The sequence below is a fragment of the Mesorhizobium sp. M0815 genome (genome assembly GCF_040319995.1).
Taxonomy (GTDB): domain Bacteria; phylum Pseudomonadota; class Alphaproteobacteria; order Rhizobiales; family Rhizobiaceae; genus Mesorhizobium.
In genome coordinates this window covers 55,022-144,572 of the sequence record NZ_JAMYOU010000016.1, presented here as the reverse complement: position 1 = coordinate 144,572, position 89,551 = coordinate 55,022, and the positions used below count along the sequence as shown (strand labels likewise).

The window sequence follows — 89,551 nt, the reverse complement described above, 5'->3', positions numbered from 1 at the left end:
GTCCAGAAGTTCCTTCTCAATAGCCATGCGATGATTCTCTCCTTTCCATCATCATGGCCTCGCGCACAGAATTCCCGACAGTCCCGAACCTCGGCAATTCTGAAGTGTCCGCATCACGCATTTGTTGTCAGCAAACCGTGCGCGCGGTCTGAAATAAAGGAACTCGAACGCTGCACCAGTGCCGCCCGCAGCACTTGAAACCATGCCCGGGTCTTCCATGTAATACGCAATAGCGCACAACTTTCCGAATGAGGAAGCGCCGGCAGATGAGTCTGCTCCCCACCAGCAATTCAATAGAGCATCGCCGTGCCGACCATCGTTGGCCGGCAGCGTTAACAACAGAGCGTTTTCCTCTTCGTTGTCAGACGAAGGGAGATACACAATGGCAAAGGTCGTTTGCGTCCTCTATGACGATCCGGTCGACGGTTATCCGACAAAATATGCGCGGGACGGCTTGCCGAAGCTCGACCGCTATCCCGGCGGCCAGACACTTCCCACGCCGAAGACCATCAACTTTGAACCAGGGGTCTTGCTCGGTAGCGTGTCGGGCGAACTCGGCCTGAGGAAATTTCTCGAAGGCGCGGGCCATAGCCTAGTAGTAACCTCGGACAAAGACGGTCCCCACAGCATTTTTGAACGCGAACTCGTTGACGCCGAAATCGTGATCTCGCAGCCGTTCTGGCCGGCATATCTGACCGAAGAACGAATAGCCAAGGCAAGCAGACTGAAGCTTGCGATCACCGCCGGCATCGGATCCGATCATGTCGATCTTCAAGCCGCCATGGACCGTGGCATCACGGTCGCCGAGGTGACCTACTGCAATTCGATCAGCGTGTCCGAGCATGTGGTCATGATGATCCTGGGGCTCGTGCGCAACTACATCCCGTCCTACCACTGGGTCGTGAAAGGCGGCTGGAATATCGCCGACTGCGTCGCACGCTCCTACGATATCGAGGGAATGCAGATCGGAACCGTCGGCGCCGGCCGGATTGGCAGCGCAGTATTGCGCCGGCTGAAGCCGTTCGACGTCAAGTTGCACTACACCGATCGCCATCGACTGCCTGAGGCGGTCGAGAAAGAACTCGGCGTCACCTTCCACCAGGATTCCGCATCCATGGTCGGCGTCTGCGACGTGGTCACGATCAATGCACCTCTGCATCCGGAGACGGAGAACCTCTTCGACGAGACGATGATCGCTAGGATGAAACGCGGCGCCTATCTGGTGAACACGGCGCGCGGCAAGATCTGCAATCGTGACGCCATCGCCCGCGCGCTGGAGAGTGGCCAACTCGCTGGCTATGCCGGCGACGTCTGGTTCCCGCAGCCGGCTCCCAAGGATCATCCGTGGCGATCGATGCCACATCACGGCATGACGCCGCACATTTCAGGATCGTCGCTCTCCGCCCAGGCGCGCTACGCCGCGGGTACCCGCGAAATTCTCGAATGCTGGTTCGAAGGCCGGCCGATCCGTGAGGAATATCTGATCGTCGATGGCGGCAAGCTCGCCGGCGCTGGCGCGCATTCCTACAGCGCGGGAGACGCCACCCGCGGGTCGGAAGAGGCGGCACGCTTCAAGGCTAGGAGTGATCCGCGCTAGATCGATTTCCGCTGAGCTCGACTCGGACGGGAAGAAGACAAGGGCGACGCAGGGACCGCAACGCCATGCTCTCGCCGCAACTGCTGGAACTGGTGCGTCTGTGGTGGCGCGAAGGCAAGCGGCGCGGGGTGATGCTCCCGCACGGCTGGCTGTTCCCAGGGCGCGGCTGCACGGCGCCGATCTCGTCGCGTCAACTGCATCGCGCGGTCCAGGAAGCACCTGAAGTCGCCGGCATCCGCAAGCGCGTCAGCCCGCACACGCTGCGTCACAGCTTCGCCACCCACCTGCTCGAGCAGGATGTCGACATCCGCGTCATCCAGGTCCTGCTCGGGCACAGCAAGCTCGATACCACCGCGCTCTACACCAAGGTCTCGACCCGGACGATCCACGCGATCGCAGGGCCGCTCGACCGGCTGATGGCGCTGATGGAAGGCAAGACGCCTCCCGGCTGAACCGGTGCGCGCAGACCTGGAGGTCGCCGATATCTTCCGTGCTGCCGGCCCCGGATACCGGGTCGCCCACGCCGGGCATCTGAGCCTGCAGCAGCTCAAGGTCATGTCGGCGATCGAACACTGCCGCACCGCTGCATTGGGTGGTCATGTCGAAGCCTGCGCGGACTGCGGTCAATGGCGGATCGCTTATAACAGCTGCCGCAACCGGCACTGTCCCAGGTGCCAGGGCGCCGCCGCGCGTACATGGCTCGCCGAGCGCGAAGCCGACCTGCTGCCAGTCGGTTACTTCCACGTCGTGTTCACGCTGCCCGCCGAGGTCGCCGTCATCGCCTTCCACAACAAGGCGCTGGTCTATGACCTGCTGTTCAAGGCGGCATCGGAGACGATGCTGACGATCGCGGCGGATCCCAAGCACCTCGGCGCGCGCATCGGCATCACTGCCGTGCTCCACACATGGGGCTCGGCAATGACACACCATCCTCATGTCCACATGATCGTGCCGGGCGGCGCCATCGCGCCGGACGGGTCACGCTGGATATCGTCGCGGCCAGCCTTCCTTCTCCCAGTCAAAGTACTGGGCAAGCTGTTCCGCCGTCTGTCGCGCTACACTCACCGGGTCGCCATCTCGAACCGCCGCCTGATCACCTTCGATGAGGCTGGAGTCACCTTCCGCTACAAGGACTATCGCCGCGATGGTGTCGAGCGCCAGCGCGCCATGACGCTTGCCGCCGACGAGTTCATCCGCCGCTTCCTGCTCCATGTCCTGCCGCGTGGGTTCCACCGCATCCGTCACTATGGACTGCTCGCCGGCTCCGCCCGCAAAGCCAGCCTCGCACTCGTGCGCGAACTGCTGAACGTCGCTCCGCCACCCGAAGACAACCCTTCAGCATAACCGGCTGACGTTCGCCCGCCTTGCCCTTGCTGCGGCGGGCGCATGGTGGTCATCGAGAGGTTCGAACGGTGGTGCCAGCCTCGTGCGCCGCCAACCTCACGAGCGCCGAACCGGGAGAACACCTCATGACCCGGCATGACCAAGTTGCTCGTACGACCGCGCCACGCCGGCGACGGTCAACGGGATGTTATGTGCACATTGCCGTCGAGCCGGTCGTCACGCACACCAATCCCGTCGGAATCAACACTCCAGGCTCTGCGACCGGGCCCGGAAGCCGCTTCCACGACATGCCCACCGCATCCTATGCGGAAGTTCGCCCCAGGCGCTGGCACGCTCCGAAACACAAATCCCCATAGGCCGTCGTCTGCGGCCCGCGGGTTCCTGCATGAGAGACTTTCGTACGCCTGACGGCACCCGAAACCCTTCAGCATGTCGGTCATTCAGCCAGCCACTCCTGTCCTCCCGAAGCCGACATTAATAGTGCCCACACCACCGTCGAAATTGCGCCGAGAGGGGACGACACCATTAGGAGAAGTGGCATTGAGGCTCTACCTCAGTGTCGCCAGCAGGTGTTCGGCAGCCCCGACATCCGCCGTATTCAGGCTCTCCACAAAATACGCCGCAACCGACTGCAAGAGCTCGCGAGCGCTGTTGATCTCCCCGCGCCCGGCCATCAGCGTCGCCATGTCGATTGCGGTTCGCAACTCCCATGCCCGTGCGCGCTGACTTCGGCTCAACTCCAGTGCCTGCATGAGGTAGGCGGCAGCTTCATCACGGTTGCGCTCCGACTGGAGAAGGAGGCTTCCCTTCATCCGTAGCAACTCCGGGAGGTACAACTGGTCGCCGTTCTTTTCGACTTGACCAAGCGACTCGTCGATCAACGCAATGGCTTCATCAACCTGACCGATCGCGGACAGTCCCCTAACTAGCGAGAGGTTGAGCGGCGTCGTGAGCAATTCATAAGGCGCCGCGTGGAGCTTCCGAAGAGATGTCTGCAGGCCCTCGACGCCGCTTTTTGCATCGCCCTGACGGATCGCGACTTCGCTTTTGAAGCCCCGACCGACCAGCAGGTAAGGAGTCATGGAATGGGATTCCGCGCGGGCGATGAGCATATCTATGTACGCCTCGGCGCTCTTCAGGTCACCGGTCCACAGGAAGACCGATATCGCCCAGATCAACGCGATCGCCAACGTTAGAGAATGATCCATGGCGGCAGCCTCTTCGACGGCCTGTCGGGCGTGTGCCATGGCTTGGTCCGGATGGCCTTGTAGCCAAAGGTTCCTCGCCAGGATGGCCCTGGCCAGGATTTTGCCTTCGAAGCCCAGATAGATCGTCGTGGTCCGCTGGGAGCGCGGCCCACGGTCGAGCGCCGCCTCCAGCTCTGCGCGGGCCTCCGCGAGGTCGCCTCGCAGGTGGAGCGAGATGCCCAGGATCGAGTGTGCCAGCGCGTTGACGACCGAGTCGTCCAAGGTCGCGGCTGTGGCTGAACAACGCCTTGCAAACTCAAGGGCGGTTGCGAAATTGCCCGTCCGCAGATGGAACATGTTGAGCGAACCCAACAGACGCACCCGGTCCAGCGGATCGCCGCGCTGCTCGGCGATCGCCAGGCTCCTCTCCAGAGCTACGCGCGCCCTGTCGCGTCCTCCCCGCATGAACATGAAGGACACGCCGAGGGCTGCCTGAAGATGCATCTCGTCAAGTCCGCCAAGGGCGGCATCGTCGAAAGCGAATATTGCTCTTTCAGACCAGCGATGACACTCCGGCAACAAGGACATTGCCAGGAAAACCGGCGCGACAGCGCTGGCGAGTCCGACGCCGATGTCGGCGTTTCCGCTGTCGCCGAAGCACCATTCCAGGGCAGCCCGGACATTGTTGATGGCGGCGAAGTGGGGCGCCCGCTCCTCACCGGTCGCCAGGCTTGGCCACTCGATCCCGGTCTGCTCCAGCCATCTCCGATAGTAGGCGGCGTGGCGCACTGCCAGATCGGCAGCCTCGGCGTCATCGATCCGGATGTCGAGAACGTAGGCGCGCGTCGTATCGAGGAGCCTGTAGCGCATCATTGCTCCAACCGGACGCGTCGCCACGATCGATTTGGCGACAAGACTGTCCATGGCGCCAAGGACGGTCGATCGGTCGAGGGTCGCGCTCGTCACGACCTCCAGGGCGGCATCGAGCGTGAAATGACCGACGAATACAGCGAGCCTGCGAAGCACCACGCGCTCAACGTCGGTCAGGAGCCCAAAGCTCCAGTCTAGTGTCGCCTGCAAGGTCTGCTGACGCGGCGGCGCTGTCCGTGAACCGAGCCACAGCAGTGTCAGGCGTTGATCGAGAAGCGCGGCTGTCTGCTGCAGCCCATAGGATTCGACACGTCTGGCCGCCAGTTCGATCGAGAGCGCCACCCCGTCAAGCTTTCGGCAGATGCTTGCGATGATCAAGGCCTCGGCGTCGCCGACGTCCAAACGAGCGCCACCTGCCACCGCTCGCTCGACGAACAGCTGGGTGGCCGGGAATGTCTGGACGATGGCCGCCGTTAGCCCCGGTTCGTCGGGCGGAAACGCAAGCGCATCCAACCGGCAGATATGTTCGCCCTCGACCCGAAGCGCCTCGCGGCTCGTCGCCAGGATGTAGACCTGTGACGCCGCATCGACGATGCTCGAGGCCAGAGGCGCCACCGCATCCACGAGATGCTCACAGGTATCGAGGATCAAGAGAATCCGCTTGTTGCGCAAGTAAGCGATCAGGTTGGGCGTCGCATCCTCTGTTTGAACCGTTAGTCCAAGCATCGAGGCGACGGCTGTCGTCACCAGACCGGGATCGCCGATCATTCCCAGATCGACGAACAAGACCGCCCCTGAAAATGCTTCGATCAGGTGATGCCCGACTGCGATCGCGACGGTGGTTTTGCCGACGCCACCGGCGCCAACGATGGTGACGAACCGCGAAGCATTCAGCTGCACCGACAGCTTAAGAACATCCTCGTCCCGTCCGACCATCCGGCTCAAGCGGTTTGGAAGATTCGCGTGCGGAAACTCAGCGGCAATGAATAGGGCTTCGTCGCGTGGGCTGTTTAATCGCAAAACCGGCGCAACGAAGCAATAGCCCCGCCCCGGAAGCGTCGCGATGTACCGCGCGCCATCCTTTCCATCGCCCAGCGCCCTGCGCAGTCCGGTCATGTGGAACCGCAGGCTGCCTTCCTCGACGACGACATCCGGCCAAACCCGCGACATTAGATCTTTCTTGCTGACGACTTCATTCGGTGCAGAGGTCAGGACTATGAGAATGTCGATGGCGCGCGAACCCAACTCTACGGGAGCGCCTTCTCTTGTCAGGAGCCTTTCACCCGCAGCAAAATGGAAAGGGCCAAACGACAATCTGTCTTTGGCTTGTATTCCCGTTTTCGTCATGGCGTCTTCTTTTGGAGCCGCCTGCACCCAGCGCCGCAGTTTAAGTCAAGGAGCGCTCCTGCACCATAGGGAGTCTCACAGTCTAGGCGCCTCCTATCTGCTCAAAAAAGCGGCAGGCTGGCAGCGGCTAACACAAGCTCACGACGCATAACGGGCTAATCCCGCCTCCTGGGCGTAGTTCAAGCTACGTAGATAGATCGCAAACCCATCAACCCAGGAGAGACCCATGGACACGACCAGAACCTCCGAAGCAATCGACCAGGATCGCCGGCGACTTTTGGGCACTGCGGCGGCCGGCATCGCCGCCGCCGGCGCGGCAAGCCTGCTCCCGTCGCAATTGGCCGCCGCATCCACGAGCGATGCCATCCGCCCTTTCTCCGTCAGTTTCCCGCAGGAGGAGATCAATGAGCTGCGCCGGCGCATCGCCGCCACGCGCTGGCCCGAGCGCGAACTCGTCTCCGACGAGGCGTCCCGGCGGATCTGGTCGACCCCAGCAACTGTAGGGCCAACGCAGGGCGTGCAACTCGCCACAATGCAGAAGCTCATGCAGTACTGGCGAACGGAATACGATTGGAGCAAGTGCGAGGCGCAGTTGAAGGCGCTGCCGAATTTCGTCACTGAGATCGATGGGCTCGACATCCACTTCATCCATGTGAAGTCTAAGCATCAGGGCGCCCTGCCTGTCATCATCACGCACGGCTGGCCCGGTTCGGTCATCGAACTTTTGAAGATCATCGACCCGTTCACCAATCCCACTGCGCACGGAGGCACGGAGGCGGAGGCGTTCGACGTGGTGATCCCGTCGATGCCGGGCTACGGCTTTTCCGGCAAGCCCACCGAAACCGGTTGGGATCCCGGGCGCATCGCGCGGGCGTGGATCGTGCTGATGAAACGCCTTGGCTACGACCGCTACGTCGCGCAGGGCGGCGATTGGGGAGCACTCATCACGGAACAGATGGCCCTGATCGCACCTCCCGAGCTGGTCGCCATCCACACGAATATGCCGGGGACCATTCCGCCGGAGATCGTGAAGGCGCTGGCCTCCGGCGGTCCGCCCCCCGCTGATCTTGGCCCCGACGAGAAGCGTGCCTACGAGCAGGTAGCGTTCTTCTACCAAAACGGCCTGGGCTACGCCAACGAGATGGCTCTTCGTCCGCAAACGCTCTACGGGATCGTCGATTCACCGGCCGGCCTGGCGGCGTGGATCCTCGATCACGATGCGGACAGTTATGCGCTGATCGCCCGCTCCTTCGATGGAGAGCCGGAGGGCCTCACCCGCGACGACATCCTCGACAACATCACGTTCTACTGGCTGACGAACACGGCGATCTCGTCGGCACGTCTCTATTGGGAACATACGCAAACGGCGAAGGCCGGCTTCTTCGACGCCAAGGGCATCACCATTCCCGTCGGTGCGACTGCGAACCCCAGTGAAATCTACACCGCACCGAAGAGTTGGACCGAACGCGCGTTCCCGAAGCTTCTGCACTATGGCCGCACGGACAAGGGCTGCCATTTCGCCGCCTGGGAGCAGCCGAAGAGTTTCACCGATGAGGTGCGCGCAACATTCAAGACGTTGCAGACATGACGTGTTGGCGGGGGATGGCGCGCCGGACGCTCGTCATCTTCCGCCCAGCGATAGCTGCGTAGCGAACCTCCGAAGGGAGCGACTGCAATGAACCCCCTCATCAAGACGCTCACCGCACTCGCGGTTTGCACCGTGCTCGCCACGGGCGCGTTTGCCCAGAGCACGGTCGTTCCCATCGACAACGAGCCCGCATCCAAGCTGATCGTGGAGCCGCCGCTTCCGGGTCCGTTGGCCAGCGGCGTCGTGTTCATCCCGTACCGGGTGGAGAACTTGCGCATCCTGCCTGTGGGCGGGGCGGCCGCGCGCAACGTGTCTCCGCGGGTCGGGCATCTGCACGTCACCGTCGACGACCTGCCTTGGGCGTGGGCGGACTACGGTCAGAGCAACACCATCATCTTGGTTGGCATGCCAAGCGGCCAGCACAAGGTGCTGATCGAGGTGGTGGATCCCGAAGGCAAAGTCTTCACCAAACAAACGGTGACGTTCCACACTCCGGACAAGAAGGTGCAGCCATGAGGCTCGACCAACTGGCGGCCGTGCTGGCATTCGGGCTTTGCATCCTTTCCGCGCCCGCCTCCGCCAACCCGGTCGAGGATCGCTCGATCCGGCCCTTCAAAGTCTATGTGCCGCAAGCGCCGCTCGATGATCTTCGCAGTCGCATTGCGCAGACAAGGTGGCCCGACCGGGAGACGGTCGATGACCAGTCGCAGGGCATACAGCTCGCGAAGATCAGGCCGCTCGTCGAGTATTGGGGCACGGCCTACGACTGGCGGACAGCGGAAGCGAAGCTGAATTCCCTGCCCCAGTTCATGACCACGATCGACGGAGTGGACATCCACTTCATTCACGTTCGCTCGAAACATCCCAATGCCTTGCCGCTGATCATGACGCATGGCTGGCCCGGCTCGGTGCTGGAACTGCTCAAGACCGTCGGCCCTCTCACCGATCCCACGGCGCATGGCGGTAGCCCGGAAGACGCGTTCGACCTCGTACTGCCGTCGTTGCCGGGTTTCGGCTTCTCCGGCAAACCCACAGATACCGGCTGGGGTACAGACCGCATTGCACGAGCCTGGGCAGAGCTGATGAAGCGCCTTGGCTACACAGATTACGTCGCCCAGGGCGGCGACTGGGGCTCTCCCGTTTCGAATGCAATGGGACGTCTGGCCCCGGCAGGCCTGCTCGGCATTCATGTCAACCTGCCGGCTGTCGTACCGCCAGAGATTGCCGCGGTGCTCGCCGCCGGCGGACCGGCGCCGGCGGGGCTCATGGACAAGGAGCGCGCGGCGTTCGATGCGCTCAGCATGGCCGCCAAGATGGGGAACAGATCCTACGCCACGATGATGGGCACCCGGCCCCAGACGATCGGTTACGCCATCAATGACTCCCCCGCAGGGCTCGCCGCTTGGATGCTCGGGCATCCGGGCTTTTCGGGCTGGACCTACGACAAAAGCGACCCCGAAAAGTCGCCTGACGAGGTGCTGGACGATATCACGCTGTACTGGCTGACGGACACCGCCACCTCGTCCGGGCGAATTTACTGGGAGTACGGCGGCGGGCGCAGTCCCGTTTTTGCCGGCCCTGAAAAGACCAGCGAAGTCTCGCTGCCGGTGGCCATCACGGTCTTTCCGGGGGAAGGCTATCAGGCCCCCGAGACGTGGGCCCGGCGCGCCTACCCCAACCTGATCTACTTCCATGAGGTCGACAAAGGCGGCCACTTCGCCGCGTGGGAGCGGCCGGAGCTCTTTTCTGCCGAGTTGCGCGCCGCGTTCAGGCCGCTGCGGCAAACCAAATAACCACCTCACTCGAAAGGAACGACAAATGTCTCAAACCATGAAAACGCCCCGTGACGAAAAGCACGAAACTGCGACCGGGACCCTCAAAAAGCAGGCGCTCGACATGAAGCTCGAGGTCGTGGTCATCCCCGTCTCGGACGTCGATCGCGCCAAGAGCTTTTATATCGGCCTGGGCTGGCGGCTCGACGGCGATTTCGTCGTCGGCGATACGTTCCGGGGTGTGCAGTTCACACCTCCGGGCTCGCCTGCCTCGATCCACTTCGGCACGGGGGTCACGACGGCGGAGCCCGGCTCGGCAAGCGGGCTTTATCTTGTCGTGTCGGACATCGAGGCGGCGCGCGCCGAGCTCATTGGCCACGGCGCCGAGGTCAGCGAGGCGTTTCACCGCACAGGTCCCGGCAAGCCGGCGGTCAAGGGGCGCGATCCCGAGCGGCGCAGCTACTCCTCGTTCGCGACGTTCAAGGACCCGGACGGCAACGAATGGCTGCTGCAGGAAATCACCACCCGCTTTCCCGGCCGGATCGACACCACGACCTACGCTTCCGGAGCGGATCTTGTTGCCGCGCTGCGACGCGCGTCGGAGGCCCACGGCGAGCACGAGAAGCGCAACGGCGGCCAGCGCGATGAGAACTGGCCGGACTGGTACGCGGAATACATGGTGGCTGAGCAGGCCGGCAAAGAGCTTCCGCTCTGAAGGATTCAGCGCGCAGCGCGCCGCTGAACCGTCTGCGCGGCGATATCGATCGAAACTGAAAAGGCGTCGTCGATGAAAGCAATTAAGCTGCTCGTCGCCGTGGCGCTCGCAATGGCAATCGGGGCTCCGATTGCCAGTTTTCTGGGAGACACGAATGTGGCTCAGCCGATACCCTCCGCACCGATGAGGGTTCCGTTCCTTCACGGACTTTCCTCCGACCAGTTCGAGAGTCAATCCGAGCTTGCTTCGCTTGGCGTGGCGCACGAGTGGATAAATTCGCCGCCGCTGACGGCGTCGGCTTTGCATGGCAAGGTCGTCCTCATCGATTTCTGGACCTACACCTGCATCAACTGGCTGCGCACGCTTCCCTACGTTCAGGCCTGGGACGAGAAATACCGGAAGCATGGTTTGGTGGTGATCGGAATCCACGCGCCGGAGTTCTCGTTCGAAAAAGACCTGAACAACGTGCACCGGGCGGTGAAAGACCTGGGGATCGATTACCCGATCGCCGTCGACAACGACCATCTCATATGGCGGGCTTTCAGCAACCAGTACTGGCCGGCACTCTATTTCGTCGATTCGCGGGGACGCGTCCGGTATCACCACTTTGGCGAGGGCTCATACCAACAGTCGGAAATGGTCATCCAGGAATTGCTGACTGAGGCTGGCGCCGGCGGATTCGACCGTGAGCCTGTGTCGGTGGATGCCCGCGGCATCGAGGCCGCGGCCGATTGGGAGACCCTCAAGTCTCCGGAAAATTATCTCGGCTACGAACGCACCCAGAATTCTGCCTCCGGCGGTGAAGCGGTCTTGGACGCGCCGCACATCTACGACGTGCCGGCGCGACTAGGCCTGAATGAGTGGGGGCTGTCTGGCAGTTGGACGGTAAGGAAAGAAACCGCCGTACTGAACAAGTCCGATGCCCGCATCGCGTACCGTTTTCACGCGCGCGACCTTCATCTGGTCATGGGTCCGGCAGCGCCGGGAACGTCTGTGAGATTTCGCGTGCTGATCGACGGGCAGCCGCCAGGCACGGCTCACGGCATCGACGTCAATGAAATGGGCGAAGGCGCAGTGACAGAGCAGCGCCTGTACCAACTGATCCGACAATCGAAACCCATCGTCGATCGCCAGTTCGAGATCGAGTTTCTCGACTCAGGCGTGGAGGTCTTTGCATTCACGTTCGGCTGATCGCCCGCGCAAGGATAGAGGTTCCCAAATGCATTCGCTCAATATCCCCGATGAAATCGACCAAGATCGCCGTCGGTTCTTTGGCGCCGCCGCGATGGCTGTCGCCGCCACTCAGTTCGGCCTGATCGGCCCGGCACAAGCGCAACAGACGACTGGAGAGCCTGCGGCGTCCTTTGGGCCCTTGAAGCGGATCGAGGCCGGCGTGCTGAGCGTCGGCTATGCGGAACTTGGACGGACCGACGGCCCGCCCGTCATCCTGCTACATGGCTGGCCGTATGACATCCACACCTATGCCGATGTCGCTCCTCTGCTGGCAGCGAAAGGCCACCGCGTGATTGTTCCCTACCTGCGCGGATACGGCACGACCCGATTCCTGTTGGACGACACGATGCGCAACGGTCAGCAGTCAGCGATTGCCGCGGACATTGTCGCCCTGATGGACGCACTGGGCATCGAAAAGGCGACGATTGGCGGCTGCGACTGGGGCGCGCGCACCGCGAACATCATTGCCGCACTATGGCCTGAACGCTGCAAGGCGATGGTCTCGGTGAGCGGCTACCTCATCGGCAACCAGCAAGCCGGCAAGCTGCCGCTGCCACCCAAGGCCGAGCTGCAATGGTGGTATCAATATTACTTCGCCACCGATCGCGGCCGCGCCGGCTACGAGAAATACACACGAGATTTCACCAGGCTGATCTGGCAACTCGCGTCGCCGCGGTGGAATTTCGACGATGCCACATTCGAGCGCAGCGCCGCAGCCTTCGACAATCCCGATCACGTGGCCATTGTGGTCCACAATTATCGCTGGCGGCTCGGACTCGCCGCCGGCGAGCAGCAATACGACGCGTTCGAGGAGCGACTCGCGCAGGCACCGGTCATCGGCGTGCCGACGATCACCCTCGAAGGCGACGCCAATGGCGCGCCGCATCCGGACGCCAGCGTATACGCCACGATGTTCCCGGGCAGATACGCGCATCGGGTCGTCACCGGCGGCATCGGGCACAACCTGCCCCAGGAAGCGCCGCAGGCCTTTGCCGATGCCGTTGTCGAAGTCGACGCCTGATCGAGTTCGCGGCAACCGCCGAAGCGGCGGTTACCGCTACCAGCAAAGAATGCCCATGAGCCACATCACAAGGGTTGTCTATACGGCCAGGACCGCAACCACGGGCAGTCGCGAAAATGGCGCCTCGCGCAGTTCCGACGGTCTTCTGGACATCTGGCTATCGACGCCTGGATCGGCGCGCATCGGCACCAATCCGGAGCAGTTGCTCGCGGCCGGCTGGTCGGCCAGCTTCGCAAGCGCAATCGCATCTGCGGCCCACGAACGAAAAATCGCGCTGCCTGCAGGGATGAGCATCGAGGCCGAGGTGAATCTGAACTACGGAGAAAACGGCCACTTTCTTAGCGTCCAACTGGATATTGCCGTGCCGAGTCTGGAGCGCGATGTGGTACAAATTCTGGTGGATGAAGCGCACGAGATTTGTCCTTACTCCAAAGCGACACGGGGCAACATCGATGTCGTAATGAGGATCGTCTGATTTGACCTAAATCGCTCTTCGGCGTTGAAGCTTTTGGCACCTCGCTCCCAGTCTGTTCAGGGTCAGATGATGATCATGCCCACATCGACGTGAATGTCCGCTTTCGATATCCACGGGCTCGAAGCTGCCGATCCGCTGTCGGCCCATTCCTGACATAATCGCCACTGCTCAGAAAATCACTTGCTCAGCCGGCTTCCACCGTAGGGATACTCACTTGAGCGTTTGACCCTGAGTTCTTCGTTCGCTAGCGGGAGCCTCGCGCGGCGTCACAACCATATGTGTCATCGCCTCCAACCTTCGGCGACAGCGCCCGCCAGTGCCGGGGTGATTCGCGGCTCACGTCTCCCTTTTGCGCCGAGCTTGTTCTATGGCTGCCCGAGAGGCTGCGCCTCCCCCGCCTCGCATTCCGGCAGCCGCACAGGTTTGGCGAGTTTTGCCAGCGACCCGGTCTTGGCGCACGCCGGGAAGCCGGCTAGCGGCATTGTCTCGATGAAACGACCGCGCTCCGTCTTGCTCAAGCTGAATTCATTGACCATGCCCTCGACGGTCAGGTCCGGATACCGTTTGAGGGTTTCCCGGACCGAAGCATTCGCCTCATCGATTCGACCCAGAGCCGCAAAGGAGCTGCTACGCACCACCCAACCCCCTTTGCCGTAGTTATCGGGCGTCTTGCGCTCCAGCATCTTCAAGGCGTCCTCATAGCGACCAGCCATAAAATAGGCAGTGGAGTAGAAAGCAGTTGCCCACATCGGGTAATTCGGGTCGAGCCGTATAACTTGGTCGACCAACTGAGCGCCGCGTTCGGGTTCGTCGAAGCCTGCCGCAAAGCCGGAATAGAATGTCAGGATTTCGGCGGAACCCGGAGCGAGGCGGAGGGCCGTGTCCAGCTCGACCTTGGCGCGGGCGTTGTCGCCCTTGTCTTTGAGGCTCATGCCAAAAACGGCGTGCGCCTCGGCGTCGCTCGGATCGAGCCGCACCGCGCGTTCGGCTACATCGGCAGCCGCCTTGATCTCGCTCTCGGGATTGATACCGAAGCCAGCCAATATGTTATGAGCATGATAAAGTTCCACCCAGGCGCGGGCGAACCCCGGGTCCAGCTCGACAGCGAGGTTGAGCAGCCTGATGGCCTCCTCCTCATCCGCTACGGTAATCTTTTCAATCCTTTCGGTTCCGAGCAGGTAGTAATCATAGACAGTCAAGTTGTCCGGCCGTTTACGCTTCGCTGCAGCCCGCCCCGCGCCTTGAATCAGCCCCACGCCGTTGCCGAGGCGGTTGGTGACCTGCTCGGCGATCTCGGTTTGAACGGCGAATACGTCTTCAGCAGGCCGGTCCCATCGCTCCGACCACAGATGGTTGCCGGTTTTTGCATCGATCAGCTGCGCGGTGATCCGCAGCCGACCGCCCAGGCGCTGGATCGAGCCTTCCAGCACATAGCCGACGTCGAGCGCACTCGCGACCTGGCGGACATCCAGCGACTTGCCTTTGTACGCTTGCGTCGAATTGCGTGCCACGACGTCGAGTTCGGGAAACTGCGCGAGATCGGTGATGATGTCTTCGGTGAGGCCATCGGCCAAACGCCCGGTGGCCTCGTCGCCGCCATAATTATTGAAGGGCAGCACCGCGATCGACGGCTTGGCCCCCAGTGGCGCAGGCTGAAAGACCCACCATGTCCCTCCACCCGCCAGAGCCAGCACCACGATGGCCGCCGCAGCCGTCCTGGCCCAGCGCGGCATCATTCCGAGAAGCGGGCGGCGCGCCGGCTTGCCATCGAGCCTCAGCCGGTACATCCGCACGGGGCGATTGATATTCTTGACTTGCTGCTCGCCAGCGAAATCGAGGGGCCAATCAAGCTTGCCCTGCAGATGGTCAAAGGCCGTGCCCGATACGATCACGCCGCCCGGGTCAGCGAGTTGCTGCAACCGAGCGGCGATATTGACGCCGTCGCCATACACATCGCCATCCACGAGCGCCACATCGCCAAGATTTATCCCGATGCGGAACACAATCCGCTCATGCTCCGGCAGTCCACCATTGCGAACGGCCACAGCTTTTTGAATTTCGGCTGCGCAGATTACCGCATCGACCACGCTGTCGAAGACGACAAGTGCGCCATCTCCTAATAGTTTGACAATTCGACCCTGGTGCAGAGCGATCGCCGTATCGGTTACGTCGGCCCGGATAGCTCTCAGGCGTCCGATGGTGCCAGCTTCGTCAATTTCGATCGCCGTTGAATAGCCGACCATATCCGCTGCAAGGATCGCCAGCAGTTTCCGGTTCAATGGAGGGACGATCATCATCCGGCCCCGGACCCAACATGGCTAAAATTGTACACCTATCGCGGCGCCCTGACGAGCCCGCCCGGCCAAAGCCAGGAGGTCGTCCATTAGCCCCGGTGGTCCGAAAGGTCGCTTCTGGCGCACAGCGGTCAGACGAGGCTGGACGCAAGGGCCGGCTATCTTGTCCAGTCATCTTGAAAGCTGACAGTCCGGTTCCGGCCCCTTCCAGGCATTCACAATGCCGGTCGATCGCCGATCTGACCGCCAGAGGCTGTTGACGTCGAAAACACATAAGCCGCCAGATGTTCCCCTTTTGTGCTTCCAAAGTCGCATAAACAGACAGTCTGGAACTGGCCTCTCGCGAGGGCCATCGACCGATCGCATCAGGTCGTATCTAAAGGCCGTAAGAAAAACCGGCAGTTTGCCAATCCTTGCTGCGACTGCGTGCCTCAAGCTCTGATCGGCGCATTGCCCGTCCGTTGTGCGGCAGCAGGAGTAGCCGAAGCTGGAGGGCAGCGCCGCGGACTCAACGAGCGCTACTGTTATGACGGCAGGAACGAAGAAGCAGTCCTCATGGATCGATGCATGCTATGCATTGCTTCGATCACGCCCAGCACGTGCGGACATAGGCGAACTCCGGCGAAGAGTTTGACAGCGGAGATCAGCGCAAGATGTCCGACAGGCTCTCGGGCTTCTTCTCGCCAAGCGACAGATCAAGGCCCGACAGAAGGTCGATGAGATGACTTTGCATCAGGTCGGACGCGTTTTTTGCGTCGTGCTTTTCGATGGAATCAACGAGGGCGTGATGGGCGTGGCTTTCGCAGGTGGTGTCGCGGCGGCGCCAGTAGAGCGCGATGATCAGCGACGACCGCGACAACAGGTCCTTGACGAAGCCGGTCAGGATCGAATGGCCGGCGATTTCAGCGATGCCGACATGGAATTTTGCCGACAGCATTATGGCGTCGCTGTCGCGGCCGGCATGCAGGGCCTCGTGCTCTTTTTCGAGATGAAGCCGCAGTTGCGCGATCTCGGCCGGCTTTGCCACTTCGGCGGCAAGCGCCGCGACCTTGGGCTCGATCAGCGCTCGCGCTTCGAACACCTCGCGCGCTTCCTGCTTGGTCGGCTGGGCGACGAACGCGCCGCGGTTCGGCTCGAGCCGAGCCAAGCGGTCATGCGACAGCGCCTGCAGCGCCGCGCGTATCACCGCGCGGCTCACCGAATAGATCGAGGCGAGCTCGTCCTCGGGCAGCTTTGTGCCCGGTGCGAGGCGGTGGCTGACGATGGCGTCGCGCAGGCCGGCATAGACCGGAAACCAGCGCATCGTCGGCTTGTCGCCATCCCGTGTCTTTGGTCCAAGCAGGTCCATCGTCTCATTGTCCCGGCGGCCGGATCGCATAGCGGCGCGAACACCGCGTTTCCGGCCGGACATCGAACATCCTGTGTGGGAGTGTCAACAATTTTGCACGCATCAGGATACACGGCCGGAGGGCGAAAAGGACGCAAAGATTCCGGCGAAGGACTTTTCGAGTGGAACCTGGTAGCCGCCGCGCTTCGAGGTCGACAGGCCAAGGCTGACGAGGCTCTCGCAGAGTTGTACCGCGCAGGCGACGCCGTCGAGCACAGGAAGGCCATGTTCGCGGCTGAGCGCGGCGGCGAGGTCGGCCATGCCGGCGCATCCCAGCACAATCGCTTCGGCCCGGTCGTCGCGGATGGCGCGCTCGATCTCCTCCGAAATTCGATGGCGGGCGTTGGAGCCGGGCACTTCGAGCTCCAGAACGGGAACGTCGCTTGCCCGCACCCTAGCGCAGCGGCTGGCGAGGCCGTAGCGCACCAGATTGTGCTCGATCGCCGGCACCGAACGCGACAGCGTCGTCACCACGCTGAACTTGCCGGCAATTAGGCTTGCCATGTGAAACGCCGCTTCGCCGATGCCGACCACCGGCATCTCGCCGACGCAGCGTACTGCGTCGAGGCCGGTGTCGTCGAAGCAGGCGATGACGCAGGCGCTCGCCGCCGGATATCTCTGGATCTCGCCGATCATTCCCGGGATGGCGAAGACCTCGTCGAAATAGCCTTCGACGCTCGGCGGCCCGTCCTTCGGATTGACGGCGATGATCCTGGTGCCGGCCGAAGCCGCGCCGCGCGCCGCCTCGCTGATCTTTTCGGTCATGGACGCAGTGGTGTTGGGATTGACGACGAGTATGTCCATTTGCGCTTTCATATTTCGCCGCCGAGATAGAGTTTCTTGACCCGGTCGTCGCCAAGCAGCTCAGCCGAATGTCCGGCCAGCGCGATCTTTCCGGTCGTCAGTGCGTAGGCGCGCTGCGAGATGCGCAGCGCCATGCGCGAATTCTGCTCGACCAAGAGAACGCTGACCTTTTCGTCGCGATTGATCGCCACGATGGAGCGGGCGATGTCCTGGACGAGCTTCGGCGCGACGCCGAGCGAGGGTTCATCGAGCAGCAGAAGCTTCGGTTTGGCCATCAGCGCCCGCCCGATCACCAGCATCTGCTGTTCGCCGCCGCTCATCGTGCCCGCCGTCTGGGAATAGCGTTCCTTCAGGCGCGGAAAGCGCGCGAGCACCATGTCCAGCGTCCTGGCGATTTCGGCCTTGTCGGTGCGGGTGAAGGCGCCCATCATCAGATTGTCGCGCACCGTCATGTAGGAAAAGACGCGCCGACCCTCCGGCACCATGGCGATGCCCATCCTGACCAGCTCGTCCGGGCGCGTTCCGTCGATGCGGTGGCCCCGGAAATGAATCTCGCCGCTGCGGACTTTCTTCAGGCCGGTGATGGCGCGCAGGATCGAGGATTTGCCCGCGCCGTTCGCGCCGATCAGCGCGACGGTCTCGCCCTCGTTGACGTTGAGCGACACGCCCTTCAGTGCATAGACATGGTCGTAGTAGAGTTCGATGTCGGAGACTTTCAGCAGTTCGCTCATGGCTAAAATCCGATCGTCTCATCTTCGACGCCGAGATAGGCCTCGATGACCTTTTCGTTCTCCTGGATTTCCTTCGGCGTTCCCTCGGCGATTTTCACACCGAAGTTCAGGACGACGATGCGGTCGGAAATGTTCATGACGGCGGGCATATCGTGCTCGACCAGCAGGACAGTCACGCCGCGCTTCCGCACGCCGCGCACCATCTCCACCGCGCGCACGGTTTCGTCATGGTTCATGCCGGCGAAGGGCTCGTCGAGCAGAAGCACGGTCGGGTTGGTAGCGAGCCCGATGGCAATCCCGAGCGCGCGCAGATGGCCGTGCGGCAGCGTGCTGGCGATCTCATGCCGTTGCGTGCCGAGATCGAGGAAGTCGATGATCTCGTCGGCCGAGCGGCCGAATTCATCCTCGTCGCGCCGTGCGGTGTTCGTGCCGAGATAGAAGCCGGCAAGGCTGGCATTGGAACGCAGGTGATGCGCGATGATGACATTGTCGCGCACCGTCATGCCCTTGAAGATCGTCGTCTCCTGGAACGTGCGCACCACGCCCTTCCGGGCGACGATATGCGGCGCCAGGCCTGAAATCCGCTCTCCCCGGAATAGCACTTCGCCCGAGGTCGGATTGAGGAAAGAGGAAATCAACTTGAACAGCGTCGACTTGCCGGCGCCGTTGGGGCCGATGACGGAGAGGATTTCGCGTTCGCGGACCGCGAAGGAAACATTGTTGACCGCGACCAACCCGCCGAAGCGTTTGGTCACTGCCTTGATCTGGAGAAGCTCAGTCATGGTCCTAGCCCTGCTTCTTGCCGAACAGCCTGAGGCTGAGCAGGCCGTTGGGAAGGAACAGCATCAGCGCGATCAGCACCGAAGAGAAGATCAGCAACTGGAACTCGCCGGTCTCGAACAGGAAATCCCAGCCGAAATAGAGCACGAAGGTGCCGATCATCGGCCCGAAGACGTGGCCGAGCCCGCCGAGGAAGCAGTTCAGCATGAAGTTCACCGAGTCGGTGACGGTGAAGCTCGACGGATAGATCGACTGCGAGATGGCGACGAACATCGCACCGCCGAGACCGCCGAGGAATGAGGAGATGGCGTAGGCGATAACGCGCAGATAGGCGATGTTGACGCCGATCGAGGAGGCCAGTTCCTCGTTCTGCTGCAACGACTGGCAGAGTTTGCCAATGCGCGAATGGATTAGGCGGTAGAGCGCCGCAAAGCACAGCACCATCAGCACAACCGACACCAGATAGAAGGCGGGACGCGGATTGGGGAGCGCCGCGAAATCTGGAAGGATGGTCAGCCCGAAGATCGAGATGCCGCCGGGGAGCGGAATGCTGACCATGCCCTTGGCTCCGTTGGTGATCGGCAGCGCCAGCGCGAGCAGCCGCGCCACTTCGGTCAAAACCAGCGTGACCATGGCGAAATAAACGCCGCGAAGTCTGAGGATGGGCAGTCCGATCAGCACGCTTGCAGCGGCGCAGAATAGCCCAGCCAGCGGCAGTGTCAGCCAGAACGACACACCGTACTGGACGACAAGAATGGCCGAAACATAGCCGCCCATAAGCGCGAAGGCGCCCTGGCCGATATTTATGCGGCCGATGTAGAAAGTCACCCACACCCCGGCGCTGGCGATGCTGAGCAGCGCGACCGAGGTCAGCGTGTAGTAGAGGTCGAGCCGACCGGTCGCCTCAATCAGCCAGGGCACGCCGACGAGTACGACCAGCAGGAAGACAGCGACGACGAGGATGTTGCGTGTACGCTTCATGTCCATCATCCCCACGGCTTGCCCATGAGCCCGTTCGGGCGGATGCTCAGGAACACCATCAGCGCGGCGAAGATGACGAGATAAGTGACGTCGCCATATTGGCGTAGCACCGTCAGGCCGACCGATTCCATCATGCCGAGGATGAAGCCGCCGGCGATCGCTCCGCTGACCACGCCGGCCCCGCCGATCATCACCATCAAGAACGCCTTGATCGAGATCGGCCCGCCGATGCCCGAATTGACGCCGGTGATGGCGACCAGCAGCCCCCCGACTATGCCGGCAAGCATGGCGCCGAGCGCAAAGCCGATCATCGAATAGCGGTCGACCTCGACGCCCATCAGCTGCGCCGCGACCCGGTCCTGCGCCAGCGCCCGCATGGCACGTCCCGGCTTGCTGTACTGCATGAAAAGCACGAAGGAGGCGATGAACAGTATGGCGAGTGCGCCGACCAGCAGCCGGTCGTAAGGCATTATGAGGCTGTCGGAGACGAAGACGCCTTTGACGATCTTCGGCACGCCGCGCTGCTTTTCGCCGAACAGGAGGAGGATCACGGCGTCGAGGAAGAATGCGACCGCCGCCGCGAGAAGCATCGTACTTTCCTCCCGCACGCTTCGCTTAATCACCGTCCTGAAAAGGAATTTCTCGACAAGCGCTCCAATGACCAGCAGCGTGACCCCGGACGCGACGAGCGCGACGACGAAAGGCATGCCGAGCTGGCCATAGACGGTGTAGGTGACGAAGCCGCCGAGAACGTACATCTGCCCATGGGCAAAGTTAAGCACGTTCATTAGCGCGAAGATCAGGGTCAGACCGAGCGCGATCAAGGCGTATTGCGCGCCAAGATAAAGCCCGTTGGCGATGACTTGTTCCATCAGGATGGTTCCGGCCGTTCAGAGGCTGAAGACGAATGCTCGAGTCTCTGCGGCAATCCGCTTCAGTGCAGTTGCGTCAATCGACTTGAGCGACGAAGAGCGTCTCGAACTTGCCGTCGCGGTATTCCGTGACCACCATCGGGACCGAAAGCTGGCGCTTCTGGCCAAACGACGTCATTCCGACATAGGTCAGCTTGGCATCGTCCTTCAGATAGGGATTGGGCGCCGAGAAAGTGTCGATCGTCTTCTTGAACTCCTCGACATTGTCGATCGCGGCCGGGTTCGCCTTCAGCGTCTCGATGATGTATTCGAGCGCGTAGACCTTGGTGTTGGACTCGTCATTGTATTCGCCGAACATTTTCGTATAGCGTTCGACGAACTCCTTCATCGTGTCGGACGCGATTTCGGGCGTCGATGCGCCGCCGACCGAGATGAAGCCGTTGGCCAACTCGCCCGCGCCCTCTTCCAACACCTTGGCATCCTGCGCCGTTTCGGTGGAGATCAGGCCTTCGTAGCCGAGCTCGCGCGCGGCGCGGATCAGCAGCGGCGCATTGCCCGGCGCGACGCCCGAAAGCACCAGCAGGTCCGGTTTTTGCAAAACGATCGGCGTCAGTACCGGCGTGAAATCGCGGGTATCGTTTTGGTAGACATCCGTGGCAGCCACAACCTCGAGCCCGAGCGCCTTTGCCGCGGCAACACCGCCATCCCGCTGGCTCAGCGGATCGGATTCGTTGGCGGCGACAAAGGCAACTTTTTTCACGCCCCTGTTTTCCATGAGATATTTGTAGATCGCCGGAGCCGACTGGTAGTTGGCGATCATGCCGAGCACGGCGTTGGATGCCGGCGGGGTGTAGAGTTCCTTCGGGAATGCGTAGGGAAAATAGATGATGCCCTTGGATTCTGCCACGGGACGCACCGCCGCCGCGCCGTCGTCGACATTCGGACCGACGACATAGTGGATGCCCTCCTGGGCCATCTTCTCCATGCCGGCGATCGCCCGCTTCGGGTCCTTCTGGTCGTCGAAGGTGACGATTTTGACGTCATAGGTCTCGTCACCAATCTTCACACCGCCGGTTTCGTTGATCCAGGCGGCGCGCGTCTGCATCGAGCGGACGTTGGATGTGCCCCACGCAGCGGCCGCGCCACTCGTCACGCCGACAAAGCCGATCTTGAGTTCCTTGTTGGCGGCGTGCACCGCTATTGTGCCGCCGGCCATGATTGCCAGCGCGGAGACGGCGCCGCGCGCCGCGGATGTGATTATTGAACGTCTGTTGATCATTGTTCTTTCCCCTTTGGAGGCCGCGCATTGTTGCGACAGAACCCGACCGATACGCGGATTTTTGTGAGTGAAAGCTCAAATCAATCACCTGTCAACAAAACTTTCTCAGATTGTCGACAATCTGTGAGCGGCCGTAGACGAAGAACGTGGGACCGATCGCGGTTCGGTGCTTTGCTCGAGAGGTTCGTGGTGTCGGAATTCCTGAAGCTCGCATGGTGGTCAGAGCGACGGGTGTCTTTCTCACACTACCGGACCAAGGATCAGGACGAGGTCGGCGTCGTGATCGAGGATCGACGCGGTCGGGTCGTCGGTATCGAGGTGAAGGCCTCCGCAAACGGTTCCGCAGGACTTTCGGGGATTGCGCCAGTTGCAGGAAGGAGTCCGCGATCGTTTTGTGCGCGGGCTGGTGCTGCACGACCATCACCGTGTGACGCCGTTCGGCGAAATAATTGCAAGCTGCACCGCTGTCGGTTCTGTGTTCGATGTAAAGTTGCATAAAATGCGGTCTAGAACTTGGGTCGCGAGGTGGTCTAAATAATCCCAGATCGATACGAGCCGAGCCTTCATTGGTCGCGGTGATTTCTGGCAACTTCGCCACCCCCCCGTAAGCCATCTTGCATCGAACCAGCGGTCCGCCGGCCCGTCATAGGGCAGCCGCGTGACATCCCAGTGGCTGACGAAGCGCGCGTAGGCGTCCCAGACCGGTGGACCGCCGCCGATGAAGACGACACGGCCGGCAAAGCGCTTGAGCGTGTCCTCGGGATCCATACTGGAGCGAACGACGACAAGTTCCCGATCCGCGCGAGCAAAATCCGGAACGCTCGCGATCGTCTTGGGACCGGCGAGCAAGACGTGTCCTCTCGTGACGTCGAAAAACCGTGCAACGTCGGCTACGAACTCCGGCGAGCCGAAGCGATATTGGCAAACTGAAACGTCAGAGCGGGCATCGCGCAGATGCCCGCCACCATGGGTACGGATGCACGCAAGGGACCGAAGAAGCGCCGGCGACCCCCCACCGCTCGAAGAACAGGAGAGGGGCCAATAGTGCGAAACCCGCTTTCCAAGCCGTTTGCCGATCCAGAAGGACAGCCAGTCCCCCAGTGCCGCCCCAATGGCGGCGGCAAGCCATCACGAAATTCCGGTTCTTCTCAGCAGCGCCACGCGGGCTAACGCTGATTATCGTATGGCCGGCCTGCAGCGCGAATCGCGCTGCTGGCTCGCCCAGGTTCGGCCATCGTCAATCGCCAGATCACGCACGATCAGCACGGGATGGAGCCGGTGAACGACAGCGCAGGGTTCGGCGTCGTTTTGGCCTTCGGCCTATTGGTGCTCAACTGGCTGGCGATCCGCTTATCGATGTTGTCGCCTGGCTGGCGAGCTTCTGATGCGTACGCCGTTCCACCCCGGTGCGAGGAACGGGAGAGCACCAAGGACGGCGATGAAATAGCAGGGCGGTACAACCCGCCCCAACCGAAGCCGCGTTCTCGACGACATGGTTACTGTGACAAGACGAACAGGGTATAAGGCTATCAGGCAGCAGACTGGTTGAGGAGCGCCCCCCCGTCATGAAGCCGATGAACGAAGAGCATCTCGCGGTTCTACGCAGGCACATGGTCGAGATGATTGCAATTCACACCGATCTTGCAAGCGAAGAACTTGGCAAGGCGGCGCTCGATGAGCGGGTATTGGCGGCGATGAGGCGGATACCGCGGCATCTCTTCGTGCCAGCATCAGTTGCGCCTTATGCCTACCAAGACATGCCGCTGCCGATCGGCTTTGATAAAACCGTCTCGCAGCCCTTCATCGTTGCTCTCATGACCGATCTCCTTGCGCCGCAACCGCACGAGGTAGTGCTCGAGATCGGCACCGGCCTAGGCTACCAAACCGCAATCCTCGCGGACCTTGCCGGGCAAGTTTGGAGCGTCGAAATCATCGAGGAATTCGCAAGCCATGCCGAGGCTCTCCTGCGGGGTCTCGGCTTCTCCAATGTCGGCATTCGTGTCGGAGACGGGTCTCGCGGCTGGCCTGAGCACGCCCCATTCGACAAGATCCTGGTCACCGTGGCGGCTGGGCGGGCGCCGCCGGCTTTGATTGAGCAGCTCAAGCCGGGGGGACGCCTGGTTCTGCCCGTGGGACCTGGAGAAGCGCAGTTGCTGACCGTCATCGACAAGGATGCGGCAGGGCAACTGAAGACTCGCAAACTCATCCCAGTTCGGTTCAGCCGTCTCGAAACGGTCTAATGAGGGGGGCCCAACGACCGGGCGGAGAACTCGCATCAGCCCGGCCTTCGGCGGTTTCGAAGCTAAACTGCCACTCGCTTGATCCCGCTGCCCGGCCAGCGATGGAGCCGGGCTACTCCAGCACAGACTCTGCCCGTCGATCACCTCGATCGGCACGGACTCCAGACCGACATCGTCGAACAGCCGCGCATTTGACCGCGTTCGCCAAATTAATGGCCGATCTTTGCGAAGCCTCCGCATTTTCGTGGGGGGAAGCCCTCCCAGCATCATCGTGATTGGACTTCACGATCGGTTGGAGTCACGCTGGCTGCAGGCATAAGAAGGATATGGGTGGACCAACTATCGTCCGAATAGGAGGCCAAAATGAAATACCAGACGATCGAGCAACTGCAGATCGTCGCCGAGATCGATCAGGCCTACCCGCGCCAGGCCATGTCGCGCAGCGAGCGTCTTGAACGCTGGGCGGAGCTCCTTGAACGGAACCCTGACCGGCGACTCTCGACGCTACACCAGACCGAGTATCAGCCGGTTAGATCACGCGGGGCCATGCGCGGCGACGGCTCGCCGATCTCAGTCGCTTTCGAGGATCCTGTCCTCCGCGCCGCCGGGTTGGAAAACGACAACTACGGCGAAGCGAAGCGGTTCTTCGAACTGACCGACAGGCAATTGCATGAGATCATCTGCTATTGTCATTTCGGCGCGACGGTGAGCGCCGTAACGGCCGCCCGTCACATCCGTGCGGCGATTGCCGGGAGACAGCCAGGCATGTTCGCTCGGATGCGTGAGGCGTTCGTCGGATAAAGCCGGAGCCGTTTCGCAGCATCATTTTTGAAGCGGCTCGCATGGAAAGCCGCCGCCGTAGCGCAGGCAAGCGCTCCCCACGCGGGGAGGCTGCGTTTGCATGAGGGGGTGCGGCTTTCCGCAGGAGCACGCCGACGCCCCCTCCTGCATCTTTTCCATCCGAACCGGAAAGATCCCAATGCTGCCAGCACATCCGTGGTCAGCGCCGGTGTTCAAAGGCTCGAACAGAGCGACATGCGCGCCGGATAAGCGCTATACATTCGCTGTCGAAAATTCGATGCTTCATGGTCAGTCGAAGGTCGCGGACCTATGTCGATCGGGACCGGGAAAGCCAAATCGTGATCGCGAGCAGCTTGGCCTTGTGATCGAGGCCGTCCCGAGCCAGCGCCTCCCCGAACCCGAAATCGATCGAAAGCTGCGCGAGGTCGGGCGCGATGCCGGCGAAGCGGTCAAAATAGCCCTGCGCGTCGCCCGCTACGAGCCGCTCCAGCATCTCGCGTCCGGCCCATCCGCGTCCCGCTCCGTAACCCGTCGCGGGCTTGATGGGCTGAAATGCCAGCTCGCGTTCGGCGAATACCGACCGGACGATGCCGACGGCATTGACGGTTGCAGGGAAGCCCAGGACCGCGACCGAGACGAAGAGCAGTTCGACGATCGCTTCGGGGGTGCCGCCGGCATTGAGAAAGCCGGCGATATGAAACTTCAATTGCGGCTGGGCGCTTCCGTCGGCCAGCAGCATCGAGACGGTGCAGAGCTGCCTTAGCGGGAGATCCAGCCCCGGGCGGGACAACACATCGCCATAGGGATATTCGACGGTGAAGCGCGACAAATCGGCGGAGGTCTCCGCCAGAGCATTGATCGGTCCATCGAAATTCTCCCCGCCGATCCGGCGGAGCGTCTCCAGGCCGCGTGAAAATCGATCCTCATGAGTTTCCGAGGCCATGGCTTGCCCGCTCCGACTGATGGCGAAAGAACTTGCTGCGATGAAGGCAGCCTCAATAAAGCGTCGGCGAGAACTTACTCTTCCCGTTGCTGCGGTGGTGGGACCTGACACTCATGTTCTCTAACTCTGCCCGCCCCCGCTTTATTTCAGGTCAGACCTTGCATCGGCGATTGCGATAAATTCAATTCATTATTAGCATCGCCGTGATGAAGAAGATTCATATCGCTAACGTCGATCTCAATCTGCTGGTCGTCTTCGACGCCCTCGTTGCCGAAGGGCACGCCACGCGCGCGGCCGAGCGGATTGGGCTGACCCAGCCGGCGGTCAGCCATTCGCTCAATCGCCTTCGGGCTCTGTTCGGAGACCCGCTGTTTGTCCGATCCCCGCGCGGCATGACGCCGACGCCACTGGCGCAGGACATTGCGCCGAGTGTTCGGTCGATCCTCGAACAGGTTGAAGGCGTCCTGCTCGGCGGGCGCTCGTTCGATCCGACCGAAAGCACTCGGCAATTCGTGGTCGGTCTCTCCGATTATGCCGCTTTCGTGCTGCTACCGCGTCTGACTGCACGGCTCGGCCGCGAAGCACCAGGCGTTTCTCTGGTGGTCCGCAACACGAGCCGCAGCGTCGGTTTGCCGATGCTGGACGACGGCGCAGTCGAACTCATCGCCGGCAACTTCCCCCAGCCGCCGACCCATATGCGAGAAGAACTGCTATACGAAGAGGACTTCATCTGCGCTGGCCGCGGCGATCACACCGATCTGGCCGATAGTCTCGACCTCGACCGCTATCTCTCGCTGCGCCATCTTCAGGTTTCGATGAAGGGCAATCCGAGCGGCTATGTCGATGCTGTGCTCACCGAGAAAGGATTGAAGAGGAATGTCGTCGTGACGGTCGGCCACTTCTTGATGGCACCGATGCTGGTCGATGCCTCCGAGCTCGTGGCAACGGAACCCCGTCGTCTCTTCGCACCGTTGGCAGGGCGGCTACCGCTCCGACTTTTTCCGCCGCCATTGGATATTCCTTCATTTCGAGTGGTGCAGACTTGGCATGCGCGCCACGACGCCGACCCAGGGCATCAATGGCTGCGACGGGTGCTCAGTGAAGTCGGTCAAGGGGTTTGAGGGCGAAAGCCCCAATCCCCGCTGCCGCCCCAACTGCCAGGACACCGATCCGCCCTGCACGATGCCACTGACCTCGCGGCCGAGCTGGCGGTCGATGACTGGCCGCCACGGGACAAGCGTGAACTCGTGGGACTTCTCGACGATGGCGAACTTGCCGCTGGATAGCTGCGCGGCCCCGGTGAAGGTGCCGGTCACGGTTTCGCCCTCGGCGGCAGCTCGGAACGGCAGTGCCTTTTTCGCCGCCAGTTCCCCACCGGCACGGTCAACCTCGCGTTCCTGAAGCGTGGCGATCAGGTTGCGCCGGTAAGCGCCCTTTCAAATTTGTAGGTTCGCTGAAAGATCTGTCGATCGATCCAAGCCGCGATTGCCGACGAGGAGCTGAGGACCCTGTGAGAGTATGGCGCTGCAGATCAGGTCCTCGGCAACAAATTTCGTTCTTGCAGTACCGCATTTTTCGAGGGCAGCCACAGCCGGCCTACTGAAAGCCACCCTTTGACCTTGCAGCCTCGGCACTGACGTTGGCTGCTTATGGGACGCGCGTCCCATCCATCAATGTCGGAAATGGGGGGCGGTAGCAGTCATCCAGCTCTTAATCGTCGAATGCGAACTTTTCCGTGATCCACACCTATGAGCTGCCAGTCCGCTCTCGGCTCCATGGCTGTCGTGCAAGGGACCGTATGTAGCGCTGGCACGACAACATTGATTACGGCTCAGGCCTCGTAAGACGTGCCATTTGACCAGGTGGCTAGGTCAGCCTCGTGCGATACGGACTGAGATACAAACTGTGATACAAATCGCTGTGGGCTCCTAGACTAGAAAAAACATCGTAAAATCAATGCCTGCCGAGGCGCGGCATTGCGTCTCGACAGACCCCACCTCAAATCGCCACCTGAAGCGACATCGGTGGCCGCCCGTCCCAACAATCTACTCAATTCCAGAATCATGGAAATCCACAACTCGGTTGGATTGAGCAGCTGAAGCCGAAGTTCATGCGAAATTCGCCGTACTAATTGCCGTACTAATTTACCAAAAAGTACGGCGGCTTGTTGGCTAAGCGCTTGAAAAACTTGGTGATCCCGACAGGAATCGAACCTGTGACCTACAGATTAGGAATCTGCCGCTCTATCCTACTGAGCTACGGGACCATCGCGCCCGACACATAACCGCTTCGGATCGTTTCGCCAAGAGGCAGCTAGGCTGCTCGCTTGGGTTCGACAGCGAACGGGCTCAGGCCCAGCCAAGTCTGCATTTTGCGGGCGATATCCTGATCGCCCGTCAGAATGACTTTCGGCCCGGCCTTCTCGACGGTGATCAGCCCCATCCAGATTTCGGTCATGGTGTGCAGGTCGGTCGAGACGTAGAGATCGACATCGAACCCCGGATCGTACCAGCAGAGGTCGACCTCGCCGTGCTTCTCGACGATCAGCCACCACGACCGTTTGGAGGCGGGGAGCTCCTGGTACAGAAATTGTATCACCGTGCGCCCGTCGGGCAGCGGCGACGCGTTTAGATTGCGCCGCATGTCCCACATCAGCAGCGACGGATCGAGGTTCTTCAGCGACAGCCGCGACTCGACCCATTTCTGCCCCCAAAAGCCCATCGCCTCGACGACGGACCGCAGATCCCTGCCTGCCTCGGTCATCCGGTATTCGAAGATGCCTTTCTCGCCGCGCACCTCCTTTCGCTCGACGATCCCGGCCAGCTCGAGCTCCTTGAGCCGTTGCGACAGAAGGGTCGGCGACATTTTGGGGACGCCGCGGCGCAGATCGTTGAAACGGGTCGAGCCCGCCACCAATTCGCGAAGCAGAACCATGGTCCAGCGGGTGCACAGCACCTCCGCGGCCATCGATAACGGGCAGAACTGCTTGTATCCGGCCTGGGTCATGATGTTGCCTTCCCCTCAAACTCAGCCGGGAGCATAGGCCTTTCCCAGCGGTGCGGCGAGTACAGAAACTGTACCGGCCCAAGTGTGGTGGATTTGAAGTTCCTGCTTTCTGGGTGGCATCAGCGTTAGGAACTTCAAATCCAAAACCACACTGGAAATCCAAGCACTTGCTGGTGTGGCTTTTGAATCCGAAATTCGCTCGCTGCGTTGCTCCAAAGTGAATGCGAATTTCGAATTCGCCGCACCAGTACAGATCGCGGACTGGCTGGCGCCGGCCTTGCCATGCGACCCCTCTGCCGCTGCACGGGATACCCCTGTGCACGACCAGGAGACATGACCCATGACCGCTTACGTTATCGCAGACATCAAGGTGAGGGACCCGAAGTGGATGCCGGCCTATGCCGCGTCGGTCCACGACCTCGTTCACAAGCACGGCGGCAGATATCTGTCGCGCAGCGGCAATGTGAAGACGCTCGAAGGCAAGCCGCTCGACACGACGCTGATTGCCTTGATGGCGTTCCCGACCGAGGCCGCGGCGCGCGCCTTCACCGACGATCCCGCCTACGCACCCTTCGTTTCGGCCCGTCAGGGCGGCAGCGACAGCCGTTTCCAGTTGATCGACAACTCCGATCTGGCCGGAACCATCCCGTATCTGCCGAAGGGATGATCTTCCCCTGCATTCGTCGCATCGGGACAGGGATCTCCCAGCAACAACAGCCACAGCGCCCACCTGCCGGACCTCCTTACTTCCGGCGGCCGGCCGGGCTGTGCTTTTCAAGAAGAATGGAATGACTATGACAATCAACTTTCGCAACAAATTCCTCGCTGCCGCGGCGCTGCTGTCGGCCTGCACTGCATTGGCGCAGGCGCATCAGGCAGCGCCCGCGTCCGGTCCCAATCCGCTGGCCGACAAGGTACGCGCCGCCAACAGCCGCTTCGAGAATGTGGCGGCGGCGACCGCCGAGGGCTATGCGCCGATCCCCTGCGCCAGCGGCATCACCGGCGGCGCCATGGGCATCCACTACGTCAATCCCGGCTACCTCAAGGACGACGCGGTCGATGTCGCCAAGCCCGAAGCGGTGATGTACGAGCCGATGGCCGACGGCACGCTAAAACTGATCGCGGTCGAATACATCACCTCGAAAGGCCCGGCCTCGCTCGATGGGCATCTGTTCAACTTCAACAGCGCGCCCAACCGCTATGGCCTCGGCCCGTTTTACGAGCTGCATGTCTGGGCCTGGAAGGGCAACCCGACCGGCGCGTTCGCCGACATGAACCCGAACGTGTCGTGCGAACCGACGACTGCTGCCAGCCAGTAAGCAGCCGGGCCAGGCGGCGCCAACGCCGCCTGGTTTTTAATCTCACAGAGGGGCCAAGCTCCGGGAGATCGCGATGCAACCTGGCATCGTTGGCGTGCCTGTGTGCCCATCGAGCTGTCTTTGCAAAAAGAGTCGCTTGACTGGCGATGTAAAATGCTCATTCTAGAATGATCATTTTACATTGGGTTGCTCCATGACCAGACCGCGACTATTTGACGAAGCCACTGTGCTGGGTGACGCGATGAACGCGTTTCGACGGGCCGGTTTCGCGGGAATTTCGATCAAGGATCTGAGCGATGCCACCGGCCTGACGTCTGGCTCGATCTACAATGCCTTTGGCGACAAGGAAGGTCTCTATCGGGCGGCCTTCGGCCACTATATCGATGCCGTCATCCGACACCGTATCGAGACCTACTTCGGCGAAGCAAGCGATCTGGATGGTTTGGAACAGTTGTTCCTGTCGTTGTTGCTGCCCGCCCCGGAATCCGGCGACCTCGGCTGTTTGTTAACGAACGCTGCTGTCGAGTTCGGTGCGCAACCGTCGGTCGCCTCGGAAGGTCTCGCGGAAGGCTTCGCCGTGCTGGAAGCCGCCATCCGGCAGGTCGTGGAGCGCCAGATCGGTGGAGGGCAGGTCGATCTCCACGTCGTCAGGCTTCTGCTTCTCTACCAAGGCATTCTCGTGCTGATCCGCGCCGGCCGAGACGTCTCGGCCTACCCGGCCGTCATTCGATCAGAATTCGAGCAGCTAAGGAAACTTCTGCCATGATCACCCTTCCCGCAGGGCGGTGCTTCTCGGCACCGCCGGCTGTCTTCTTGCGCCTTGCCTGCCGGTCTTTGGCGCGTCGCCGGCCATGCCGCCGGTCCGATACGTTCGCTCCAACGGCATCGATATGGCTGTTTATGAAGCCGGCAAGGGACCGGCGGTTGTTTTGCTGCACGGCTTTCCCGAACTCGCCTTTTCCTGGCGTCACCAGATCGCGCCGCTCGCGGCCGCCGGCTACCACGTCATTGTTCCCGACCAGCGCGGATATGGTCTGACCGACCGGCCGTCCAAGGTCGAGGATTATGACATGGTCCACCTGACCGGCGATCTCGTCGGTCTCCTCGATGCTCTCGGCGTCGAAAAGGCCGTGTTCGCGGGCCATGACTGGGGCGGCCTGGTCGCATGGCAGATGCCGCTTTTGCATCAAAGCCGGGTCACTGGCGTCATCGGTGTCAACACGCCATTCATTCCCCATGAAATGCTGTGGCTGCATCCGAGCCTCACCAAGGGGCTGACCGCCCCGGACAAGCCGTTCGTGGCCAACCCGGCAAAAGACCCGATCGCGCAGATGCGCGAAGTCTACAATCCCGACATGTATGTGCTGATGTTCGAAGATGGTGATCTCGCGGACCGTTTGATGGCGCACGACGTGGCGCGGGTGTTCAGGAGCAATATGCGCAAGGGTGTTATCACCGCCGCGCAATACGCCAAGCTGCCGCCGCAGGCCCGACACATGACATTCCTACAGGCGCTCTCGCAGCCGGAGCCGAAGACGCTGCCCGGCGAGCTGATCCTGACGCCAGACGAGCTTGCTTTCTATGCCGAGAGCTTCGGGCGCACCGGTTTCACGCCGGGCATCAACTGGTACCGCAACTTGTCCCGCAATTGGAGAGCCGGCTTGAATGTCGACCAGACGATAAAAGTGCCTTCGCTCATGATCGGCGCTGAGGACGACGTCGTGTTATCTCCAGCGATGATGGATGGAATGGACGCCCACATCGCCGATCTCGAAAAACATGTGGTCGCCGGCTGTGGACATTGGTCACAGCAGGAGAAGCCGGGCGAAGTCACCACGCTAATGGTCGATTGGTTGAAGCGGCGGGTTCCTGCGTAGCCGACATGGCGAGCGGTGCAAAGACGGTTAAGATAGCGGAACTTTCGGGATGCCGGCGCGCTTTAGTGTCCCGAAGGAGACACCGCATGAGCGCCACAAAAGAGTTCTTTGAAACCTGGCTGCAGGAGAATGTCGGCAATCTGCCGGCCGAGAGCGAGGTGAGCGTCGCCGTCCTGGCGCAGCAATTCGAGCAGGATGCCGATGCTGCCGGCTACGGCCACGAGGTTCGCGAAGACGAGCTCGGCAACATCCAGGAGGCGATCGAGGCAGCCCTGAAGAAGGCAAGGACAGGCGAAGAGCCGCAGGCTGCCGACGACAATGAGCTGGCGCCGGTTATGGAGGCGCTGGAGGTCGAGGATCCGAAGAGCGGACCGTAGCGGTTGCGGCTCTTCCCTTCCACGCTACATGACCGGGCATAATGGATGCCAAACACCTCACACTCGGCGTCGTGATCGGCGTGGCCATCGGCGTCGTGTTGGACAACATTGTTGCGGGCATTGGTATAGGTATTGCTCTGGGCATTGCCTTCGGCCTTGCCCGGAAGTCGTCCGGCCGGAAGTGACCAGCAGAACATGTCCTGCCCGATTTTGCCGCCCAGAGGTGCGGCGGTCGCCGCACCGCCGATGCCGAACGGCTACGCCGCCAGCGCCGTCTCCGCCAGCTTCACCCAATAGCTCATGCCGTGCGGGATGACCTCGTCGTTGAAGTCGTAGGCCGGGTTGTGCAGGCCGGCGGTATCGCCATTGCCGATGAAGATGAAGGCGCCCGGCCGCGCTTCCAGCATGTAGGAGAAATCCTCGCCGCCCATCACCGGCTGGATGGCGCGGTGCACATGGCTGTCGCCGGCGACGTCGGCCGCGATGTCGCTGGCAAAGACCGTCTCTTCCGGATGGTTGAAGGTGACGGGGTAGTTGGCATTGTAATCAACCTCGATTGTCGCGCCGAAGGCAGCGCCCACGCCTTGGCAAAGCGCGCGGATGCGCTCTTCAGCCTTCTTGGCGACCTCCTTCTTCAGCGTGCGTACGGTGCCGGCGATCTCGGCGCTCTCGGGAATGATGTTATAGGCGTCGCCGGCATGGAATTTCGTCACCGAGACGACCACCGCCTCGACCGGATCGGTGCTGCGCGAGGCGATCGTCTGCAATGCGCCGACAAGCTGGCTGGTGATGACGATCGGATCGATGGTGCCGTGCGGCATCGCCGCGTGGCCGCCCCGGCCCTTGACGGTGATGGTGAATTCGGCGGTCGCCGCCATGATCGGACCCGGCCTGATGGCGAACTGGCCGACCGGCAGGCCCGGCATGTTGTGCATGCCGAACACCTTGGAGATGCCGAAGCGCTCCATCATGCCGTCCTTGACCATCTCGTTGCCGCCGCCGCCGCCCTCTTCGGCCGGCTGGAAGATAACCGCGACGGAGCCGGCGAAATTGCGTGTTTCGGCGAGGTATTTGGCGGCACCCAAAAGCATCGCGGTGTGGCCGTCATGACCGCAAGCGTGCATCTTGCCCGGGACGGTCGAGGCATAGGATTTGCCGCTGATCTCGTTGAGCGGCAGGGCGTCCATGTCGGCGCGCAGGCCGATCGTCGAGCCTTCGCCGTGGCGGCCGCGGATGATGCCGACGACGCCGGTCTTGCCCAAACCCGTCACGATGTCGTCGCAGCCGAAAGCCTTCAGCTTCTCGGTGACGAAGGCGGCGGTCTTGAAGACGTCGAAATTCAGCTCCGGCGTCTGATGCAAATGGCGGCGCCAGCCGGCCACCTCATCCTGCATTTCGGCGGCTCGGTTCAGGATCGGCATGATGGTTCCATTTCGCTGTTGGAGCAGGCGGTCTTGACCTGCTGCTGTGCAATTGTGCCTGCTGCCCTGCAACCATGCACGCTGCTTTGCATTGTGCTGCTGCTTCCACATTGTGATCGGCAGCACTTTGCCATGTTGACGTCACATAGAGTAAATAGCACCGCGACTGTGGTCCGGGAACAGAGAGCCGGACCATTATCCTGGCGATCGTGTAACGAAATCTTACGGAGCCAGGGGCGACTGCGGCAAGAGGCTATTTCGGTTTTCATGATGCGCTATAGGCATTTCCTCAAACTGTTGGTGGCGGGCGCGGTGGTGCTTGCGGCGCTGGCCGGGCCTGCCTTGGCCAATCCGACCATCCTGTTCGACCTGAACAGCGGCAAGATCCTGCAGCATCAGGAGGCGTTCAGGCGCTGGTACCCGGCATCGCTGACCAAGCTGATGACCGCCTATGTGGCGTTTCGTGCGATTGCCGCGGGCGAGGTCCAGCTCGATTCGCCGATCAAGGTGACGAAACATTCCGCCGGCGAGCCGCCGAGCAAGATGGGCTTCAAGCCGGGTTCGGTGATGCGGCTGGACAATGCGCTGAAGATGATGCTGGTCAAATCGGCCAACGATATCGCCATGGCGGTCGGCGAGAATATCGGCGGTTCGCAAGCGGCCTTTGCCGAACGCATGAATGCGGAGGCGCGGAGGCTCGGCATGAGCGGGTCCCATTTCGTCAATCCGAACGGGCTCTATTCGCCGGACCAGTATACGACAGCGCGCGATCTCGCTTTGCTGGTGATGGCGATCCGCAAGGAATTTCCGCAATATGCCCCCTGGTTTTCGATCGAAGGCCTTGCCGTCGGCAAGAAGGCGATCTCCAACTACAACCTCCTGATCGGCCGCTATCCGGGTGCCGACGGCATGAAGACCGGTTTCGTCTGCTCGTCCGGTTTCAACATGATCGGCTCGGCTACCCGCAACGGCCGCACCCTGGTCGCCGTGGTGCTCGGCGAGCAATCGGCCGTCACCCGCGCCGAGGCGGCGGCAAAACTGCTCGACCAGGGCTTTGCAACCCCGGCCCCGAGTTGGCTGACGGTCGCAGCGCTGCCTGCCTATGGCGACACCATGTCGGCCAACGACATGAACGACGAGATCTGCAAGAAGAAGCCGGTCGAGGAGCAGTCGGAAGCCGCACCCGCCGTCGGCGACAAGGGCAAGGACGTGCCGAAATCGCCCTATCAGGAAAAGCTCGACCATGTGCCGACGCTGATCGCCGTCGGCCTCGGCGGCGCCACGGGGCCGAAGCCGAAGGCGATGCTCGATGCCTCCGGGCAGGAATATCCCGACGTGCCGCTGCCGACATGGCGGCCGGACCGGGCGCCGCCGGCCGGCGCTGAGCCGGCCGTGGCCGGGTCCACCACCGCCGCGCAGGTCCAACGGCCGGCCAAGGCGCTGAACTAGCCGTATGGCCGGCTTCCCGATCCCCGTTTCGGTGCTCACCGGCTTTCTCGGCGCCGGCAAGACGACGCTGCTCAACCGGCTGCTCCGGGATCCCGCGCTCGCCGACACCGCCGTCATCATCAACGAGTTCGGCGAAGTGGCGATCGACCATCTTCTGGTCGAGCAGGCGTCCGACGGCATCATCCAGCTTTCCGATGGCTGCCTCTGTTGCACGGTGCGCGGCGAGCTGGTCGACACGCTGGCCGATCTCGTCGACCGGCTGCAGACCGGCCGCATCGACCGGCTTGCCCGCGTCGTCGTCGAGACCACCGGGCTCGCCGATCCCGCCCCTGTGCTGCAGTCGATCATGGCACACCCGGCCCTGGTCCAGGCCTTCCGGCTCGACGGCGTCATCACCCTGGTTGACGCCATCAACGGCAATGCGACGCTCGATGCCCATGTCGAGGCGGTGAAGCAGGTGGCCGTCGCCGATCGCATCGTGCTCAGCAAGGCCGACCTGGCTACGGATGCAGGCGACGCGGAGGCGTTGCGGGCGCGGCTCAGGCAGATCAACCCGGGCGCCGTGGTGCTCGACGCGAGCCAGGCAAGCGCGGCGACCCTGTTCGATTGCGGCCTCTACAATCCGGCCACCAAATCCGTCGATGTGCAGCGTTGGCTCGGCGAAGAAGCCGGCCACGACCATGATGTTGGCAGCCATGACCACAGCGGTCATGGTCATGCCGACCACGGTCACCATGACCATGGCCACAGGCACGATTCCCGCATCCGCGCGTATTCGCTGGTTCATGACGGGCCGGTGCCGTTTTCGGCAATCGAGATGTTCCTCGATCTGCTGCGCTCGGCGCATGGCGAGCGCCTGTTGCGGATGAAGGGCGTCATCGAGCTTGCAGAAGACCCGTCGCGGCCGCTGGTTATCCATGGCGTGCAGAAGATCCTGCATCCGCCGGTGCAACTGCCGGCTTGGCCGGACAGCCAGCGCGGCACCAGGCTGGTGCTGATCACGCTCGACATGCCGGAAGACTATATCCGCCGGCTGTTCGCCGCCTTCACCAACCGGCCGTCGATCGACACGCCGGACCGCGCGGCACTGGAAAGCAACCCGCTGGCTATTGCCGGGCGGTAGGCTTTTCGCCTACTCGCACGCGCCGCGCTGCCCCTCATCCGCCTGCCGGCACCTTCTCCCCGTATAGTGACGGGGAGAAGGGACTGATCGCAACGTCGGCACTCTTTTTGCAGCGCGACAAAATTGGCGAAATCCTCAATGACAGCGTCCTTCTCCCCGTCACTATACGGGGAGAAGTGCCTGGCAGGGCGATGAGGGGCGGCGCCAAGCTGGCAAGAAAATTAGTCTCTGGCGGTACCGCGCTCGACCAGGAAGCGGTGGCCGCCCGATATTGCCGCCGTTTCGATCAGCCGATGGCCGCTCTCGGCGCAGAAGGCGGGGATGTCGATGACGGCGAGGGGGTCGGTGGTTTCGAGCCAGAGGCGGCTACCCGGCGGCATTGCGGCCAAGCGCTTTTTGGCCTTGAGCGCGGGCAACGGGCAGTTCAGACCTTTGAGGTCGTAGACGGCGGCGGGGCTGGTTGAGGGCCTGTCTCCTTGGCCCCCATCTTCTTGTTCAAGCATGAAGCTCAGCCGCCAAACATGCCGAGCAGCTTTTTCTTCAACCTTGTCGCCGTGCTTTCGGCGTCCGCAGCCTGCGTTTCGACTGCCGGGGCGGCCTCCGATGGCGCTACAGTGGCGGTGACGACAGGCATCTCGGCGGCGGTCTTGGCAGCTTCCTTTTCAGCCAGTGCCTGCGCCTTGGCCGCTTCCTTCTCGGCCAGCGCCTGCGCCTTGGCTGCCTCTTTGGCGGCCTTGGCCGCTTCAATGGCGGCTAGCCTTTGTTCCTCGGCCTTCTGCTTGGCGGCCTTTTCGGCGTCGAGTGCCGCCATCTTGCGGCCGGCCGGCGAATCGACGCGGCCCATGCGCGCCGTCTCGGTCACCGTGCCGTCTGGGTTGAGCGACGGCGGCTCGATCGGCACGCGTTCGCCGCGGGCACGCCGTTTCGACCAGTCGGAAACGATGCTGGCTTCCTTGATCCCGGCGATGGTCGGCTTGGGTGCCGGCACGCTGGCCTTGACGGCGCCGTTGAAGGCCGCCTCATAGGTGCTTTGATAGGCGTTGATGGCGCTCTTCAGTGAATCGGGCTGGGTGGTCGCAGGGCAAGCGCCGGTCGGATTAAAGGTCGAGCCGTCGGCCGCAACCTGGTTGAAGACGTAGCGCTTCTCGCAGACGTCGACTTTCGGCGGCACCTTGGTGACTTCGAAATTGTCGTAGCCGACCTTCAGCATCTTCCAGAATTCGTAGTTCGGGTCGTTGCGGTAGCGCGCCATGTTGGCTGCAGTCATGCGGAACGGAAAAGCCTGGATCTGGAACTCGGTCTGGCCGCCCTGGAAGGCGTCACGACCGAAAGCGTAGATCTGCTCGATCTGCGCGTCGGTCATCGAATAGCAGCCCGACGACGAGCAGGCGCCATGGACCATCAGGTTGGAACCAGTGCGGCCATTGGCGCGGTCATAGGCGTTCGGGTAGCCGATGTTGAAGGACAGGTGATAATTCGACCGCGGGTTCATCTGCGCCGGGCGGACCGTGTAAAAGCCTTCCGGCGCTTGGCGGTCGCCTTCGGTGAACTTCGGCCCGAGCTTGCCCGACCATTTGCAGATGTCGTAGCTGGCGACCAGGTCGTAGCGGCCGTTGGTCTTGGCCTTCCAGATTTCGAGCTTGCCTTCTTCCTTGAAGATGCGGGCCATCACCGAAGAGGTGCGGACCATGCCCTTGGCCCTCATCTCGGCCAGGATCTTGTCCGGCAGCGGCTTGTTGGCCTGCGGTGCAAAATCCTTCATCGAAGCATCATTGCAGCCGGCGACGCCGATCGCAGCGATCAGAACTCCGGTGCGGGCAAGCTTGGCAAACATGGATATGGCTATCGTCTTCATCTCTGCGCCGCGGATGCCGCGGCTGCTAAACTGACCACTGACGGACCTTAAGCCCGTTAACCTTGAAAATTCCTTACCGCAAGCGACCTTGCGCCAAGCAGCCCTCTTGCCCCAAACGAAATTGGCGCGTCCCCTACGGCAAGCTCACTGTGACGAACGCAGCGGCATTTTTGTGGCGAAATTGCTCCACGCCGTCACATTTCAGGCCGCGCACCTGCGTTGGCTACAGATTGCGGCCCATCGCCAGGTATTTCTCGCGGCGATGCTCGCGGAAGTCGGTGTTGGCGCCGGAAAATTCCTTCATCGTCCTGGCGATGAGGTCGCCGGTGGCGGCAATCACCGTTTCGGGGGCGCGATGGGCACCGCCGAGCGGTTCGGCGACGATGGCGTCGATGATCTTCAGCTCCAGCAGATCCTGCGCCGTGATCTTCATGTTGGTCGCAGCATCCCTGGACCGGGTGGTGTCGCGCCACAGGATCGAGGCGGCGCCCTCCGGCGAGATCACCGAATAGATGGCGTGTTCGAGCATGTAGACGCGGTTGGCGGTGGCGATCGCTATGGCGCCGCCGGAGCCGCCTTCGCCGATCACCACCGAGATCGACGGCACCTTCAGGCCAAGGCAGGCTGAGGTCGAGCGGGCGATGGCTTCCGCCTGGCCGCGCTCTTCGGCGTTGACGCCGGGATAGGCGCCGGCAGTGTCGACCAGCGTCAGCAGCGGGATTTGGAAGCGGTCGGCGAGTTCCATCAGCCGTACCGCCTTGCGGTAGCCCTCCGGCCGCACCGAGCCGAAATTATGCTTCAGCCGGCTTGCCGTGTCGGAACCTTTTTCCTGGCCGATGATCGCCACCGGCTCGCCACGGAAGCGGGCGAAGCCGCCGACGATCGCCTGGTCCTCGCCGAAATTGCGGTCGCCGGCGAGCGGCGTAAAATCGGTAAGCAGGCCCTTGATGTAGTCGATGCAATGCGGCCTGTCCGGATGGCGCGCCACCTGCACCTTCTGCCATGGCGTTAGCGCCTTATAGGCGTCGCGCAGCGCATCGCGTGAGCGCTTCTCGAGACGGGCGATCTCATCGCCGACGTCGACCGCCTCACCGTTCTCGGCAAGCTTCTTCAGCTCGAGGATCTTGCCTTCGAGATCCTGCACAGGCTTTTCGAAATCGAGGTAATTGTACATTCTTGGGCGAACCGGCAGGTCGGAAGGCAATGACTGACGCAAGCCCGAAAATGCAGGCTGGGCGCGGTGGAACGTCGTTCTCACATAGCGACATGACGCCTAGTCGGCAAGCGGATGATGATCGTTGACCAGACGCACCAGCCGCTCCTCCAGTACATGGGTGTAGATCTGCGTCGTTGAAATATCGGCATGGCCGAGCAGCTGCTGCACGGCCCTGAGATCGGCGCCGTTCTGCAGCAGATGGCTGGCGAAAGCATGGCGCAGCACATGCGGCGATATCTTCGCCGCGGCAATGCCGGCTCGCGCGGCAAGCCCTTTCAGCTCGCGGGCAAAGACCTGTCTCGAGAGATAGCCGTTTTCGGAGGCGGCCGGAAACAGGAACGGGCTGTCGGCAAGAGCCGGCACCGCCGCCCGTGCGGCAAGCCAGGTCCGCATCGCCGTGCGCGCCTTGGCCGACAGCGGCACCATGCGTTCCTTGTTGCCCTTGCCGCGCACCATGAAGAAGCGGTCGTCGCGCTGCGCCACCGTCACCGGCAGGCTGACCAACTCCGAAACCCGCAGGCCGGTGGCGTAGAGGACCTCGACCAGTGCGTGCAGGCGCAGCGCCGCCAGGCTGTCGTCGTCGTTGAGCGAGGGGTCGATCGCCTCCTGCGTGGCGCGGTCGAGCAGCCGGCCGGTATCGGCCTCGCTCATCGTCTTCGGCAGCGGCCGGCCTTTCTTCGGGCTGTCCAGCGTGCCGGTCGGATCGTCGCCGCGCAGGCCTTCGGCGTAGAGGAACTTGAAGAACTGACGGATTGCCGACAATTTGCGCGCCTGCGAGGTGGCGGCAAAGCCGCGCGCGGCGATGTCGTCGAGATAGGCACGGATGTCGGTGCTGGTGGCAGCGGCGAGCCCGCCGCCGATCCCGGCGGAAGCGTCCTCGAGGTCGCGGCGATAGGAGGAAAGCGTGTTTTCGGCAGCGCCGCGCTCGGCGCTCATCATCTCGAGAAAGGCTTCGATGCGGGCGGCGCTGTTCATTTTTTGGGATTGAGCTTTTCCGGAGGGATACGCACGCTCATTTCCGCCTTTCTCGGCTCGACGAACATGACCAGGGCGAACATCGCGCCGTAGACAATGCCGGCCAGAATCACGAGCGTCACGACAAAGCGAAACAGTGTCGGCATTAATTTTCGCCCGTCGTCTTGTTCTGCATTTCCAACCCTGTGCCCTTATGAGACGCCAATCCCACCAATTCAAGGGTGAAGCCAATAACAGGTCCCGGGCGCGCCGCGCTTGACGCAAACAGGCTTTTGATGTCGATACGCCGGCAAAGAGGCCCTAGAAACATGAACGCGTTACCAGCAAACCCTCCGGGCAAGAGCCATGCCGCGCTGCTCGGCCGGCTGGGCGACCGTTCCATCGTCTTTGTCGGGCTGATGGGCGCCGGCAAGACGGCGATCGGCCGCAAGGTGGCGGCGATGCTGGCGCTACCCTTTATCGACAGCGACCAGGAGATCGAAAGTGTTTCGCGCATGAGCGTCCCGGACCTGTTCGAGCGCTATGGCGAGGCGGAGTTCCGGGCACTGGAGCAGCGCGTCATCCTGCGCGTGCTGGAGCACGGGCCCCAGGTGCTGTCGACCGGCGGCGGCGCCTTCATGAATGCGCAGACGCGCGAGGCGATCGCCAGCCATGGCGTTTCGGTCTGGCTGAAGGCCGAGATCGACCTGTTGATGGAGCGCGTTTCCAAGAAGCAGAACCGGCCGCTGCTGAAAAGCGCCGATCCCCGGGGGGTGCTGGAGCGGCTGATGGCGGAACGCTACCCGGTTTACGCCGCGGCCGATGTCATCGTGCCGACCCGCGACGACCGCAAGGAGATCATTGCCGCCGAAGTGGTGGACGCGCTGCGCGGCCATCTCGGCGTTGCCGACATCGACGAGGTGCGGTCGTGAGCGCTGATGCAACGGTCTCTGTCGAAGTCGGGCTTGGCGAGCGTACCTACGACATTTTGATCGGCCCCGGCCTGCTGTCACGCGCCGGCGCCGAAATTGCGCGCCGTCTGCCGGGCACAAGGGCGGCGGTCGTCACCGACGAAAACGTCGCTAGCGCGCATCTCGCAACGCTTGCGGCCGGCCTGGCAAGCGGTGGCATCCAACATGCAGTCATCACGCTGCCGCCCGGCGAAAAGACCAAGAGCTTTGCGCACCTGGAAGAGGTGGTCGACGGCGTGCTGGCCGCCAAGCTGGAGCGTGGCGATGTCGTCGTCGCGCTCGGCGGCGGCGTCATCGGCGACCTCGCCGGCTTTGCCGCCGGCATCGCGCGGCGCGGCATGAACTTCGTGCAAATCCCGACCTCGCTGCTGGCGCAGGTCGATTCCTCCGTCGGCGGCAAGACCGGCATCAACAGCAAGCGCGGCAAGAACCTGGTCGGGGTGTTTCACCAGCCGAGGCTGGTACTGGCCGACACCGAAGTGCTCGACACGCTGCCGATCCGCGAGTTTCGCGCCGGCTATGCCGAACTGGCCAAATACGGGCTGATCGACCGGCCGGAGTTCTTCGCCTGGCTGGAGGAAAACTGGTCTCGCGTGTTTGCCGGCGGGCCGGAGCGGGCAAAAGCGATTGCCGAGGCCTGTCGCGCCAAGGCCGACGTCGTTGCACGCGACGAATTCGAGACCGGCGACCGTGCGCTGCTCAATCTCGGCCACACCTTCGGTCACGCGCTCGAGGCGGCGACCGGCTATGACGGCACGCGGCTGGTGCATGGCGAGGGCGTTGCCATCGGCATGGCGCTGGCGCACCGTTTTTCTTCAAGGCTCAATTTGGCGAGCCCCGACGATGCGGCGCGCGTCGAGGCGCACCTTCGCGTCGTCGGCCTGCCGTGGTGCATGGCCGACATTCCAGGCGAATTGCCTGACGCCGAAAAGCTGTTCTCCTTCATCACCCAGGACAAAAAGGTGTCGCGCGGCGCGCTGACCTTCATCCTGACGCGCGGCATCGGTCAGGCCTTCATCGCCAGGGATGTGCCGGCCTCGGAAGTGCTGGCGTTCCTCGGGGAGAACCATCCGGGATGAGCCAGGCCGGCTGGATCGCGGCTGCTGCGCTTGCCGGCCTCGGCCTGCTGGGCTTCGTCTTGCGTCGGCACCTGTTCGCCGCCTTCGGCTACGAGTTGCAGCGTATCGAGCCGCAGCGCTCGACGCATGAGGAATTGCGTGGCGCCGTCGACGATTTCCGCCGCGACGGCCAGGTGGTGCGCGAGGATCGTGCCCGCATTGGCGGCCTGTTCGACCTTGAGGAGCTCGAAGTGTCGGACGTGATGGTCCACCGCACCAATATGCGCTCGGTCAACGCCGACGACCCGCCGGAAGCGGTGGTGCGCGAGATCCTGCAGAGCCCGCATACCCGCATGCCGCTGTGGAAGGGCTCGCTCGACAACATCGTCGGCGTGCTGCACGCGAAGGACCTGCTGCGCGCGCTGAACGAGGTCGGCAATGATTTCTCCAGGATCGACGTGATGAAGATCGCGTCGCGGCCGTGGTTCGTGCCCGACACCACGACGCTGCAGGAGCAGCTCAACGCCTTCCTGCGCCGCAAGGCGCATTTCGCCATCGTCGTCGACGAATATGGCGAGGTCGAGGGACTGGTGACGCTGGAGGACATCATCGAGGAGATCGTCGGCGAGATCGCCGACGAGCACGACATCGACATCCAGGGCGTCAAGCAGGAAGCCGACGGCTCCGTCGTCGTCGACGGCACGGTGTCGATCCGCGACCTCAACCGGGCGCTCGACTGGAACCTGCCGGACGAGGAAGCCACCACCATTGCCGGCCTTGTCATCCACGAGGCGCAGTCGATTCCGGACGAAAAGCAGGCCTTTACGTTTCACGGCAAGCGCTTCGTCGTCATGAAACGCGACAAGAATCGGATCGCGCGGCTGAGGATCAAGCCGGCGATGCTTGGCGAATGACAGTGCACGCCTTATGGCAGCCGTGGGCAGTCAGGAGTCTATGACAATCGATCGGCGAACCCTGCTTCTGGTGTCGATGGCGGCGCTGCTGCCGGGTCAGGCTGCAGCGGCATTGCAGCTGCGTCCGCCATCACCCGAAACCTTCGACTATGGGCCGGCCAAGCTCGACATTTATTCCCGCGATGGCGCAAGCGGCCTGCCGGTCGTCTTTTTCGTCCATGGCGGCGCCTGGCGGGTCGGCAACCGCAACAACGTCAACTCCAAGCCGCAATTCCTGCTCGACAATGGCTTCTGCTTCGTCTCGATCGACTACCGGATGCTGCCTGAAGCCGACGTCGCCACCCAGGCCGCCGATGTCGAACTGGCGTATCGCTACGTCCGCGCCAACATCGCCAGCCATGGCGGCGATCCGGACCGGATCGTCGCGATGGGCCATTCGGCCGGCTGCCATCTCGTCGCGCTGACCGGCCTGCGCGGCGGCCTGCCCGGCGTCGCGGCGCTGGTCCTCGACGATACCAGGGCCTACGATCTGGAGGCGTTGGCCAGGAGCGGCGGCATGGCAGGGGTCTATGCCCGCGCCTTTCCCGATCCGGCGCAGTGGCGGGCGCTGTCGCCGGTCACCTATGTCGACGGCCGCAAGCATCCGCCGACGTTCATCGCCTATTCGCGGGCGAAAACCCGCGCGGCGGACGCGCAGGCCTTTGCCGGGCGTCTGGGCGCCACCGGAACCAGGGTCACGCTGTTCGATGGCAGCGCCTATTCGCACATGTCGATCAATCGCGACTTCGGCACCGAAGGCGATGCGTTGACCGCCGCGGTGATGGCTTTCCTGAGGGCGAGCCTCGCCTGAGTTACCAGCGGGTCTTTTCGCCGGGCGCCGCCGGCTCGATCGCCAGGGCATGGACGCCGGATTTCAATTCCTCGGCCAGCAATGCGTTGACGGCGCGGTGGCGTTCGACGCGGCTCATGCCGGCAAAGGCGGGCGCGACGATGCGGACGCGGAAATGCGTCTCGCCGGTGCCGTCGAAGGTGGCGTGATGGCCGGAATCCAGATGATGATGGCCGGCATGGAGATGGCTTTCGTTGATGACGGCCAGCCGTTCCGGCGAAAACGCCTTTTTCAGCTTGTCTTCCATCGTTGCCTGTATGGACATCGCCGCTTCCCTTCACCACATCTATGTCATCGCACAAAATTCGCCGTTCGCCGGTTTTATGCCGCGATTCAGCGGTTAGGGCGATCATCGCGAAAATGTCAATTCTTGTTTCGCATCAGCGAACAGCCCATAAATGGGTGAGATGAAGCCGTACCCAAAATATTTCGAAAAGATTCGCATCCGCCCGGAGAAGGACGCGGAGCTGAAGTCGCGCTCGCCGATCTGCCAGTGGGATGGCTGCAAGGAGGCCGGCACCCACCGCGCCCCGGTCGGACGCATGAAGGAAGGCGAGTACTTCCAGTTCTGCTTCGATCATGTGCGCGAGTACAATAAGGGCTTCAATTATTTCTCGGGCGTTCCCGACACCGAGATTGCCCGCTTCCAGAAGGAGGCCATGACCGGCCACCGGCCGACCTGGAAAATGGGCGTCAACGGTGCTTCGACACGCTCCTCGCCCGACTTCGCCCAGGCGCGCTCCGGTCGCGCCGGCTACTACAACCGCATGCGCGATCCGTTCGATCTGTTCAAAGGCCCGAAGGACCCGCGCGAAGCACGCGAGCGCAAGGCCAAGCCGCTTGAGGCCAAGGCACTGGAAACGCTTGGCCTTGATACAAAGGCGACTGGCAAGGATATCAAGGCGCGCTATAAGGAACTTGTGAAACGCCACCATCCGGATGCGAATGGCGGCGACAGAGGTTCGGAAGACCGGTTCCGCGATGTGCTCCAGGCCTATCGCGTGCTCAAGCAGGCAGGTTTGTGCTGAGCGACCTTACGGTTCGTGTCGCTTTCCAACTTTCATAAGGTTGGAAAAGGCTCTAAGACCGCCCCCGAACAAAATCGATTGCCAGCGAAACGCGGCGTTTCGCTTGTGGAGACGTTGATAGAGATGAACAAGGTCGATCGCGACATCGCCAACCTGCCCGACACCACGGTGTCGGTGAAGGAGACATTCGGCTTCGACTCCAAGATGGTGGTGCCGGCCTATTCGGTGACGAGCGAGCATGTGCCCGACATCGACCCGGACTATCTGTTCGACAAGAACACGACCATGGCGATCCTCGCCGGCTTTGCCTACAACCGCCGGGTCATGGTGTCGGGCTATCACGGCACCGGCAAATCGACGCATATCGAGCAGGTCGCCGCCCGCCTCAACTGGCCCTGCGTGCGCGTCAACCTCGACAGCCATGTCAGCCGTATCGACCTCGTCGGCAAGGACGCCATCGTCGTCAAGGACGGGCTGCAGATCACCGAATTCCGCGACGGCATCCTGCCTTGGGCCTACCAGCACAATGTCGCGCTGTGCTTCGACGAATACGATGCCGGGCGGCCGGACGTGATGTTCGTCATCCAGCGCGTGCTGGAATCGTCGGGCCGGTTGACGCTGCTCGACCAGAGCCGGGTCATCCGCCCGCATCCGGCCTTCCGGCTGTTTTCGACCGCCAACACGGTTGGGCTGGGCGACACCACCGGCCTCTATCACGGCACCCAGCAGATCAACCAGGCGCAGATGGACCGCTGGTCGATCGTCACCACGCTGAACTATTTGCCGCACGACAATGAGGTGAACATCGTGCTGGCCAAGGCCAAACACTATCGCGACGGCAAGGGCAAGGAGATCGTCAACAAGATGGTGCGCGTCGCCGACATGACGCGCTCGGCCTTCATCAACGGCGATTTGTCGACGGTGATGAGCCCGCGCACGGTCATCACCTGGGCCGAGAATGCCGAGATCTTCGGCAATATCGGCATGGCGTTCCGGCTGACCTTCCTCAACAAATGCGACGAGCTGGAACGCTCGCTGGTCGCCGAGTTCTACCAGCGCGCCTTCGGCGAAGATCTGCCGGAATCGGCTGCCAATGTGGTGCTGGGCTAAGCAGAGTCTCGATGGCGGGTCCGGGCGACAACACGCGAAACAAATCCAAGACCGGCGCTGAGAACGACAGCTTCAAGCGCGCGGTTACCGTCTGCATGCGCGCCATCGCCGGCGACAAGGACCTCGAAGTCGGCTTCGCCAAGGACCGGCCGGCGCTGGCCGGCAGCCGCGCCCGGCTGCCCGAACTGCCGAAGAAGGCATCGAAAGCCGATATCGCCATCACCCGGGGGCTCGGCGATTCCATGGCGCTGAAGCGCGCCTGCCATGATGCGCGCATCCACACCAGGCTGGCGCCAGAAGGCAAGCAGGCCCGCGCCATCTATGACGCGGTCGAGCAGGCCCGGGTCGAGGCGATCGGCAGCCGCGCCATGCAGGGCGTTGCCGACAATATCGGCTCGATGCTCGAAGACAAATACGCCCGGGCCAACCTCGTCGACGTCAAGGACAAGGCCGACGCGCCGATCGAGGAGGCGCTGGCGCTGATGGTGCGCGAAAAGCTGACCGGCCGCACTGTGCCGAAGAGCGGCGAACGGCTGGTCGATCTCTGGCGGCCTTGGGTCGAGGAAAAGGCCAGCGCCGACCTCGACGGGCTGTCGGCAAAGCTCGACGACCAGCAGGCCTTTGCCCGCGTCGTGCGCGAGATGCTCGCCTCCATGGAAATGGCCGAGGAACTCGGCGACGACCAGGAGACGGAAGACTCGGAGGACAACGACGAAAACCAGCCGCAAGGCGAGGAGCAGAGCGAGGAGGGCGGCGAAGACGATTCCGGCTCCGAGCAGTCGCAGTCCGAAGATACCGAGGCATCGTCCGACGACGAGCAATCGGCCGAGACCGAGGCCTCCGACGCCACTGCCGACGACCTTTCCGACGATGACGACGCCGACGCGGAGACGCCCGGCGAGGCGCGCCGCAACGACAATCCCTTCACCAATCTGCCGAAAGAGATCGACTACAAGGTCTTCACCACGGCCTTCGACGAGACCGTAGGCGCGGAGGAACTGTGCGAGGAGGAGGAGCTCGACCGGCTGCGCGCCTTCCTCGACAAGCAGCTCGCCAACCTGTCCGGTGTCGTCGGGCGGCTGGCCAACCGGTTGCAGCGCCGCCTGATGGCGCAGCAGAACCGCTCCTGGGATTTCGACCTCGAAGAAGGTTATCTCGATCCGGCACGGCTGGTGCGCGTCGTCATCGACCCGATGCAGCCGCTGTCCTTCAAGCAGGAGCGTGATACCAAATTCCGCGACACGGTGGTGTCGCTGGTGCTCGACAATTCGGGTTCGATGCGCGGCCGGCCGATCACGGTCGCGGCGACCTGCGCCGACATCCTGGCGCGCACGCTGGAACGCTGCGGCGTCTCAGTCGAAATCCTCGGCTTCACCACCCGCGCCTGGAAGGGCGGGCAGGCGCGTGAGAAATGGCTGAAGGAAGGCAAGCCGCCGAACCCCGGCCGGCTCAACGATCTGCGCCACATCATCTATAAATCCGCCGACCATCCGTGGCGGCGGGCGCGCCGCAATCTCGGCCTGATGATGCGCGAGGGCCTGCTCAAGGAAAACATCGACGGCGAGGCGCTGCTTTGGGCGCACAACCGGCTGATCGCGCGGCCGGAGCAGCGCAAGATCCTGATGATGATCTCGGACGGCGCGCCGGTCGACGATTCAACGCTGTCGGTCAATCCGGGCAATTATCTCGAGCGGCATCTGCGCGCCATCATCGAGCTCATCGAGACGCGCTCGCCGGTCGAGCTTTTGGCCATCGGCATCGGCCACGACGTCACCCGCTACTATCGCCGCGCCGTCACCATCGTCGATGCCGAAGAACTGGCCGGCGCCATGACCGAGCAGCTGGCCTCGCTGTTCGCCGAGGAAACCGTGCGCGACACGCGGCGCGGCGGCATGCGGCGCGCCGGATGATTTTTTCCCGCGGCGGCCTTTGGCAGACGCTTTTGGCCGCCATTGCGTTGTCAGGCATCAGTTTGGCGCCGGCTGTCGCTGCCGGGCCGGCCCCGGTCGAGCCGGCCGAAATCTCGGCACGGCCGATCAGCGAATTCCATATCGGCCGGCCGGACAAACAGTTCGGGCCGCTCGAATTCGTCGGCGGGCTCGAAATGACCTCGCCGACGCGCGATTTCGGCGCGCTGTCGGCGCTTCGGTTCCTCAAGCCGGGCAGCGATTTCATCGGCGTCGCCGATACCGGCTTCTGGTTCTTCGGCACCCTTGTCCACGATGCCGACAAGCGGCCTTCCGGCATTCAGAATTTTCGCATGCAGCAGATGGTCGATGCGGCCGGCCAGGCCATCGACCTGAAATGGGCGGTCGATGCCGAAGGCCTCGCGGTCCAGGACGGCATCGCCACGGTCGGCTTCGAGCGCGATCACCGTATCGCAGAGTTCAAGATCGATCCGGACGACATGAAGGCGCCGTTCAAGCAATTGGACTTCCTGATCCCGGCCTGGGAACTTCGCCGCAATCGCGGCTTTGAGACCGTCGCCCGCGCCCATCCTTACGGACAGCACGCGGGCGGGCTGGTCGTGGTGTCGGAAAAGAGCCTCGACAAGGCCGGTAACATCTTCGCGGCGATCATCGAAGGGCCGCATAAGGGCGTCTTCACCGTCAAGCGCAATGGCGACTTCGACATCACCGACGGCGCCTTCCTGCCGGATGGCGACCTGTTGCTTCTGGAGCGCAGTTTTTCGATGGCCGGCGGCGTCAAGATGCGGCTGCGGCGCCTCTATGGCGAAAGCGTCGAGAAGGGCGCCGTCGCCGACGGGCCGGTGCTGCTTGAAGCCGACATGGATTACCAGATCGACAACATGGAAGCGCTCGACGTCTGGACCCGCGACGACGGCGCGCTGATCGTGTCGCTGATGTCCGACGACAACCACTCGATCCTGCAGCGCAACCTCTATCTGGAATTCATCCTGCACGAGGATTGACGCGCGATCGGCCATTGATCGGCTGTTGGCGATGCTGGCATTTCCGCGCCGTTTCGCAGCGCATGCAATTTCCCATGGCGATTTCCCCTCGCAATGACCCGCGTCGCGGGTTTCCAACCGGCTCTCACCATCTGCAAAAATACTTTAGTTGTGGCTTGACAATTTGTGTCATCGGCGAAATACTCAAGTCCATGCTTAACTATTCCGAGATCGACAGCATCCTGCGGGCTCTTGCCGAGCCGACGCGGCGGGCAATCCTGGAAAGGCTGGGCCGCGGGCCGGCCACCGTCAGCCAGCTGGCGGAGCCGTTCGGCATGACCTTCGCCGCGGTGCTCCAGCATCTCCAGGCGCTGGAAGCGTGCGGGCTGATCCGCAGCGAAAAAATCGGACGCGTGCGCACCTGCCGGATCGAGCCCGGCGGGCTCGCCCCGCTCGCCGACTGGATCGCCGCGCGCCGCACGCCGGCCGAACGCCACCTCGACCGTCTCGGCCAGATTCTGGCGGAGACTGACCAACCGAACGCAACACTCCACGACCAGGAAAGGGACGAAGAGAAATGAACCAGATTGCGCCCGTGAACGACCACTCCGTCATCCATTCGACCTTCACGATCGAGCGGACCTATCCGCAATCGCCCGAGCGCGTCTTCTTCGCCATTTCCGACGAGGCGACGGTGCGGCGCTGGCGCGTCGACGGCGACGGCTTCACCATCGCCGAATTCACCTTCGATTTCCGTGTCGGCGGCGGCGAGGTTTCGCGGTTCAGCTATCAGGGCGGCCCGGAAATCAGGCTCGATGCGCAGTTCCAGGACATCGTCCCTGACCGACGCATCGTATTTTCCTACCGGATGGCGGTCGGGTCGCAGCCGCTGTCGGCGTCGCTCACCACGGTCGAGCTTGCACCTTCCGGCGACGGCACCCGCCTGACCTATACCGAACAGGGTGCCTTCTTCGATGGTGTCGATTCAGCGCAAGGGCGCGAGGAGGGCACGCGCGGGCTGTTGCAGGCACTTGCCGCCGAGCTTCAGAAGGCGAAGTAGAGGTTCGTCGGCGTACCGGGCGGCGTCCAACAAGGCCCGCCCGGATTGCGAGGGGCCTATTGCCCTTTGCTCGCGAGCCAGATGACGTGACGGGCGCCGCGCTTGCCGTGAGCCCGCACCTTGACCTCCTCGACCGTGAAGCTCGCCTGCTTGAGCCGCCGGGTGAAGCCTGCGTCAGGGCCCTGCGACCAGACCGCCAGCACACCGCCGGGCTTGAGAGCTGCTCTCGCGCTGTTCAGGCCGGCTGCGCTGTAGAGCGCGTCGTTGCCCTTGTAGACGATGCCTTCGGGGCCGTTGTCGACGTCGAGCAGGATCGCGTCCCAGGCCGAAGCTTGCGATCGAATGAGCTGCCCGACATCGGCCTCGCGAATGCCGACGCGCCGGTCGTCAAGGCAACCGTCGAAAACCTCGGCCATCGGGCCGCGCGCCCACGTCACGACTGCCGGCACCAGTTCAGCAACGGTGACCTGCGCATCGTCGCCGAGCTCGGCCAGCGCCGCGCGCAAGGTAAAGCCCATGCCGAGGCCGCCGATCAGGATGCTTGAATTCCCGCGGCCGGCAATCCTTTGACAGGACAGTTTGGCCAGCGCCTCTTCGGAACCGCTGAGCCGATTATTCATCAGCTCATTGGCGCCAAGCATGATCGAGAATTCGCCGCCGCGCCGTTTCAGGCGAAGCTGCTGTCCGCCGTCAGGCGTTTTTGCCGAGTCCAGTTGAAGCCAGGGGATCATGCTCGATAGTCTTTGAGCATGATCTTGTCCGAAAACCGGTTCCCACTTTTCGCTAACGCGGACCTTCGGTTCGGGATCATGCTCTATGCCGCCAGTGCCGGCTGGCTCCAGCGGGCGGCAAGCAGCCGGTAAGGGATCAGCGCTACCACCGCTATGATCAGCTTGACGCTGAGATCGCCGAGCGCCCAGGATATCCAGCGCATCGTCTCGACTGGCAGCATGCCCATGAGCGGTGCGGTCTCCAGCGCAAAGCCATCGTTCGGCCCGGCGAAGGCGAAAGCCGCCGCGAAGGCGACGGTGAAAAACACCACCGTATCGAAAACGGAGCCGACCAGCGTGCCGACGATCGGCGCGCGCCACCAGCTCTGCCGGCGCAGTCGGTTGAACACGGTGACGTCGAGCAATTGCGCGGTGAGGAAGGCCGCACCCGACGCCGCGGCAATACGCACCAGCCGGTCGGCGGCGGTCTCGAATTCGATCAGGCCGTGGCGAAACAGCAAGGGCGGGATGACGATCGAGCAGACCACCGCTGTCATGAACCCGACAAAGACGATCCTGCGCGCCACCGCCGGGCCGTAGCGGCGATTGGCGAGATCGGTGACCAGGAAGGAGAACGGATAGGTGAAGGCGCCCCAGGTCAGGATGTCGGCCAGCGACAACCCGCCGATTGCGCCCTGCATCGGAAACTGCACGAGGATGTTCGAGGCCACGACGACGAGCGCCATGGCGGCCACGAAGGGCAGGTATCGCGAGAGGAAAATCATTTTTTTATCCTGGGTAATGGAACCAGCGGAACGCGATCCGGAGTTCGGATCACGCCCTGGAAGGCGGCTGCCGCCGAAAAATTCAGGCGGCCGGCTGTTCGGCGAGCTTCTTGGCGATCTGCTTCTTCAACAGGCGGGCGCGCTGCGACAATTGCTTGGCATCGGCCTTGGCCAGGAAGGCATCGAGGCCGCCGCGATGCTCGACCGAACGCAGCGCGTTGGCCGAAATGCGCAGGCGCACATTCTGGTTCAGCGCTTCAGAGATCAGCGTCACATTGACGAGATTGGGCAGGAAGCGACGCTTGGTCTTGTTGTTGGCGTGGCTCACATTGTTGCCGGACATGACTGCCTTGGCAGTGAGTTCGCAGGTGCGGGACATGATACTAACCTTCGGTTCTCGGTCCTGGCCAAACATTCGACCCGCGCCGGGTGGCGCGCGGTTTCGGTCAGGCGGCCTTATGGAAAAAGTTGGCGTTCCATAGTTGCATTTCGCCGATGCGTCAAGCTTGGGGTTGGTTCGGGAGAGGGAATTGCACCTTCAAGAGATGAGCACCAGTGGCGAAGCTGCCGATCTCCCCGCTTGCGGGGGAGATGGCCGGCAGGCCAGAGGGGGTGCTGTCCCTCCGACTTAGCTCCGTTGCAGCCAAAACTCTCGGCACTGGGAGGATAAGCTGGATCTTGGCGATCCTTCCCACCCCCTCTGCCCTGCCGGGCATCTCCTCCGCAAGGGGGAGATCGACAAATTCATCGAGCGCCACATTTTGTTCTTGCTTTGTGCCGGCAGCTATGCTACTAATTTGGGTATGGTGCTGATTCGCGCCGACGACCCGCCCGCCGAGGCGGGTTTTTCATTTCTGGCTTCCGTCACCTCCCACCGACCAGCCCAGCGTTCCCTGCCGACGCCGCCTTCACATTAAGGCCGGAATTCAGCCTATAAGCGGTCACACAGGGACATGCCAGATCGCCCGTCTCCGGTCGACAATCAAGGACCCGCCATGCCTCGTTCTTTCCTCCATGCCCTGGTCGTGCTGTTCGCCGTCGCGCTGTCGACGACGGTTTCGGCCGCCGAGCCGCAATCCTTCACGGGCGAGTATTCGGTGTCGTTCCTCGGCCTTTCCGTGGCCAAGGCGAAATTCTCCAGCCATTACGAGGGCGACACCTATTCGATCGAGGGCAGCGTCTCCAGCGCCGGGCTCGCCACATTGTTCGACGATACGCGAGGCACGATCTCATCGAAGGGCAAGATTTCGGGCAAGCAGTTGCAGCCGCAGGCGTTTCGCGCCGACTACACGTCCGGCAAGAAGGCGTCGATGATCGACATCCAGTTTGCCAACGGCGTGGTCACCTCGACCAAGGTCGTGCCTGAGCCAAAGAAGCGCAATCCCGAGAATTGGATACCGCTGGTCGGCAGCGATCTCGTATCCGTCCTCGATCCGATGGCCGCGACCGTCATCCATGCCGACAGCCTCGACCAGGTCTGCGGGCGCACGGTGAAGCTCTATGACGGCGAAATGCGTGCCGATCTGAAACTGACCTACGAGTCGAAAGGGTCGATCTCGGTGGCCGGCTACGAGGGCGATACGGTCACCTGCAGGCTGGGTTTCGAGCCGGTGGCCGGCTACCGCAAGAACCGCAAGGCGCTGAACTACCTGAAGAAACGCAGCCGCATCATGGTGACGTTTGCACCGGTCGGCCAAAGCGGCGTATATGCGCCGATCCGCGCCACGGTCAGCACGCAAATCGGCCCGTTGACGGTCAGCGCGGAGCGGTTCGAAGCAGACGAATAGGCGTGATGGTGCGCCGCCAATGGGCCACGGGGCGACGGGTATGGCGCGCGCAACACTGATCGGCTTCTCCGCGGTCGCCATGTGGGCGCTGCTGGCGCTGTTTACGGATGCTTCGGGTTCGGTGCCGCCGTTCCTGCTTTCGGCAATCACCTTTACGATCGGCACCTGCGTCGGCCTGGTTGCCCGGCTGTTCATGCCGGCAGCCGATGGCGCCGCGAAGATACCGCGCCAAGTCAAAATACCACGCAAAGTCTGGGTGATCGGCATTGCCGGCCTGTTCGGCTACCACTTCTTCTACTTCACCGCGCTGCGCAATGCGCCGGCCGTCGAGGCCAGCCTTATCGCCTATCTGTGGCCGCTGCTGATCGTGCTGGGATCGGCGCTGATGCCTGGCGAGCGGCTGGCCTGGAACCATATCGTCGGCGCGCTGCTCGGCCTTGCCGGCACGGTCCTGATCGTCACCAAGGGCGGCGGACTTGCCTTCGATGCACGTTATGCCTTCGGCTATGCGATGGCCGCCGTCTGTGCCGTGTTGTGGTCGTCCTATTCGCTGTTATCGCGGCGCTTCCCGTCGGTGCCGACCAGCATCGTCACCTGGTTCTGCGCCGCCACGGCGGCACTTTCGCTCGTCTGCCATCTGTTGCTGGAAGAAACGGTGCTGCCCAACGGCGCCGGCCAGTGGCTGGCCGTGCTCGGCCTCGGTCTGATGCCGGTAGGGGCGGCGTTCTATGCCTGGGACATCGGTGTCAAGCGCGGCAACATCCAGGTGCTGGGGGCGGCAAGCTACGCCGCGCCGCTGCTGTCGACACTGGTGCTGATCGCCGCCGGCTTCGCCGAGCCGTCATGGCGCATCCTCGCCGCCTGCGTGCTGATCACCGGCGGCGCGGCACTGGCGGCGAAATCGCTGTTGCTGCGCAAGAGGGCCACGAGCGAGGCAAACGCTTGATGCCGTTTCCCGGCGGCATCGATGCCAATGCCAATGCGACGCTGCTGTTTTCATTGGCGGCGGCGGTGATCTATGCGTTCAGCCTCGGCATGCCGCCGCGTCTTTCGCGGTCGGCGGCAAGGACATTGGCGGTGGCGATGCTGGCGGTGCTGGTCGTGCAGCAGAGCGGCCCATGGCTGCTCGTCGCCGCACTGGGCGTCAGCGCCGTCGGCGACGCCTTCCTGTCGCGCGACGGCGAGAAGGCATTTCTTGGCGGCGCGGCCAGTTTTCTTGCCGCGCATGTGCTTTACGTCGTGCTGTTCCTGCGTGCCGGCGGCGGCCTCGGGCTGCTTTTGGCCGAGCCGTGGCGGGCAGCGATCGTGCTGGCGATGGTCGTGTTGGCGCTGGCGATGGTTTTCGCGCTCCGGCGCCGCGTCGGCCCGGCACTGCGCCTGCCGATAGGCCTTCGTGTGGCGGCAATCCTCGCCATGGGCATTGGCGCGCTTACCCTGAGTAGTGCCTGGGTCATCGGTGGCGTCGCCCTGCTCATATTGTCCGACGGGCTGCTTGCCGCGGAAAAGTTCCTGCTGCCCGCCATCTCGCCGCACCGTGCCTGGATGCGCCATGCGGTCTGGGCGCTGTATTACGCCGGCCAGCTGGCGATCACCCTGGGTTTCGTTTTAGGCTAGGCATGTCGATATTCAGATGATGCCGGCCTGCAAACGGCGAAAGATCCGACGCTTGGTGCCCATGGGCAAGCCTTTGTGGCGCAATCCTCGAGGTCGTCAGATCAGAGGGTAAAAATTCTCGCTTGACCTAGAGCTGCTCCAGCTTGGTAGCCTAGCGCACAATCGGCAGGGTAGGCGACACATGCGCATTTCGGAGGCGGCAGCTACAAGCGGACTGAGTATCGACACTATCCGCTATTATGAAAAATTGGGTTTGCTTCCGAAGGTCAGGCGAGGACGTGACGGGAGGCGGGACTTCTCGGCAGAGAATGTCGAATGGCTAATACTCCTGTCCTCGCTGCGCGAGACAGGTATGCCCATGGAGCAGATGCGATACTTTGCGCGGCTTTATCAGCGGGGCAGCGAGACTCTGCCCGAACGGAAAGCGGTTCTTCTTGATCACGCAGCGCATCTGGACAAGCGGCGAGCTGCGTTGGATGGCTGCGCCGAACTCCTTGCCTACAAGCTCAAACGATATGACGAGATGGCAGAAGAAATATCATGAGAATTATTGTCGTCGGCGCGGAAGGTGACATCGGCAAAGCGGTTTGCGACGAGTTGGGTTCCCGCCACGCGATCATCAAGGCCAGCCGCTCTAGTGGCGACTTTCAGGTTGATATGGCTGACCGCGCATCGCTCGATGCCATGTACGCCAAATGTGGCAAAGTGGATGCCGTCATCTCTACCGCAGGCAATGTCCATTTCGGGCCGCTTGGCAAGTACACCGAAGAGACGTTCATGCTTGGCCTGCGCCATAAGGTCATGGGCCAGGTCAATCTGGTGTTGGCAGGGTTGGCCACTGTCAGCGATGGCGGCTCGTTCACACTGACTAGCGGAGTGCTCGACCGCGATCCCATTCGGATGGGAACAGGGGCGGCAACAGCGAACGGCGCGCTCGGCGGTTTTGTCCTTGGTGCGGCGATCGATGCCGCGCGGTCTTCGCATCAATGTTGTGAGTCCCGGACTTCTGGACGTGTCCGTGCCGAGATATGGCGAGTGGTTCCCCGGTCACGAGCCCGTTTCGTCGAAACGGGTGGGGCTCGCCTATGCGAAGAGCGTGGAAGGGGCCATCACCGGCCAAGTGATCATCGTCGGGTAGTTTCGCAGAAATCCTAAGTGTTGGGACATATTGGTCGCCCCCTGAATATCAAGGGTAGTTTCCGTTGCAAAATTTCGGAGGTTCGAGAGTGACTCTTGCGACAACCTGAACGACGGCTTTCCATCCTGAGCGGCTGTTGTCGTTGGGTACCAAGCGTCAGGTCTTCACCACTACGGCGTGCCCGGCAGCCAGCCTGGTTCGGCCAATTCGAAGGCGGCGAAATCGAAGCCCGGCGCCACGGTGCAGCCGACCAGCGTCCATTCGCCGAGGCTGCGTGCCGACTGCCACCAGCCTGCCGGCACGACGATCTGCGGCCGCTCGCCTGCGGCAAGCGCCGTGCCAAGGATCTCCTCGATGACGGGACCGCCTTCTCGATGTATCGACAGCGCCAGCGGCGCACCGTCATAGAAGTGCCAAACCTCGGCCGCGTCCTTGACCCGGTGCCAGGCCGACAATTGGTCCTTCTCCAGAAGGAAATAGATCGCCGTCGAATGGCCGCGCGTGCCTGCCGCGCCGTCGCGAAAGGTTTCGGCATACCAGCCGCCTTCCGGATGCGGCTTCAGGCCGAGCAGGGCGATGATTTCGGCGGAACTGGTCATGCCCTAGCTCCTGGTGCCGCTCAGAAATTGTCCTTGCGCTTGCGGATCTCGGCGAACACTTCGGCGTCGGAGGCCTTTTCCAGGCCGAGATGCCTGCGGATCGCCGGATCGTGCCAGCGCAGGAACGGATTGGTCGACAGTTCCTCGCCGATCGTCGTCGGCAGCGTCGGCTTGCCGTCGGCGCGCAGCGCCTCGATCTTGGCGGCACGCTCTTTCAGCGCCGAATTGGTCGGGTCGACGGTCAGCGCGAAACGGGCGTTGGCCAGCGTATACTCATGTCCGCAATAGACGACCGTCTCGGCCGGCAGCGCTGCGAGCTTTTTCAGGGATTCGTACATCACCGGCGGCTTGCATTCGAGCAGCCGCCCACAGCCGAGCGCAAACAGTGTATCGGCGGCGAATGCCACTTTTGACGCCGGCAGGTGATAGGTGACATGGCCTGCGGTGTGGCCGGGTGTGGCGATGACCTCGATCCGCTCATCGCCGAGGTGGACGACCGAGCCTTGCTCGACGGTTTCGTCGATGCCGGGAATCTTTGCCTTTTCGGCTTCCGGCCCGACGATGCGCAGCTTGAAACGCTCCTTCAGCGCCAGATTGGCTTCGACGTGGTCGAGATGGTGGTGGGTGGTCAGGATCATCGTCGGCGTCCAGCCGGTGCGCTTGATGGCGGCCAGGATCGGCGCCTCTTCGGGTGCGTCGATGAGCGCCGTCTGGCCGCTTTTGGGGTCATGCACCAGCACGCCGAAATTGTCGCTGCGGCACATGAATTGTTCGATCTCGACCGGCATCATATCTCTCCGTTTACAGGCGCAGACATAGGGCGCCTGCCAGCTGATGTCATCTGCCTTTGTTGAACTTGGACTGCTTCGAAGCTACCGTTCCGCCCATGCATTCAGATATTGTCGACCTCCGTTCCTTCTATTCGACCACGCTCGGGCGCCTGGCCGAACGCTCGATCACCATGGCGCTGTCCTCGCTATGGGCTGTTGTGCCCAACGAGCGGCTGGTCGGCCTCGGCTATACCTTGCCATGGCTGGAGCGCTTCGGCAGCGATGCCGAGCGCGTCTTTGCCTTCATGCCGGCGACGCAGGGCGCGGTGGTCTGGCCGGCGACGGGGCCGACGGCGACCGCCCTGGTCTTCGACGAGGAGCTGCCGCTGGTCGATTCCTGCATCGACCGCATGCTGCTCGTCCATTCGCTCGAACATGTCGAGAACCCGCGCGAGACGCTGAACGAGATCTGGCGGGTGCTGTCGCCGGCCGGCCGTGTCGTCATCGTCGTGCCCAACCGGCGAGGCGTCTGGGCGCGCTTCGAGCATACGCCTTTCGGCAATGGCCGGCCGTTCTCGCGCGGCCAGCTGACCGAATTGCTGCGCGAAGCGAATTTCACGCCGGCGGCATGGTCCGATGCGCTGTTCTTTCCGCCGTCGCCGCGACGTTTCATGATGCAGTTCCACAATGTGCTGGAGCGTGCCGGCCGGCGCTTCTGGCCGATCTTTTCGGGCGTCATCGTTGTAGAGGCGCAGAAGCGGCTCTATCAGGGCGTCCCGGTGGCGCAGCGCGCCTCCCGCCGCGTCTTCGTGCCGGTTCTCTCGCCGCATGGTGCGCCGACGCTTGGCCGGCTGTCGGGGGCCGAACGTCCGGCGTCGCCAGGATGACGCGTTCGTGATCCGACGCAGGCTTTTTCTCACCTATCTGTCGCGGACGGGTTCGCTGCCCGATTGAAGGCATATGCGGTCGATCCTATCACCGGGGTTTAGCACCGCTTCCGAATGCAAGGATCCACTCATGGCTGATCATCCGGATGTCGAGCCCAGCGCCCAGAAGCTTGCCACGTCGATCGAAGCCAGCAGCCTGCGTGAGCAGCTGGCAACAATCAAATTGGCGCTGACCACCTCGCCAGTGCGAAAACAATTGCTTTGGGCAGCGATCGGCATCGTCGCCGTCATCGTGGCGAGCTCGATCGGGCAGGTTCTGCTCAATCGCTGGAACCAGCCTTTCTACGACGCGCTGGCGCGGCGCGACATGCCGGCTTTCCTGCATCAGCTTCTGGTCTTCGCCGGCATCGCCGGCGGGCTTGTGGTGCTCAATGTCAGCCAGACCTGGCTCGACCAGATGCTTCGCCTGAAGCTGCGCGAGGCGCTGACGCTCGACCTGATCGGCGAATGGATGCGGCCGGCGCGTGCCTTCCGGCTGACCCATGCCGGCGCCATCGGCGTCAATCCCGACCAGCGCCTGCAGCAGGATGCCGGGCATCTCTCCGACCTTTCGACCGGTCTCGGCATCGGCCTGCTGCAGTCCTGCATCCTGCTTGCCTCGTTCGTCGGCGTCTTGTGGTCGCTGTCTTCCGGCTTCGTCTTCCACATAGGCGGCCATTCGCTGGCCATACCCGGCTACATGGTCTGGGCGGCGATCCTCTATGCGGGCACCGCTTCGTGGTTGAGCTGGCTGGTCGGGCGGCCGCTGATCCGCTTCAACAACGATCGCTATACGCGTGAAGCGGAGCTGCGCTCCTCGGTGGTTCGCGTCAACGAGAATGTCGATGCCATCGCGCTTGCGCATGGCGAGGCCGATGCCAGGCGCCGGCTCGAATTCGACCTTGGCATGGTGCTGGGCGCCATGCGGCGCATCTACAGCGCCCAGATCAATCTTTCCTGGGTTACCGACACCTATGGCTGGATCACTGTCGTCGCGCCGATCCTCGTCGCTTCCCCGGTCTATTTTGCCGGCGATATCAGCTTTGGCGGCTTGATGATGGCGGTCGGCGCCTTCAATCAGGTCCATTCCTCGCTGCGCTGGTTCATCAACAATATCGGCGGCATCGCCGATTGGCGCGCCACGCTGATGCGGGTCGCCGACTTCCGCATCGCGCTTGGCGACACCGACGCGCTGCACGATACGGAAAGGCGCATTTCGTTCGGCGAAAATCCCGACGGCAGCCTGACCTTCGAGAAGCTCGAGATTGCCTCGCCGGACGGATGCACCAAGCTTGCCGAGCCGCATGTCGAAATCCGCGCCGGCGACCGCGTCATGATCACCGGAGATCCGGGCGCCGGCAAGACGCTTTTCTTCCGCGCCATTGCCGGTCTGTGGCCATGGGGCAGCGGCCGGATCGGCATGCCGGCCGGAGAAGCGCCGATCTTCGTTCCGCGTACTCCCTATTTCCCGCTCGGCAGGCTGCGCGAGGTGCTCAACCATTCAGACGGCGCGGCGGAGGCGAGCGATGCCGAGATTTCGGAGGTGCTGGCCGATGTCGGGCTGCAACGCCTGTCGTCCTCGCTCGATCACTCGGCGCGCTGGGAGCGTGAGCTCAGCGACGACGAGCAGCGTCTGCTGGCCTTTGCCAGGCTCGCCTTGCGACGGCCGAAATGGGTGATCATCGACGAGGCGCTGGACGCGTTCGACGGCGCGACGCTGAGGCAAGTGCTGTCGATGCTGGACAAGCGCCTTCCCGACGCCGCGATCCTCAATATCGGCCGCGGCCAGCACAATACCCGCTTCTTCCCGCGAGCGTTGACCATCGTCAAGGATGCCGGCCAACCGCCCCTCAAGCCGGCCCGTGTCAGGGCAGGCGCCATCGAACCGCCCCCGGTTATCGCCTCGGCCCGCCGAAAGAAATAGAAGCCAAGCTTTATTTCGCCGCGATCGCGGCGAAAAACTATCGCGATCGTTTCAGATGGGAACGTTCCGATCGGCCATGCTTGACGCTCTCGCCCTGCTCGCCTGCCTTGCCTGCGCCCCGGCAGCACCTGTGGCCGCGCCCGCCAATGCCATTGCCGTCGACGTCGAGCTGGTGCTGGCCGTCGACATCTCGCAGTCGATGGATGAAAGAGAGTTTGCCCTGCAGCGCGCCGGCTATGTCGCGGCGCTGCGCCATCCCGACTTCATCAATGCCGTGCGTGCCGGCCCTTCCGGCCGCATCGCCATCGCCTATTTCGAATGGGCCGGCACCATCCGCGACGATGCGGTCATTGCCTGGCACGTCATCGACAGCAAGGAGAGCGCCAACGCTTTCGCCGACAAGATCGCGGCCCGCCCGTTCAGGAGCTTCCGCGGCACCTCGATTTCCGGTGCCGTGGCCTTCGGCGCCGAGCTTTTCGATGGCACGGCCTTCGTGGCCAAACGCCGCGTCATCGACGTCTCTGGCGATGGCCCAAACAACACCGGCTTGCCGGTCACAACGGCACGCGATGCGGCGCTGGCGAAGGGCATCGTCATCAACGGGTTGCCGATCCTGATCAGCCCGTCACCGACCTTCAGCCATCTCGACCGGTATTATGCCGAATGCGTCACCGGCGGACCGGGCTCGTTCGTCCTGCCAATCTATGCGGTTTCCGAATTCGCCACCGCCACTCGCCGCAAACTGATCCTCGAGGTCAGCGGCGTCGAGTATCCCAAGGAGGATCCGAGGACGATCCGCATCGACGCACCGATCGACTGCCTGCAAGGCGAGCGCGACCGGCGGTTTTTCTCCGACCCGTATTTCCCGGAACTCGACCGGTAAGGCTTGCCCACGGGTAAGCTAGGCCGGTGGCAGGCCGAAGGCCGGGAACAGAGATGGCCCGAGCGGCCCTATGAAGATCGTCAAGGAAGCGATCCCGCCCTCGGCTGGCTCGAACACATGCAGGGAATGGGCCCGCCACGCCGGGTCATCGTGGCTGCGGGAATAGACCCCGACCGCCGGCTGGCCATTGGCCGCGGTGGCCAGCGTGCGGAAGCCGCCGAACCTCGGCCAGACGGTCTCGAAGAAACCGCGGATCGCTTCGCGGCCTTGATACCATTCGCGCCAAGGCGGCATGGTATAGATGGCGTCCTCACGCAGGAGCTCGATCAAACCTTCGAGATTGGCGGCCTGCCAGGCCTGCATGTAACGTTCGAGCAGCAGGCCTTCTTCGGGGTTGGGCCGTGATCGGCTGGCCGGCCGTCCGCCAGGATAGCGCGCCGTCAGCGTTGCGCGGGCGCGCTGCAACGCGCTGTTGATCGAAGCCGTCGATCCGCCCAGCAAACGCGCCGTCTCGACGGCCGACCATCCCAGGACGTCGGCAAGCAGCAGCGCGGCGCGCTGCCTGGGCGGCAGATCCTGGATAGCGGCGACGAAGGCGAGCTGGACGGCCTCGCGGCTCTCGTAACGGGCTTCCGGACCTGGCTCGCTGCCGGCAATGTCTGGAAGCTCGGCGTCGGGGTAGGGCTCCAGCCACGCGACGTCAGCTACGGCCCCGCCTATGGCCGCCCCGTGCGACGGCGGCCGTCCGGGTTCCCGGAGAATGCGACGCGCCCTCGACCTCGCCTTGATGGCGTTAAGGCAAGCATTGGTCGCGATCATATAGAGCCAACCGCGAACCGAACCCCGCCCGTCGAACTCCGACCTTGCGCGCCAGGCGCGAAGCAACGTGTCCTGGACGAGGTCGTCGGCCTCGTGCAGCGAACCCATCATGCGATAGCAATGCAGCTTGAGCTCGCGGCGATGCGCGGCCGTGACCTTCTCGAAGGCCAGCCGATCGAGGATCGGCTGGCGTGCCGGTTCCAGAGGTGGTTGAGCGTCTGTCATGCTACTTTCGGGTTCCGGGTCAGGTTTGCATTACGCGCGCCTCAGGCGGCCGGGGCAAGCCCGCTCCCGCTCACCATGAAGGAACTGCCTTGCGGCTGGCCGGTGGCGAGTGCGACCACCGCCCGTCCGACATCGGCCGGCGTCTGCATGTCGGTCATGGCGGCGATGAAGTCCGCCGGCTGGATGCCCATATAGGCCGCGATGCTGTCGACGCCGGCCTTGCCCACGCCGGTCTCCGGCATGATCCGCATCGGCGCGAGCGCCATGAAGCGCAGGCCGAGGCCAAGCCGGTCCGACTCCTTCTGGCTATGACCGGCCAGGAACATCTGCATGCGTTTTGCGCCGGCATAGCCGCCGGCATTGGGTGGTCCGCCGGTCAAGGCCGCGCCGCTGGAGATCAGAACGATCCGGGTTCCCGGCTTGAGCGGACGGCGCAGAGCGGCCCGGCAAAACAGGAACGACGCCTTGACGTCGGTGTCCCAATTTGCCGAGAAGGCCTTCCAGTTCTGTTCATGCACCGGCGGGGAAGGGGCCAGCGCACCTGCGCAGATCACCAGCACGTCCGGCTCAAGCGCGGCGAAGACCTTATCGGGGGCGGAGTCCACCGTCGCATCGATCGCGAGCGTCTTCACGCCGGAGACCTCCCAGGCAAATTGCGCCAGCGCCTGTTTTCCGCGGGCGACCGCCAGCACCGTCGCTTTCTCCTTGAGGGCGACCTCCGCAATGGAGCGGCCGACACCCCGGCTGCCTCCGACGACGACGACATTCTGATTTTGCAACGATCCCATGGATCACCTCTCTGTTCCCGGCCGCCGGACCATCCAGGCGCGCTCATCGATAAGGACAGCGCAGGTGGGCGGAAATCATCGGTGCCAGGCAGAAATATCTTTCAGGTGACGGCAGCGGCGCGCCAGTTTTGTATTCGGTGTCATTACCTCGGGGGTAATCGACCAGCGCGCAACGTCCCGGCAAACTGCTCCCATCAAGCCGGTTGTCCGGCTTTCGACCACAAGGAGTTACACCATGACCGCCTACGCCGTCGCCCATATGCGCCAGGTCACGCCGGGGCCGCCGATCGTCGAGTACCTGCAGAAGATCGATGCCACGCTTGAGCCGTTCGGCGGGCGCTTCATTGTGCATGGCAGCGAGGTGGACGTGGTTGAAAACACCTGGCCGGGGCACCTCGTCATGATCGAATTTCCAGACATGCAGCAGGCGCGCGGATGGTACCGCTCGGCCGCCTATCAGGAGATCTTGCCGCTGCGCACCGAGAATTCTCAGTCCGATGTGGTCCTTGTCGACGGCGTTGCGCATCCGCACAAGGCCACCGACGTACTTGAATAGGGCAATGATCGGCTACGATCGGCTTCTATGGCGCCGCCATCTGTCCGGCGACACTGAATTTGGATCGCGTCTGCATCGGCAGCTTCACCGCCCCTGCAGCACCTTGATCGCGTTGGACATGTCGCCGTGCGACAATGCAGCCAGGTAATCCGAGTAGTTGATCCTCCCGTTCGCGAAGCCGTTCATCAATCGCGTGCAGAACGTGTGTTCCAATCCGGCGTCCGGGACGTTCATGAGCGCGGCGAGGTTTGCCCTTTCAACCTTGCCGAACCGCATCTTGAACTTGGTCATGCACCGCTGGATCGCCTGCCGCTTCAGCGCCGGGCTGCCGCTCAACGCGACTTGTCCATTCTGGAAATCGGTCTTCGATGTCGTACACCCAGAAATCAAAGTGGCCGATATCAAAGCTGTTGCTAATACTAGCGTCTTCATTGCTTCCCCCAAACCAACCCATTTGAGACCTGTTAAAGCAACAAAGAATGCTGGGCAACTTCATTGAATGGAAAACTGAAAATATGGTTTTTTGCGGAGGTCGGAGGTTCGTTGCTTCTGCCTGTTAACCTATCGTTTCAGCAGAAATACCGCCTGCTGGCCGAAAAAGTTCCAGAACCACCACGGCATGGAGAAGCCGATCCGCTGGCCGTTGGCGTCGAGCGCGGTTGCCTTTTCCACCGTCGCGCCCAGCTCGTCGCATAGATTGACGAAATCGCGAATGGTGCAGAAATGGATGTTGGGGGTGTCGTACCAGTAATAGGGCAGGTCCTTGGTCACCGGCATTCGGCCGTTGAAGAGCAGCGAAAAGCGCACCCGCCAGTGGCCGAAATTGGGAAATGAGACGATGGCGCGGTTGCCGATCCGGAGCAGTTCGTCGAGCACCAGCTTCGGATTGCGGGTCGCCTGCAAGGTCTGCGACAAGACGACAAAGTCGAAGCCCTTGTCGGGATAGAATTGGAGGTCCTTGTCGGCATCGCCTTGAATGACCGACAGGCCGCGCGCCACGCATTCGTTGACGCCGCGCTGCGACAGTTCCAGCCCGCGGCCGTCGACCTTCTTGGTCGCCTGCAGCAATTCGAGCAGCAGGCCGTCGCCGGAACCGACGTCCAGCACCCGCGACTGCGGCGGGATGAGATCGGCGACGACTTCGAGGTCGACGCGCTGGGCGCGGTTGACGCTCATTGGCTCGGCTCCTGCCTGGCGCATGGTCCTGATCCGAAAAGTCTGCAACTTTTCGGGGCCATGCGCTGATGCCTGGCGCATGATCCTGATCCGAAAAGTCTGCAACTTTTCAGGGTCATGCGCTGATGCCTGGCACATGGTCCTGATCCGAAAAGCGTGCAACTTTTCGAGGTCATGCGCCGAGCCCTCTAGCCCGGGCCGCCGAGGCGATGAAGCCTTTGATGGCGGCGAACAGTTCCGGCTCGTCGAGCAGGAAGGCGTCGTGGCCGCGGTCGGTCTCGATTTCGACGAACGATACCGAGGCGCCGGCCGCGTTCAGCGCGTGAACGACCGAGCGGCTCTCCTCGGTCGGGAACAGCCAGTCGCTGGTGAAGGAGACCAGGCAAAAACGGGTCTTGGTGCCGGCGAAGGCATCGGCCAGCCGGCCGCCATGGTCGGCGGCGAGATCGAAATAGTCCATCGCCCGGGTCATGTAGAGATAGGAGTTGGCATCGAAGCGATCGACGAAGGTCATGCCCTGATGGCGCAGATAGCTCTCGATCTGGAAGTCGGCATCGAAACCGAAGGTCAGCGCTTCGCGGTCCTGCAGGTTGCGGCCGAACTTGCGGTGCAGCGCTGCTTCCGACAGATAGGTGATGTGGGCGGCCATGCGCGCCACCGCCAGCCCCTTTTCCGGTCGCTTGCCGTGCTCGAAATATTTGCCGCCATGCCAGTCGGGGTCGGCCATCACCGCTTGCCTGCCGACCTCGTGGAAAGCGATGTTCTGCGAGGAATGGCGGGCGCCGGTGGCGATCGGCAGGGCCGAGAAGACGCGCTCGGGATAGCTGGAGGCCCATTGCAGCACCTGCATGCCGCCCATCGAGCCGCCCAGCACGCTGAACAGCTGTTCGATGCCGAAATGCTCGACCAGCATCAGCTGCGCCCGCACCATGTCGCGGATGGTGATGATCGGCAGGTCGAGCCCGTAAGGCTTGGCGGTTGCGGGATTTGTCGAGGCGGGGCCGGTGGAACCGAGGCAGCCGCCGATGACGTTGGACGAGATGACGAAGAAACGGTCGGTATCGATGATCTTGCCGGGGCCGATCAGCACTTCCCACCAGCCCGGCTTGCCGGTCACCGGATTGGTGTTGGCGACATGCTGGTCACCGGTCAGCGCATGGCAGACGAGGATGGCGTTGGAGCGCGCGTCGTTGAGCGTGCCATAGGTCTGGTAGGCGATCTGGAACGGCGACAGCAGCGTGCCGGCGTCGAGCTTGAGCGGCTTGTCGGCGCCGAAACGCAACACCGGGCTCGACGGCTGGTCGGCCTCGTTGTTGGTTTTTCGCGCGCGCAAAGCGACCATCACATCTCCTTGCCCGGCCTTCAGTTGTCCGCCGGTCCGGGCAACAACCAGTCAGGGCAACAAAAAACCGGCCATGCCTTCGCAAAGCCGGTTACAAGATGCAAACGGCCCTTTAGCAAGTTGTTTAACGTGGCTGCAAGCCGACCGGCCAAATCACCACGGAACTGTCGCTGCTCTTCTAGGACTGACGCATGGCTTCGTCAACGGCAAGTTATTGATCCCGAATTGCCGCCCCTCGACATTCCGGGCCACGGCTTGTATTTCCGCTGCGGCTTCCGGATGGAGGCTTCCTCGACGGATTTCATGGAATGAGCCAGACACCGGATCAGACACGTCCAACGCCCCGCGCCGGCATCATGGACATCGAAGCCTATGTGCCCGGCAAGAGCGCGGCGCCTGAAGGTGTCGTCAAAGTCCACAAACTGTCGGCGAACGAGAACCCGCTCGGTCCTTCGCCAAAGGCGATAGAGGCCGCGCGCGCGGTCGCCGACAAGCTCGCGGTCTATCCCGACGGCAGCGCCAGGCGCCTGCGGGAGGCGATCGCCGACGTGCACGGGCTCAATCCGGCGAACATCGTCTGCTCCAACGGTTCCGACGAGATCCTGGGCCTGCTTGCGCAGACCTACCTCGCGGCCGGCGATGAAGCCATCATCACCGAACACGGCTTCATGGTCTACAAGATCTACATCCAGTCGGCCGGTGCCGTCCCGGTAACGGTCAAGGAGACTGATGAACGCGCCGACATCGATGCGATCCTCGCCGCGGTGACGCCGCGTACCAGGATCATCTTCCTTGCCAATCCGAACAACCCGACCGGCACTTACGTGCCGTTCCAGGAGGTGCGCCGCCTGCATGCGGGCCTGCCGCGAAACGTGCTTCTGGTGCTGGATGCCGCCTACGCCGAATATGTCCGGCGCAACGACTATGAAGCTGGCGTCGAGTTGGTGGGCAGCGCGGAAAACGTGGTCATGACCCGCACTTTCTCGAAATTGGGCCTCGGTGGCGCGCGGATCGGCTGGATCTATGCGCCAATGCACGTCATCGACGCGATCAACCGCGTGCGCGGGCCCTTCAACGTCAATGCGACGGCGATCGAGGCAGGCATCGCGGCGATCCGCGACCGGGCTCATATCGAGCGCAGCGTCGCGCATAACGAGACCTGGCTGGCCTGGCTGAGCGAGCAATTGACCGGGCTCGGGCTGCGGGTGACCCCGAGCGTCGGCAATTTCATCCTGATCCACTTTCCCGAGGACAAAAAGCATTCGGCGGCGGCCGCCGACGACTACCTCAGTGCGCGCGGCTACATATTGCGGCGCGTTTCCGGCTACGGTTTTCCCAACGCGCTGCGCATGAGCATCGGCACCGAAGAGGCTAATCGCGGCGTTGTCGCAGCACTCGCGACATTCCTGAAAAGCTAGGGCACCATGACCTCACCGATGTTCGAAAAGATCGCGCTGGTCGGCATCGGCCTGATCGGTTCGTCGCTGGCCCGCGTCATCCGCCGCGAGGGACTTGCCGGCCAAGTCGCCATTTCGACGCGCAGCGAAGCGACGCTGGAGCGGGCGAGCCAACTCGGCCTTGGCGACACCTACACGACAGATGCGAAAGAAGCGGTTCGCGATGCCGATCTGGTCATCGTTTCGGTGCCGGTCGGCTCTTCAGGCACGGTCGCCCAGGAGATCGCACCGGCGCTGAAGAAGGGCGCCATCCTCACCGATGTCGGCTCGACCAAGGCATCGGTGATCGCGCAGATGCAGCCGCATGTGCCTGATGGCGTGCACTTCATCCCCGGCCATCCTTTGGCCGGCACCGAAAAATCGGGACCGGATGCCGGTTTTGCTGAACTGTTCGAGAACCGCTGGTGCATTTTCACGCCGCTGGCCGGCACCGATCCCGTGGCGCTGGAAAAGCTCTCGGAATTCTGGCGCCGCTGCGGCTCCAACATCGACACGATGGACCCCCAGCATCACGACATGACGCTGGCCATCGTTTCGCACCTGCCGCACATCATCGCCTATAACATCGTCGGTACCGCCGACGATCTGGAGTCGGTGACCAAGTCCGAGGTCATCAAATACTCGGCTTCCGGCTTTCGCGACTTCACCCGTCTCGCGGCGTCCGACCCGACCATGTGGCGCGACGTCTGCCTGCACAACAAGGACGCCATCCTCGAAATGCTGGCGCGGTTCTCGGAAGATCTGTCCTCGCTGCAGCGGGCGATCCGCTGGGGCGACGGCGAAAAGCTGTTCGACCTGTTCACCCGCACCCGCGCTGTCCGCCGCTCGATTATCGAGGCCGGCCAGGACATCGACGTACCGGATTTCGGCCGCCAGGCAGTCGAACACCCGCCGAAGGGATAAGCCGCGGCAAGCCGATCGCAGGCCGTACCGCCCCAGAACGGTTCATCGTTTCACGGAAACGCCGAACCGGTCTATCTTTTTGTTTGACGCAATCCGGACGGAAAACCGTTCACAATTTTCCTGGAATTGCTCTAGTCGAGCGGCTTGATCTTGCCGAGCGGGATGAAGCCGAGCGAGGCCTTGCCCTTGACGATCTTCAGCGGCATCGACGGTGCGTTGCCGAGCAGCGCCAGTCCGGCGAAGCCGGTCTGGATTTCTTTCTTCTGCTCGGGGATGGCGGTGGCGAGGATTGCCGCCACGGCCTTCGGGTCAGTGACCTTGATCATCAGGTCGGCATTTATGAGACCGTCGTCATCGACCGACAGCGGTCCGGAAACGGTGATGCGCGCGGTTCCTGAAGACAGATCGAGCTCGTGGATTTCGGCCGCCTGGCCGCGCAGGCTCTTCGGATTTTCCTTGATCAGCGTCACGCCGTTCTTAAGCGTCACGTCGCCGCTGCCGTCGAGTGGCGGCAAGACGCGCCCGCCGATGGCCTCCGCGTCGATTTCGAGATCGGTGAAATTGCCGGCATAGTCGATGTCCTGGCCGTTTGGGCGCAATTGCCCGGTGGCGGTTCCGGCGCTGAACAGCGAGACGGGATCGGTGTCGTCCGCCGGATCGGTCTGGCCGGACAGCCCTTCTGCCTGCAGCGAGAGGCGCCCCGGCAGCGGCCAGGACAGCTTCATGTCGGCCCGCAGATCATCCCAGTCGATCCACAGCGGCGTCATGCCGGGAACAGAGGTCCTGAGCGGCCCCCTGAACTCGGCGGCAGGCGACAGAAGCCGCGTGATCTGCGTGGCGGCGTTGATTTTGCCTGTCGATGCAGCGACGTTGCGGCTGTCGTCCTCGTAAGCCAGACTTTCGCAAGAAAGCGTGAAGGTGAAGGGATAGCCGCTGACCGCGAGATTGGCGCAGTCGGCCTTGATGCCTTTGTCGTCGAGATCGGCGACCGCCTTGTCGGTTGCACTCTCGACCAGGTCCGCCAGGTAGAACCAGCCGGCGCTGTAGATGCCGAACAGCACGAGGATGAAAGCGGCAAGCCACAACAGGCGGCGACGTTGGCTGGGCGGCGGGCGCTCGTCACTTGACGTCATGCTGCGGCTTTCGTTAACGCGGGTGGCACGGGCGGGCTGTCGCTTTCGGCAACAACAGGTAGACGGACTGAAACACCACCGGTGAGGTGGTTCGTCACAATCAGGCTTGGCGATATGGGCGATTTTTGGGTTTTTGGCTACGGCTCACTGATCTGGCGGCCGGGATTCGCGCATGTCGAGACGCGGCGTGCCCGCCTGCATGGCTATCGCCGTTCGCTCTGCGTCTATTCTTTCGTGCATCGCGGCTCGCGCGAACGGCCGGGCCTGGTGCTCGGCCTCGACCGCGGCGGCTCCTGCGTCGGGCTGGCGTTCCGGGTTCCAGGCGAGCTGCGCAACGAGGTCGTCACCTATCTGCGCGAACGCGAGCTGGTCACCAACGTCTATCTCGAGCGTGTGCTCAGCGTCCGCCTCGACAAGCGTGAAACGGATGGGGGCGAGACGGTCGAAGCCATCGCCTATGTCGTGGACCGCAGCCATGAGCAATACGCCGGTGCGCTCGACGCCGCCGAGGCAGCAGCCGTCGTTCGCGGCGCCGTCGGCCAGTCGGGGAGGAATGAGGATTACGTGCTCAGCACGCTGGAGCACCTCGAAGCACTGGGTATAAGCGATCGCTGGCTGGAAGAGGTGACAAGACGGGTCGCGACGTAGCTTCTTTGGTCGTTGACCATGATGCTTTCGGCGTCGTGGTCCGGGCTACATCCTGAAAATCTGTTTGCCAAGATCGGCGCGATCCAGGCTGTTTGCCACGGCGAGCTTGAACTCGGTCAACGGGCGGAGACCGCCGACAGGAACGTGGAAGCCGGGCTGGCCGAAGATGTCGATGATCTCGCGTAGCACAGGTCGGTCGGCTTCGACCGGCGGCGAAAAGAAGTAGCGATAAATATTCGCCCTGATCTCCACGCCGCTCAGCAACACATCGAAATTGTGAAGTTCGAAGCGCTCGGCACTCATGCCGCCATTGATCACCATCTGCCCGCCGAGCGCCAGGGTGCGGATCAATTCGCCGCTGACAGGTCCGCCGACATTGTCGATAATCCCGTTCAATCCGGCGCCACCGGTGATATCCATCACGGCTTCCCGGATACTTGCCTTCAAGTCCGAAAGGTCAAGAATGGCGGCGACGCCAAGCGTCTTCAGATCGAAGCTTTGGTGCGAGCGCCGCACCAGCGCGATGACGTTGATGCCGCGTCGTTGGGCGAACTGCATCACCATTGTCGAAATCGACGAATAGCCGGCCGTGACAGCCAGCCACTGGCCAGGCCGCACACGGGAATCCACCATCAGATCCCACGCGGTAATGGGGTTCACCATCTGCCCGGCGCGTTCGACCGGATAGCCGGCAGGCAACGGGATCAGCCATTCGGCGGGAATGGCCGCGTACTCGGCCCAACTGCCATAATAGCTGAACGCGACGAGCGTGCCCGGTTCCAGCAAAACGTTCGCGCCAACGGCTTCGACGATGCCGGCGCCATGGTTTCCCGCGATCTGCTGGGGAAAATGCGGCTTCTTCGGTTCGGGATAGAGGTTCTGGACAAACAGGAAGTCGCCCGGATTGATCGAGGCCGAGACCATCCTGACCAGCACCTCGCCATCGCCGATCCGCGGCATCGGCAGGTCGTCAACGTAGAGCACGTCGCGCGGCGAGCCGATGGCGTCAAATACAATTGCTTTCATGCCGGTCTCCATAACAAACGATCCGGGGCAAACAGTCTGGGCTTGGCCAGACCGTGCCGAAATTTGCGTCGGCGCCGCGGAACTTATGGCCAGCCGGCAAAGGCCAGAATTGGCAGATTTGACAATCTATGTGCTAAACTTGCCAATTTCCTCAGAGGGGCTGGTTTGGAAGCCGGACACGGCGCGGCGGGTCGCGGTTTTGTGAAGCGCCAGCGGGTTGGAAAAGAGGCTATGCGTTTGACGTTGCCATGGCGCGACATAGGTTAGCCCGGTCGGCGGCTCCCACCCGCCTCAGCATGAATCACCATGGAGATCAGCCTTGCAGAAACGTCGTCTCGGTCGCACCGACCTATCCATCGCGCCATTGGTTCTGGGCGGCAATGTGTTCGGCTGGACCGCCGATGAGAAAACCTCGTTCGACTTGCTCGACCGCTTTGTCGACGCCGGTCTCAACGCCATCGACACGGCCGATTCCTATTCGCGCTGGATTGCCGGCCACCAGGGCGGCGAATCCGAAACCATCATCGGCAAATGGATGAAGAGCCGCGGCAACCGCGACAGGGTTGTCGTCATCACCAAGGTCGGTTCGGACATGGGGCAGGGCAAAAGGGATCTGTCCGCCGCCTATATCGAAAAGGCCATTGATGCCTCGCTGAAGCGGCTGCAGGTCGATACCGTCGATCTCTATCTGTCGCACTGGCCCGACCCTGCGACCCCGTATGAGGAAACGCTCGGTGCTTACCAGAAACTGCTCGACAAGGGCAAAATCCGCTATGCCGGCGCTTCCAACCTCGACGCCGCCCAATTGCGCGCCGCACTCGACGTAGCAAGCCTGCGCGGCCTGCCGCGCTACGAGGTGCTGCAGCCGGAATACAACCTCTACGACCGCTCGTTCTTCGATGGTCCGCTGCGTGATCTGTGCGTGGCCGAGGACATCGGCGTCATCACCTATTTCAGCCTCGCCAAAGGGTTTTTGAGCGGCAAGTACCGCAGCGAAGCCGATCTCGGCAAAAGCCCGCGCGGCGGCGGTGTGAAAGGGTATCTCAACGCGCGTGGCATGCGCATTCTCTCAGCGCTCGACGCCGTGTCGGCCAGACATTCGGCCAAGCCGGCGGAAGCGGCGCTGGCCTGGATCATGGCGCGCGCCGGCGTCACCGCTCCGATCGCCAGCGCGACGACGCTCGGCCAGCTCGACAGCCTGGTGCGTGCGGCGTCGTTGCAGCTCAGTCCGGACGATATCGCCGAGCTCGACAAGGCCAGCGCATAGCCGCGCACGATCGTTCAAGACCCGCACCGCTGCCTTGCCTACCGTCCTACATCGTCACAGGAATGCAGGGACGCCGCATGGCCGGACAGGTTCTTCTCGATCAGCAGCTATGGCAGCAATTGCTGGCGCTTGTGCTAGCATCGGCCATCGTCATGGGCAGCCCGGGGCCGGCGACGATAAGCGTCACCGCGATCGGCGCCGCGTTCGGCCTGCGGGATTCGCTCCGCTATGCCTCGGGGATCGTTGTTGGCACGATCCTCGTGCTCGTGGTGGTGGCGACGGGCATCATGGCCGTTCTCGCCGCGTTGCCGAAGCTCGCGGCGCTGCTGGCGGTCGCCTCCGCAGCCTACATCCTTTACCTGGCGTTCAAGATAGCGACGGCGCCGCCACTGACGGCACGCGTCCGTGGAGCGGCGCTTCCCACTTTCCTTGGCGGGTTTCTTCTGGCTGTTGCCAACCCGAAAGCCTATGTGGCGATTGCCGCCGTGTTCGCCGGCGCGTCTTCCGGCGCCGGCGGTCTCGGTATTTCAGCCAAGCTGGGGGTTCTCACCTTGATGATCGTTGCCATTCATCTCTTGTGGCTTCTCGCCGGCGCAGCCTTTGCACGTTTGCTGCGCAAACCGCTGGCGTCGCGGATCATCAATCTGGTGTTTGCCGTGACGCTGGTTGCAACAGCCGCCCTGGCTGCCCTGCCGTGAGCCCTTGTGGCATCTGAGGCCGTTGCCTCAGCCTTTCAATTCAGGTTTCGCGTCCAGCTCACCAAGCCTTTTCACCGCAGTCGGCGGCATCGGCGGCGGGTTCGGCGTTTGCGACGCCTCGACGAGGAGCTGGTCGCAGGCGGCCTCCGTCTCGCCGATCAGCCGTTGCATGAATTCGTCCTTGCCGAGGCCGGGCGGGATCGGCGACAGGAAGCGCGCCTTGATCGTGCCGGGATAGCGCAGGAATTTGCGGCGCGGCCAATAGAGGCCGGCGACGTGAGCGACCGGCACCACCGGAATGCCAAGTTGCGCATAGAGTTCGACGATGCCGTATTTGTAGACCGGCTCGTCGCCCGGCGCCCGGCGCGTGCCCTCGGGATAGATGATGAGCTGGCGGGGATTGCGCGCCAATTCCTGTTTGGTCGCGGCGATCACCATCTTCAATGCCTTCGAGCGGCTGCCGCGGTCGACCGGAATCATCCGCATCTTCAAGATGTACCAGCCGAAGAACGGGATCCAGGTCAGCTCCCGCTTCAATATGTAAACGGGATCGTCGAGGAACGGCAGGAAAGCGATCGTGTCCCAGAAGGACTGGTGCTTCGGCGCCAGGATGAAGGAGCCTTCAGGCAGGTTCTCCTGGCCGGTGATCTCGCTTCTGGTGCCGGCGATCTTGTCGTAGAGCCACATGCTGGTGCGCGACCAGAATTTCGGCACGAACCAGGCGCGGTGGCGCGGCGACAGGAAATAATACGGGGTCCAGAGGATCATCTGGACGATCAGATTGAGGTAAAAGGCGAGATTGAACGCCAGCGAGCGGAAATAGAGCATACAGCAAGTGCCCGGTGAGGAGGTGTGCGTTGGTTACACCAAGCGCCGGCAAAAAGGAAACGGTGCGAGGCCGGCGATCGGCCCGGTTTTGCGGTAGGCCGTCTTTCGTCACGCCTGCCACGCCGCCTGCAGCAGGCGCTGCTTCAGGCGTGGGGCGGCGAAGTCGAGGAACGCGCGCAGCTTCACCGGCAGCAGGCCCTGGCCGGCATGGACGAGGCTCACCGGCCATGGTTCGGGCTCGAACTCCTGCAGCACGGGGCGCAGCGTACCCGACCGAACCGCGGCGGCGATCTGGTAGGAAAGCAGCCTCGTCACGCCGACGCCAGCAATCGCCGCATCGATTGCCGCCTCAGCGGTGTTGACCCGTAACCTGGAGCGGACCGGTACGGTGAATTCGGCCTTGCCGGTGGCGAAACTCCAGGCGGAGGCGTTGAGCCCTTCGAAGGTGATCGCACTGTGTGCCGCAAGCTCCTGCGGCTTTTTCGGCGTGCCGTGCTCGGCGAGATAGGCCGGGCTCGCGCAAACGACGCGGCGGATCGAACCGAGGCGGATGGCGACCAGGCTCGAATCGGCAAGGGCGCCGATGCGGATGGCGAGATCGATGTGCTCTTCGACCAACTGGGTTATCCGGTCGGCGAGTGTCAGCCGCACACTTACGTCGGGGTAGGCGGCGAGAAAGGCGGTGACGACCGGCAGCACATGCAAGCGGCCGAAGACGATCGGCGCGGTGACGATCAGTTCGCCGGTCGGGGCGCTGTACTCGCCGGCGGCTATTCGCTCGGCCTCGCCGACCTCGTCGAGAATGCGACGACAGGCGGCGAGATAGGCGTGGCCGGCATCGGTCAGCGACAGCTGCCGCGCCGAGCGGTTCAACAGCCGTGTCTTCAGGTGCCTTTCCAGGTCCGAAACCTTGCGGCTGACCGTCGTCAGCGGAATGCCGAAGCGACGCCCGGCAGCCGAAAGGCTGCCTGTCTCCGCCGCGGCAACGAAAAGCGACATGGAGTGGAGGCGATCCATAACTTTCCCGAAAAAATTGGCCCTTCCGAAGAATGGAAGGACGCATCGCAGATATGGCATCTGCTTCTCGAAGATGGAAGTATCTACTTTTCGGTGAGTAATGCAGCGTAGCTCGGCAGTTGAGGAGGGTCTTCATGAACGCTCACACCAGCGATGTTGCCTTCACACCGACGGTGAAGGCGATCCAAGCCCGCAAGGGCTCGCGCCAGGCCTATGCCCGTGTTGAGGAGCGTGGTGGCTGGCAGGCGGCAATCACGCCCGATCTCGCCGCCTTCATCGAGGCGCAGACCAGCGTCTTCCTGTCGACCGCCAATGCTGACGGGCAGCCTTACATCCAGCATCGCGGCGGGCCTGCCGGTTTCCTCAAGGTGCTCGACGAACGGACGATCGGCTTTGCCGATTTTTCCGGCAACAGGCAGTTCATCACCCAAGGCAATCTCAGCGACAACCCACAGGCTTTCCTGTTCCTCATCGATTATGCCCACCGGCAGCGCATCAAGATCTGGGGCACAGCGCAGGTCGTCGAGGGCGATGCCGAACTGATGGCAAAGCTGGTGCCGCAAGACTACAAAGCGCGACCCGAACAGGTCATCCTGTTTACCGTTTCTGCCTGGGATTCCAATTGCTCACAGCACATCCCGCAGCGTTTCGAAGCGGCCGATGTGGCGGCGGCTCTGGCCGAACGCGACAGGCGTATAGAACGGCTCGAGCAGGAGATCGCGCGCTTGCGCTCGGGTGCAACAGCCAGGGAATAAAAACTGCCGGTGCCGTTCAGTTTCCGCCCGCGGCGTCGGCCAGCGTGACGCTGTTGGGCGGTTGCTTCACCGGCATGATGCCACGCGCCAGCGCCAGCAGGTATTTGCTGTATTCGGTGAACAGCACGCGCAGCGCTTCCGGCTTGGTCAGCCAGCCGCCATTCCCAAGGTTGGTGTTGACCACCGGATAGGGTTCAAGCCTGGCGCCGTGCAGCAGCCGTCCCATTTCCAGCAGGCTGCGCGGCATGTGATAATTGTTGGTGACGAGGATGACGGTGCCGTAGGCGTGGTCCTCGACCCATTTGGCGCTTTCCTCGGCATTGCCGATCGTGTCGAGCGCGGCGCGGTCGATGTCGACGCAGCAGGAAAACAGCCTCTTGTCGCCGCCGGTCGCGGCCTGAAGCTGGCGGCGGCTGGCGGAGGGATGGACGCCGCTGATCAGCAGCCGCTCGCCCTTGCCTGACGCAAGCAGCCCCATTGCGGCGTCGAGGCGCGACTGACCGCCGGTCAGCACGATGATAGCGTCGGCCCTTGCCGGATTGGCGGGCGTCGTCAGACGGCTGACGGTGTTGGCGAACCAGCCGAAGCCGGCGACAAACAGCGCCACAAGGGCGAGCAGAACGAGGGCCGAAAGTCGCAAGGAGCGGGCTGCCAGCAGCCGCCCGTGTGTGGCGAATTGATCCGGCTTGGCAAATTCATCAGGCCCGGCGAATTCATGCGGACGCGCAACCAGCACTGGCATGCACCCAGCGGTATCGGTCGAGTCCCGAACGTCCATCATGAAATGGTTAATCCCGAAATACGGCCTTTGGTAGGAAAAAAATGCAATTTTCGTGACGATGCGTTTTCATCCGTGATCGATCTTTCCTTTAGCCGGCGTCCGGCTGGCGAATGTCGATGTCGCTGAGATAGGTAACCACGGTGAAATGGGAGGTTGCCGCGGTCAGCGCGCCGATCACCAGCACCATGACAGCGACCCCGAGATAGCCTGCGGAGCCGATGGCGAAATTGCCGAACAGGGCGGTCGCCTGGTCGGCCTGCGGCGTCGCCATATTGCGTGACGACCACCAGGAGAAGACGATGAAGACGAGTATTGCCGCGGCGCCGCCTGCCGCGGCGCCCTTCATGCCGGTGACCAGAAAATGCCGGCGGAATTCGCGCGCGATGAAGCGCGCCTCGGCGCCGACGAAATGCAGCACCTCGATGATGTGGCCGTTGCCGGCCATGGCGCCGCGTGTCGCGAACACCACGGTCAGCACCGTCGCCGACAGCATCAGCGCCAGCACTGCGATACCGATCGTTACCGTGGTGCGGGCCATGGCAACCAGCCGGTCGACCCAGGTGCGATGATCGTCGAGCGAGGCGCTCGGCAGCTTCGGCGTGATCGCCGCGCGCAGTGCGGCGAAATCGGGCGGACTGTTCTCGTCGATGGTGATGATGATCAGACGCGGCACCGGCAGCTCATCGATGTTCAGGCCCGAGCCCAACCAAGGCTCGAGCAGCCGGGCCGTCGCTTCGCGGTCGACGATCCTGGCGCTTTTCACGCCGGGGAATTCGCCGGCGATCTGCGAGGCCAGCGCAAGTGCGGCCTCCATGTCGAGGCCGTCGACCGGCTTGATCTGGATGGTCGCCTCGCGCGAGATCTGGTTCTCCCAGACCGAGGCGGTGTCACGCACCAGCGTGACTGCGCCAAACGTCAGGCAGGACAGAAAGGTCATGATGGCGATGACCAGCACCAGCGCCCGGCCGGCGATGTTCTGCGCCGGCACGATCGGCGCCATCTTGCGCTGGACGCGGGGCTGGGCCGCCGCGGCGTCGTGACCCTCGAAGTGTTCGACGGAGAGCTCAGTCATAGATGTCCAGCCTTCCGCCGGCCAGGATCATGCGCCGTGCGTCGACCTGTTCCATCAGGCCGAGGTCGTGCGTGGCGATCACCACGGCAGTGCCCAGCCGGTTGAGCTCGATGAACAGCCGCAGCAAGCGTCGTGCCAGCGGTGGATCGACATTGCCGGTCGGCTCATCGGCGAGCAGGATCTCGGGCTGCTCGATCAACGCACGGGCGATCGCGGCGCGCTGCTTCTCGCCGCCAGACAGCACCGGCGGCAGCACATGCATGCGTTCGCCGAGGCCGACCCATTTCAGCAGCTCGGTGACGTCGGTGCGGTAGGTCGCCTCCTCGCGGCCGCGCACGCGCAGCGGCAAGGCCACGTTCTCGTAGGTGGTCATATGGTCGAGCAGGCGAAAATCCTGGAACACCACCCCGATGCGGCGCCTCAGATGCGGCAATTCGGTGCGCGAGATGCGCGAGCGGTCCTTGCCGAAGATGGTGATCAGGCCGCGCGTCGGCTTCAGCGACATGAACAAAAGCCGCAGCAACGTCGTCTTGCCGGCGCCTGAAGGTCCGCTCAGGAACTGAAAGGAGCGCTCCGGAATGTGCAAGGAGATGTCGCGGAGGATCTCCGGACCCATGCCATAGCGGAGGCCGACATTTTCGAAGCGGATCACTTTCGACGACCTGAAATTCTCGGCGGCAAGATGCCAGCCCTTTCTGTGGAAAGACCATCGGCCGGCATGGTTAACCGACGGTTAATTTGGGGGCTTTTCAAACGAGTCACAGGGGTTCCGGTGGGGAAGCGTTAACCATTTCCGTTTACCCAAAGAAACGAACAGCGAACAGGTGCCGTAGTGTTGGGCCACGATGGCTGAGGATCGAACCGCGCGCCCGGTTTCCGGCGAAATCATGACCGATGCGGCCGCCGAGCCGGAACGCATCATGCGCGACGTGACCGCCGACGTCATCGATGCCGATTATGAGGTGCTGCCCCGCCATTTTACGCGTCCAGACTTTGCGCCGCCGCCTGCGCGCACGATTTCCGCCCCTTCGATCGAAGGCATGGACATGTTGCGCAAGCCGGAAACCGCCGTCGAACGGCCGTTATGGGTGCACGGTGGGCCGATCTTCTGGATTGCCGGCGTCGGTGCCGCCTTGGCCGCCTTCTGGATTTCGGGCGGCCATGCGCTGGTTCGTTAGAACGGCGCCAGAAAATCAACAGGTCACCAGATAAACGATTTGCGACGCGCAGGGGACGGTTCGCGGGCGCCCTGCCAAAGATTTGGCCTTGCCAGACGGCTCGACATGCCTAGAAACGGGTTGAAGACCGTTTTCGGTCAGCTTCGCCTACAAGGCGATCATTTCTGGAAAGGCGGCCAATGCCAGTTGTGCGCGGCAAGGACATCGAAGTCCTGTTTTCGGCGTCCGCCATCGCGCGGCGGAATCTGGAACTTGCCAAGGAGATTGCCGGGCACGACTACCACGACCTTCTGGTAATCTCGGTGCTGAAGGGATCATTCATCTTCGCCGCCGATCTTATCCGTGCCATGCACGATGTCGGCCTGTCGCCGGAGGTTGAGTTCATCTTCATCTCGAGCTATGGCGCCGGGACAACCAGCGGTGAGGTGAGGGTGCTGCGCGACATCGACAACGAGGTCGCCGGCCGCGATGTGCTTCTCATCGACGACATCCTCGAATCCGGCAAGACGCTGAGCTTCACCCGTGACCTCATGCTGTCGCGCGGCGCGAGGAGCTGTGCCATCGCCGTGCTGCTCGACAAGCGCATGCGCCGCCAGACCACGCTCAACGCCGACTATGTCGGCTTCGACTGCCCCGATTATTTCGTCGTCGGTTATGGCATGGACGTCGCCCACGCGTTTCGCGAATTGCCGTTCGTCGGCATGGTCAAGGGCGACGCTTGAGGCCTTTTTGATAATTCTACTCCGGCGGACACCTGACGCAGTGTTCTGCGCTTCCTGCAGCGCAGCGCGTCCTTTGGACGCGCAAAGGACGCTGTAGCACTTTTGATTTTGCGCATGATGCTTTCCGAAATCGAAACCGAGTTCGGGATCAAGCGCGAAGCTCCCGGACTCGAACGTCCGCTCCCCTCCGGTTCTCGAAAACCACGCCATCTGACTCGCCGGAGCGAATTCTGAAAAGGCCTCATCGACACTCAGCGCCTTCAGGAAACATCAACTTTTCCTCGCCAAATATCCTGCCCATGGCAAAGCTCTTGATCGTTGAGGACGATGAATCCGTCCGCACCCTCGCCGCCCGTGCGCTCGAACGCGCCGGGCATAATGTCACTATTGCCGCCGACGGCGCGCACGGTCTTTCTCTGATCCGGGCGGCGCAAGGGGGCTACGACCTTGTGCTGTCCGACATCCGCATGCCGGAGATGGACGGCATCGAGATGGCCAAGGCGGCAGCGGCGCTGTTCCCGGCGATGAAGATCATGCTGATGACCGGCTTTGCCGATCAGCGCGAGCGCGCCGAGGAATTGGACGGCGTTATTCTCGATGTCGTGCAAAAGCCGTTCACGCTGGCTGAAATTCGCGCCCGCGTCGAACAGGCGCTCGCCTGTTTCGCCTAAAGCCCAAGGCCGACCCCTTCACGCAGGGTCGCAGGTCGCAGCGATGGCTGGCGCGCCGCTCCGGCGCCGGCTGGCATTGAGCGCAAACAGGCCGGCGCCGATGATGAGGGCTGCGCCGGCCGCCGTCGCCGGTCGCGGCACTTCGGCAAAGAACAGAAAACCCCATAGCGGCGACCAGATGATACCGGTGTATTCGAAGGTGGCGACGCTGTTGGCGGGCGCCAACCGGTAGGCCTGCGACAACAGGATCATGCCGGCCGAGGCAACGAAGCCGCATGCCCCCATCTTCAGCAGATCCGACGTCGTCGGCCAGACCCATGGCCGGACTAGGAATTCGAGGCTCGGATGCACGGCATGGTCGATGTCTGCCAGCCAAAACAGCCCCGCCACCAGGGCAGCACCGGCCAGATAGGCGCCGTTCTGGTAAAACGCCATAACGGTCGAGGATTCGGTGTCGCCGATCTTGCGTGCCATCAGTTGCGAAAAACCGTAGAGCAGAGCCGAGCCTAGCGACAGCAGCGCCGCCCAGTCGAACACGCCGGCACCCGGGCGCGCCATCACCAGCACGCCGAGCATGCCGACCAGGACGGTGGCGAGCGCCTGCCAGGACACGCGTTCGCCGAGATACGGGCCGGCCAGCGCCATGATGAACAGTGGCGCCATGAAATAGAGCGCCACCGCGTCGGCCAGCGGCAGGGCGGCGATTGCCAGATAGTAGGCCGTGTAGGAGGTGAACTGGATGAAGGCGCGCATCGTCAACATGCCGAACCGCTTCGACTGGATCGCCTGCAATCCGACGTCGGCGTGGACGAGGAAAACCAGGATCGGCAGGGCGACGATCGAGCGGATCGCCATCACCTCGGTGACGGGATAGCGGCTCGACACCGCCTTGACCAGCGGGTCCTGCAGTGAAAAGACCAACACGCCGAGACAGAGGCTGAGGATGCCGAGCACAAGCCGATTCTGCATGGGCGCTCCGGTCTCCTGCGCGCCGGCCGGAAGCAGGCCTGCATCCGGGTAAAAAGAACCCGCCACCGTTTCGGGCAGCGGGTACGAGTGAGGACTTTTGATTGGTCCGCGGCCGATTTCGCGGCCGCATATCCAATGGGTGAGGCGACTATCGTCCGCCGTTTGACATGTTGCAAACGAATTGGAATGATGCCAGCAATCAGATTTTCTTATGGCGGGCACATGCGACCCAATCTCGACAGCGACCTCTTGCGCACCTTCGTCGCGGTCGCCGACACCGGCAATTTCACCAAGGCGGCGGAGCGGGCCGGCCGCACCCAGTCGGCGGTCTCGATGCAGATGAAGAAGCTCGAAAGCATGGTCGGCGACAGCCTGTTCGAGCGCGGCTCGCGTGGTGTGGCGCTGACGCGGCGCGGCGGCGAGCTCATCGCCAACGCCAGGCGCATCGTTTCGCTGCTCGACGAGACGGCGGCATCGATGGTCGCGGCGCCGCTTGGCGGGCCGGTGCGCATCGGTATCCCGGAGGAATATGGCCACGCGATCCTGTCGCGCGCGCTCGGTGCCTTTGCCAAGCGCCATCCTCAGGTCGACATCACCGTCCGCTACGCGCATTCCGGTGCGCAGATCGCGGCGCTCGCCGCCGGCGAGCTCGATCTGGCGGTGGTGTTCGAATGGCAGGATCTCTCGGGCGGTGAGGTGCTGATGCATGATCCGACCGTATGGGTGACGTCGGAGCTGCATCACATGCATGAGGACCGGCCGGTGCCGATCGCGCTCTACAACCGCGCCGGCTGGTGCAAGGATTTCGCGATAAAGTCGCTGGAACAGCGCGGTCTCGCCTATCGTGTCGCCTACACCAGCGATACCAATGGCGGCCTGCGGCTCGCCGTCACCTCCGGGCTGGCGATTGCGCCGATCTCGCGCAGCAACATTCCGGCCGGCTGCCGCGAACTTACGGCCGCCGACGGCTTCGGCGACATCGATTCCTCGAACGTAGTGCTGCGGCGCAATCCGAACGCTTCCGGCGAGGCGATCGACGGCATGGAAGAGGCGATCCGCGAGGCGTTCACCAACCGTTAAACACGTCGCTCGGTCCGGCGATAGCTGCCACCACGGAGGACCGCGCACGGCGATCTTCCAAAAATGTAGAGTGCAGCCTTACTTCAGCTCCAGCAACCGCTCCAGATAGCTGCGCTCGATATCGGGGCTGAGCGCGTTGCCGAGCCGCTTGCGGATTGCCTCGAGGATCTGGCGGGCGCGCTGCACGTCGATCTCGTCAGGCACTCTCACCGAACTTCCGTCATCGGGACCCTCGCTGGTGCGGGGCCGCCCGAGCGGGTCACGGTCGGCATTCTGCTGGCGTCCGCCCTGCCCGTTGCCGCCCTGGTCGCCTTGCATCGCTTGCAATTGCTTCATCATATCCTTGGCGCCCCTGCGCAAGGCTTCCAATGCGCGGCCCTGGTGGCCGACGGCTTGGTCGCCCTCGCCCTCGCCGAGCGCCTGTTCGGCATTGCCCATGGATTTGCCGGCTTCGCCAAACCCCTCATTGGGGTCGAGGCCCATGCCTTCGAGGCCCTTCCTCAATTGATCGAGCTCGCTCTGCAGCTTGCCCTGGCCTTCCTGCAATTGCTTCAGCGCATCGGCAAATTCCTGCGGCGTCATCGGCTTCGGCCGGCCGAGCGGATCGCGGTCGTCGCCCGGGCTGGGCTTGCCCCCTTCGCCCATCGGGCCTTGCTCACCGTTCTCGCCGAGTTGCTCGTCGCGGTTCTGCCCGCGCTGTTGCTGGCCGCGCTGCATCTGGTCCATACGGAATGTGTCGTTCATCATCTCCTGCTGGCGCCGCATGATCTCGCCCAGCTTGTCCATCTGCTGGCGCATCTCGCTATCCTGCTGGCCGCCTTGCTGCTGGCGGCCTGCCTGCAGATTGTTCATCATGTCCTGCAGCTCCGACAGCAATTGCTGCGCCTGGTCGCGATTGCCGGATTTCGCCAGGTTCTCGATTTGGTCCATCATGCGGTCGATGTCGCTCTGGCGCAGTTCCTGGCCGTTTTGCTGCATCTGTGGCGCATTCGGATTCTGCTGCGCCCGCGCCGCGAATTCCTGCAGGAACTGGTTCATCGCCTCGCGCAGTTCCTTCATCGCCTTCTCGATCTCTTGGTCGCTGGCGCCGTTCTTGATCGCATCCTGCAGCGCCTGCTGCGCCTGGCGCAGCCGCTTCTCGGCCGCCGACAGATTGCCTTCCTCGATGCCGAGCGCGATCTCCCAGAGGTAAGCGACCTCGTCGCGCAACTGGTCGTCGCTGTCGGCCATCTTCAGCCGGGTGCGGGCGCTCATGATGGCGAGGTAGTGCGCCATATTGTCGAACGTGTCTTCCGGCCTGAGCGTGATCGCATCCATCAGGTCGAGCACGCGGTCCTTGGCATAGGCATCGAGCGCCAGTATGCGGCGCTGCTCGACCACGGCCCGCGCCAAGGGGTTGGAGAATGGCCGCTCCGGCATCACCAGCGTCTTGGTTTCGCTGGTCGCCGTGTGTCCGGCGCCGTCGGTAGCGACAAGCGACAGCTTGACGTTGCCACCGGCCCAGACATGGTCGGTCAGATCCTTCGTCGTTTTGGCGGCATTGGCCTTGCCGCCGCGGCGCGGCAACGTCAGCGGCATTTCCGGCGGCCCATAGAGCGGATGCGCGTTGGGCACCTGCGGATCGGCCAATGCGAAAACCGCCTTGGCGGAGGCCGCGCCATAGTCGTCGTCGATCTGGTAGTTGAGCTCGAAGGCGCCGTTGACGGCGCGTTTCGGCTCACCGACAAAGCGGATCTGCGGCGGCTTGTCGGGGATTATGGCGAAGGCCCAGCGGCCGAGCTCGCCGTCGCCGGATTGCAGCGTCAGCATGCCGTCGGCCGTCAACTTGCCGCTGAACTGGCGCACGGTGGAAGGCGTTGCAGTATTTGCCTCTGGCTTGGCTTGCGGCCCGGTCGGATCGATGGCGCGGGTGTTGCCGCCGGCGTCGGCGTAGTTCAGCGTTTCCTCGCCCGAACCGCCCGTGACGCGCAGCGACACGTCGCTGCCTTCCGGAACGGTGAAGGTCGGCGCCGCTTGATTGGCATTGTTGGCAAGGACAGGGGCGTTGAGGAATACTGGTGGCCTGCCGGTATAGGCCGGTGGCGTCACCCAGGCATCAATGCGCGGCGGCACGACGTCGCGCGCGGCACGGGCAACAAACCCGTCAGTCAGCTTGCCGCCCGACGGCCCGAAGGAGAAGGCAAAGGCGGTGACCAACAAAAGCGCCGCAACGGCGCGCAACGCCCACGGGTCATGCTCGGGGACGCGCGTGCGCGGCACGTCGCCGCCAAGCTCGCCCAGCCGGTCGGCCATGCGCCGCTGATGCTCGCGCCACAGGGCTCGCGAAAAAATGCTTTCCTTGCCGCTCGGGCGATCGGTCTGGACCTGCACCGGGCTGTGCAGCAACCGGTTGGCCGCCTCGATGCGGCGGTCGACCTCGACACTGGATGGCGTGCGGAAGAAACGCAATGGATAGAGTGCGGCAAGCGCTGCGACGCCGAATGCCGTGATGAGACCGATTCGCGCCAAATCGGGCAAAAGCGGGAACAGACCGAGCCACGAGATACTGAGAAACAGGCTGGCGACGATGATCAGCGGCAGCAGCAACGGCCAGCCGCGCTCGACGATTATTGACACCTGCGTCGCCAGCCGGCTCAAGGCAAGGCGCCCGGCCAGGCTGCGATCGCTGGTGAAGATGGGTCGTTGCGTCATCGGCCCTTCCTGGCCGGGCGGGATAGCCCGGACCTCACGAGTCTATCGCATGGACCCGAAAAGTCGATTTTTCGGGAAGCACGATGCGAAGACCCAAAATCTTAGCGCATACTTCGTGCATTCAGCGGGCTGCACGTCGCTCTAAGGATACCAACAAACACGGCGAAGGCGAGGCGGTTCCCCAAAACGTGAACAATAATGCCCCGGATATTGTCAAAATTTCGCTGGATTGGCGTTTGCGCCGCAGACCAGAACGGCAACGCGCTCGCCCACAGCCGGCCTGTAGCGGCCGGACAGGAGCGCCGCGAAGGCGGCCGCACCGCCCGGCTCGGAGATGATTCGCACATGATCCCACAGCGCCGCCTGGGCGGCGATAATGTCGCCGTCGCCGACCAGGATCGAGCGCTCGACGAACGCCTCAGCGATAGGAAACATCATTTCGCCGACGCGCTTCGGCGCGAGCGAATCGGCGGCGATGCCCTCGGTCGGAGCATCGACAGGCCGGCCCGCCTCGAAAGCGCGGTGTAGCGTCGGCGCACCCTCCGGCTCGACGGCAATGATCCTGATGCGGCCGGAAAACCAAGCGGCGATGCCGCCGATCAAGCCGCCGCCGCCGACAGCGACCAGCAGCGTGTCGAGCTTCGGCAGGTCGGCCTCGATCTCGAGGCCCAGCGTGCCTTGCCCGACCAGCGTCTCCTCCTGGTTGAAGGCGTGGATCTGCAGCGCGCCGGATTTTTCGGCGAAGCTCTCGCTGGCGGCCAGCGCCTCGGCATAACGGGCGCCGCCGACGATCAGCTCGGCGCCATAGCCGCGGATGCGGTCCAGCTTGGCCGGCGGGCTCACTTCGGGAACAAAGATGGTCGCCTTATGGCCGAGCCGCATGGCGGCATAGGCGACCGCGGCGCCGTGGTTGCCGCCCGATGCGGCGACGACGCCAACTGCGGGAACCGGCCGTTCGAGGAGATTGGTGAACGCGCCACGCGCCTTGAACGAGCCGGAATGCTGCAGGCATTCGAGCTTCAGGTCGACAGGCAGAGGCGGGCGGTCGAAATCGGCCATGTCGACGCGCAGCACCGGCGTGTGGCGCACGAAGGGCCGGATGCGGGGTTCCATCGCCGCAATGCGCTCGCGGGTGATCGTGTGGCCATGCAGCATGCTTCACTCCCAGAGTTGCCATTCAGAGTTGACATTACTTAGTAACTTGGCAAAGTGCCTAAATGCAAGAGGTCGACGTCTTCAAAGCGATTGCCAGCGAGCGCAGACTGCAGATCCTCGATTGGCTCAAGGACCCGCGCGCGCATTTTCCGCCGCAGGCGGACGGTGATCTGGTCGAGGACGGGGTCTGCGCGCTGCTGATCGCGGAAAAGCTGGGGATCACGCAGGCGACGCTCAGCGAGCATATGCGCGTGCTCACCCAGGCAAGGCTTTTGCGCAGCAAGCGTATCAAGCAGTGGATATTCTATCGCCGGAACGAGGACAGGATCGCCGAGGCCAGGGCGCTCATCCAGCACCGGCTGTAGCGCTGCAAGGTATCTCTCAGGTCAACCAATCAGGCACCGAATCCAGCCCGATCAATTCGTCATAGGTCTGGCGCGGGCGCACGATGTGGAAGCGGTCGCCGTCGACCAGCACTTCCGGCACCAGCGGCCTGGTGTTGTAGGTGCCGGCCTGGACGGCGCCATAGGCGCCGGCGGTGGCGACAGCGATCAGGTCGCCGGCTTTCAGCCTGGGCAGGTCACGGTCGAGCCCGAGATAGTCGCCGGTCTCGCAGACCGGGCCGACGACGTCGACCTTCATGCGCGGTGCCGCGACCGGCTGCTGCACCACCGGCCTGATGTCGTGGAAGGCGTCGTAAAGGGTCGGCCGGATCAGATCGTTCATCGCGGCGTCGACGACGAGGAAGTTCTTGGCGTCGCCCTCTTTCACGAAGATGACCTCCGAGACCAGGATGCCGGCATTGCCGACGATCAGCCGGCCCGGCTCGAACATCACTTTCAGCCCGAGCTTGGCGACATGCTTACTGACGATCTGGGCATAGGCTTCGGGCAAAGGCGGCGGGTTGTTGTCGACGCGGTAGGGAATGCCGAGGCCACCACCGACATCGATATGCTCAATGGCATGCCCGTCGGCACGCAACGCGCCGACCAGTTCCACCAGCAGCGCGAAGGCGTCGTCGAAGGGCTGCAATTCGGTGATCTGGCTGCCGATATGGGTATCTATGCCGGTGATCCTGATGCCCGGCAACTCAGCCGCGCGGGCATAAACCTTCCGCGCCTGCTGCCAGGGAATGCCGAACTTGTTCTCGGCCTTCCCAGTCGAAATCTTCTTGTGCGTCCTGGCGTCGACATCCGGGTTGATGCGCAGCGAGATCGGCGCGATCTTGCCCAGCGCGGTGGCGCGGGCCGACAGCAGCTCCAGCTCCGGTTCGGATTCGACGTTGAAACAGAGAATGCCGGCCGAGAGCGCAAAATCCATTTCGCGCGCGGTCTTGCCGACGCCTGAAAACAGGATCTTGCTTGCCGGAATGCCGGCAGCCAAAGCGCGGCGCAGTTCGCCTTCCGAGACCACGTCGGCGCCGGCGCCAAGCCTTGCCAGCACCTTCAGCACAGCCTGGTTGGAATTCGCCTTCATGGCATAGCAGACGAGCGCGTCGAGCCCGGCAAAAGCTTCGGCAAAGACGCGAAAATGCCTGGTCAGCGTCGCCGTCGAATAGCAATAAAACGGCGTGCCGACACTGGCGGCGATATCTGATATCGCCACGTCCTCGGCATGCAGTACGCCGTCGCGGTAGTCGAAATGGTTCACGAGATCGGTCCGAAAATCAGAGCAGCGGGTCGAGGATGAATTTCTTGTCCTCGACAGGTTTTTCCGGCTCCGGCGGCAAAGGTTGCTTGGCCTTCTCGGCGTCCTTGCGCGCCTGCACGGCTGCCGCGTAGGGCGTATCGAGCGCAGCCTTCCTGCCGCAGGCCGCAACGGTCGCCATCGCCGCTAGCAGCGTCAGCGTCACCAAAATCCTGCTTCCGGTCATCGCGTCATCCGTCCGAAACTGTTGCCCGCAGCGCTTCTATCCGAGTTTTGCGGCCATTGCACCCCGCGTCTTACGCCTTGGCGAGCCGCTTTTTCCAGTAGCGGATCTGCTTGCGCACCTCGGACGGCGCGGTGCCGCCGAAGCTTGTGCGGCTCCTTACAGAATTCTGCACGGCCAGAACCGAAAACACGTCGGCGCTGATACCGGGGTGAATGGACTGCAAATCCTGCAGCGAAAGCCTGTCGAGCCCGACCTTCTTGTCCTCGGCCAGCGCCACCGCCCGGCCAGTGATATGGTGCGCCTCGCGGAACGGCAGGCCGAGCGTGCGTACCAGCCAGTCGGCGAGGTCGGTCGCAGTCGAATAGCCGGCGCCCGCCGCCTTTTTCATCGCGGCAGTGTTCACCGTCATGTCGCGCATCATGCCGGTCATCGCCGCCAGCATCAGGTCGAGCGTCTCTGCCGCGTCGAAGACGGATTCCTTGTCTTCCTGCATGTCCTTGCCATAGGTCAGCGGCATGCCCTTCATTACCGTCAGCAGGCCGACCAGATGGCCGGTGACACGGCCTGTCTTGCCGCGCACCAGTTCGGCGGCGTCGGGGTTCTTCTTCTGCGGCATGATCGACGAACCCGTCGAGAAGCTATCCGACAGCCTGACGAAACCGAATTGCGGCGTCGACCAGATGATGATCTCTTCGGCCAGCCGCGACAGATGTGTCGCACAGATCGCCGCCAGCCCCAAGAATTCCAGCGCGAAATCGCGGTCCGAAACGCTGTCGAGCGAATTGC

The 89,551-nt window shown here is 62.9% G+C and carries 92 protein-coding genes, 1 tRNA gene, 4 pseudogenes and 1 riboswitch (1 of these 98 only partly in view); of the genes and pseudogenes, 53 read left to right on the top strand and 44 right to left on the bottom strand.

The window, feature by feature from the left end:
• Window positions 1-382 precede the first annotated feature (382 nt).
• From NKI01_RS19145 to NKI01_RS19135, 3 genes and pseudogenes are all read left to right on the top strand, one after another.
• The gene (locus tag NKI01_RS19145; RefSeq protein WP_352964234.1) at window positions 383-1,597 is read left to right on the top strand and encodes an NAD-dependent formate dehydrogenase; all 1,215 of its coding nucleotides are present in this window, start codon (window positions 383-385) and stop codon (window positions 1,595-1,597) included.
• Window positions 1,598-1,635: 38 nt separating this feature from the next.
• Window positions 1,636-2,049, top strand: a pseudogene (locus NKI01_RS19140) (tyrosine-type recombinase/integrase); the annotation flags it as partial.
• 4 nt (window positions 2,050-2,053) lie between these two features.
• Window positions 2,054-3,070, top strand: a pseudogene (locus NKI01_RS19135) (IS91 family transposase).
• 419 nt (window positions 3,071-3,489) lie between these two features.
• Here the strand turns inward: NKI01_RS19135 and NKI01_RS19130 are convergent.
• Window positions 3,490-6,345, bottom strand: coding sequence for an ATP-binding protein (locus tag NKI01_RS19130; protein WP_352516210.1), 2,856 nt, complete (start codon window positions 6,343-6,345; stop codon window positions 3,490-3,492).
• 226 nt (window positions 6,346-6,571) lie between these two features.
• Here NKI01_RS19130 and NKI01_RS19125 point away from each other — a divergent pair, with 226 nt between their 5' ends.
• The 7 genes from NKI01_RS19125 (at window position 6,572) to NKI01_RS19095 (ending at window position 13,149) form a co-directional block, all read left to right on the top strand.
• Window positions 6,572-7,933: an epoxide hydrolase family protein gene (locus NKI01_RS19125; protein WP_023722323.1), complete on the top strand. Its 1,362-nt coding sequence runs from the start codon at window positions 6,572-6,574 to the stop codon at window positions 7,931-7,933.
• A gap of 87 nt (window positions 7,934-8,020) precedes the next feature.
• The gene (locus NKI01_RS19120; protein ID WP_352964231.1) at window positions 8,021-8,449 is read left to right on the top strand and encodes a DUF6130 family protein; all 429 of its coding nucleotides are present in this window, start codon (window positions 8,021-8,023) and stop codon (window positions 8,447-8,449) included.
• Complete coding sequence (locus tag NKI01_RS19115) at window positions 8,446-9,726, top strand: epoxide hydrolase family protein (protein WP_031195070.1); 1,281 nt, start codon at window positions 8,446-8,448, stop codon at window positions 9,724-9,726. Before NKI01_RS19120 ends, NKI01_RS19115 begins: the two co-directional genes overlap by 4 nt.
• A 37-nt stretch (window positions 9,727-9,763) precedes the next feature.
• Window positions 9,764-10,420, top strand: a complete 657-nt coding sequence (locus NKI01_RS19110) for a VOC family protein (RefSeq protein ID WP_031195072.1) — start codon at window positions 9,764-9,766, stop codon at window positions 10,418-10,420.
• A 72-nt stretch (window positions 10,421-10,492) separates the two neighbouring features.
• Window positions 10,493-11,611, top strand: coding sequence for a redoxin domain-containing protein (locus tag NKI01_RS19105; RefSeq protein ID WP_352964228.1), 1,119 nt, complete (start codon window positions 10,493-10,495; stop codon window positions 11,609-11,611).
• Window positions 11,612-11,705: 94 nt separating this feature from the next.
• Complete coding sequence (locus NKI01_RS19100; protein WP_502895824.1) at window positions 11,706-12,674, top strand: alpha/beta fold hydrolase; 969 nt, start codon at window positions 11,706-11,708, stop codon at window positions 12,672-12,674.
• A gap of 55 nt (window positions 12,675-12,729) precedes the next feature.
• Entirely contained in the window at window positions 12,730-13,149 is a 420-nt protein-coding gene (locus tag NKI01_RS19095; RefSeq protein WP_031195077.1) for an Ohr family peroxiredoxin, read from the top strand.
• Between the two features lie 365 nt (window positions 13,150-13,514).
• Here the strand turns inward: NKI01_RS19095 and NKI01_RS19090 are convergent, their stop codons facing one another.
• The 8 genes from NKI01_RS19090 to NKI01_RS19055 all read right to left on the bottom strand — a co-directional run bounded on the left by NKI01_RS19090 (window position 13,515) and on the right by NKI01_RS19055 (window position 22,277).
• Window positions 13,515-15,443, bottom strand: coding sequence for an adenylate/guanylate cyclase domain-containing protein (locus tag NKI01_RS19090; RefSeq protein ID WP_352484987.1), 1,929 nt, complete (start codon window positions 15,441-15,443; stop codon window positions 13,515-13,517).
• A gap of 643 nt (window positions 15,444-16,086) precedes the next feature.
• The gene (locus NKI01_RS19085; protein ID WP_023722328.1) at window positions 16,087-16,791 is read right to left on the bottom strand and encodes a GntR family transcriptional regulator; all 705 of its coding nucleotides are present in this window, start codon (window positions 16,789-16,791) and stop codon (window positions 16,087-16,089) included.
• A 102-nt stretch (window positions 16,792-16,893) separates the two neighbouring features.
• Window positions 16,894-17,634: an aspartate/glutamate racemase family protein gene (locus tag NKI01_RS19080; protein WP_352484980.1), complete on the bottom strand. Its 741-nt coding sequence runs from the start codon at window positions 17,632-17,634 to the stop codon at window positions 16,894-16,896.
• Between the two features lie 8 nt (window positions 17,635-17,642).
• Entirely contained in the window at window positions 17,643-18,365 is a 723-nt protein-coding gene (locus NKI01_RS19075) for an ABC transporter ATP-binding protein (protein WP_023722330.1), read from the bottom strand.
• 2 nt (window positions 18,366-18,367) lie between these two features.
• Window positions 18,368-19,147 (bottom strand): ABC transporter ATP-binding protein, encoded by a 780-nt coding sequence (locus NKI01_RS19070; RefSeq protein WP_352495644.1) that lies wholly within the window; start codon window positions 19,145-19,147, stop codon window positions 18,368-18,370.
• Window positions 19,148-19,151: 4 nt separating this feature from the next.
• The gene (locus NKI01_RS19065; RefSeq protein ID WP_352964221.1) at window positions 19,152-20,126 is read right to left on the bottom strand and encodes a branched-chain amino acid ABC transporter permease; all 975 of its coding nucleotides are present in this window, start codon (window positions 20,124-20,126) and stop codon (window positions 19,152-19,154) included.
• A gap of 5 nt (window positions 20,127-20,131) precedes the next feature.
• The gene (locus NKI01_RS19060; protein WP_023722333.1) at window positions 20,132-20,998 is read right to left on the bottom strand and encodes a branched-chain amino acid ABC transporter permease; all 867 of its coding nucleotides are present in this window, start codon (window positions 20,996-20,998) and stop codon (window positions 20,132-20,134) included.
• A gap of 76 nt (window positions 20,999-21,074) precedes the next feature.
• Window positions 21,075-22,277, bottom strand: a complete 1,203-nt coding sequence (locus tag NKI01_RS19055; RefSeq protein WP_031195079.1) for an ABC transporter substrate-binding protein — start codon at window positions 22,275-22,277, stop codon at window positions 21,075-21,077.
• A 63-nt stretch (window positions 22,278-22,340) separates the two neighbouring features.
• On the opposite strand from NKI01_RS19055, the gene NKI01_RS19050 reads away from it, so the two are divergent.
• On the top strand, window positions 22,341-22,775 hold the full coding sequence (locus NKI01_RS19050; protein ID WP_352642984.1) for a DUF4143 domain-containing protein: 435 nt from the start codon (window positions 22,341-22,343) through the stop codon (window positions 22,773-22,775).
• Window positions 22,776-22,874: 99 nt separating this feature from the next.
• Here NKI01_RS19050 and NKI01_RS19045 read toward each other — a convergent pair.
• Window positions 22,875-23,180, bottom strand: a pseudogene (locus NKI01_RS19045) (diacylglycerol kinase); the annotation flags it as partial.
• A gap of 662 nt (window positions 23,181-23,842) precedes the next feature.
• On the opposite strand from NKI01_RS19045, the gene NKI01_RS19040 reads away from it, so the two are divergent.
• Complete coding sequence (locus tag NKI01_RS19040) at window positions 23,843-24,517, top strand: protein-L-isoaspartate(D-aspartate) O-methyltransferase (protein ID WP_352642975.1); 675 nt, start codon at window positions 23,843-23,845, stop codon at window positions 24,515-24,517.
• Between the two features lie 363 nt (window positions 24,518-24,880).
• The gene (locus tag NKI01_RS19035; protein WP_352909879.1) at window positions 24,881-25,318 is read left to right on the top strand and encodes a hypothetical protein; all 438 of its coding nucleotides are present in this window, start codon (window positions 24,881-24,883) and stop codon (window positions 25,316-25,318) included.
• A 307-nt stretch (window positions 25,319-25,625) separates the two neighbouring features.
• Here NKI01_RS19035 and NKI01_RS19030 read toward each other — a convergent pair whose 3' ends face one another.
• The gene (locus NKI01_RS19030; protein WP_352896187.1) at window positions 25,626-26,261 is read right to left on the bottom strand and encodes a carboxymuconolactone decarboxylase family protein; all 636 of its coding nucleotides are present in this window, start codon (window positions 26,259-26,261) and stop codon (window positions 25,626-25,628) included.
• A 206-nt stretch (window positions 26,262-26,467) separates the two neighbouring features.
• Between NKI01_RS19030 and NKI01_RS19025 the strand changes: the two genes are divergently transcribed.
• Window positions 26,468-27,382, top strand: coding sequence for a LysR family transcriptional regulator (locus NKI01_RS19025; protein ID WP_023722340.1), 915 nt, complete (start codon window positions 26,468-26,470; stop codon window positions 27,380-27,382).
• A 12-nt stretch (window positions 27,383-27,394) separates the two neighbouring features.
• Here the strand turns inward: NKI01_RS19025 and NKI01_RS19020 are convergent.
• The 3 genes and pseudogenes from NKI01_RS19020 to NKI01_RS19010 form a co-directional block, all read right to left on the bottom strand.
• Window positions 27,395-27,688, bottom strand: a pseudogene (locus tag NKI01_RS19020) (DUF3363 domain-containing protein); the annotation flags it as partial.
• 762 nt (window positions 27,689-28,450) lie between these two features.
• Window positions 28,451-28,527, bottom strand: a tRNA-Arg gene (locus tag NKI01_RS19015).
• 47 nt (window positions 28,528-28,574) lie between these two features.
• The gene (locus NKI01_RS19010) at window positions 28,575-29,267 is read right to left on the bottom strand and encodes a winged helix-turn-helix transcriptional regulator (RefSeq protein WP_023722341.1); all 693 of its coding nucleotides are present in this window, start codon (window positions 29,265-29,267) and stop codon (window positions 28,575-28,577) included.
• 340 nt (window positions 29,268-29,607) lie between these two features.
• On the opposite strand from NKI01_RS19010, the gene NKI01_RS19005 reads away from it, so the two are divergent.
• From NKI01_RS19005 to NKI01_RS18980, 6 genes are all read left to right on the top strand, one after another.
• On the top strand, window positions 29,608-29,934 hold the full coding sequence (locus NKI01_RS19005; protein WP_023677873.1) for a DUF1330 domain-containing protein: 327 nt from the start codon (window positions 29,608-29,610) through the stop codon (window positions 29,932-29,934).
• Between the two features lie 127 nt (window positions 29,935-30,061).
• Window positions 30,062-30,586: a hypothetical protein gene (locus NKI01_RS19000; protein ID WP_502896926.1), complete on the top strand. Its 525-nt coding sequence runs from the start codon at window positions 30,062-30,064 to the stop codon at window positions 30,584-30,586.
• Window positions 30,587-30,779: 193 nt separating this feature from the next.
• Entirely contained in the window at window positions 30,780-31,352 is a 573-nt protein-coding gene (locus NKI01_RS18995; protein ID WP_352964216.1) for a TetR/AcrR family transcriptional regulator, read from the top strand.
• A 124-nt stretch (window positions 31,353-31,476) separates the two neighbouring features.
• Entirely contained in the window at window positions 31,477-32,463 is a 987-nt protein-coding gene (locus NKI01_RS18990) for an alpha/beta fold hydrolase (RefSeq protein WP_352964213.1), read from the top strand.
• Window positions 32,464-32,549: 86 nt separating this feature from the next.
• Entirely contained in the window at window positions 32,550-32,840 is a 291-nt protein-coding gene (locus NKI01_RS18985; protein ID WP_023722345.1) for a DUF768 domain-containing protein, read from the top strand.
• 41 nt (window positions 32,841-32,881) lie between these two features.
• Window positions 32,882-33,025 carry a glycine zipper domain-containing protein gene (locus NKI01_RS18980; RefSeq protein ID WP_198023575.1) on the top strand — a complete coding sequence of 48 codons (144 nt, stop codon included), beginning with the start codon at window positions 32,882-32,884 and terminating at the stop codon, window positions 33,023-33,025.
• A 72-nt stretch (window positions 33,026-33,097) separates the two neighbouring features.
• Here the strand turns inward: NKI01_RS18980 and NKI01_RS18975 are convergent, their stop codons facing one another.
• Window positions 33,098-34,261, bottom strand: a complete 1,164-nt coding sequence (locus NKI01_RS18975; protein ID WP_352483482.1) for a M20 aminoacylase family protein — start codon at window positions 34,259-34,261, stop codon at window positions 33,098-33,100.
• A 270-nt stretch (window positions 34,262-34,531) separates the two neighbouring features.
• Here NKI01_RS18975 and NKI01_RS18970 point away from each other — a divergent pair, with 270 nt between their 5' ends.
• Together NKI01_RS18970 and NKI01_RS18965 are read left to right on the top strand one after the other, a co-directional pair.
• Entirely contained in the window at window positions 34,532-35,710 is a 1,179-nt protein-coding gene (locus NKI01_RS18970) for a D-alanyl-D-alanine carboxypeptidase family protein (protein WP_352483561.1), read from the top strand.
• Window positions 35,711-35,714: 4 nt separating this feature from the next.
• The gene (locus tag NKI01_RS18965; protein ID WP_352483483.1) at window positions 35,715-36,833 is read left to right on the top strand and encodes a CobW family GTP-binding protein; all 1,119 of its coding nucleotides are present in this window, start codon (window positions 35,715-35,717) and stop codon (window positions 36,831-36,833) included.
• Between the two features lie 221 nt (window positions 36,834-37,054).
• Here NKI01_RS18965 and NKI01_RS18960 read toward each other — a convergent pair whose 3' ends face one another.
• From NKI01_RS18960 to NKI01_RS18940, 5 genes are all read right to left on the bottom strand, one after another.
• Window positions 37,055-37,336, bottom strand: a complete 282-nt coding sequence (locus tag NKI01_RS18960; protein ID WP_352642964.1) for a sulfurtransferase TusA family protein — start codon at window positions 37,334-37,336, stop codon at window positions 37,055-37,057.
• Between the two features lie 5 nt (window positions 37,337-37,341).
• Window positions 37,342-38,667 carry a L,D-transpeptidase family protein gene (locus tag NKI01_RS18955; RefSeq protein ID WP_352964240.1) on the bottom strand — a complete coding sequence of 442 codons (1,326 nt, stop codon included), beginning with the start codon at window positions 38,665-38,667 and terminating at the stop codon, window positions 37,342-37,344.
• Window positions 38,668-38,911: 244 nt separating this feature from the next.
• The gene (locus tag NKI01_RS18950; protein WP_023721141.1) at window positions 38,912-39,862 is read right to left on the bottom strand and encodes an acetyl-CoA carboxylase carboxyltransferase subunit alpha; all 951 of its coding nucleotides are present in this window, start codon (window positions 39,860-39,862) and stop codon (window positions 38,912-38,914) included.
• 99 nt (window positions 39,863-39,961) lie between these two features.
• Window positions 39,962-40,879: a site-specific tyrosine recombinase XerD gene (locus tag NKI01_RS18945; protein ID WP_352495633.1), complete on the bottom strand. Its 918-nt coding sequence runs from the start codon at window positions 40,877-40,879 to the stop codon at window positions 39,962-39,964.
• On the bottom strand, window positions 40,876-41,025 hold the full coding sequence (locus NKI01_RS18940) for a hypothetical protein (protein ID WP_023721139.1): 150 nt from the start codon (window positions 41,023-41,025) through the stop codon (window positions 40,876-40,878). The genes NKI01_RS18945 and NKI01_RS18940 overlap by 4 nt, the downstream gene beginning before the upstream one ends.
• A gap of 162 nt (window positions 41,026-41,187) precedes the next feature.
• On the opposite strand from NKI01_RS18940, the gene NKI01_RS18935 reads away from it, so the two are divergent.
• From NKI01_RS18935 to NKI01_RS18920, 4 genes are read left to right on the top strand one after another with little or no spacing between them, the layout of a single operon-like run.
• The gene (locus NKI01_RS18935; protein WP_352495632.1) at window positions 41,188-41,790 is read left to right on the top strand and encodes a shikimate kinase; all 603 of its coding nucleotides are present in this window, start codon (window positions 41,188-41,190) and stop codon (window positions 41,788-41,790) included.
• Window positions 41,787-42,908: a 3-dehydroquinate synthase gene (gene aroB, locus NKI01_RS18930; RefSeq protein WP_352483487.1), complete on the top strand. Its 1,122-nt coding sequence runs from the start codon at window positions 41,787-41,789 to the stop codon at window positions 42,906-42,908. Before NKI01_RS18935 ends, aroB begins: the two co-directional genes overlap by 4 nt.
• Window positions 42,905-43,801, top strand: a complete 897-nt coding sequence (locus NKI01_RS18925) for an HlyC/CorC family transporter (RefSeq protein ID WP_023721135.1) — start codon at window positions 42,905-42,907, stop codon at window positions 43,799-43,801. Before aroB ends, NKI01_RS18925 begins: the two co-directional genes overlap by 4 nt.
• A gap of 40 nt (window positions 43,802-43,841) precedes the next feature.
• Window positions 43,842-44,651, top strand: a complete 810-nt coding sequence (locus tag NKI01_RS18920) for an alpha/beta hydrolase (protein WP_352964208.1) — start codon at window positions 43,842-43,844, stop codon at window positions 44,649-44,651.
• Window position 44,652: 1 nt separating this feature from the next.
• On the opposite strand, the gene NKI01_RS18915 is transcribed toward NKI01_RS18920, so the two are convergent.
• Complete coding sequence (locus NKI01_RS18915; RefSeq protein ID WP_023721132.1) at window positions 44,653-44,955, bottom strand: BolA family protein; 303 nt, start codon at window positions 44,953-44,955, stop codon at window positions 44,653-44,655.
• Between the two features lie 133 nt (window positions 44,956-45,088).
• Here NKI01_RS18915 and NKI01_RS18910 point away from each other — a divergent pair, with 133 nt between their 5' ends.
• The 6 genes from NKI01_RS18910 (at window position 45,089) to NKI01_RS18885 (ending at window position 50,799) form a co-directional block, all read left to right on the top strand.
• Window positions 45,089-45,718: a J domain-containing protein gene (locus NKI01_RS18910; protein ID WP_036238769.1), complete on the top strand. Its 630-nt coding sequence runs from the start codon at window positions 45,089-45,091 to the stop codon at window positions 45,716-45,718.
• A gap of 123 nt (window positions 45,719-45,841) precedes the next feature.
• Window positions 45,842-46,828, top strand: a complete 987-nt coding sequence (gene cobS, locus NKI01_RS18905) for a cobaltochelatase subunit CobS (protein WP_023721131.1) — start codon at window positions 45,842-45,844, stop codon at window positions 46,826-46,828.
• A gap of 11 nt (window positions 46,829-46,839) precedes the next feature.
• Window positions 46,840-48,738, top strand: coding sequence for a cobaltochelatase subunit CobT (gene cobT, locus NKI01_RS18900; protein WP_023721130.1), 1,899 nt, complete (start codon window positions 46,840-46,842; stop codon window positions 48,736-48,738).
• Window positions 48,735-49,760 (top strand): esterase-like activity of phytase family protein, encoded by a 1,026-nt coding sequence (locus NKI01_RS18895; protein ID WP_352964205.1) that lies wholly within the window; start codon window positions 48,735-48,737, stop codon window positions 49,758-49,760. The genes cobT and NKI01_RS18895 overlap by 4 nt, the downstream gene beginning before the upstream one ends.
• 191 nt (window positions 49,761-49,951) lie before the next feature.
• Window positions 49,952-50,320 carry an ArsR/SmtB family transcription factor gene (locus NKI01_RS18890; protein WP_352964238.1) on the top strand — a complete coding sequence of 123 codons (369 nt, stop codon included), beginning with the start codon at window positions 49,952-49,954 and terminating at the stop codon, window positions 50,318-50,320.
• Window positions 50,317-50,799 (top strand): SRPBCC family protein, encoded by a 483-nt coding sequence (locus tag NKI01_RS18885; RefSeq protein ID WP_352964202.1) that lies wholly within the window; start codon window positions 50,317-50,319, stop codon window positions 50,797-50,799. The genes NKI01_RS18890 and NKI01_RS18885 overlap by 4 nt, the downstream gene beginning before the upstream one ends.
• Window positions 50,800-50,855: 56 nt before the next feature.
• Here the strand turns inward: NKI01_RS18885 and NKI01_RS18880 are convergent, their stop codons facing one another.
• From NKI01_RS18880 to rpmB, 3 genes are all read right to left on the bottom strand, one after another.
• A complete protein-coding gene (locus NKI01_RS18880) occupies window positions 50,856-51,530 on the bottom strand; it encodes a spermidine synthase (protein WP_352964199.1) in 675 nt (224 codons plus the stop codon).
• An 83-nt stretch (window positions 51,531-51,613) separates the two neighbouring features.
• Window positions 51,614-52,294, bottom strand: a complete 681-nt coding sequence (locus NKI01_RS18875) for a queuosine precursor transporter (RefSeq protein WP_023721125.1) — start codon at window positions 52,292-52,294, stop codon at window positions 51,614-51,616.
• Window positions 52,295-52,376: 82 nt separating this feature from the next.
• A complete protein-coding gene (gene rpmB / locus NKI01_RS18870) occupies window positions 52,377-52,673 on the bottom strand; it encodes a 50S ribosomal protein L28 (protein WP_023721124.1) in 297 nt (98 codons plus the stop codon).
• 616 nt (window positions 52,674-53,289) lie between these two features.
• Between rpmB and NKI01_RS18865 the strand changes: the two genes are divergently transcribed.
• From NKI01_RS18865 to NKI01_RS18845, 5 genes are all read left to right on the top strand, one after another.
• On the top strand, window positions 53,290-54,081 hold the full coding sequence (locus NKI01_RS18865) for a DUF3108 domain-containing protein (protein ID WP_352495630.1): 792 nt from the start codon (window positions 53,290-53,292) through the stop codon (window positions 54,079-54,081).
• 40 nt (window positions 54,082-54,121) lie between these two features.
• Window positions 54,122-55,027, top strand: coding sequence for an aromatic amino acid exporter YddG (gene yddG, locus NKI01_RS18860; RefSeq protein WP_352495629.1), 906 nt, complete (start codon window positions 54,122-54,124; stop codon window positions 55,025-55,027).
• Window positions 55,027-55,695: a lysoplasmalogenase family protein gene (locus NKI01_RS18855; RefSeq protein WP_352495628.1), complete on the top strand. Its 669-nt coding sequence runs from the start codon at window positions 55,027-55,029 to the stop codon at window positions 55,693-55,695. The genes yddG and NKI01_RS18855 overlap by 1 nt, the downstream gene beginning before the upstream one ends.
• 181 nt (window positions 55,696-55,876) lie before the next feature.
• The gene (locus tag NKI01_RS18850) at window positions 55,877-56,239 is read left to right on the top strand and encodes a MerR family transcriptional regulator (protein ID WP_352964196.1); all 363 of its coding nucleotides are present in this window, start codon (window positions 55,877-55,879) and stop codon (window positions 56,237-56,239) included.
• Window positions 56,236-56,850, top strand: a complete 615-nt coding sequence (locus NKI01_RS18845; protein WP_352964193.1) for a short chain dehydrogenase — start codon at window positions 56,236-56,238, stop codon at window positions 56,848-56,850. Before NKI01_RS18850 ends, NKI01_RS18845 begins: the two co-directional genes overlap by 4 nt.
• A 153-nt stretch (window positions 56,851-57,003) precedes the next feature.
• Here NKI01_RS18845 and NKI01_RS18840 read toward each other — a convergent pair whose 3' ends face one another.
• Together NKI01_RS18840 and gloB are read right to left on the bottom strand one after the other, a co-directional pair.
• Entirely contained in the window at window positions 57,004-57,432 is a 429-nt protein-coding gene (locus tag NKI01_RS18840) for a cupin domain-containing protein (protein ID WP_352483497.1), read from the bottom strand.
• A gap of 20 nt (window positions 57,433-57,452) precedes the next feature.
• Window positions 57,453-58,220, bottom strand: coding sequence for a hydroxyacylglutathione hydrolase (gloB, locus tag NKI01_RS18835; RefSeq protein WP_023721117.1), 768 nt, complete (start codon window positions 58,218-58,220; stop codon window positions 57,453-57,455).
• A gap of 98 nt (window positions 58,221-58,318) precedes the next feature.
• Here gloB and NKI01_RS18830 point away from each other — a divergent pair, with 98 nt between their 5' ends.
• The 3 genes from NKI01_RS18830 (at window position 58,319) to NKI01_RS18820 (ending at window position 61,935) form a co-directional block, all read left to right on the top strand.
• Window positions 58,319-59,089, top strand: coding sequence for a class I SAM-dependent methyltransferase (locus NKI01_RS18830; RefSeq protein ID WP_352483498.1), 771 nt, complete (start codon window positions 58,319-58,321; stop codon window positions 59,087-59,089).
• Window positions 59,090-59,219: 130 nt separating this feature from the next.
• Window positions 59,220-61,052: an ABC transporter ATP-binding protein/permease gene (locus NKI01_RS18825; RefSeq protein ID WP_352964188.1), complete on the top strand. Its 1,833-nt coding sequence runs from the start codon at window positions 59,220-59,222 to the stop codon at window positions 61,050-61,052.
• Between the two features lie 76 nt (window positions 61,053-61,128).
• On the top strand, window positions 61,129-61,935 hold the full coding sequence (locus NKI01_RS18820; RefSeq protein WP_352591157.1) for a DUF1194 domain-containing protein: 807 nt from the start codon (window positions 61,129-61,131) through the stop codon (window positions 61,933-61,935).
• An 18-nt stretch (window positions 61,936-61,953) separates the two neighbouring features.
• On the opposite strand, the gene NKI01_RS18815 is transcribed toward NKI01_RS18820, so the two are convergent.
• Together NKI01_RS18815 and NKI01_RS18810 are read right to left on the bottom strand one after the other, a co-directional pair.
• Window positions 61,954-62,979 (bottom strand): RNA polymerase subunit sigma-70, encoded by a 1,026-nt coding sequence (locus NKI01_RS18815; RefSeq protein ID WP_352895398.1) that lies wholly within the window; start codon window positions 62,977-62,979, stop codon window positions 61,954-61,956.
• Between the two features lie 41 nt (window positions 62,980-63,020).
• Window positions 63,021-63,767, bottom strand: coding sequence for an SDR family NAD(P)-dependent oxidoreductase (locus NKI01_RS18810; RefSeq protein WP_352964185.1), 747 nt, complete (start codon window positions 63,765-63,767; stop codon window positions 63,021-63,023).
• A gap of 235 nt (window positions 63,768-64,002) precedes the next feature.
• On the opposite strand from NKI01_RS18810, the gene NKI01_RS18805 reads away from it, so the two are divergent.
• Window positions 64,003-64,323 carry a DUF1330 domain-containing protein gene (locus NKI01_RS18805; protein WP_023721111.1) on the top strand — a complete coding sequence of 107 codons (321 nt, stop codon included), beginning with the start codon at window positions 64,003-64,005 and terminating at the stop codon, window positions 64,321-64,323.
• Between the two features lie 84 nt (window positions 64,324-64,407).
• Here NKI01_RS18805 and NKI01_RS18800 read toward each other — a convergent pair whose 3' ends face one another.
• Complete coding sequence (locus tag NKI01_RS18800; RefSeq protein WP_352483502.1) at window positions 64,408-64,614, bottom strand: hypothetical protein; 207 nt, start codon at window positions 64,612-64,614, stop codon at window positions 64,408-64,410.
• On the opposite strand from NKI01_RS18800, the gene NKI01_RS18795 reads away from it, so the two are divergent.
• On the top strand, window positions 64,613-64,822 hold the full coding sequence (locus NKI01_RS18795; protein ID WP_352717297.1) for a hypothetical protein: 210 nt from the start codon (window positions 64,613-64,615) through the stop codon (window positions 64,820-64,822). The genes NKI01_RS18800 and NKI01_RS18795 overlap by 2 nt on opposite strands.
• A gap of 62 nt (window positions 64,823-64,884) precedes the next feature.
• Here the strand turns inward: NKI01_RS18795 and metW are convergent, their stop codons facing one another.
• On the bottom strand, window positions 64,885-65,499 hold the full coding sequence (metW, locus tag NKI01_RS18790) for a methionine biosynthesis protein MetW (RefSeq protein ID WP_023721109.1): 615 nt from the start codon (window positions 65,497-65,499) through the stop codon (window positions 64,885-64,887).
• 172 nt (window positions 65,500-65,671) lie between these two features.
• Window positions 65,672-66,841 carry a homoserine O-acetyltransferase MetX gene (gene metX / locus NKI01_RS18785; protein ID WP_292661143.1) on the bottom strand — a complete coding sequence of 390 codons (1,170 nt, stop codon included), beginning with the start codon at window positions 66,839-66,841 and terminating at the stop codon, window positions 65,672-65,674.
• A gap of 92 nt (window positions 66,842-66,933) precedes the next feature.
• Window positions 66,934-67,011, bottom strand: a riboswitch (SAM riboswitch).
• A gap of 138 nt (window positions 67,012-67,149) precedes the next feature.
• On the opposite strand from metX, the gene hisC reads away from it, so the two are divergent.
• Both hisC and NKI01_RS18775 read left to right on the top strand, forming a co-directional pair.
• Entirely contained in the window at window positions 67,150-68,259 is a 1,110-nt protein-coding gene (hisC, locus tag NKI01_RS18780; RefSeq protein WP_352591148.1) for a histidinol-phosphate transaminase, read from the top strand.
• Window positions 68,260-68,265: 6 nt separating this feature from the next.
• A complete protein-coding gene (locus tag NKI01_RS18775; protein WP_352483504.1) occupies window positions 68,266-69,201 on the top strand; it encodes a prephenate/arogenate dehydrogenase family protein in 936 nt (311 codons plus the stop codon).
• A gap of 131 nt (window positions 69,202-69,332) precedes the next feature.
• On the opposite strand, the gene NKI01_RS18770 is transcribed toward NKI01_RS18775, so the two are convergent.
• Window positions 69,333-70,334 carry a DUF2125 domain-containing protein gene (locus NKI01_RS18770; protein WP_352591145.1) on the bottom strand — a complete coding sequence of 334 codons (1,002 nt, stop codon included), beginning with the start codon at window positions 70,332-70,334 and terminating at the stop codon, window positions 69,333-69,335.
• Window positions 70,335-70,448: 114 nt separating this feature from the next.
• Here NKI01_RS18770 and NKI01_RS18765 point away from each other — a divergent pair, with 114 nt between their 5' ends.
• Window positions 70,449-70,982 (top strand): gamma-glutamylcyclotransferase, encoded by a 534-nt coding sequence (locus tag NKI01_RS18765; RefSeq protein WP_352591143.1) that lies wholly within the window; start codon window positions 70,449-70,451, stop codon window positions 70,980-70,982.
• A gap of 45 nt (window positions 70,983-71,027) precedes the next feature.
• Here the strand turns inward: NKI01_RS18765 and NKI01_RS18760 are convergent, their stop codons facing one another.
• A complete protein-coding gene (locus NKI01_RS18760) occupies window positions 71,028-72,008 on the bottom strand; it encodes a quinone oxidoreductase family protein (protein WP_352591140.1) in 981 nt (326 codons plus the stop codon).
• Between the two features lie 319 nt (window positions 72,009-72,327).
• Between NKI01_RS18760 and NKI01_RS18755 the strand changes: the two genes are divergently transcribed.
• The gene (locus NKI01_RS18755; protein ID WP_352641344.1) at window positions 72,328-73,275 is read left to right on the top strand and encodes an aldo/keto reductase; all 948 of its coding nucleotides are present in this window, start codon (window positions 72,328-72,330) and stop codon (window positions 73,273-73,275) included.
• Window positions 73,276-73,352: 77 nt separating this feature from the next.
• Window positions 73,353-73,973, top strand: a complete 621-nt coding sequence (locus NKI01_RS18750) for a LysE family translocator (protein WP_352483509.1) — start codon at window positions 73,353-73,355, stop codon at window positions 73,971-73,973.
• 27 nt (window positions 73,974-74,000) lie between these two features.
• Here the strand turns inward: NKI01_RS18750 and NKI01_RS18745 are convergent, their stop codons facing one another.
• Window positions 74,001-74,801 carry a lysophospholipid acyltransferase family protein gene (locus tag NKI01_RS18745; protein WP_023721099.1) on the bottom strand — a complete coding sequence of 267 codons (801 nt, stop codon included), beginning with the start codon at window positions 74,799-74,801 and terminating at the stop codon, window positions 74,001-74,003.
• A gap of 108 nt (window positions 74,802-74,909) precedes the next feature.
• Window positions 74,910-75,818, bottom strand: coding sequence for a LysR family transcriptional regulator (locus tag NKI01_RS18740; protein ID WP_352483510.1), 909 nt, complete (start codon window positions 75,816-75,818; stop codon window positions 74,910-74,912).
• 134 nt (window positions 75,819-75,952) lie between these two features.
• Between NKI01_RS18740 and NKI01_RS18735 the strand changes: the two genes are divergently transcribed.
• The gene (locus NKI01_RS18735; protein ID WP_352483511.1) at window positions 75,953-76,573 is read left to right on the top strand and encodes a pyridoxamine 5'-phosphate oxidase family protein; all 621 of its coding nucleotides are present in this window, start codon (window positions 75,953-75,955) and stop codon (window positions 76,571-76,573) included.
• A gap of 16 nt (window positions 76,574-76,589) precedes the next feature.
• Here NKI01_RS18735 and NKI01_RS18730 read toward each other — a convergent pair whose 3' ends face one another.
• The 3 genes from NKI01_RS18730 to ftsE all read right to left on the bottom strand — a co-directional run bounded on the left by NKI01_RS18730 (window position 76,590) and on the right by ftsE (window position 79,078).
• Complete coding sequence (locus tag NKI01_RS18730; protein WP_352591134.1) at window positions 76,590-77,354, bottom strand: YdcF family protein; 765 nt, start codon at window positions 77,352-77,354, stop codon at window positions 76,590-76,592.
• A gap of 88 nt (window positions 77,355-77,442) precedes the next feature.
• Window positions 77,443-78,426 (bottom strand): cell division protein FtsX, encoded by a 984-nt coding sequence (locus NKI01_RS18725; protein WP_352909909.1) that lies wholly within the window; start codon window positions 78,424-78,426, stop codon window positions 77,443-77,445.
• Window positions 78,419-79,078, bottom strand: a complete 660-nt coding sequence (gene ftsE, locus NKI01_RS18720; RefSeq protein ID WP_023677923.1) for a cell division ATP-binding protein FtsE — start codon at window positions 79,076-79,078, stop codon at window positions 78,419-78,421. The genes NKI01_RS18725 and ftsE overlap by 8 nt, the downstream gene beginning before the upstream one ends.
• Window positions 79,079-79,313: 235 nt before the next feature.
• Between ftsE and NKI01_RS18715 the strand changes: the two genes are divergently transcribed.
• The 3 genes from NKI01_RS18715 (at window position 79,314) to NKI01_RS18705 (ending at window position 80,997) form a co-directional block, all read left to right on the top strand.
• Window positions 79,314-79,604: a hypothetical protein gene (locus NKI01_RS18715; protein WP_352591131.1), complete on the top strand. Its 291-nt coding sequence runs from the start codon at window positions 79,314-79,316 to the stop codon at window positions 79,602-79,604.
• A 179-nt stretch (window positions 79,605-79,783) separates the two neighbouring features.
• The gene (hpt, locus tag NKI01_RS18710) at window positions 79,784-80,326 is read left to right on the top strand and encodes a hypoxanthine phosphoribosyltransferase (RefSeq protein ID WP_023721145.1); all 543 of its coding nucleotides are present in this window, start codon (window positions 79,784-79,786) and stop codon (window positions 80,324-80,326) included.
• Between the two features lie 299 nt (window positions 80,327-80,625).
• Window positions 80,626-80,997, top strand: coding sequence for a response regulator (locus tag NKI01_RS18705; protein ID WP_023721093.1), 372 nt, complete (start codon window positions 80,626-80,628; stop codon window positions 80,995-80,997).
• Between the two features lie 18 nt (window positions 80,998-81,015).
• On the opposite strand, the gene NKI01_RS18700 is transcribed toward NKI01_RS18705, so the two are convergent.
• A complete protein-coding gene (locus NKI01_RS18700; RefSeq protein ID WP_352483513.1) occupies window positions 81,016-81,966 on the bottom strand; it encodes a DMT family transporter in 951 nt (316 codons plus the stop codon).
• Between the two features lie 222 nt (window positions 81,967-82,188).
• On the opposite strand from NKI01_RS18700, the gene NKI01_RS18695 reads away from it, so the two are divergent.
• Window positions 82,189-83,046: a LysR substrate-binding domain-containing protein gene (locus NKI01_RS18695; protein ID WP_023721091.1), complete on the top strand. Its 858-nt coding sequence runs from the start codon at window positions 82,189-82,191 to the stop codon at window positions 83,044-83,046.
• A gap of 78 nt (window positions 83,047-83,124) precedes the next feature.
• Here NKI01_RS18695 and NKI01_RS18690 read toward each other — a convergent pair whose 3' ends face one another.
• The gene (locus NKI01_RS18690) at window positions 83,125-85,737 is read right to left on the bottom strand and encodes a TIGR02302 family protein (protein ID WP_352909912.1); all 2,613 of its coding nucleotides are present in this window, start codon (window positions 85,735-85,737) and stop codon (window positions 83,125-83,127) included.
• A gap of 213 nt (window positions 85,738-85,950) precedes the next feature.
• Window positions 85,951-86,892 (bottom strand): threonine/serine dehydratase, encoded by a 942-nt coding sequence (locus NKI01_RS18685; RefSeq protein WP_352483515.1) that lies wholly within the window; start codon window positions 86,890-86,892, stop codon window positions 85,951-85,953.
• 62 nt (window positions 86,893-86,954) lie between these two features.
• Here NKI01_RS18685 and NKI01_RS18680 point away from each other — a divergent pair, with 62 nt between their 5' ends.
• On the top strand, window positions 86,955-87,257 hold the full coding sequence (locus NKI01_RS18680) for an ArsR/SmtB family transcription factor (protein WP_352591125.1): 303 nt from the start codon (window positions 86,955-86,957) through the stop codon (window positions 87,255-87,257).
• A 16-nt stretch (window positions 87,258-87,273) separates the two neighbouring features.
• On the opposite strand, the gene lysA is transcribed toward NKI01_RS18680, so the two are convergent.
• The 3 genes from lysA to argH all read right to left on the bottom strand — a co-directional run.
• A complete protein-coding gene (gene lysA, locus NKI01_RS18675; RefSeq protein ID WP_352591122.1) occupies window positions 87,274-88,542 on the bottom strand; it encodes a diaminopimelate decarboxylase in 1,269 nt (422 codons plus the stop codon).
• 16 nt (window positions 88,543-88,558) lie between these two features.
• Complete coding sequence (locus tag NKI01_RS18670) at window positions 88,559-88,765, bottom strand: hypothetical protein (RefSeq protein WP_023677931.1); 207 nt, start codon at window positions 88,763-88,765, stop codon at window positions 88,559-88,561.
• A 70-nt stretch (window positions 88,766-88,835) separates the two neighbouring features.
• Window positions 88,836-89,551, bottom strand: the 3' portion of a protein-coding gene (argH, locus tag NKI01_RS18665; RefSeq protein WP_352483518.1) for an argininosuccinate lyase. 685 nt of this gene lie beyond the right edge of the window; 716 of the gene's 1,401 nt are visible here — the last part of the coding sequence; its start codon lies off the right edge, out of view; it ends in the stop codon at window positions 88,836-88,838.

Coding starts and splice junctions, on each gene's coding strand:
- rpmB (WP_023721124.1), bottom strand. CDS start 52,673: ATGTCCCGCACCTGCGAACTCACTGCCAAGGCAGTCATGTCCGGCAAC.
- NKI01_RS18695 (WP_023721091.1), top strand. CDS start 82,189: ATGCGACCCAATCTCGACAGCGACCTCTTGCGCACCTTCGTCGCGGTC.
- metW (WP_023721109.1), bottom strand. CDS start 65,499: ATGAGCGTCAACCGCGCCCAGCGCGTCGACCTCGAAGTCGTCGCCGAT.
- NKI01_RS18935 (WP_352495632.1), top strand. CDS start 41,188: ATGAACGCGTTACCAGCAAACCCTCCGGGCAAGAGCCATGCCGCGCTG.
- gloB (WP_023721117.1), bottom strand. CDS start 58,220: ATGCCGGTCGAGATCGAACAATTCATGTGCCGCAGCGACAATTTCGGC.
- NKI01_RS18810 (WP_352964185.1), bottom strand. CDS start 63,767: ATGGGATCGTTGCAAAATCAGAATGTCGTCGTCGTCGGAGGCAGCCGG.
- yddG (WP_352495629.1), top strand. CDS start 54,122: ATGGCGCGCGCAACACTGATCGGCTTCTCCGCGGTCGCCATGTGGGCG.
- NKI01_RS18730 (WP_352591134.1), bottom strand. CDS start 77,354: ATGATGGACGTTCGGGACTCGACCGATACCGCTGGGTGCATGCCAGTG.
- NKI01_RS18965 (WP_352483483.1), top strand. CDS start 35,715: ATGGCCGGCTTCCCGATCCCCGTTTCGGTGCTCACCGGCTTTCTCGGC.
- NKI01_RS18975 (WP_352483482.1), bottom strand. CDS start 34,261: ATGCCGATCCTGAACCGAGCCGCCGAAATGCAGGATGAGGTGGCCGGC.
- hpt (WP_023721145.1), top strand. CDS start 79,784: ATGCCAGTTGTGCGCGGCAAGGACATCGAAGTCCTGTTTTCGGCGTCC.
- NKI01_RS18765 (WP_352591143.1), top strand. CDS start 70,449: ATGGGCGATTTTTGGGTTTTTGGCTACGGCTCACTGATCTGGCGGCCG.
- cobT (WP_023721130.1), top strand. CDS start 46,840: ATGGCGGGTCCGGGCGACAACACGCGAAACAAATCCAAGACCGGCGCT.
- NKI01_RS18685 (WP_352483515.1), bottom strand. CDS start 86,892: ATGCTGCATGGCCACACGATCACCCGCGAGCGCATTGCGGCGATGGAA.
- NKI01_RS18805 (WP_023721111.1), top strand. CDS start 64,003: ATGACCGCCTACGCCGTCGCCCATATGCGCCAGGTCACGCCGGGGCCG.
- NKI01_RS18980 (WP_198023575.1), top strand. CDS start 32,882: ATGGATGCCAAACACCTCACACTCGGCGTCGTGATCGGCGTGGCCATC.
- NKI01_RS19035 (WP_352909879.1), top strand. CDS start 24,881: ATGAAATACCAGACGATCGAGCAACTGCAGATCGTCGCCGAGATCGAT.
- NKI01_RS18990 (WP_352964213.1), top strand. CDS start 31,477: ATGGCTGTTTATGAAGCCGGCAAGGGACCGGCGGTTGTTTTGCTGCAC.
- cobS (WP_023721131.1), top strand. CDS start 45,842: ATGAACAAGGTCGATCGCGACATCGCCAACCTGCCCGACACCACGGTG.
- NKI01_RS19005 (WP_023677873.1), top strand. CDS start 29,608: ATGACCGCTTACGTTATCGCAGACATCAAGGTGAGGGACCCGAAGTGG.
- NKI01_RS18875 (WP_023721125.1), bottom strand. CDS start 52,294: ATGATTTTCCTCTCGCGATACCTGCCCTTCGTGGCCGCCATGGCGCTC.
- NKI01_RS18690 (WP_352909912.1), bottom strand. CDS start 85,737: ATGACGCAACGACCCATCTTCACCAGCGATCGCAGCCTGGCCGGGCGC.
- NKI01_RS19080 (WP_352484980.1), bottom strand. CDS start 17,634: ATGGACATACTCGTCGTCAATCCCAACACCACTGCGTCCATGACCGAA.
- NKI01_RS19055 (WP_031195079.1), bottom strand. CDS start 22,277: ATGATCAACAGACGTTCAATAATCACATCCGCGGCGCGCGGCGCCGTC.
- NKI01_RS18830 (WP_352483498.1), top strand. CDS start 58,319: ATGCATTCAGATATTGTCGACCTCCGTTCCTTCTATTCGACCACGCTC.
- NKI01_RS18920 (WP_352964208.1), top strand. CDS start 43,842: ATGACAATCGATCGGCGAACCCTGCTTCTGGTGTCGATGGCGGCGCTG.
- NKI01_RS19145 (WP_352964234.1), top strand. CDS start 383: ATGGCAAAGGTCGTTTGCGTCCTCTATGACGATCCGGTCGACGGTTAT.
- NKI01_RS18735 (WP_352483511.1), top strand. CDS start 75,953: ATGAACGCTCACACCAGCGATGTTGCCTTCACACCGACGGTGAAGGCG.
- NKI01_RS19110 (WP_031195072.1), top strand. CDS start 9,764: ATGAAAACGCCCCGTGACGAAAAGCACGAAACTGCGACCGGGACCCTC.
- NKI01_RS19120 (WP_352964231.1), top strand. CDS start 8,021: ATGAACCCCCTCATCAAGACGCTCACCGCACTCGCGGTTTGCACCGTG.
- NKI01_RS19040 (WP_352642975.1), top strand. CDS start 23,843: ATGAAGCCGATGAACGAAGAGCATCTCGCGGTTCTACGCAGGCACATG.
- NKI01_RS19125 (WP_023722323.1), top strand. CDS start 6,572: ATGGACACGACCAGAACCTCCGAAGCAATCGACCAGGATCGCCGGCGA.
- NKI01_RS19070 (WP_352495644.1), bottom strand. CDS start 19,147: ATGACTGAGCTTCTCCAGATCAAGGCAGTGACCAAACGCTTCGGCGGG.
- NKI01_RS18925 (WP_023721135.1), top strand. CDS start 42,905: ATGAGCCAGGCCGGCTGGATCGCGGCTGCTGCGCTTGCCGGCCTCGGC.
- NKI01_RS18960 (WP_352642964.1), bottom strand. CDS start 37,336: ATGCTTGAACAAGAAGATGGGGGCCAAGGAGACAGGCCCTCAACCAGC.
- NKI01_RS19025 (WP_023722340.1), top strand. CDS start 26,468: ATGAAGAAGATTCATATCGCTAACGTCGATCTCAATCTGCTGGTCGTC.
- NKI01_RS18715 (WP_352591131.1), top strand. CDS start 79,314: ATGACCGATGCGGCCGCCGAGCCGGAACGCATCATGCGCGACGTGACC.
- NKI01_RS18985 (WP_023722345.1), top strand. CDS start 32,550: ATGAGCGCCACAAAAGAGTTCTTTGAAACCTGGCTGCAGGAGAATGTC.
- NKI01_RS18945 (WP_352495633.1), bottom strand. CDS start 40,879: ATGAACAGCGCCGCCCGCATCGAAGCCTTTCTCGAGATGATGAGCGCC.
- NKI01_RS18815 (WP_352895398.1), bottom strand. CDS start 62,979: ATGACAGACGCTCAACCACCTCTGGAACCGGCACGCCAGCCGATCCTC.
- NKI01_RS18895 (WP_352964205.1), top strand. CDS start 48,735: ATGATTTTTTCCCGCGGCGGCCTTTGGCAGACGCTTTTGGCCGCCATT.
- metX (WP_292661143.1), bottom strand. CDS start 66,841: ATGGTCGCTTTGCGCGCGCGAAAAACCAACAACGAGGCCGACCAGCCG.
- NKI01_RS19100 (WP_502895824.1), top strand. CDS start 11,706: ATGGCTGTCGCCGCCACTCAGTTCGGCCTGATCGGCCCGGCACAAGCG.
- NKI01_RS18840 (WP_352483497.1), bottom strand. CDS start 57,432: ATGACCAGTTCCGCCGAAATCATCGCCCTGCTCGGCCTGAAGCCGCAT.
- NKI01_RS18915 (WP_023721132.1), bottom strand. CDS start 44,955: ATGTCCATACAGGCAACGATGGAAGACAAGCTGAAAAAGGCGTTTTCG.
- NKI01_RS19075 (WP_023722330.1), bottom strand. CDS start 18,365: ATGAGCGAACTGCTGAAAGTCTCCGACATCGAACTCTACTACGACCAT.
- NKI01_RS18745 (WP_023721099.1), bottom strand. CDS start 74,801: ATGCTCTATTTCCGCTCGCTGGCGTTCAATCTCGCCTTTTACCTCAAT.
- NKI01_RS18955 (WP_352964240.1), bottom strand. CDS start 38,667: ATGTTTGCCAAGCTTGCCCGCACCGGAGTTCTGATCGCTGCGATCGGC.
- NKI01_RS18700 (WP_352483513.1), bottom strand. CDS start 81,966: ATGCAGAATCGGCTTGTGCTCGGCATCCTCAGCCTCTGTCTCGGCGTG.
- NKI01_RS18850 (WP_352964196.1), top strand. CDS start 55,877: ATGCGCATTTCGGAGGCGGCAGCTACAAGCGGACTGAGTATCGACACT.
- NKI01_RS19060 (WP_023722333.1), bottom strand. CDS start 20,998: ATGGAACAAGTCATCGCCAACGGGCTTTATCTTGGCGCGCAATACGCC.
- NKI01_RS18775 (WP_352483504.1), top strand. CDS start 68,266: ATGACCTCACCGATGTTCGAAAAGATCGCGCTGGTCGGCATCGGCCTG.
- NKI01_RS18820 (WP_352591157.1), top strand. CDS start 61,129: ATGCTTGACGCTCTCGCCCTGCTCGCCTGCCTTGCCTGCGCCCCGGCA.
- NKI01_RS19105 (WP_352964228.1), top strand. CDS start 10,493: ATGAAAGCAATTAAGCTGCTCGTCGCCGTGGCGCTCGCAATGGCAATC.
- NKI01_RS18940 (WP_023721139.1), bottom strand. CDS start 41,025: ATGCCGACACTGTTTCGCTTTGTCGTGACGCTCGTGATTCTGGCCGGC.
- NKI01_RS18795 (WP_352717297.1), top strand. CDS start 64,613: ATGCACCGCTGGATCGCCTGCCGCTTCAGCGCCGGGCTGCCGCTCAAC.
- NKI01_RS18880 (WP_352964199.1), bottom strand. CDS start 51,530: ATGATCCCCTGGCTTCAACTGGACTCGGCAAAAACGCCTGACGGCGGA.
- NKI01_RS19130 (WP_352516210.1), bottom strand. CDS start 6,345: ATGACGAAAACGGGAATACAAGCCAAAGACAGATTGTCGTTTGGCCCT.
- NKI01_RS18740 (WP_352483510.1), bottom strand. CDS start 75,818: ATGGATCGCCTCCACTCCATGTCGCTTTTCGTTGCCGCGGCGGAGACA.
- hisC (WP_352591148.1), top strand. CDS start 67,150: ATGAGCCAGACACCGGATCAGACACGTCCAACGCCCCGCGCCGGCATC.
- NKI01_RS19000 (WP_502896926.1), top strand. CDS start 30,062: ATGACAATCAACTTTCGCAACAAATTCCTCGCTGCCGCGGCGCTGCTG.
- NKI01_RS19090 (WP_352484987.1), bottom strand. CDS start 15,443: ATGATCGTCCCTCCATTGAACCGGAAACTGCTGGCGATCCTTGCAGCG.
- NKI01_RS18750 (WP_352483509.1), top strand. CDS start 73,353: ATGGCCGGACAGGTTCTTCTCGATCAGCAGCTATGGCAGCAATTGCTG.
- NKI01_RS18825 (WP_352964188.1), top strand. CDS start 59,220: ATGGCTGATCATCCGGATGTCGAGCCCAGCGCCCAGAAGCTTGCCACG.
- NKI01_RS18845 (WP_352964193.1), top strand. CDS start 56,236: ATGAGAATTATTGTCGTCGGCGCGGAAGGTGACATCGGCAAAGCGGTT.
- NKI01_RS19065 (WP_352964221.1), bottom strand. CDS start 20,126: ATGAAGCGTACACGCAACATCCTCGTCGTCGCTGTCTTCCTGCTGGTC.
- NKI01_RS18705 (WP_023721093.1), top strand. CDS start 80,626: ATGGCAAAGCTCTTGATCGTTGAGGACGATGAATCCGTCCGCACCCTC.
- NKI01_RS18970 (WP_352483561.1), top strand. CDS start 34,532: ATGCGCTATAGGCATTTCCTCAAACTGTTGGTGGCGGGCGCGGTGGTG.
- NKI01_RS18995 (WP_352964216.1), top strand. CDS start 30,780: ATGACCAGACCGCGACTATTTGACGAAGCCACTGTGCTGGGTGACGCG.
- NKI01_RS19115 (WP_031195070.1), top strand. CDS start 8,446: ATGAGGCTCGACCAACTGGCGGCCGTGCTGGCATTCGGGCTTTGCATC.
- NKI01_RS18890 (WP_352964238.1), top strand. CDS start 49,952: ATGCTTAACTATTCCGAGATCGACAGCATCCTGCGGGCTCTTGCCGAG.
- NKI01_RS18670 (WP_023677931.1), bottom strand. CDS start 88,765: ATGACCGGAAGCAGGATTTTGGTGACGCTGACGCTGCTAGCGGCGATG.
- NKI01_RS19010 (WP_023722341.1), bottom strand. CDS start 29,267: ATGACCCAGGCCGGATACAAGCAGTTCTGCCCGTTATCGATGGCCGCG.
- NKI01_RS18725 (WP_352909909.1), bottom strand. CDS start 78,426: ATGACTGAGCTCTCCGTCGAACACTTCGAGGGTCACGACGCCGCGGCG.
- NKI01_RS18865 (WP_352495630.1), top strand. CDS start 53,290: ATGCCTCGTTCTTTCCTCCATGCCCTGGTCGTGCTGTTCGCCGTCGCG.
- NKI01_RS19095 (WP_031195077.1), top strand. CDS start 12,730: ATGAGCCACATCACAAGGGTTGTCTATACGGCCAGGACCGCAACCACG.
- NKI01_RS18855 (WP_352495628.1), top strand. CDS start 55,027: ATGCCGTTTCCCGGCGGCATCGATGCCAATGCCAATGCGACGCTGCTG.
- NKI01_RS18885 (WP_352964202.1), top strand. CDS start 50,317: ATGAACCAGATTGCGCCCGTGAACGACCACTCCGTCATCCATTCGACC.
- NKI01_RS18800 (WP_352483502.1), bottom strand. CDS start 64,614: ATGACCAAGTTCAAGATGCGGTTCGGCAAGGTTGAAAGGGCAAACCTC.
- NKI01_RS19030 (WP_352896187.1), bottom strand. CDS start 26,261: ATGGCCTCGGAAACTCATGAGGATCGATTTTCACGCGGCCTGGAGACG.
- NKI01_RS18680 (WP_352591125.1), top strand. CDS start 86,955: ATGCAAGAGGTCGACGTCTTCAAAGCGATTGCCAGCGAGCGCAGACTG.
- NKI01_RS18910 (WP_036238769.1), top strand. CDS start 45,089: ATGGGTGAGATGAAGCCGTACCCAAAATATTTCGAAAAGATTCGCATC.
- NKI01_RS18770 (WP_352591145.1), bottom strand. CDS start 70,334: ATGACGTCAAGTGACGAGCGCCCGCCGCCCAGCCAACGTCGCCGCCTG.
- NKI01_RS19085 (WP_023722328.1), bottom strand. CDS start 16,791: ATGGACCTGCTTGGACCAAAGACACGGGATGGCGACAAGCCGACGATG.
- NKI01_RS18950 (WP_023721141.1), bottom strand. CDS start 39,862: ATGTACAATTACCTCGATTTCGAAAAGCCTGTGCAGGATCTCGAAGGC.
- NKI01_RS18760 (WP_352591140.1), bottom strand. CDS start 72,008: ATGAAAGCAATTGTATTTGACGCCATCGGCTCGCCGCGCGACGTGCTC.